This is a genomic window from Acinetobacter tianfuensis, from assembly GCF_003611465.1.
Lineage (GTDB): Bacteria > Pseudomonadota > Gammaproteobacteria > Pseudomonadales > Moraxellaceae > Acinetobacter > Acinetobacter tianfuensis.
The window spans coordinates 1-81,378 of record NZ_RAXV01000012.1; the positions used below are offsets into that span (position 1 = coordinate 1).

Genomic DNA, 81,378 nt, shown 5'->3' on the forward strand with positions numbered 1-81,378 from the left:
TACAATTTATGGCTTAGGCGCAGGTGTATGGTCGCGTTCAGCACATACCTCTTACCGTGCAGGCCGCGCAATTCAGGCAGGCCGCGTATGGACCAACTGCTATCACATCTACCCAGCACATGCGGCATTCGGCGGCTATAAAAAATCAGGTATTGGCCGTGAAAACCACAAAATGATGCTCGACCATTATCAGCAGACCAAAAACCTGCTGGTCAGTTATTCAACGAAAGCCATGGGTTTCTTCTAAAGCCTGCATATGAAAAAAGCGAACTCAGGTTCGCTTTTTTTATCTCTCAGCAGCACCCGCTGAACAATCATGCATTATGCAACGCCGCCTCTACAAAGTGCAGGTGATCCACTCCCCAGAAAAGCTCATTCCCTACAAACCAGCTGGGTGCACCAAACACACCGCGCTCAACTGCTTCCTCAGTCACCTCTTTAAGTGCAGCTTTCACCTTGTCGTCATCTAGCCATGCTTGAACTTGTGAGGCTTCAAGGCCTATATCCTGAATCAGCTGCATCAGCACCTGCAGATCATTGAGATTACGCGGCTGCCCAAACATAGCATCAAAAATGCCTGCTGCAGTTTTTAAAAAATGTTCAGGCTGATAAAGCTGAACAGCAGTCAGCAGCCGCATCAATTGCAAGGTATTGATTGGAAAATGCGGATTCATTTGCACAGGTATTTGCCATAATTTAGACCAGCGCTGCAAATCCATCATGGAATAACGCGCTTTGGCGGGAACAGTCATAGGACTGCTGTTGCCCGTCGCTTTAAATACCCCGCCCAGCAGCAAAGGCTTCCATATAATAGCTGCCTGATACTGCGCTGCAATCTGCTGAATACGGTAAAAACCGATATAGCTGTAGGGACTGCCCACATCAAAATAAAATTCTATTTGTTTCAATGACTCATCCTTTTTCATTTCGTTATTCAATTACCAGCGTTCCATCCACGGCCTTAAATCCAGCTCATGCGTCCAAGCATCTCTGGGCTGGTGTGCCAAATGCCAATAATTTTCAGCAATATGTGCAGGGTTTAAAATGCCGTCCTGCTCTTTTTTAGCATATAAGTCTGGAAAAGTTTCTTGAATAAAGTCAGTATCAATTGCGCCGTCTACCACCACATGCGCCACATGAATATTGTTTGGGCCCAGCTCCCGCGCCATACTTTGCGCCAAAGCCCGCAACGCATGTTTTGCCCCTGCAAAGGCCGCAAAATGCGAGGCGCCACGCAGCCCAGCCGTTGCACCCGTAAAAATAATGGTGCCGCGCTCACGGCTTACCATACGCTTGGCTGCTTCACGGCCTGTCAAAAATGCGCTAAAGCAGGCCATTTCCCAAATTTTAAAATATTTGCGCGCAGTTTCATCCAAAATACTGCAAGGCACATTTGCACCAATATTAAAGACCAGCACTTCAATTGGACCAATCTTAGCTTCAATATGTTCCATCAGCTCAATAACTTGCTCTTCTTTACGCGCATCCGAAGCAAAACCGTAAGCCTGCCCGCCCTGCTGCTGAATTTCCTTAATCAGCGGCTGCATTTTTTCTGCATTGCGCCGCGTCATACAGGCAATATAGCCTCCCCGCGCAAACCGTTTGGCGATCTCACCGCCTGTTGAATCACCAGCACCTATCACTAATGCTACTTTCACCCGCTCTTCCTGCTGCGCCATACATCACATCCTTTTTTATCTTTATGCCCATAAGATAACGGTCGTTACTATAACGAATACTATGTTATGCTCAAATTATCGTCAATCTTATTTTTTTAGGGCCATGCCCATGCGCTATAAACCCGAATACAAACCGCAAAAACGCCTAGAGCTGCTCAGCATTACAGGGCAAATAGCGAAAAAAAATGGCTTTGCTGCAACAGGTGTAGACGGCTTTATGCAAGCTGCCGGCGTGACCAGCGGGACATTCTATTCACATTTTTCATCTAAGCAGGATTTACTCAAAGCACTGGTTGAATATGAACTGCAGCAAAGTTTCAACATGTGGCAAAGCAACCCGCATGACAATGCGAAAGACTGGATTAATTTTGAATTGGAACGTTATTTAAGCTCGTCACACCTTGAACATCCAGAGCAAGGATGTGTCTTGCCTGCCTTAGCTTCTGAAGTTGCCCGTGCAGATGACTGTATTAAGCAGACTTATGAAAAAGAGTTACTGCGCGGTCATGCTTTATTTACTCAGCATTTAGGCTGTGAAAATAAAGCTTGGGCCATGATATGCCAGCTGGTTGGCGCGATTTCAATCTCCCGCGCCATACATGAGCCAGCTTTACAAAAAAGCATTTTAGAAGCCAATAAAATGCTCCTTCAATCTTATTTAGACCCTGCTGCAGCATAAAACCAGAACATTTTCTTTCAGTGATTCATACGGTTATTGCTGCATTTCACTTAAACTCAGCATGCTGGCGCTGAGCTTGAATGATGCAAAAACCAGATAAGGTTAAACATTTTTATGCTTTTCAATCGTTTAAAGATTGCGCGTATTCGCCTTTATTTCAAATAAAGTTGACTTTAAATGTCTGGCTGGACTGTGTATAACAATGAACCGCATAGGGAAAGTAATAAGCATAGGCAAAACACGTAAAAAAACGTTAGACTATGCAGCAATCAATACAAGTTTAGTGTCTTCACAGAAGACTAAAAAGAAGGTGAAGGCTGATGCCGCTCAATACAGTTGAAGAGCTCGTAGCAGATATCCGTGCTGGTAAAATGGTTATCCTTATGGATGACGAAGACCGTGAAAATGAAGGTGATTTAGTTATCGCTGCCACGCATGTCCGTGCAGAAGATATTAACTTTATGATTACCCATGCCCGCGGTTTAGTTTGCTTGACCTTAAGCCGAGACCGCTGCCAGCAGCTGAATCTGCCTTTAATGGTCGATGCCAACGGCGCACAGCACGGCACAAACTTCACGCTTTCTATTGAAGCCGCTGAAGGCATTTCTACAGGCATTTCACCGGCTGAACGCGCGCATACCATTCAAACCGCTGTAGCGGCGCATGCGAAACCGGCTGATATTGTGCAGCCAGGCCATATCTTCCCGCTGATGGCGCAGCCGGGCGGTGTACTGCACCGTGCAGGCCATACGGAAGCAGGCTGTGACTTGTCTCGCCTAGCAGGCTTAGAGCCAGCGTCGGTCATTTGCGAAATCATCAATGAAGACGGCACGATGGCGCGCCGCCCGGATTTAGAGGTTTTTGCTGAAAAACATGACCTGAAAATCGGTACCATTGCAGACCTGATTCACTACCGCATGACCAACGAACAAACCGTTGAGCGTTTGGATCAGCAAACCTTAGATACCGAATACGGCACATTTGAATTATTCCGTTACCGTGAGCTTGGCAATCCGGATATTCATTTAGCGCTGGTAAAAGGCCAGCCCAAAGACGGCGTAACAACTGTGCGCGTACATGGTTTCAGCCCAGCCCGCGATTTGTTAAAAATTAACAAAAAAGACGGTGAGCCAGTATGGAATTTAGATAAAGCGCTGAAAGAAATCGCCAGCAGTGACCGCGGTGTTTTAGTGTGGATCGGTCAGCGCCATTTACAAGACTTAGGTCCAGCGCTAGCAAATCTCACTGCGCCAAAACCAGCCAAATCGAATGCTGCGCTTTCTCAGCAGTATCAAACGATTGGTGTGGGCGCTCAAATTCTGCGTGATTTAGGTGTAGAAAAAATGAAGCTGCTTAGCTCTCCATTACGTTTCAATGCACTATCAGGCTTTAACTTAGAAGTGGTGGAATACATCACCGCAAATCAAACATCTTAAGAAATTATCGAGGTTACTATGGCAGTTCACCGCATTGAAGGCATGTTAAATCTCGCAAACGAAGACCGTTATGCGATTTTAGTTGGCCGTTTTAACAGCTTTGTTGTTGAACATCTGCTGGATGGCGCAATTGATACATTGAAACGTCATGGCGTATCAGAGGATAATATCACTGTTGTTCATGCACCAGGCGCATGGGAACTTCCAGTTGTTGCGAAAAAATTAGCGGCAACTGAACGTTTTGACGCTATCATTGCACTTGGCGCGGTTATCCGCGGCAGCACACCTCATTTTGATTTCGTGGCTGGCGAATGCGCCAAAGGTTTAGGTGTTGTTGGCCTAGATACTGGCTTGCCAGTGATCAATGGTGTATTGACTACGGACAGTATTGAACAAGCGATTGAACGCTCTGGAACAAAAGCAGGCAATAAAGGCAGCGAAGCTGCATTGACTGCAATTGAAATGGTTAACTTGTTAAAGGCTATTTAACGCTATGTCGCAAACACTTCAAGCAACTTATGCAGCGAAACGCAAAGCTCGCCGTTTTGCTGTACAAGGAATTTATGAATGGCAGATGAGCCACAATCCTGTGCATGAAATTGAAGCGCGCACCCGTGCTGAAAATGCAATGCATAAAGTGGATCTAAGCTATTATCATGAATTGTTGACTCAAGTGGTTGCCAATCATGAAGCATTGGATGCGCTCTTAATCCCTGTACTCGACCGTGAACTCAGCGCTTTAGACGGCGTAGAGCTTGCGACACTTCGTCTTGGCGCGTATGAATTGAAAGAACACATTGAAATTCCATACCGTGTTGTTTTAGATGAAGCAATCGAACTGGCTAAACATTTTGGCGGTGCAGACAGCCATAAATACATCAATGGTGTATTAGACCGTTTAGCGACAACTTTACGTGCAGCAGAAAAACAGCAAGCAAAGTAATTTTTGCTTCGATTGACTGTATGGCTGAGTTCTCAATTATCGACACCTATTTTAATCGAAAGAATCAACATTCTGTCGATCTAGGGGTCGGTGACGACTCAGCCTTGCTCACTCCCCCGCCACAGCAGCAATTGGTCATCTGCGCCGATACATCTGTTGCTGGAAGGCACTTTCCTCTCGATACCCCCCCGCATGCCATTGGCTGGAAAACTGTTGCCGTCAATTTATCTGACATTGCTGCAATGGGCGCGAAACCGCACAGCATTTTATTGGCTTTGAGCTTAGACCAAATTGATCATGATTGGCTGAAGGCATTCAGTCAGGGCCTATACGACTGCTGTGATCAATTTGGTGTAAGCCTAATCGGCGGCGATACAACGCAAAGCCCGCATTTAACCATTACCGTCACAGCTTTAGGCTGGATTGAAACTGGTCTGGCTGTGACCCGCTCAGGCGCGCAAATAGATGATTTAATTTGCGTCAGCGGCACCATCGGCGATGCGGCCTTTGCCTTGCAGCATCTCGGCCATCCGCTGCAACAGCGCCTGGACTATCCAACGCCGCGCTGCGCCTTAGGCGCACAGCTGAAAGGCTTGGCATCCAGTATGATTGACGTATCTGACGGCCTTGCGCAAGATTTAGGACATATTCTGAACGCTTCGGGTAAAGGCGCTGTTCTGCATGTCGATGCGCTGCCGCTCAGTCCAGCGCTGCAAAAACTTTCAGATCAAGAAAAATATCAATATGCGCTCGCTGGTGGCGATGACTATGAATTATGCTTTACAATCAGCCAGCAGCATTATGAGCAGCTTTTACAGCAAAAAACAGATACAAATTTTACAATTATTGGCAAAATTACCCAGAACTTGGGATTAACTTTTTTAAAGAATGGCGTAGATTATTCCGTTCAATTTCATGGATATCAGCACTTTGCATAAACCAGAAATCAACTTTAAGCAGATGAGCCTCTTTGAACGCTCCATTGTGTTTTGCGGCGTAGGTTTTGGCTCAGGCCTAGCACCCAAAGCGCCGGGCACATTTGGTTCAGCATTTGCTTTATTGTTTGTCCCGATCTGGCTTGCAATTGGCTTATCCAACACCATTATTGCTATTGTATTTATGTCTCTGATTGGCATCTATATTTGCGGTAAAACCGCACAGGTGATGGGGGTACATGATGATGGACGCATTGTTTGGGATGAGTTCGCCGGCCAATCCATCACATTTGTTCCAGTTTTATATCTTGGTCAAATGAATTGGCTGTGGCTGATTATTGGCTTTGCTTTATTCCGTTTATTTGATGTTTGGAAACCTTGGCCAATTCGTGCCATTGACCGCAGTGTAGATGGCGGTTTCGGCATTATGCTGGACGACATTATTGCAGGCTTATGGGCTGCGCTGTGCATTTATTTTTATTTTTATTTTATTTCTATGTGATAGATACTTTTAGGATCAAACATGTCTACTAGCGTTATCATTTTAGCTGCAGGTAAAGGAACCCGTATGCGTTCCAGCTTGCCGAAAGTACTGCAACCCTTAGCTGGCCGCCCGCTGCTTGGACATGTTATTGAAACGGCAAAAAAACTCCACGCCAATAATATTATTACAATTTATGGACATGGCGGCCATTTGGTTCAAAGTGCATTTGCCCATGAAAAGGTTCAATGGGTGGAACAGGCCGAACAGCTGGGTACAGGTCATGCAGTCAAAGTAACACTGCCAGTTTTGCCTCAAACAGGCCAATCGTTAATCTTATCTGGTGACGTGCCTTGCATCAGCCAAGATACCTTGCAAAAGCTGCTTGATGCTTCAGCAAATACTGGCATTGGCCTAGTCACGCTAACGCTGCCTGATGCATCTGGCTACGGCCGTATTGTCCGTAAAAATGGGCAAATTCAAGCGATTGTTGAACATAAAGATGCATCTGATACACAGCGTCAAATCAAAGAAATCAACACTGGCATTTATTGTGTCAGCAATGCCAAATTACATGAATGGCTGCCGAAATTATCAAATGATAATGCTCAAGGCGAATATTACCTGACAGATATTGTCGCAATGGCCATTGCAGACGGTTTGCAAGTGTCATCTGTAGAGCCTGAACGCGCTTTTGAAGTCGAAGGCGTCAATGACCGCGTTCAGCTGGCCGCTTTAGAACGCGAGTATCAAGCTGACCAAGCTAAAAAGCTGATGCAGCAAGGCGTCCATCTGATTGATCCTAGCCGCTTTGATTTACGCGGCAAGCTCACTGTCGGCAATGATGTACGCATTGACATCAATGTCATTATTGAAGGTGAGGTTGAGCTTGGCGACCATGTTGAAATTGGCGCAGGCTGTGTGATTAAAAACACTAAAATAGCGTCTGGTACTAAAGTGCAGCCATATAGCGTTTTTGACAGCGCAATTGTCGGTGAAGATGCCCAAATTGGCCCATTCGCCCGTTTGCGTCCAGGTGCAAAACTGGCCAATGAAGTGCATATCGGCAACTTCGTTGAAGTCAAAAACACCAGCATTGGCCTTGGCTCTAAAGCCAATCACTTTACTTATTTAGGTGATGCCGAAGTTGGTGCAGGCTCAAATATTGGCGCAGGTACAATTACGTGCAATTACGATGGCGCAAACAAATTTAAAACAACTATTGGCGATGCAGCCTTTATTGGTTCGAACAGCTCTTTAGTTGCCCCTGTCACTATTGGCAATGGCGCAACGGTAGGTGCTGGTTCAGTGATTACACGCGATGTTGCAGACTATAGCTTAGCAGTAGAACGTTCTAAGCAGTTTGCCAAAGAAAACTATCCGCGTCCGCAAAAGATTAAGAAATAAGAGGGTTTACATATGTGTGGCATCGTTGGCGGTATCGCAGAACGCAGCATTACCAATATTTTAATTGAAGGCTTAAAGCGCCTTGAATACCGCGGCTATGACTCTGCTGGCCTAGCGCTTGTCAACAACGGTCAAGTGCTTCGTGAGCGCCGTGTCGGCAAAGTAGCCAATCTTGAAGACGCTGTTAACCAGTCTCATATTGCAGGCGCTCTCGGTATTGCGCATACACGCTGGGCAACTCACGGCAAACCGACTGAAAACAATGCGCACCCGCATATTTCAGGCAATGTAGCTGTGGTGCATAATGGGATTATTGAGAACTACCAAGAGCTGAAAGACGACCTCGAAGCATTAGGCTATGTGTTTACCTCTCAAACAGATACCGAAGTTGTGGCTCATTTGGTGAATGATGCGCTGAAATCCACCCCAAGCCTGATGGAAGCTGTACGCCAAGTCGTGCCGCAGCTCAAAGGCGCCTATGCTCTAGGTATCGTACATACAGATCATCCAAATGAATTAATCACGGTGCGTGAAGGCTCTCCACTCGTGATTGGTGTCGGCATTGGTGAAAACTTTATCAGTTCTGACCAATTGGCTTTATTGCCGATTACTAACCGCTTCATCTACCTTGAAGAAGGTGATATTGCGCGTTTAACCCGTACCAGCATTGAAGTTTTTGTTGATGGCAAACGTGTGGAGCGTCCTGTAAAAGAGCTGGATGCAACCGTCAGCAATGCATCAAAAGGCGAATATAAGCATTATATGCTGAAAGAAATCTATGAACAGCCTGAAGCGATTCAGCAAACGATTTCTCAAGCCTTAAATAGCAATGCGCTGCGCGATGACTTCCTCAAAACAGCTGAAGCAGATTTCAGCAGAATTCAGCAAGTGCAAATCATTGCCTGCGGTACCAGTTACCATGCCGGCATGATTGCAAAATATTGGTTTGAACAGCTGATTGATGTGCCGTGCCAAGTCGAAATTGCCAGCGAATACCGCTACCGCTCTCCAGTAATTGTGAACAATACGCTTTATGTATGCATTTCACAGTCTGGCGAAACTGCAGACACATTGGCGGCACTTCGTGATACGCAAAAACGCGCAGCAGCCAAAGGCTTAGATATTGCAACTCTAACGATCTGTAACGTTGCAACATCGTCTATGGTGCGTGAAACCAACCACAATTTACTTACACTGGCCGGTCCAGAAATTGGGGTTGCTTCAACCAAAGCCTTTACAACTCAATTAGCGGCCCTCATGCTGCTCATTTTGAAAATTGGCAATGTAAAAAGCACCATCAGCGCTGAACAGATTGAAACAATTACTGCTGCGCTTTGGCATACGCCTAAAGTTATTTTAGATACGCTGCAAAATAACGCTGAAATTCTGCGTTTATCTGAACTGTTTGTAGAAAAGAATCATTGCTTATTCTTAGGCCGCGGCACAGAGTTTCCAATTGCCTTGGAAGGCGCATTGAAACTGAAAGAAATTTCATACATTCATGCTGAAGGTTATGCAGCCGGCGAGCTTAAACATGGCCCATTAGCTTTAGTTGACAACGACATGCCTGTGGTCATTTTAGCGCCTAAAGACGACATGCTGGATAAACTGAAATCCAATATGGAAGAAGTGCAAGCACGTGGCGGTGAACTGTTTGTCTTTGCCGATGAAAACAGCGGCATCAAAGCGAAAGACCGCCAGCATGTAGTGTATGTGCCAAGCGTGAATGAAATTTTAGCGCCAATTGTTTACAGCATTCCTGTACAGCTGCTTTCATATCATGTTGCTGTATTGCGCGGTACGGATGTTGATCAGCCGCGTAACTTAGCAAAATCTGTTACTGTTGAATAAAAGAATACAGTGAAGTGATTAAAAGAAAGGCTGGTTGATCCAGCCTTTTTTAATACAAATAAGAGTATAAACATGACGAAACTAACTTGCTTTAAAGCTTACGATATTCGAGGAAAATTAGGAGAGGAACTCAATGAAGAGATCGCCTATAAAGTAGGCCGCGCCTATGGTCAAATCTACCAACCTAAAACCATCGTGGTCGGCTGTGACATTCGCTTAAGCAGTGAAGGCTTAAAACAAGCAACCATCAAAGGCCTAAATGATGCTGGCGTAAATGTACTTGACCTTGGTATGACAGGGACTGAAGAAGTCTACTTTGGTGCATTCCATCTTGATGTACAAGGGGGAATTGAAGTCACTGCCAGCCATAATCCTATGGATTATAATGGCATGAAATTGGTACGTGAAAACTCACGTCCAATTAGCGCTGATACAGGCTTAAAAGAAATTCAAGCTTTAGCTGAAGCTGGTGTATTCAATGAAGTTGAGCATAAAGGCACAACAGAAAAATACAATATTTTGCCTGAATTTGTAGCGCATTTGATGGGCTATATTGATCCAGCAAAAATTCGTCCATTAAAACTGGTGGTCAATGCTGGAAATGGTGCCGCAGGCCATGTGATTGATGCGATTGAAGAAAAATTCAAAAGCCTCAATATCCCTGTAGAATTTATTAAAATCCATCATGAAGCGGATGGCACATTCCCCAATGGTATTCCCAACCCACTCTTAGTTGAAAACCGTGACAGTACACGTAATGCAGTACTTGAACACGGGGCAGATATGGGCCTTGCCTGGGATGGTGACTTTGACCGCTGCTTCTTATTTGATGAAAAAGGTCAATTTATTGAAGGCTATTATATTGTTGGCTTACTTGCACAAGCGTTTTTGCTCAAGCAAGCAGGTGAAAAAATTGTGCATGACCCACGCCTCGTATGGAATACCGTGGACATCGTAGAACAATATAAGGGCCAAACTGTACAATCAAAATCAGGCCATGCGTTTATTAAACAAGTGATGCGTGAACAAAATGCGGTATATGGTGGCGAAATGTCCGCGCATCATTATTTCCGTGATTTTGCTTACTGCGACAGCGGCATGATTCCATGGTTGTTGGCTGTTTCTGTATTGTCTGAAACGCAGCAGACACTGTCTTCTTTAGTAGAAGGCATGATTGCAAAATTCCCTTGCTCTGGCGAAATCAACTTTAAAGTACAAGATACACAAGTGACGATTCAAAAGATCTTTGAGCATTTTGCAGAACAGAATCCTGCGATTGATAAAACTGATGGCATTAGCCTCGATTTTGGCAGCTGGCGCCTTAACGTGCGTGCTTCAAATACTGAGCCACTGTTACGCCTAAATATCGAAACAACAGCTTCGAAAAATCCAGAGTCTATTCAATACTATGTTGATCTACTCACGCAACTCATCGAAAGTTAATCAATGCCAATAAAAAAGAGCCTTTCGAGGCTCTTTTTTCTAGCTTAGGATTGGTAACCTTGTGGGTTCTGCTTTTGCCAGTTCCAACTGTCTGCCAACATATCTTCTAAACCATATTTAGGTTGCCAGCCTAATTCTGCAACAGCACGCGCATTATCTGCAAATGAAATTGCTACATCGCCTGAACGGCGTGGCACGTACTCAAATGGAATCTCTATCCCATTTACTTGCTCAAAAGTATCTCGAATTTGCTTAACCGAAATACCATTTCCTGTGCCAATATTCCAAGCACGGCAACCTCGAGTATTTAAACGATGATTCAAAGCACACAAATGCGCATTGGCCAAATCGACCACATGAATATAATCACGCACACCTGTACCATCAACAGTATCATAGTCATTGCCAAATATTGACAACTTTTCCCGACGCCCTACTGCCACTTGAGTAACATAAGGCATTAAATTATTTGGAATACCCTGTGGATCTTCACCAATCCGGCCACTCTTATGTGCGCCAACAGGGTTAAAATAACGCAACAAAGCAATCGACCAGCGCTCATCAGCATCCGCTAATTTTTGCAAAATCTGCTCAACCATTAATTTAGTATAACCATAGTTATTATTTGGCACACCCGTTGGCATCTCTTCATTTAAAGGTGCAACATTGGCTTCATCATAAACAGTTGCCGATGAGCTAAATACCAGCTTATATACGCCTGCTCGCGCCATGGCTTGTACTAAAGAGATAGAGCCAGCAATATTATTATCAAAATACATCGCAGGAAATTGCTGACTTTCACCCACTGCTTTTAAGCCAGCAAAATGAATGACTGCATCAATTGAATATTGCTTAAACACATGATCTAGAGCATCAGCATCACGGATATCGCCTTTTACAAAACTAAGCTCTTTCTGCGTAATATCACGTACACGGGCTAAAGATTCCTCAACACTATTTGATAAATTATCAAAAACAATGACCTCATGACCCATAGTTAATAATTCAATACATGTATGTGAGCCAATATAACCTGCCCCACCCGTCACTAAAATTGTTGCCATACTATTTCCCCATTAAAATGTTGAGTAAGCCTTGTGTCGAAGAATCAAAGTGAGAAATATCTTCTCTTTCACGATTTAAAATCGGCAAAAGATGATTAGCAATTTCTTTCCCTTTTTCCACTCCCCATTGGTCAAATGGATTAATGTTCCACAGTACAGATTGCACAAAAACTTTATGCTCATACAATGCGACTAACATGCCAAGTGTATACGGGCTGAGTTCTCGAATTAAAAGCGTTGAACTTGGTTGATTGCCTTTATATTGTTTAAATATTGCCAGATTCTGCAACTCTTTTGGATCAAGTGCCTGATTACCAAAGGCCAAAAGCCGAGACTGCGCCAAACAGTTTGATAAGGCTAAATGATGCTGTTCAATAAGTGCTTCTGCATTATCAATATATGTAAATTGTTGGGCTGTATAACGCTGAATAGGTGCAATAAAGTCACAGCTGACTGCATGTGTACCCTGATGTAACAATTGATAGAAAGCATGTTGTGCATTTGGCCCCACTTCCCCCCAAATAACAGGACAAGTATTCATTGCAACAGGCGCTGAATCTCTTTGTACAGATTTACCATTTGATTCCATTTCGAGTTGCTGCAAGTAAGCAGCAAAATGCTTCAAACGCCCATCATAAGGTAAAACGGCATGCGTCTGCATATCTAAAAAGTTATTATTCCATGCTCCTAATAATGCCATAAGCACAGGAATATTATGTTCAAATGAAGCGGTTTGGAAATGTTGATCAACAGCATTAGCACCCGCCAGCAAATGTTTAAAACTATCTACGCCAATGGTTAAAGCAATTGGAAAGCCAATACACGACCACAAAGAATAACGACCGCCGACCCAATCCCAAAGCAGCAGCTGGTTTTCTGGAGCTATTCCCCATTGCGTCATTTTATCTTCTTTGGTCGATACACCAATAAAATGGTGCTTTAACACTTTAGGTTGCTGACCTAAAGTCTTTTCTAACCATAACCTTACCGTTTGAGCATTAGATAAGGTATCAATCGTACTAAACGATTTGGATGAAATAATAAATAGCGTAGTTTCAGGGCGTAGCTTATACAATAAATCAGAAAGCTGACTGCCATCCATTGTAGAAACAAAATGGACATTCAGAGGCTTGGTTGTTTGTGCCTTAAAGTCAGATAAAGCTTGTGACACCATAAGTGGTCCTAAATCTGAGCCACCTACACCAATATTAACCACATCCTGAATCACTTCACCTGTTGAGCCTCGATACTGCCCTGCGTGAATTTTTTCCACTAAAGCATACATTCGCTCAAGCTGTGCATGTACTTGTAAGGCTAAATCTGAATGAGCTTCGCTGTCTTGTGCTAAACGCAAGGCCCAATGTTTGGCTGCGCGCTCTTCGGTATCATTTAAGAGCGAATTAGAAAATAATTGCCCAATCCAAGTTTTTAAATCGCATGCATGGGCCCATGCAGCCAAGTTTTTAAGTACATCCACATTTAAACGTTGCTTACTAAAATCAAAAAACAAAGCATCGAATTGAACAGAAAACTGCTCAAAGCGCGTCGAATCAGATTGAAATAATTCTGTTAAATGCTGTGTCTTCAGCTTTAAACTCAGTTGTTGCAATTGATCTATCACCTGATCAGGCGTATCAACCAATCTTGGTCGTGCAAATTGAGACATTAGCGCCCTACCCCCATATAGGCAAAGCCTTGCGACTGAATAAATTCAGGTGAGTAAATATTCCGCCCATCTAATAGCAAAGGATGACTCATCAGATTAAATAAACGCTGATAATCTGGACTCATATACTGTTTCCATGCAGTCAAGACACACAAGGCATGGGCCCCTTGAACTGCCTCGTATTGTGTCGAACACAAGACTAAATCGGCTCGTTCACCATACTGGAGCTGAATTTCCTTTAATGCCTGAGGGTCATGCAGTCGCACCTGAACACCTTGCGCCCATAATGCTTGCAACATGGCATGAATAGGAGATTGCTCGATCCTTGAGGTATTTTCTTTAAATGATGCCCCCCAAATCGCAACAACCTTTCCGCTCAAATCACCTTGAAAATAGTTCCATAACTTGCGAAACAGCAGCTCTTTTTGCTGCTCATTAATATCCCATACTTGTGTCAGAAGTTGGCTCTTAAGCCCTGTATCCATCACAGTTTGCGCTAAGCTTAAAACATCATGTGAAAAGTTTTCACCACCAAAACCAGCGCCAGGATTTAAATATGCACGACCAATGCGATTATCCGCAGACATGCCTTGGCGTACATTTTCAATATCAATGCCTAACTTTTCCGCCACCACAGCCATATCATTCATATAACTAATGCGCGTTGCCAACATGCCAGAAATGCTAAATTTGGTAAATTCTGCATCAAGTACAGGCATAAACAAAAGTTGCTCTTTCCGAGGGAAAATTGGCCTGAATAGCTCACAAATGACAGGTTGAACCTTTGGATTATCGCAACCAATCACTTGCTGACTGATATTGGTTAAACTTGCAATCGCATTTCCTTCCTGCACGGTATCAGGCACATATACCCAATCATCTTGGGCTAAATATTGTCGCAGTTTATCCGTACCATGAAGCCCTAAAGTAGAGGCATTTAGCATCAGCTTAGGGTGAATAATTGGTCTTTTTTGCAACTCTAATAAAATATCAATTGCTTGTTGTTCTTCACTATGCCCAAAGCTAAATAAATAGACTTGTATATCTATTGGTAATTCAGCCAAACTACAAAATTGTAAAAAACCTTTTTGTTGTTGCGTCTCTAGAAGCCGAACGACAGCTTCATCGTAAAGAAAGCATTGGGAGTCTTGATGAGTATTGAAATACTGTGGACAAATAACTTCATGGCCACACTCTGACAATATTCCTGCCATCGACATCGCATATAAGGTATGTCCAAATATGGCAATTTTCATCGCCACTCCTTTTTAATTTAATTAGATCAGGTTAATTCTTGTATCAATGCCTTGAATGACTCGCCCAATTGCGGATGATCAATCCCATAGTGCAATACAGCCTTTAAATAGCCTAGCTTACTGCCACAATCAAAAGTCTGACCTTTCATTCGATAGGCTTCAACCACTTCAGTCTGCTGTAACATCGCAATCGCATCGGTCAGTTGAATTTCATTGCCCGCGCCTTTTGGTGTTTGTTCCAAAAGCTGCATAATTTTGGCGGGTAAAATATAACGCCCAACGACAGATAAATTTGAAGGAGCTGTACCCAGTGCAGGTTTTTCTACAATACCTTGCATAACAATACTACGCCCTTCGGCAGGAGTCGAGGCAACATCAACAATACCATATTGATCAACCATGTGGTCAGGTACAGCCTCAACCATAATTTGTGATGCTTGAGTGTCAGCGAATCGCTGAATCATCAAACTTAAATCATTGGTGTCCGATGAATCTTTGACTAAAACATCTGGGAGTAAAACAGCAAAATCATCATCGCCAACTACTGCTTTTGCACAGAGTACTGCATGCCCCAAACCTAAGGGCTGTGGCTGACGTACACTAATAACATTCACATGTGGCGGTAAAATTTCGGTAATTTCTTTAAGTAAATCAAATTTCTTTTTATTTTCTAAAGTCGTTTCAAGCTCAAAATTACGATCAAAATAATTTTCAATCGATGCTTTAGAACTATGTGTAACTAATATAATTTGTTCAATACCTGCAGCAACAGCCTCTTTTACAACATACTCAATGGCTGGACGGTCAACCACTGTGACCATTTCTTTAGGAATAGACTTACTTGCAGGCAGAAAGCGAGTTCCTAAGCCCGCGACTGGGAGAATTGCTTTTTTGATCATGTAATAGTATTACCAAGAATATCAATATTAAGATTTTAATTCATCTTTATTCTTTGCAGTATCATTACCTTGAAATAATGATGGACCTACATGACCTGGGGCATTAATCCCTTCTTTTTTAGTCATTACAGCAACAGTTTTAAACATAATTTTAAAATCTACCGCAAGACTTTGATTATCAACATACCAAACATCACATTTAAATCGTTCTTCATAATCAAGTTCATTACGGCCACTAATTTGTGCAAGGCCAGTCATACCAGGGCGAACTTCTAAACGACGTGCTTGTTCCGGTGAGTACAATTCAACAAACTCTTTCAGCATAGGTCGTGGACCAACCACACTCATATCACCTTTTAGCACATTAATAAGCTGTGGCATTTCATCTAAGCTGGTCGAACGCAATTTCTGTCCAAAGGGCGTGATCCGCATTTCATCCGGCAAAGGATTACCTTTGCTGTCAACAGCATCTTTCATGGAACGAAACTTCATCATTTTAAAAAGCTTCCCATCTTTCCCTGGACGCTCTTGATAGAAAAAAATTGGAGATCCTAAATTTTTTCTTACTTTATATGCTACTAAAATAAATATCGGGGAAAGAATGATTAATGCTGTTAGAGCAATTAATATATCTACTAAACGTTTCATAATTCCACATTTAACCTTTTAAAACAACATCATACTTAGGATTAATTCAAAAATTAATAATATCGTTCATTCTTAATTTCGTAGAAAAAAATTGTATCATGTTGATGTTGCTAATTAAAAAAAAATCGTCTCAAAATATGTAAGGATAAAATTTATTTAAGCATATTCATTAATTTAGATACTGTTGTATCACGTAAATATTCCACTTTGATTTTAGCTCTATTACTATCGGATAAAGAATTAAATTTATTCTTTTCAATAATCGCTAAAATTTCATTTTTGAGCGCTTCTACATTACATGGATCAATAGCTGAAAAATGCTCAAAGTTTTTTAAAGTTTGAATTGCAACATTCTGGCCGCCATATACAACATATTTACCTGTCGCCAAGTATTCATACAGCTTAGACGGCATAGCGCCAGAAAAATCTGGCGTTAATTGTGCATATAATACGCTGCTTGATTGATAAATTTCTAGAATTTCAGTGAATTGTTTTCTTCCCAATAAATGCAAGTTATTTTGCTGAGGGTCAATAAAACTCTTAACACGCTCCAAATCTGTGCCATCACCAACAATATTAAAAGTTACATTTGGCAATAATTTACTGGTTTCAACGAATGTAGAGAGATCTTGTGCTAAACCAACATTTCCAACATAAGTTACAGTAAATGGAGCACCTTCCTTTTGGCATGAAATTTGGCTCAATTGATTAAATAAATCAAGAGAAACACCATTTGGAACTTTAACCAACTTATGCTCGGGTATAATTTTTTTTACATAATCGAATTCATGATCATTAGTCACACTTACTATATTAAATTTCTTAATATTAATTAAGGCACTTTGTCTAAATATAAGTTTAGCAATACGCTGTACCAATGATTTATCAGATAAGTATTCCCAGCTTAAATCTCTGATATCTAAGACCTTAGTTGATTTAACATTTAAAGATGAACTTAAATGTAATAAGAACATAGATGGAATTGTAATTAAATTCACATCGCATTGCAGCTCATTGGCCTTGTGAATTGCATTTGATGCAATTTTCATTTCCAAAAGTGCTCTTTTCATAAAAGATGAAATTTTGGTATTAATATAAGGTATTTTGTGATGTGAAAAATTTGGATGATCTAATAGTTGATATGAATCATCATCCATAGACACCAAATTAACAACATAACCTCGTTCAATTAAAACATGAATAAAACTTAAGATACGATTTTTTGCAGCATTTTCTGTCTTTAATTGATTAGCACTGACAATACAAACAGTTGAAGTCATAAGTTATCTCAATTTATCAAAATTTCAACATTACAAAATTTATCATCCAAAATACATTTCAAGGTTTTATTAGCAACCTTTTTACCAAACTCAGGATAATAAAATGTATCTATTAAATTCACTTGGCAATTTTCAATATAAATAGAAATTTTTTGATTTTCAGCAAACCAACACTCAATTTCTTTTTCATTTGATATTGCAATATTTACATCTGGATGAAAATGGATGTATGAAATTGCTTGATTAAATTTCCCAACCAATAGATCTTTTATATAAATTTTTTGATTTTCGAATTTAAAATAGCGAGAAACATCAACACCATTCAAAGACTTATAACTTGCTTTAAAATCAATTATTTGTTTTTCTTTCTCATTTAAGAAGTTGATTTTTGGATTAACTCTACGCGCTACCCGAAAACCAGACCAAACCTCACTTGAGTTTTGATTATCAATTACCACAACATTATGTGCTTCAGAACTTCTTTGATACAGTCTTTCATCATCAATACCGTACTTAGATGTACCTGAATTGACAATAAATCGCTTACCAAAACAACTCATTTCAAAACTTAAAGTGTCTGCATGACCATGGCCAGGTTGATAATCTGGACCTAAATTTGCCACATCACAGATTATTTTATAATCACTTCTTTGAACAGATACATAACCTGTTTGATTTAAATACTCATCTTTTGATTTATTAGATACTCCATCACACACATTGAAAGCTTGTGCATAATCAAGTAAATCATCATATTTAGGAGCTATTCCGATTGCAGCATCATTAAAAAAAGAGACTTCAGCATCTGGGTGAGTCATTTTTTCTAACCAGTTCAGCATTTTATTAATTTTAATTTTTAGTTTAGATGAATCTATTAAATCCAAATCTTTATATATATATAAAATTTGATAAATATCTAGTAGGTCTTCCAAAAAAATAGAATGATACATTGGTGTTAATTCATAATTACCACCATCTGAAAGTACTTGCTCATCAATTTCCTTCTTATAAATTTTAAGTCCCAAATCTAACCATTTTTTTGATTCTAATGTTTCAAAAAATAATCCTGCAAAAATCAGCGCTTTTGCATTAGCAAAAAGATGATTTGCTAAAATATGCCATTCAACCGTTTTTGATAAATGCTCTGCTTGTAAAGCTAAACTTTGCAGTTGAACTTCATTCAATGTATTTCCTTGTAATGACCATTTTATCCAATTCACAATTCTTAAAGAATTTGGATAAGGTTCCCAAGCATTGCCTAAAGCATAAGGATTTTCATTTACCCACTTATTAATTAAATCACTATGCCAATCTACACGAGCTTTGTTATTTTCTGCATTTAGATCATCAAAATAATGTAGGTTATACAGCCATAATTTTTCTTGCTTTAAAGAATTCCAATCTTCAGCCGTATTTACTTGAGCAATATGATTTAAAAAAATAAAGGTATTTGGGCTTATCATACTAATTGGCTTATCAACCACATTAATCCAATTCATATCAATATGTTTAAGCTTAATGTTAAAATTAGCTTTATTTGTAGTTGGTTTAAGTAAAATATAATGCAACCGATAATACAGTTGAATAAATTTTAAATATTTAACCGTATTAATTAATTTTAATAATTTCATTTTACATTTCCAACGTTTTAATCCAATCTGAAACAATTTTAGGCCAAGTATAATGGTTCATAACAGATTGTCTTAGCTGTTTCGATTTCTCATAATAACTCTGATAATCATTGGAAACTAATATCATTTTTTTTGATAAATCTTCTGAACTTCCTGATTGATAAAAAACAACACCATCAAGTTTAGATGCTTGATTTTGAATACTGTTCCCGACAATCATTGGAATATTCAATGAGCCATATTCGAACAACTTCATTGGACTTCCAGATTTTGCGATTTGGGTATCTCTAGGATGTAAAATTAATATAGGATTATTAATTGTAGATAATTTTTTTATAAGAATATCATGATTAAACGAACCTAAGAATTCTTTTGAAGAATCATTTTCCCCATTAAAACCAAAAATATAAAACTTATCAAAGTTGTTTTTATTATTTTCAAAAACCTCAAATAACATCTCCCAATCATAATAATCTTGTTTTTTTCCAAAATAAACTAAATTCGGCTTAAAATCAAAATTTATGCTTTCTTCATATTTAAGAAAGGGCTTGGGATTAAATCCATTTGGCATAATATAAATATCTTGAACTGGCAAACAAATTTCATGAATTTCTTTTTTTGAATTCTCAGAAACAACAATAATTTTACTCAATTTTGCTGCTATAATAATAGACAACTTGACCACATTTTTAATCAAATAATTCTTTGAATTTATCCCCGTTATTGTATTAACTTCAAAATAAAAATTTTTATATAGCAATAAAAATGGAAAAAATATATATGGTAGAAAAAAGCGCCAGCGAATGACAATTTTTTCTTTTTTTAAAATTGATTTAATAATTTCAAAAAAACATCGAACATAAAAAAAACTATTGATATTTTTAAATACCAAATTATTATTTTTCTCAATAAATTCTTCTGCTCCACCGTCAGAAATTAAAGTAACTAACTTTTCATTATGAATTAGCCCGTCGACAAAACCTTTTGCATGGCTAACACGCCCGCAAGGACCTTCTTTAAAAAAATTCTTAGTTGTCAAAATATAACTAAACATTACGACTCTTTAAATCCCTAGTTGCAGAAAAATACAATCCAAATGAAATAAACAATAAAATAGCAGTATTTATACTACCACTAAACAAGGACATAATTAAACCATGCATAAAAAACACCAATATCAAATAATCATTATACTTAATTGTAAATTTAGATATATTGTAGAAGAAATAGAAAATAAAAAATAAAAACAAACAGAATAAAACAAAACCTTGCCCCATAAAAATTTCTAAAACACTATTATGTGGGTATACTCCTTCAGTCAAAAAATGGCCACCAAGAATTGGGCTCATTTCTATATACTCAAATGCTTGATTCCATTGTCCAAGTCGCAATGTCACAGATGTATCATTAGCCTCATATGATTGTCCAATTCCTAAAAATCTATCAAAAACAGCACTGCCCATTTTATTTGAAAATATAATCATACCTATTAATGAAAATGGTAATATGGAAATAATTTTTACTTTTGATTTTACATTTTTCACTAAAATAAAATAAAATAAAATTGAAAAAAATAGTGTTAATAATGAACCACGTGATGCTCCAAGACTAAAAGGTACGAAACTTAAAATTAGTGTTGGTAGTAAAACTAATAGCTCTTTTCCCTCTCTTAAGTTAATAATTTTACAAAAGCAAATTACTATTGTTAATGATGAAGCATATGATAGTGCTAAAGGACTTAAAAAACCCTGATCACTTTCATACTGTAAAAAACTTATTCTAGCAATACCACTTACTAACAAGTCTTTATATAAAAATATAGATGAAATACTTAAAGCCAAACCTGAAAGAATTGTTGTTTTTATTAATAAATCTCTAATTTCACTATAATTCATATAAGAAAAAAATAAAAATGGGACTATACAATATATAATTAAATACATTATATAATCTATCTTTAGATCACTTTCCTCTAATTGACCATAATAATCAACTAAATATGTTGCAAGAATATAGAGTAAAAAAATTAAAATAAAATAAAATAAAATATTTAATTTTATTTTAATTTTTTTAACAATTAAAACCACCATAAACAATGATGCAATAACCCTAACTGGAACACTATACCATCTTGTAAAGTCATATCCGAAAAAGCTAATCACAAAACCTAGAATTGCATAAAATCCACTAAAAATAAAAAAACAAATAAAATATTTAAAAAATAAACTATATTTAAATCTATCAATCATAAACATTTATTTATCTTCCATAGTTAAATCTTAAAAACATCTTAAATGAAAAAAATCCCAAAAATCTTACAAAAACATAACAAATTATAGCCCCCCAAACACCATAAAAATAAATCAATATAAAATTAAGCAAAATAGAAATCATTAATTGAAAAATTAGCATATTATCTATGAATTTATTTTTAAACTTAATTAATTTCAATCTATCAATATTAGCTAAAAAACCAAATAAGACCCCAACACCTAAAACAGCCACATAATATGGCAATTCTTTATAATCCTTACTAAAGTAATAATTTGAAATAAAGTAAACCAATATGACAGTTAACACCAAAACACCGAACATCATTAATGATACTTTTTTAACCATTTTCTCCAATTTAAGCATTCCATCTTTTGACTCATCTTGTATGTAAGGTAAAACAATACTGGCCAAAGTATTTCCTAAAATTGAAATTATTAATATAAAATTAAATGCAGCCCAATAATTTGCTAAATCAGATTTTGAAAAACCGATTGCACTATACATTGTTAAAATCCAAACTTCAGCCCTTACCATTAAAAGCATACAAACTTCATGTATTAGAAAGCTTCTTGCACCATTAAATATTTGTATATTTTCTTTGAATTTAAAAACATCTAAAGAAATCTTGTCTTTTAAAAAATATAAATAGTAAATAGAAAAAATACATGCAGAAAATTTAAAAATATTCTCTACAATAATTTCTCTTCCTTCTATATAGATAACAAATAGCAAGGATAAAAAAAATACAACAGTTCTTAATGGCATTAGAATTGCATACTTTCTAAATTGCTTTTTAGCCTGATATCTAACCAAGTTAAAATCAAACATGGAACCAAAAATTCCAGTTACAATCGCATAAAAATATAAATTACTTATTAAATTAAAAAAACATAAAAAAGATATAAAAAAAATGAATATTAAATAATATATTTTAATATAATAATTTTTTTTCTCTATATCGCTATTTCCATTTTCAAACACTAAAAAATTATTTATACCCAAATTTGGTATTAAACAAAATGCCGTATAAATAGTAAATGCTGATGAATAATTTGCAAAATCATCAACACTTAAATTTTTTATACATAATAAAACTGTAAAAAAGGAAAGGAGAGCCGAAACCCCCCTCCAAAAAACCACTTTAAATAATATATTTAAATTCATTTAAATATATATTCCTTTCGTGTCAATTATATTTTTAAGATCAGTTATAGCAGAATTCTTAAACTCTTTATGATCAACTAAAATTAAATGAATATCCGCATCATTACGCTGATTAAAATCAATTAATCTAACATTACTTGGTAGACTTGCAGGAAGCTCATGAATATTTGGTTCAATTGCAAAAATATTTAGACCTTGTTCAGCCAGTTTCTTGGTAATTTCTAAAGCTGGACTTTCACGTAAGTCATCAATATCTGGTTTAAACGCTAAACCATAACAAGCGACTGTTACATCCTTAATTGTTTTTTCAGGGTTCGCTTGCAAAAACTCAGCAATTTTAATTTTAACTTGATCAATGACCCATTCAGGCTTCGCATCGTTTACTTCACGTGCAGTACGGATTAAACGTGCTTGCTCTGGTGTTTTAGCCACAATAAACCAAGGATCAACAGCAATACAGTGACCGCCCACACCAGGGCCAGGTTGTAAGATATTGACACGCGGATGACGGTTTGCTAGTGCAATTAGCTCCCAAACATTAATGTCTAATTTATCGCAAATTACAGACAGCTCATTTGCAAAAGCAATATTGACATCACGGAAAGAGTTTTCCGTAAGTTTACACATTTCAGCTGTACGGGCATTGGTTTCAATACAGCCACCTTGTACAAATACTTTATACAAATCACTCGCAGCTGTTGAACATGGCTGTGTCATTCCGCCAATAATACGGTCATTACTAATAAGTTCTAATAATACTTTACCGGGTAAAACACGTTCAGGACAGTGTGCAACACGAATATCAGAATTTTCGCCTGCTTGCTGTGGGAAAGTTAAATCAGGACGTGCTTCACTTAACCATGCAGACATTTGCTCAGTTGCGCCAACAGGTGAAGTAGACTCTAAAATGACCAAATTGCCTTTAGCCAAATAAGGTGCAAGTGCTTTTGCTGCTGCTTCAATATATTTTAAATCAGGTTCATGATCATCTTTAAATGGCGTAGGCACAGCAACAATATAAGCATCTGCTTCTGTTGGTGTTGTTTGTGCAGACAACATGCCTTTTTCTACAACGTCTTTAACCAATGCATCTAGATCAGGTTCTACAATATGTACTTTACCTTGGTTAATCATGTCTACTGCGTGCTGATTCACATCAACACCTGTAACTTTTACCCCATGCGCAGCAAAAGTTGCTGCTGTTGGTAGGCCAATGTAACCTAGCCCAATGACACAAATATGTTTAAATTGACTGTTCATCTTCATTTTAACGCTTACTCAGTTATTTTTTAAAAAATCAATAATTTGTTGACATGCTGTGCCGTCCCCATAAGGGTTATGCGATTCTGCCATTTGCTTGTATAGCGCTTCATTTTCAATTAAGTCAGCCACAGACTGCTCTATAACAGTAACATCGGTACCTACTAATTTTACCGTGCCAGCATCTACAGCTTCTGGGCGTTCAGTCGTATCACGCATTACAAGTACAGGCTTACCTAAAGAAGGTGCTTCCTCTTGAATACCGCCAGAATCCGTCAAAATAAGATAACTACGATTCATTAAATAAACAAAAGGCAAATAATCTTGGGGGTCAATTAAATGAATATTTGAAATACCCGACAATAATTCATTTACTGGTTTTTGCACATTTGGATTTAAATGCACAGGATAAACCACTTGGACATCTGGATACTTCTGCGCAATATTAGCCAAAGCTTGGCAAATATTCAGAAAACCTTGACCAAAGTTTTCACGGCGATGGCCTGTCACTAAAATTAATTTTTTAGTCGCATCTAAAAAGTCGAATTGTGCGTTAAATGTTGCAATAATTGAATCGTCAGTTTCTACTTTTTCTTTTACTTTAAGTAAAGCATCAATCACTGTATTACCCGTAATTGTAATATTGTCAGGATTAATGTTTTCTTTAATTAAATTATTATAAGAAGACTGAGTAGGTGCAAAATGGTAGTTTGCTAGAGCACCCGTTAACTTACGGTTCGCTTCTTCTGGCCAAGGAGAATAAATATCGCCCGTACGAAGTCCCGCTTCTACATGACCAATTTTAACTTTATGGTAATAAGCTGCAAGTGATGCTGCAAAAGTCGTTGCTGTATCCCCATGCACCAACACAACATCAGGCAACCATTCTGTAAATACTGTTTCTAAACCTTTTAAAACCCCAGAAGTTACATCAGATAAAGTCTGCCCAGGCTTCATTAAATTTAAATCAAAATCTGGTTTCAAATTAAATAGTTCAAGAACTTGATCCAACATTTGACGATGCTGACCAGTCACACAGACTTTGGTTTCAAAATTTGATTGTTGTTGTAATTGAATTGCTAAAGGAGCCATTTTAATCGCTTCTGGTCGTGTACCAAATACCAGTAGAACTTTTTTCACGTCTATTCCCTATATAAATTATATAAAATAAATAATTTCGCATTCTAACAAGATTATGCATTTTATTAAACATATTATTTATTAAACAACTACACACATAATTAAATGATATTTCTTAAACAAAAAATATTTTAATTCTATTAAAAATAAATAACATAGGGTAATAATATAGCTTATAAAGCCAACGCATTACCCATGCTTAAAACCTGAAACATAATCTAACAAAATAGAATTCAATTGCGAATAATCATTTTCATCAATACATAGCTCCACCATTTTTTTATATATGGCTTGAATTTCTAAAATTGAATAAAAAAATTCATACGATTTCATAATACGTTGATGGTCCGTCAAATCTACATTTTCTGCATCAATTAATAACTCTTCATACAGTTTTTCACCTGGTCTTAGCCCAGTAAATTCCATCTTAATATCCCCAAGCCCTTTTTCATCTACAGGCTTAAAACCACTCAAGCGAATCATTTGTTTGGCTAAGTCTACAATTTTAACGGGTTCGCCCATATCTAATAAAAACACATCACCGCCAGTACCCATCGCCCCTGCTTGAATCACCAGCTGCGCCGCTTCAGGAATGGTCATAAAGTAACGTGTTACTTCAGGATGCGTCACCGTCACAGGTCCGCCTTGCGCAATTTGTTTTTTAAATAAAGGCACGACAGAACCTGACGAACCCAGCACATTACCAAAACGCACAATACTGATTTGGGTGTTTGGATTTGTCGATGCCAAGCCCTGACAATACAGCTCTGCCATGCGTTTAGACGCGCCCATCACATTGGTTGGACGCACGGCTTTATCAGTTGAAATTAAAACAAAAGTTTCTACATTTTGATTCACCGCTGCATCGACACTTCGCTGAGTACCAATAGATGTGTTGTAAATTCCCTCAAACGGATTCGCTTCAACCAAAGGTACATGTTTATACGCTGCCGCGTGATACACCGTTTGTACCGCATATTGTTGCAATATACGCTCTAGTTTTGACTGATTGGTGACAGAACCTAAAACTGGAATAATTTGTATATCAGATGCCTGCAATTCGCGATCGATTGAATACAAAGCAAATTCAGACATTTCAAACAGCACCAGCAATTTCGGCTGATGCTTCACAATCTGACGGCATAACTCCGAGCCAATCGACCCCCCTGCCCCTGTCACCATGACCACTTTATTTTTAATGTTTTTTTCTAACAGTTCAGGCTTCGGCGGTACAGGATCGCGCCCAAGCAAATCAATAATATCCACCTCACGAATATCAGAGACTTGCACTTGACCATCGACCAACTGGGTTACACCCGGCAGTTCCATAATTTTGACATCTGCCGAATCAAAAGATTCAATAATCTCTTTTTTCCGCGCACGTCCAACCGAAGGCATGGCAAGCAAGACTTCTTCAATACCAAATTTACCCAATTTGGTTTGCGCTTTTTTGGGTGAATAAATCTTTAAACCGCTTAAAGATTGACTACGTAATGATTTTTTATCATCAATAAAACAAACAGGTAAATAATCATCTGAACGATTTAACGCAGCAGCAATTTGCTGACCTGCCAGTCCTGCACCATAAATCGCTACACGCTTACGGGTCTGTTTTTTGGCGAAGGTTTTCAGCGTAGCATAGCGGATGACCGCACGGCTCCACCACATGTATGAAAACAGCATAAAGCCATACATCAGTGGAATACTCATAGGAATAAAAGCGACATTCAGTTTTTTAATCGTATACAAGGCCACGATTTGAATAAATGTCCCAATTAATATCCGTAACAAATAGTCTTCATTAAAAGAACGCACAATCGCACGGTAAATCCCAAGTAAAGCAAAAATAGCAATGCCAAAAATACCGACATAGATATACCAAGCGTCTAAGCCTTGCATGACCTGTACATTCGGACGCGCCAAACGAATGGCATAAGCTAGCCACATCATCAACGGTAAAACACAGATATCCATCAGCACCAAAACAATTTGCTTTTGGCGACGCGGTAGTGATGCTATAGATCGGATAATGTCTTTCACAACGTGCTCGAATCAGGTCAAAGGAATATTCGCGCCTAATATTATACGCGCTTTTCAGGTTTAGATTTTTGCGATGACTTGTGTAATGGCATCCACTGTTTTTTGCATGCTGGCATCCGACAATGTTGGATGTACCAAGAACATCAAACTGCTTTCACCAAGTTGTTTTGCATTTGGCAATGAATGTTTTGGACGCCATGCTGTGCCATCAAACGCTTTTTCTAAATACACTTCTGAACATGAACCGCTAAAGCATGGAACTGCTTGAGATGAAATTTCCGCCATGATGCGGTCACGTGACCAATCTTCAGGTAAAGTCTCGACATTGACTTGCACATAACATTTATAAGCGGCATGTACATAGTCGCTAGAGGGTTTCGCTACCGTAAAATAGGGGCTATTTTCAAATACGGCTTGGATGCGCGCCATATTTGCATTACGTTTTGCCGTCCATTCAGACATCTCGATAAGTTGCAAACGACCAATCACCGCTTGCATTTCCATCATGCGCCAGTTGGTGCCAAATGAGTCATGCAACCAACGGAAGCCCGGTGGATGCTGTGTGTTATACACGCTATCAAAGTTTTTGCCGTGATCTTTATAGGACCACATTATTTTCCAAAGATTTTCATCATTGGTGGTGACCATACCACCTTCACCGCCTGTGGTCATAATCTTGTCTTGGCAGAATGACCAAGCCCCAATATGACCAATTGAACCTGCCGATTTACCTTTGTACATCGCACCATGTGCTTGAGCACAATCTTCAATCACGAAGATGCCTTTTTCCTCAGCCAATTGCATGATCGGATCCATATCACACATCCACCCTGCCAAATGCACACAGATAATGGCTTTGGTATTGGGTGTTAAAACCGCTTCAATGGTACGGCGTGAGATATTTTGTGAATCCAGTTCAACATCGGCAAAAATCGGATTGGCACCTGCAGTGACAATCGAACTTGCTGAAGCCAAGAAAGTACGTGAAGTGACAATCACGTCATCACCTGCACCAATACCCAAGGCTTTTAAGGCCAGATCCAACGCCACTGTACCATTGGCAACGGCAACGGCATGTTTGGTTCCTGCAAACTGTGCAAATTCCTTTTCAAATTCGCGGCATTCCTGACCTGTCCAATAATTGACTTTATTAGATAAAAGGACTTTTGACACCGCATCGGCTTCTGCTTGAGTAAAGCTTGGCCAAGGCTCAAATGCACTGTTTAACATGGAATTTTCCCAGTCTAAAAATCGAGTTTAAAAATCTATTTTTGCGTCATAATTCGGGCAGGATTGCCCACCACGGTGGCACCCGCAGGTACACTTTTGGTCACCACGGCACCCATACCGACTATAGCGCCTGTACCGATCACCAAAGGCTGATCCGGTGTGCCCTGCTTAATCATCGCACCCGCGCCAATATAGGCATGCGCGTGTATATGAATATTGCCGTTGCATTTTACGCCTGGTGCGAAAGTAACGAAATCCCCAACCACACAATCATGCTCGACATAACTGTATAAATTGGCATGAAAACACTTGCCGATTTTGACATTGGAGCCAATGCTGACAAAAGGACTCAAAGCAGAACCTTCATCGAGTTCTATCTGATCCATTAAAACCACATGGTCCGCAGTGATCGACCAAAGCTGAATGCCATCCGCTTCTAAACGCTGAGCGATTTTTTCACGCACACGACTATTGGCAATCGCGATTTGCACACATTTTTCAGAAACAGTTTCATTTAAAAAAGCTTGGTAATTCATGGCACGATGACCATTGACTGAAGCAATATCTGTCAAAGCATCATCGATAAAGATAATTTCAGATGCATCACCTTGACGTGCCAATTGCTGACGCGCGACAGGCATCAGGCTACGCCCACAACCTGAAGCCCCATAAATCGCATAGAGTGTTGTCATTATTTTTGTTCCGGTGTGCCGGTAAATTTTGTCATAGTGGCTTCGCCTTCGGCACTAATATCATCCTTGGCAATCACTTTTTTCACGGTTTTTAGCATGATTTTAAAATCGAGCCATAAAGACTGATTTTCCACATACCAAGTATCGAGTTCAAACTTTTTTTCCCATGAAATGGCATTGCGACCATTCACTTGAGCATGACCTGTAATGCCCGGACGCACGTTATGACGCTTGGCCTGCTCACAATTATAGAGCGGTAAATATTCCATCAATAATGGTCGTGGTCCGACAATACTCATATCGCCTTTAATCACATTCCACAGTTCAGGCATTTCATCCAAACTGGTGGCACGGAGCATTTTTCCAAATGGCGTCAAACGCTCACTATCAGGCAATGGATTGCCCTGCGCATCGAGCGCATCTTTCATGGTGCGAAACTTCACCATTTCAAAGGGCTTGCCATGCAGACCCGGACGCACCTGACGGAATAAAACAGGCGAACCTAAATTCTTTTTTACCTTATGCGCCACAATAAAATACACAGGCGACAGCAGAATTAAAGCGGTCGATGCAATCGCAATATCTAAAATACGTTTAATCATCGCAATATTCCCATTTCAGCCATCATGTGTGCATTGACCTGATGTACATCGTATTTATTCAGCGCGATTTCACGTGAACGCTGTCCCATATATTCAATTAATCTTGGATCTTCAATAAAGTACTGCATACTTTGCACCAAATCATCGACTGATTTCACCCCGACCAAATAACCATTTTGCCCATGTTGAACAGTTTCACGGCAACCCGGTGCATCCGTCGTAATGATGGCACGCCCCATAGCCATAGCTTCCAACACCGTACGCGGAGTCCCCTCCCGATATGACGGCAATACATACACAGAACTCTCTGCAATAGCAGGCCTTACATCAGTTAATTTACCCCAGTATTTTATAGACTTCTGGTTAATCCATATATTTAATTCCTGCTGAGAAATTGCAGATGGATTATCATCAATCCAACCGACCAAATGAAACTCAGCTTCGGGATATTTCATTTTAATCATGCGTGCTGCTTCAGCATATTCACGTACACCTTTATCCCCCAATAAGCGTGCAATCAACAAAAAAGACACCTTAATTTGACCTTGCTCATTTTTAGGCAAAGGCATCACATCAAAATCTTGCACATTGACACCTGAACCATTCACCATCACGGTTGGTTTTTCGGCATCCAACAGATGCATATCCTGAAACAGTTTTAAATCATCTGGATTTTGGAAAAAGACTTTTTCCGCATGTTTCAAGGCTTGGGCATAGAGGCCATGCACCATTTTTTGAAACAGGCTGCGTTTGCCCGATTCCACATTTTGAAAGGCGTAACCAAGTCCAGTAATTAAAGCAAAACGATGCGGGACTTTAGCGAGCCATGCTGCCAGTGTGCCGTAAATGACCGGTTTAATGGTATAGGACAACACATAAGTTGGTTGAATCTGACGGATCTGCTGATAAATATTTTTCAGCAATTTTAAATCTGAAATAGGGTTGGTCCCTGTACGCTGCATGGGAATTTCATGTATGGTGTAACCTAGTGACTGCAACTGATGATATTCATCAGGGAACGTAATCAGCTCAGGCGCCATGATATGAATTTCAAAACCACGAGCTTGAATAGCTTCCAATAGCTTACCGCGGAAATTCAGTGCAGAGGGCAAATAACTGCAAATCATTAAAAACTTCATGCCTGTTGGCTCCACACCTGCATATATTGACCGCTGACGGTTTCAATACTGAAATTCTGTTCAACACGTTCACGGGTTGCTTGTTTTAAAGCGCGTTTTTCTGCTTCTGTTTTTTGTGCATAAGCCAAAACTGCATCCGCCAAAGCCTGTGCATTACGCGGCGGTACAATCACACCTAGGTCTTGCACAATGTATTTGGCATCGCCAACATCGGTGCTGATACACGGCAACCCCGATGCCATCGCTTCCACCAAGACATTTGGAAAACCTTCAGTAATTGAGGTCATGAGAAATGCATCAATCGATTGATAAAAAGCTGGCATATCTGAGATTTGACCCAGTAAATGGACTTTTTCAGCATCTAATTGATACTGATCAAATAGAGCTTTTACTTCCGCGTTATCTAAACTCGCCCCATTGCCGGCAATTTTAAACACGATATTTTGATCTTTCAGCAAACCCATTGTTTCAAACAAATAGGGATAACCTTTGGCTGTGTGATAACGCCCTGCAAAACCTATGGTGATCGGTACATGCAATTCAGAATTCACCTGAAATTGATCTAAAAATACGCCATTGGCAATCACTTGGCTATTTGGATTATCAAAGCCAAAAGCCTGATGCTGTTCTAATGAGGAGTGCGCACAATAAATAATATGACTTGGCTGTTTCGATAGAATTTTACTTAAGCCCAAAGCAATTTTGGTGCTGATGGATTCATCTTTCGGTGAAGCAAGCGAGTGATGAATGCCCCACACGACTTTTGGTTTTTTTGCTAAGCCAATGACACTCAAACTGGTTAAGGCATTGGCATGATACATCCAACATTGCACGGTTTGAGGTTGTAACTGTTTCAGCAATTTACGTAATTTTTGAATGGTACTCAGGGTATTGATGCCATTCCAACCTAAAGCATAATGTGACTGACAACGATCGAGCGTGCTTTGATAGATGCTCGATGTTTTCATCAAACTGATGATCACGTGTTGGTATTGATTTTCAGTATATTGAATCAGGCGTGCCAGCATCATTTCTGCACCGCCCACACCTGCAAAGTTGGTGATCACATGCACCATCAACGGTTTGCTCATGTTGCAGACTCCATCATGTTTAAGTACTGCTTCAATACCGTTGCTTTGTGGAATTGCTGAATATGGGCTTCAAAATCAGCCTCTGCATAATGTATATAATCGGCAAAAATTGCCTGTTGCATGGCTTGCGTCAAGCCAGCCTGATCATTGCATTCGACCAATAAGCCAAATTTTGCATGGTCCAAAATTTCCATTGGTCCACTTGGACAATTGGTACTGACTACCTTTACTTTGGAAGCCAGTGCCTGAATCAGCACCCCCGGTAGACCTTCCCAATTTGAGCTTAAAACAAATAGGGATGCATATTTAAAATAAGCATACGGGTTTGCATCAAAGCCCGGTAAATCTACGACATCTTTTAAGCCTAAGTCCGATACCAAAGCTTCAAATTCAGTACGCAGTTCACCCTCACCTAAAATAATCAGACGGGTTTCAGAATGCTGATCGTGTAAAGCTTTAAATGAACGAATTAGAAAACCAAAGTTTTTTGCTTCAGTCAGACGCCCTACTGCCAAAATCACTTTATTGTGACCATCAAAAAAGCGATGCGTGACAGGCACTTTCAGTTTTTCAAAATAAGCATCATCCAGCACAGGGTTATAAATGGTGCTCAGATTATTTTTTTTATAGCTGTAGTATTCACGAAAATCAGTTTCTACACCTTTAGAGACACAAACCACTTGCTGTGCCATGGGATAAGTCCAATTCACCAAAGTTTTTAAAACAAATTTAGCGAGACCCTGTAATTTCAAATTCTTAGACGGCGTCGATACTTCACGGAAAATTAATGCGGTTTGAACGCCTGCCAGCTTTTTGGCAATGCCCGCCACAATATTGGTGTGGGTTTGCGTTGCCACCAAGCAATCATACTGCTCAGCTTTCAGCTTCATTTTTAAGGGCGTAATGCTATTCATCACCCGACCGCAATTAAAATTCACCAATTGAATTTTCGGACTGACTTCAGGCAACAGCTTAGCTTTATCACCTGTGACATCACACACACCCAAATGAATATTCAGACCTTGTTCAGCAAAGCTGTTGGCGAGTTGAATGACTGTACGTTCTGCACCGCCACCGCCCAAGCTTGGCAAAAAGAACATGACTTTATTCAACATAATCAGACCTAAATTTTAAAATGGGAGAATATTAATGCGGTGATTTTGAAGCTTGGATCGCCATGGCACGCTCAACCCGCTCACGATAATCCGTGATGCCGGCAAGCTCACTGTCACTGGCACAGGTACTTTGAATTTTGGCTTGATAGTCAACAAAACTGGATACCACTTTGGCAGGTACGCCAATCGCCACGCTATGATCAGGAATATCTTTGGTCACCACCGAGCCTGCACCAATCACCACATTTGAGCCAATGCTCACACCGGGCATTACGATTGTATTGACCCCAATAAATACATGCGAACCGACTTGAATCGGGGCAAAGCGTTGGTAGCGTTTACCTTGCTCATCTTTGATTAAACAAGTACTGCCATCATGGGTAATAAATTTCACCCCTGAGGTCACGGTCACATGATCACCAATGCTGACCAAAAATGGTTCTGAGCCCCAACTTTTAATATAAATTCGGCAGTTTTCCCCGACTGTCACACCTTTTTTACGTGCATAAGCCACACTGCCCTTTGCCATAAAATAAGCCAAATCAAACAGCTGTCGAAAAGCAGAAACCATAAATGACATACACAGTACCTGAATGGAGCGAGGCAACTTAAAAGGAGGAAAATAAGCCTGCTATTTTACGCTGAAAATCCACTTTACGATATGGAAACCGCAGTCACGATGCAGGATGAAAAAATAAGATCACAGCGATTTGATTTTTCTAGCAGGACTGCCGACATACACCCCAGATTCGTCCAAAGGTTTCGACACAAGGCTACACGCGCCAATCACCGAATCACTTGGAATTTTCACACCATCAAGGACCGTCACCCGTGCACCCAACCAAATATTTTCGCCTAAACTCACCCCTTGTTTAGTAATCGCATCTTTCACCAACACATCAGGTTCACCAAATTTATGATTACTGGCAATGATGATACTTTGCGTGCCAATACGGGTGTTATCGCCAATGCTCACACCGCCACAGCCATTGATAAATGACTTCGAGTTAATACTGACATCTTTGCCAATCGACACCTTGCCACCAAAGCATTTGATGTAACAACTTTCACCAATAAAACTGTTATCCGCGATTTCTAAAATTGCGCCTTGTTCGACGATTAAACTGACATGATCGCCTATATAAACATTCTGCCCAATCTTGACCTGACCACTAATATCAACCGTACAGGCTTTACCGAAATAACGAAATTTCGTGCCAAAAGCCAGATTATAAAATTGCTGACGGCATTGTGCAGTGAACCAAGTGATCAGTTTTAACAGTTTAAAAAACATCAGCTTTTGTTTCTCCACACCACATATAAAATGGCAAAGTTATAAATGATCAGTGCCACAGGCACCGCCAAGAGCATATAAATTTTATCGACACATAAAACATATAAACCTGCAAATAAAGCGAACTTAATGATGAGTTCTACGATTTGCAGTTTAAATAAGACTTGGCTATTGCGCTTGGCAATTAAATAAGCCGAACTTGGCGGATTACAAAAAACCGCCCAATACCCCAATGCCAAAATTTGGAAATAGGTCGAGATCCCGACCCATTCAGAACCAAAAATCCATAAATATAAAGATTCAGGCAAGATAAAGAAAATTGCAAAAAGAGGCAGTGACACCAAGCTTAAAAGTACACTTGCCTTTAAGGCATCTTTATTTGAATCCGTGCTCTTAAATTTACGGATAAAAAACTGACGTAGGGTTTGTGAAATCAGATTGATCGGCACACGCAAAGTCCGCTCAACAATGGCATAGAAGCCCATTGCCTGCACACCCACAAAATGCGACACCACATAATACGGTAAATTATGTGAAAAACTGTTCAGCAAGGCATGCGGGGTATTGGCATAGATAAAATCTTGGTAATGTTTAAACGCCTGCCAACTGACTTGATAGAGCTGATACTTCATTAAATAAATCAGCACTGCCACAATCATCAGGATCGAGCTGACATTGTAGCTATTCACCAAACTGATCTGCATGAACAGTGGCAAACTCAATTGCACCGCAACCACAATTGCACTTCTAAAAATATTTAGACCAGCACAAAAATATTCTTTATGCGCAGCAAATTGATAGTTATAGACGCTTTGAAGCAAAGTATTGGCGAGTACACCTGTGGCCACAGCAAACGCCATTTCAACCTTTAAAACTAAGCTGATGACAAGACCACTAATAAAAGCAATGACTGTCGAAAAGACGGCCCCTTCAAAAATCAGACTTTTTTTATCTTGTTCCTCAGCGACCAACAGCGCTTGATCGAGACGTAAATTGGCTACTGTTGAAAGTACACTGACGATGGCTAAGGCGATACCGTAAGCCCCAAAGTCAGCAACAGAATATAGGCGTGTTAAAACAGGAAGTGCGATAAATGTCATTATCGCACCTGCCAGTAAACTGAGTGTAATCAATCCAATGGACTGATACTTTGCGAGGAGTTTCGCAATCATCGGTTCAAGATCATTTTAAGTGATTGACGTACCAACGCATCGCCAATTGAATGCCTTCGGCAATTTTAAACTGCGGTGCATAACCTAAACCTTGCTCAATTTTGACAATACTGGCTTGTGAATGACGGACATCACCTGCACGGAATTCGCGGTACACAGGATCACGCTCAAAGTTCACCGCATTTTCAGCAAGTGCCACTTGAATGGCGCGATATAAATCATTCAAAGTCGTACGGTCACCCACTGCTACGTTATACACCTGATTTTTCGCTTCATCCGATGCTGTCGCTGCCAGAATATTGGCTTGTACAGTATTATCAATAAAACAGAAATCACGGCTGGTTTCACCATCACCATTGATAAAGACATCTTCACCAGCAATCATCGAGGCTGTCCACTTCGGAATCACCGCAGCATAAGCACCGTTTGGATCTTGGCGCTGACCAAACACGTTAAAATAACGTAAACCAATCGTTTTAAAGCCATACGTTTTTGCAAATACATCTGCGTATAATTCATTGACATACTTTGTCACTGCATATGGAGATAATGGCTTACCGATGTTTTCTTCTACTTTTGGCAATGCTGGATGATCACCATAGGTTGAACTGCTGGCTGCATAAGTAAAACTTGAAACACCTTCATCGCGTGCAGCGACCATCATGTTCAAAAATCCAGTGATATTTGCACTATTTGTTAAAATAGGATCGGCAATCGAACGCGGTACAGAACCTAAAGCGGCTTCATGCAAGACATAATCCACACCTGCACAGGCTTTTTGGCAGTCGGCAAATTGGCGAATATCTCCTTCAATAAAACTGAATTTCGCCCATTGTTCAGCCGTCACTAAGCTTTGCACTTCATCCAAATTATGCTGATGACCTGTTGCGAAATTGTCTAAGCCCACAACTTTTTGATTCAGCTTCAGCAAAGTTTCAAGAAGATTAGAACCAATAAAGCCCGCAACACCTGTTACCAACCATGTTTTAGGTGCGGCTTTAAGGTTTTCACATACCTGTTGATATTGATTCATTTTGGTATGCCCCTTACAAACGTAGATCAGATTCGGCTTGAGATAACACGTATTTCAAGTCATACAGTACATGATCAGCTTTACCTAACGCACGGATCGCCTCTACGCCCATGTCTTTAAACTGGTGATGGGCAACAGCCAAAATTACAGCATCATACTTGCCATTTTCCAGCGCCTGCACAGGGCTAATACCGTACTCATGTTCCGCCTCAGCTCCATCCACCCAAGGGTCATAAACATCTGCATCAATATGATATTCTTGCAGTTCTTTCACAATATCAATGATGCGGGTATTACGAATATCTGGGCAATTTTCTTTAAAGCTTAAACCTAAAATTAAGACTTTGGCATCTTCTACTTGAATACGTTTTTTCAGCATGGCTTTCACCAGCTGAGTCACCACATAAGCGCCCATCCCATCATTCAGGCGGCGGCCCGCTAAAATAATTTCTGGATTGTAGCCAATCGCTTGCGCTTTATGGGTTAAATAGTACGGGTCAACGCCAATACAGTGACCGCCAACCAAACCCGGACGGAACGGTAAGAAGTTCCACTTAGTACCTGCCGCTTGTAATACCGCTTCGGTATCAATGCCCATTTTATTAAAAATTAAAGCCAATTCATTAATTAAAGCAATATTCACATCGCGCTGCGTGTTTTCAATCACTTTCGCTGCTTCTGCAACCTTAATGCTGGCTGCTTTATGCGTGCCCGCTTCAATAATCAGGTTATAAACTTGATCGACATAATCAGCGACTTCAGGCGTTGAACCAGAGGTAATTTTTAAAATATTGGTGACGCGGTGCAGTTTATCACCCGGATTAATTCGTTCAGGGCTATAGCCTGCATAAAAATCCTGATTGAATATTAAGCCTGAATTTTTCTCTAAAACAGGAATACACACTTCTTCCGTTGCACCCGGATAAACCGTCGATTCGTACACCACGATATCGCCCTTTTTCAGCACTTTTGCAATGCTTTCTGAGGCTTTTACCAGCGGAGTTAAGTCAGGCTGCTTAAATTCATCAATTGGCGTTGGAACGGTAACAATAAAGAAATTGCAGTCTTGCAGCTGCTGTAAATCTGTGGTGTAGCTTAAATGTGCTGCTTGTTTTAATTCTTCAGGTGAAACTTCTAAAGTATGGTCCTGCCCGCTTTGCAGTTCATCAATACGCTTTTGGTGAATATCAAATCCAACCACTGGAACTTTTTTTCCAAACTCAACAGCCAGCGGCAAACCCACATAGCCAAGGCCAATTATTGCTATTTTCAGTTCAGAGCGTTGTAACATATAGAAGCCTATGCTATCGATGTTTTAAGGAGCATCGTTACGAAATTAAGAGCTTTATAATATAGCAGAATTTGCAGTCTATAAACTGAAAATATATAGGGCCAGCAGAATGATACGCCTGAAAACCCATTGATTTACATTTACAAAAACATATTAAAAATGTGCATTAATATTGTTTTATTTTTCAAATAAATCTAATATCAAACTCATTTTAGGCATAATAAAAAGCAAGATCACATAAAACTAAAAATCTTACGAAACAATAAAATCTTATGCTATATTGCCGACGCTGAATGGTATAAGATACTACCGTTTTTAAATAAATATTTTGGGTTCATTAAACCCGCTATTTTGTGTGTGAATTATTTTTATAAATAGGATTTGATTTAGAGTGAACTTCTACCGTTATACTTTAATTGCAGCGCTCACACTAGGAATGACGGGCTGCGCAATCACGTCTGGCCTGCAAACCTATGATTTACCAAATGAAGGTACTTATCAAACGGATTTGGGCACTCAAGTCAATGTGGTGCGGTTAACACAGGAAAACTTGCCTGCTGTTCAGCCAGCTCAATTTAATCAGCAAAGCTTCGCACACTTATTTCATGCACCGCATAAAAATTATAAACTCAGCCCTGGCGATATTCTCTCCATCTATTTATGGGCTTACCCAGAAATCACACCGCCAACAAATACAATCAGTAATGAAGAAGCGGCTAAATCCAATGGCTATCAAATTGATCAGCAAGGCTATATTCAATTTCCTGTGATTGGCCGTTACAAAGCTTCTGGGAAATCACTCAATCAAGTGAACCAAGAATTGCGCAGTCAATTGGCACGCTATTTAAAAACCCCTGATGTTGTTGCCCGTGTACTTTCCTACCAAGGCCAGCGCTTTTCAGTTCAGGGCAATGTAATGAAAGGCGGGCAGTTTTCTCTCAATGATCAGCCTGTCAGCATCTACACTGCTCTTGGCCTTGCTGGAGGCGTAAATACTCAATTCGGCGACAATACCTCGATTACATTGGTGCGTCAGGGACAAACTTATAACCTGAACAGCATTGAACTGGAAAAAGCAGGTTATTCACTGCACAACTTGCTGATTCAGCCGAATGACACGCTCTATGTCAATTCACGTGAAAATCAAAAAGTTTATGTATTGGGCGAATCTGGCCAAAATAAACCTGTTTCTATGCGGGATCAGGGCATGACGCTCAGCGATGTGCTTGGTGAAAGCTTAGGCTTGAATCCGCTTTCTGCCAGCCGCGGTAAAATTTATGTGGTGCGCAGCAGTAAAGACCATCCCATCACGGAAATTTATCATTTAAACTTAGCCAGCATCGGCGATTTTGGCTTAGCCAATCAATTTAAAATGCGCAGCAATGATATTGTCTACATTGATGCTTCTGGCCTAGCGCGCTGGCAACGTGTCGTGAACCAAGTAATTCCGTTTTCTAATGCTTTATACAATTTAGATCGTTTAGGACAATAATGCAGATTCAGCACATATTAGTCGTCTGTGTCGGCAACATTTGCCGCAGCCCGATGGCAGAATATTTTCTAAAAAATGCTTTACCAGCATTAAATATCAGCTCTGCCGGTATTTCCGGTTTGGTTGGCCATCCTGCAGATGATAAAGCTAAATATGCCATGCAGCAGCTCGGCATCAGCATGGATAATCATGTCGCACGCAAACTGAATGCCGATATGATTAAACATGCGGATTTAATTTTAGTGATGAGCCAAAATCAGCAAAAGCATCTTGAGCAGACATGGCCTTTTGCCAAAGGCAAAACTTTCCGCTTAGGACATTGGCAAGGTAAAAATGTCGCCGACCCCTATCAGAAAGACCAAAATACCTTTGATGAATCTTGTGCACTCATTCAGCAATGTGTCACTGATTGGAAACAACATCTTTAATTTTTTGAATGACGATTATGAGCCAACAAAACACCAACACTGAAGATACCATTGACTTAAAAGAATTATTTTTTTCCCTAATTGCTCAATGGAAACTGATTGCGCTCTGCGTCATTTTAAGTTTAGTTTGCGCGCTGCTGTATTTGCGCACAACACCAGATACCTATGCGGTAGATGCCCTGGTGCAAGTTGAAGAAAGCAAGGGTGCATCGGCAGCGCTGCTCGGTGATTTGTCTTCAATGATTGATCAAAAGCAGCCTGCGCAAGCTGAAATTGAAATTCTCAAATCACGCTTAGTTTTAGGCTCAGTCATTCAAAACCTGAATTTGAATGTAAAAATTTCCGGTATGCAAGACTCCTTTACTGACCGTTTATTTGCACCGCATAATTATCAAACTGAATATTTAAAAAATGCCATCATTTTTAAAGATGATGAAAAATCTTTTGATCTGCGCCAATTTGAAGTGCCTGCCGCATATCTGGATAAAAATTTGCTGTTAAGCTTCAGCGGTTCAAAATTTACACTGACAGACAGCAAAACTGAGCTGCCTATTTTCAGCGGCGCCTTAAATCAAAATACTCAGCACAGCAGCCCTGAAGGACTGTGGAAAGTTGCGATTTACAGCAAAGACGATTTTAAAGACAGCTATATTGTTCAAAAACAGTCTATGCCTGCTGCGGTATCCAGCATTTTGGAAAATTACTCCGTTGCTGAAAAAGGTAAAATGACTGGTGTGCTCGGACTGAACTATCAAGGTCAAGATAAAGAGCACATCACCAAGGTGCTGAACTCCATTTTGGTGGCCTACAGCCAGCAAAATATTGAACGCCGCTCTGCTGAAAGTGCGCAAACCTTAAAATTCCTAGATGAACAGCTGCCAGATCTTAAAAAACAGTTAGATGTGGCAGAGCGTGAATTCAACAAATTCCGTCAGCAGTACAATACAGTCGATGTCACCAAAGAGTCTGAGCTTTACCTCACTCAAAGTGTGACATTAGAAACGCAAAAAGCGGAACTGGAACAGAAAGTAGCTGAAGCTGGCGCCAAATATACTGGTGAACACCCAGTCATGCAGCAAATGAATGCTCAGCTGTCTGCACTGAATAGTAAAATTAGCGAGCTGGAAAACACATTAAAACAGCTTCCAGATTTACAGCGCCGCTATTTGCAGCTTTTCCGCGAAGTAGAAGTAAAAACACAGCTTTATACTGCCCTGCTGAATTCATACCAGCAGCTGCGGATTGCCAAAGCTGGTGAAATTGGCAACGTGCGTATTGTCGATACTGCAGTCGCGCCAATTGAACCGATTGCGCCGAAAAAACTGCAAATTCTGATTCTTTCAATTTTCTTGGGCGGCTTCCTCGGTACATTGCTTGCATTACTGCGCAATATGATGCGTTCAGGCATCAAAGACTCTTCACAAATTGAAAATGAGCTGGACCTGCCGGTTTATGCAACTGTACCGCGTTCACCTGTACAGGAAAGCCGCATTAAACTGCTGAAAAAGAAGAAATCTATTCCCGTACTTGCCATTAAAAACAATGATGATATCGCAATTGAAAGCCTGCGCAGCATGCGCACCGCAATTCATTTTGCAATGAGCGCAGCCAAAAACAACCTGATTATGATTTCTGGCCCAGCGCCTGAAGTCGGCAAGTCATTTATTTCGACGAACTTGGCTGCGATCTTGGCGCAAAGCAATAAACGCGTATTGATTATTGATGCCGATATGCGCCGCGGCTATTTGCATAAGTATTTCAATTCAGATAATAGCGCCGGTTTGGCAGAATACCTAAACGATCAGCAAAGCCTAGAAGCTGTCATCAGCACAACCGAAATCGAAGGCCTAAGCGTGATCAGCCGCGGTAAGAGCCCGTCAAATCCATCAGAGCTGCTGAGTTCTGCAAAATTTGCAGCCATGCTTGAACAGCTTTCACCTATGTATGATCACGTCATTATTGATACACCGCCAGTATTGGCTGTGACTGACGGTATTATTATTTCTCAATTTACTGGTGTAAATTTAGTCATTGCCCGTTTTGCTAAAACGCAAATGAAAGAACTTGAGCTGACTCTTAACCGCTTTGAACAAGTTGGCGTTAAAGTCAACGGCATCATTCTGAATGATATTCAGCGCGGTACTGGCGGCTACAGTTATGGCTATAACTACTCTTATGGCTATAAAGCTTCTGCGGACAATGACTAACGAATAACTGCAGTACCCAGAAAAAAAGTCAATGCTCTGCATTGGCTTTTTTATTCTGCCTATCAGGCTGCTGCCCATCTGCAAAATGTTTGAATATTTAATTTGTATAATAAATGTTTTATACATTCAGTCTGTTATAGAATGTTCAGCATGAGATGACTATGATGAACGATCCAGTACAGGCAGCAATTACTGCACTATTGACTGGAAAAGTTTGCTAATATTTCAGCAACTTTTAGATTTAAAAATAATTTGGGAAATTTTATGAGTAAGGCTCTACCCGTTGCTGTCGCTGTTGTTCTTGGCGGTGCTGCACTTGTTCCATTATATTTTGCTGCGCAAAAACCGGCTGTACAGGCTGCAACATCCGCAACACCTGCAGCCAATGCTTCTGCTGTGTCTAAAATCAGCTACGCGCTGGGCTATGAAGTTGCACACCAAACGCCGCCAGAGCTGGATATTGACAGTTTCGTCACAGGTGTACGCGCAGGACATGCCCGCACACAGCCTGCTTATACTGAAGAAGAACTGCAGCAAGCTTATGTGCAATTCCAAAAAGATATGCAAAACAAAGAAACTGAACAAGCACAGCAAGTTCAAACCGCAAGCGATTCTTTCTTAACTGAAAATGCAAAAAAAGCAGGTGTTGTCACAACTGCTTCTGGACTGCAGTACAAAGTTACCAAAGAAGGCACGGGTAAACAGCCGAAGGCTGATTCGGTTGTCACTGTACACTACACAGGCCAGCTGGTTGACGGCAAGGTTTTTGACAGCTCGCTACAGCGCGGCGAACCAATCGAGTTTCCTCTGAATCAAGTGATTCCAGGCTGGACTGAGGGCTTGCAGCTCATGAAAGAAGGCGGTAAAGCAACACTGTATATCCCGTCTAAATTAGGTTATGGCGAACAAGGTGTTCCAGGCACAATCCCTGCCAACAGCACTTTAGTGTTCGATGTTGAACTGATTAAAGTGAAATAATACAAAATGATTCAAAGGAGAGCTTTTGCTCTCCTTCATTTATTTAGGGTTCTAAAATGATGAAAATGAAAATTGGATTATTGTGCTTAGCGCTATGCAGCGGCACAGCATTTGCTAAAGACATCAATAATAAAAGCAGTGTCAAAGAGCAAGTCGGCTACAGCTTTGGCTATTTTATGGGACGCAGCAATGCTGAATCGATTAAAGATTTAGATATTGATGCATTTGTGCAGGGTTTAAAAGCAGCATCTCAAGGCCAAGCTTCTGCATTAACCGATGAAGAAATGGCTAAAGTGCTGACTCAATATAAACGTCAAGCAGAAGCAAAACAGCTGATTGAACTGAAAGAAAAAGCGGACAAAAATGCTCAGATCGGGACAGCTTTTTTAGCTGAAAATGCAAAAAAAGAAGGCATTAAAGTTACGAAATCAGGTCTGCAGTACCATGTATTAAAAGAAGGATCCGGCAAGAGTCCAAAAGCCAATTCAAACGTCACGGTACATTATGAAGGCCGTTTAATTGACGGTACGGTATTTGACAGTTCAATTGCCCGCAACCAGCCCGCAACATTCCAAACAGCCCAAGTGATTCAAGGCTGGACTGAAGGCCTGCAATTAATGAAAGAAGGCGCAAAATACCGCTTCTTCATTCCAGCCAATCTTGGCTATGGCCAAATTGGCTCTGGCGATGTGATTGAGCCAAACAGTACATTGATTTTTGATGTTGAACTGCTCAGCGTCAATCCTAAATAATTCATTACAATTTCAGCAGTGCGCTTTGACTGAAGCGTACTGTCTCCAGCTCTCTGATATTGCACATTTCCCAGTATCTCAATCTAAATTCACCGCATAACAATACATTGCACTTTACGCATTTATCATAAATAAATCATATTTTTATGCTTTAATCTTTTAAAACCGAAATGAAACAAGGACTGAACTTCATGGCCCTCAAAATCAAAACACGTGAAATTGAATATAGCGCGGCAGACGGCGTTCAGCTGATTGGCTATTTAGCTGCACCTGAAACAGAGCAGCCTGTCGCAGGAATATTGGTTGCGCCTGAATGGTGGGGACGCAATGAATATTCAGAACAGCGCGCACGTGAATTGGCCGAACATGGTTATGCAGCTTTAGCCATTGATATGTACGGCGATAAAAAATCAACTATTGAGGCCAGCCAAGCATCTGAGTGGATGATGCAGACCTTTGCAGCGCCAAACACCATTGTTGACCGCGCCGCGGCTGCCTTAGCAGCGCTGAATGCGCAGCCGGAAGTCAATCGCGCTTCAGCAGCGGCGATCGGTTTCTGTTACGGCGGCAAAGTAGCTTTAGATTTAGCGCGTTCTGGCGCAGACTTAAAAGCCGTAGCAACATTCCACGCCAATTTGTCAGCGCAAACGCCTGCACAAGCAGGTCAAGTCAAAGCAGAACTTTTAGTCCTGCACGGTGAAAAAGACAGTATGGTCACACTGGATGATGTCGCGCAATTTAAAGCAGAAATGTTTGCGGCTGGCGTAGAACATGAAGTCATTGTATTTGAAGATGCCAAACATGGCTTCAGTAACCCTCAAGCAGATGAACGCGCCAAAGCCAATGGTGTCGATTTAGCCTATAGCGCATCTGCAGAACAGCAAAGTTTAGAAGCAATGTACGAATTATTAGACCGTCAGCTAGGCAAGTAAGCGCCAAGCAAACAGCCTGAAGTACAAAAAAAAGGAGAAAATAATGAGTGAATTGAACTGCCCATATTGCAGCATTGATGATTATGACCTAATTGCAAAAAATGAATTCGGCGCGGTGCTGCCTGAACCTAAAAGTTTATCTAAAGGCCACAGCGTGATTGTGCCTTTGCGCCATGTCAGCTCGTTCTTTGAAATTACAGATAAAGAGCGCAAAAGCCTGATGTCGCTTTTAGAGCAGGCACGCAATGAGCTGAATATCATCCATCAGCCAGCCGGTTTTCATATCGGCTTTAATGACGGCAAGGCTTTTGGTTCAGCAGCTGAACATTTGCATATCCACATTATTCCTTATTATGAAAACCAAGATTTAGCGCTGGATCAGCGCTGGGGCAAGGCGGCGCAGCTTTAATACAGCTTCACGGCTAAGAGTACTGCTGTCCCAGAGTTTATTAGGATATGCGGGTACGGCAGGGATGCCTTACGCTCCCCAGCACAGCAGAAAGTTGTGTATGGGGAACAAAGGCTTTGGGTTACTTTTGGCCTATCAAAAGTAACCGCTTGCCTACACAAATCGTTGTGGGGTGTATTAAAAAAATAGGCCGATGAAACATTTTGAGCTAAAATTAAGAAATTCTAAAGCAGATGAATTATCAAAGAACCATCAGAATACATTTACACGGGTATGACAGAAGGCGAACAAGCCAGTTAGAGAACTAATATATTGATTTTAAACAATATTTATAGAAAATAATTATATCACTGACCATAGGATTATGGGGCTGCAGTGCCTGTTTAAACCTTTATTTTTTTAAATACTGTACATAAAAAATTGACACTAAATCTCTGTCTATCAAATTTGAATAGTCTACAATAAAGCGCGTTTTTCATTGTGCTGAATATATTCATGTCTTTTAAATTTTCAGATGCTTTGCTGGCTTGGTTTGATGTTCATGGGCGCCATGATCTGCCTTGGCAAGTTGCCGATGATCCATACAAAGTCTGGGTTTCTGAAATCATGCTGCAGCAAACACAAGTCAAAACAGTGCTGCAGTATTTTGAGCGTTTTATTCAGCGCTTCCCAACAGTACAGGATTTAGGCACTGCCAGCTGGGATGATGTCGCGCCCTATTGGGCGGGTCTTGGCTACTATGCCCGTGCGCGCAATCTGCATAAAGCCGCAGGCATCGTTGCACAGCAAGGCAATTTTCCAAAAAACTTAGATGAATGGCAAGCCCTTCCCGGCATAGGCCCATCGACCGCTGGCGCTTTGATGTCATTAGGCTTGCGTCAATATGGCGTCATTATGGATGGCAACGTCAAACGGGTACTGTCACGCTTCTGCGCCATCGAAGATGATTTATCTAAACCTGTACATGAACGCGCCATGTGGCAGCTGGCGGCAGAGCTGTGCCCTGCTGAACGCAACCATGACTACACCCAAGCCATTATGGATTTAGGCGCAACGGTCTGTACGCCTAAAAAGCCGCTTTGCCTGTATTGTCCAATGCAGCAGCACTGCAAAGCGCATGCCCAAGGTCTAGAAACCGAACTGCCATATAAAAAACCGAAAAAGCCTGTTCCCGTCAGAGAAGCTCAAGTCATGCTGATTCAGTCTGCTGGTGAATGGCTGTGGCTGCAGCGTCCGAACAGCGGTCTATGGGGCGGCCTCTGGTGCCTGCCTATTTTTGAACAGCCGCATGAATTTCAGCAGCAAAGCCAACAGCTGGGGCTGAAACAAATAACTGCACGCGTACAAATTTCTCATAGCTTCACACATTTCACGTGGCTGCTGGATGCGGCAGTATTTACCATGCCTGAAGATCAAAAAGAACATTTGGCTATTGAGTTGAATGCGCAATGGTTTAACCCAGAACAGGCTATTGCGCTCGGTATTCCAACTGCAATGAAAAAATTGATCTCAGCTATCAATCTATGACATAGTCAGAAGGCTGTACATTAAGTGCAGTTCATGACCTAAAGCATAAAGAGGAAGAATACGTGCTGCGCTGGATTGCATTTGCTGTTTTAACTGCTCAACTGCTTTGGCTTGCTGCCTGTACCAGCACACCGCCAGCCCCCTCCAAACCTGTATTGCCGCAGGCACAGGTGCAAAAACTGCAAAGCATGCGCCTGCCCAGTCAACTGCCGATACCTGTACAAGGTATTAAAAATAAAGCGCTGACCGACACTTGGGGCGCATCCCGCAGCAGCGGACGTACCCATGAAGGCATTGACATTCTTGCTCCACGTGGAACAAAAGTATTCAGCGCCACAGACGGCCTGATTGCCGACTTACGCAATAACAAATTGGGTGGTAAAGTGATCTGGGTGATGGGCCCAGGCGGTTCATGGCATTATTATGCGCATTTAGATGATCATAAGCGCGGTCTAAAAACTGGCGACTATGTGAAAAAAGGCGATCTCCTTGGCTATGTAGGCAATACTGGAAATGCCCGCCATACCGCGCCGCACTTACATTATGGCCTGTACTTGAACGGTAAAGGCCGCGGTGCAGTCAATCCCTACCCTTATTTACGTTAATTATCAGGAAATATTCATGTCAGAAGCACTGATCAGCCGCCTTGTTGAATTTGCAGAATCAGGAAATCAGCAAAAAATTACATTGGCTGGACAAACACATCAAGGCTGGATCATGGAAATTACTGAAGAAGCGCTGCTGATCAGCACAGGCTATGCAGACAAAGTCGGTAAAGATGTCTGGATTCAGTTTGCAGATTTAGATCAAGCTGAACTGCAATACTGGGACAATAAGCATGACCAATGGACCATCTTTAAAATTTAATGAAAAGGAGCATTCAACATGACCACACAACGCTGTGCTTGGTGCTCCGAAGATCCTTTATATATTGCCTATCACGATACTGAATGGGGCAAGCCCAGTTTTGATGAACAGCATCTCTTTGAAATGCTGTGCCTTGAAGGACAGCAAGCTGGGCTCTCTTGGATCACTGTGCTGAAAAAACGCGCGGGCTATCAGCAGCATTTTTTTCACTATCCAATTGCCCAAATCGCCGCCTTAAGTGATTTGGAATTAGAAGAAAAATTACAAGATTCAGGCTTAATCCGCCATCTGGGCAAACTCACTGCGATTCGCGAAAATGCCAAGGCATGGCAGCGGTTAAAAACGCAAGGGATTCATCCCGTGGAATTTCTTTGGAGTTTTGTCCAAGGTCAAATTTCCAACAATGATGTTGCTGAATACCGTACCGCCCCTGCACAAACAGCTCAAAGTCAAGCGATGTCCAAAGCATTAAAGAAACATGGTTTTAAATTTGTCGGCCCGACAACATGCTATGCACTGATGCAAGCCATCGGCATGGTCAATGATCATGAAAATCACTGTGACTTTAAACATACACAAGCAGAATGACATATAAAACATGAGGATAAAATAATGAATGACAACACAATTCACGCTTATGCCGCAATGAGCAGCGGTGAAGCGCTTGTTCCCTACCAATTTGATGCCGGTGAATTGCAAGCGCATCAGGTAGAGGTCAAAGTAGAATACTGCGGCTTATGTCATTCTGACTTATCCATTATTAATAATGACTGGAAATCATCAGTCTATCCAGTCATAGCAGGCCATGAAATTATCGGCACCATCACTCAATTAGGCAGTGAAGCCAAGGGGCTGAAAGTTGGACAGCGTGTCGGCATCGGCTGGACAGCAGAAAGCTGCCAGCACTGTGACCCGTGCATCGATGGCCGTCAGGTACAATGCACAGGCGGTAAAACTGCAACAATCGTGGGCCATGCAGGCGGTTTTGCAGATAAAGTCCGTGCTGGCTGGCAATGGATCATCCCGCTGCCGGATGATCTGGACGCCGAAAGTGCAGGACCGCTGCTGTGCGGCGGCATCACCGTTTTTGATCCAATTCTGCAGCACCAAATTCAGGCGATTCACCATGTCGGCGTGATTGGGATTGGCGGCCTTGGTCATATTGCCATTAAGCTGCTAAAAGCATGGGGCTGTGAAATTACCGCCTTTACCGCCAGTCCAGATAAAACGGAAGAACTGAAAGCTATGGGTGCAGACCATGTGGTGAATAGCCGTGATGATGCAGCGCTGAAAGCGCAGCGCGCTAAGTTCGATCTGCTGCTATGCACAGTAAATGTCAGCATGAACTGGCAAAATTACTTAAATACACTCGCTCCAAATGGCAGCCTGCATATGCTGGGTTTACCGCTTGAACCTATGCCAATTGCTGCAGGCTCACTCATCAGCGGTGCAAAATCTGTTACTGGCTCGTCTACTGGCTCTCCTGCTGCGCTGCGCCAGTTGCTGAAGTTTGCTGCCCGAAAAAATATTGCGCCGCAAGTTGAAGTCTATCCCATGTCAAAAATCAATGACGCGATTGAACGCCTGCATTCAGGCCAAGCCCGCTACCGCATTGTACTGAAGGCTGATTTTTCAGCTGAATGATTCAGTATTAAAGTCTGCTTTGTGCAGGCTTTTTTAACCGCGTTCAGATTTTCAAACATGATACGCGCTTTGCTTCAGCACATTGCCTGCGCACCCAGTTTGCCAGCAGCCTAATCGCTTGCCGAATGTCATCGGACATTTCATGCCCTGCATTGAGACGGATGCAGCTGTTGTAGCGCTGTTCCCCGCCAAACAAAAGCCCTGGCACAATATTGATGCCATGCTGCTGCGCGTAAATATACATTTCCCAGCTATTAATCTGTTTGGGCAGCTGCAGCCACAAAGCATAGCTGCCCTGCGGATGATTCAAGCCTATTTCAACCCCCTCAAAACATTCAGCGATAAACTGACGGTACTGCTCCACCTGCTGCTGCAGTTTTCGGCGCAGCGGCTGTAAATGCTGACGGTACGCCCTGCTGTAAATTAAGTCTGCCAATCCCAGCTGTAAGGGTGTATTCACAGCAACATGCTGGGTCAGCACCAAGGCATGCAAATGCTGCAGACGCTGCGGCAAACAAAACCAGCCTACCCGATAAGAAGGAGACAGAACCTTAGATACTGAGCCGCAATAAATCACATAACCCTGCCGATCCCAATATTGCATGGGCAGCGGGCGCTGTGCCTGAAAACCGCATTCAGCATAAATATCATCCTCAATAATCAAGCATTGATATTTTTCCGCAAGGCGCACAATTTGCTCTTTTTCCTCATTGCTCAGACAAAAGCCTAAAGGATTTTGAAAATTAGCTGTCAGCAAACATGCTTTCGCGCCCGAATCTCGCATTGCCTGCTCGAGACGCTGTAAATCAAAACCTGACGTATCTGCTGGAATCTCGACAATTTTTCGTTTAAGCAGCGCCAGCAGCTGCAGCTGACCATTATAGTTTGGCGTGGGCACAATGATACTGTCCCCTGCCTGCGTGATGCTTTGAATCACCATAGACAGGGCTGGCATACAGCCGTTGCTGATATAAATTTGATCAGGCGCGATATAAAAGCCATCTTCTGCCCAATGGTTCGACAGCGCTTCGCGCAGCGTGATATGGCCTTGCCGGTCACTATACAAAAAGTCTTCAGGCTTGCTGTGCTTCAGCGCCCGCTGAATCGAACGGCGCAGCGCATCAACAGGCACTAAATTTGGAGAAAGCTGAATCGAACCGAGATGAATCAATTTACTGTCAATCGCGGCCTGCTGAATTTGAATCTGCAGCTCCAAATGCGATACCTCCCGCACATTGGGCTGGAAATCTGGGTGTAAAGGCAGGGCAATAGCATTTTGAGCGCCTAAAGGCTGCTGCACATAAAATCCTGCTTTATCACGTGCATAAATTAAACCCTGCGCTTCCAGCAATTCATAACAGCGTTTCGCCGTGTTTAAGCTGATCTGATGCTGCTGTGAAAATTGACGCAGCGCATACAGACGCTGCCCTGCAGCTAATTCACCGCTGTAAATTTTCTGTGCCAGCTGCTGCGCAAGCTGTTGATATTGAAATGCCATCTGTACCCTTTTTTTAATATTTCTTGTATCTGTATCCATTAAGTTAACAGATTTATGCTGACTGCATCAGATTTTTAAGTGTCATACCAAAAAAAGGGGGGAAAATAGATATGAAAAACAGTAATCCGCTTAAAGCCATTCTAGCCGTTATTGGCGCATTAGCGCTCACAGCCTGCCAGCCCGAACAGCAGACGCAGGCCAATAATCAGCAAAATTTTGTCTGCAAATCTTTAATTCACGGATTTTTGAGCGCACAGAAACTGACGCAATATGAACTGGAACAAATCCAGCCAGTTACTGCCAGCGGATTCAGTCAGAAGCTGTATATATACAAGGCCAGATCAGATACAGGCATCAATGTCATGCCGCAGCAGACTAAACTGCGTTTTGCCTGTGAGCAAATGACAGCGCGGAAATTCCAAATCAAACTGCGGCAGGCACAAGGGCCAGAGTATCCCTTACTCAGCGTTGAGCTGCCTGAAACGCAGCAGATGCAGCAGCTGACCGCATATCATCTTTCAGCAGACTAAAGCGGCTCATCGTGGCTCAGACGCTTTTATTTTAAAATATCAGGAAGCGCCGCCGCGGCTTTAGGTTTCGACAGCTCAGCTTTCATTTTTCGCAGCATTTGATAAGGCTGCTGCTGCACAAACATGTTCGCTGCCGAAAGCGGAATAGAGCCCTCAGGGTTGGCATAGCCATAAGTTGAGACTTTGACTTTCTGCGGGCCAAGTTTTTGAAAGGACCAATCACCTTCATAATTGGTCAAGCGGACATACTCTTTATTTAGCGGATAACCTTTTTTAAGCGCTTTATTTTGAATGCTGATAATACCTTGAGCATCTTTGCTCATCTTTCCTTGCACCACTAAATCGCGGTCTTTTAAAGGGAAAGGAAAATCTAAAACCATGTACAGCTGAAATTCACCTTTTTTAGGGTCACGTGACAGCACTTTCATGCTGCCTAAAAACGGCACCCATTTCACAGCATGATCGACATCTAAAATCAGCGACACTGCCTGTTCAATTGGCACATTAAGCGTGGTTTCCGCCTTATACATCATGATCGGATTTTCGCTGTCCTGATAAGTCCAGACCTTAATGTTGTTTTTATTAATACTCAGCTTGGCATCGGCTGCCGGCGAGGCCTGCACTGCGCTGCAAAACAGCGCAGCGCAAGCCGTCAAAATCAATTTCTTCATTCCAATTTATCGTCTTTTTTTAATTTTGTTTATTTTATAACGGAATTTTAAAACGATTTATACTTGAATATCGTTAAATCCAAGCACGTCTTTCATATCGTATTTACGCGCATCACGGCCGACAACCCAAGCTGCAGCACGCACCGCGCCAGATGCGAAGTTCATGCGGTTAGTCGCTTTATGCGTAATTTCAACACGCTCACCGTCCGCAATAAACATTGCTGTATGTTCACCGACAATGTCACCGCCGCGGATGGTTTGGAAACCAATGCTTTTACGTTCACGCGGGCCAGTATGACCTTCACGGCAATAAACAGCATCTTCTTTCAAATCGCGGCCAAGCGTGCCTGCAATCGCTTCACCCCACATCAGCGCAGTACCGGACGGCGCATCAACTTTATGGCGATGATGCGCTTCAATCACTTCGATATCAACCGTATCGCCAAATACTTTTGAAGCCAGTTCAAGCAGTTTGATTGAAACATTCACGCCTACAGAATAGTTGGCCGCATAAACCACAGGCGTTTGAGCAGCAGATTCATCTAAAAATGCTTTTTGCTCATCATTCATGCCCGTTGTGCCAATGACAATCGCTACACCATGTTCACGGCAAATTTTTAAATGATTTACGGTCGCTGCTGGCGCAGTGAAGTCAATGACCACATCACAGTCTTGAGTCACGGCTTCCAGACTTCCGACAACTTTCACGCCATTGCCGCCAATACCAGCAAGTTCGCCTGCATCTGCACCCAGCAATGTACTTTCTGGACGTTCTACCGCAGCAGCAAGCTTAAACCCTGCCTGATCAACCGCTTGAATTAAAATGCGTCCCATACGGCCGCCAGCGCCTAAAATACCAATGCGTGGGTTTGCTGACATAATGCGTTTCTCATGCTGTTTCAAAATTGCCCTTACTATAGCAAAACTCCTGCGTTTGGCTAAGTTTAATGCAAAAAAATCCCCCGAAATTTTACTGCTGATTTACAGCTTCCGCTGGATCACATCGCCACCTTAATCCGCATGGCCGCACCTGATTTTTGCCCGTATTTCGATGTATCATAGGCGGGTTTTATTTATACTGAATCGAGCATGAAAAACATTTTGTTTATCGGTGCTGCAATCTGCCTGTTCTTATCATGGCTCATGCCAGTGCATTACCGCCCATGGGTCACCTACACTGGTGAACTGTATGCCTTTATCGCATTGGTTCTGCTTATGGCTGCCAGCTTAAAAGAAAAGCTGCTGGTGCCGAAAATCGCCCTGCCTTTTTTCGCCCTTTCAGTGCTGCCTTTGCTGCATTTTACCTTTGGGCATGTGTATTACTTCAGCATTGCTCTGCTGGGCTTTTTATATGTAGGCGGATTTTGCCTAGCGCTCGTACTGGGCTTTAGCCTGTCACAAGGCGAACAGCGCAGAACTGCGGTGTTTAGCGCACTCAGTTATACCTTTTTAATTTCTGGTGTTGCTACAGGCTTAATTGCCATTTGCCAAGCGCTGAATTTCGATGAGCCGCTGAATGCCATCATGATGAATATCAGCGGGTCAACGCGCCCGTTTGCCAACTTTGCTCAGCCAAATTTGATGGCGACGTTTTTGCTGATGGCGCTGATGGCAACGCTGTATTTATATGAGAAAAAAGCGCTGGCGACAAAATGGCTGGTGCTGTGCGCGCTGCCGATTTTAATTGGCGTGGTGCTGAGCCAGTCACGCACCTCTTGGGTTGCCAGTATCAGCATCTTGCTTTATCTCGCTTATCAGCAGTTCCGTCATCAAGTGCGTTTGCGCTGGTTTTACAGCCTCGCTTGGTTCAGTTTATTTGCCGGCATGATTATGCTGATGCCGCATTTCACGCAAATGCTGGCAGAAAGCTCCAGCATGGAAGTGCTGAAAAGCCGCGACTTGGCGCAGCGCGCTGGCGGCGATATGTCACGCTTAGCCATTTGGCAGCAAATGCTGCATGCCGTGGCGGCACAGCCGTGGTTCGGCTATGGCTGGTATCAAAGCAGCACTGCTTTTGTCAGCGTTTCAGAATTTCATCAAGGCCCTGTTTGGATCCGCAGCGCACATAACTTTATGCTGGATTTCCTGCTGTGGAACGGCGCTGCCGTTGCTGTTCCTTTTTTTGCCTACCTCAATTACTGGCTGATCCAGCTGCACCGTCAGGTCAACTCAGCTGAGTCTGTGATTGGCATGCTCATGCTTGGCGCATTTGCCGTACATGCCCTGCTCGAATTTCCGCAGAATTATGCCTTCTTCCTTCTGCCCGTTGGCTTCATTTTAGGCACACTGCAAGCGCAGAATATCAAAACCAAAGTGCTGGCATTGCCTGCGCTCAGCAACACGCTGATCTTGGCTTTTGCAGTCTTCATGCTGGCATTGGTATACCGCGATTACGACACGGTTGTGCCTAAATTGGGCAATGTTTATAAGTATGAAAATACGCCTGAAAAAATCACCAACTTTGACCGTATTTATGTCCTGACTGAATTGGATCAGCGCATTAATTTTATCATGATGAATCCGACTCACCCTGCTACGCCAGAGCAGATTGAGCTGGCTGGTCAAATGGCGCGCAGCTATCCGACCCGCTACCATATTATTAAATATGCAAAAATGCTGGCCAATAACGGCTATGAAGCAGAAGCTAGACATCAGCTGAAACTGCTGAAAATTATTCAAAAAATGGATCTTGAATATGACAGCCTGCTGCAAAAACCAGCCAGCTGATCACTCTGTTCACGCATAAAAAAAGCGCCAGAAGGCGCTTTTTTTATGCACTGACGCTTAGTCAAATAAACGGTCAAAGAATGATTTTTTCTTTGGAGAAGATTTAGAACCTTCCTCACCTTCCATCGTCGCTTGCAGCTCTTTGAGCAGCTCACGCTGGCGTGAAGTCAAGTTCACAGGTGTTTCTACCACAATACGGCAAAGTAAATCACCCTGCATGCTGGTGCGCACAGGTTTTACACCTTTGCCGCGTAAACGGAACATTTTACCTGTTTGCGTACCTTCCGGCACTTTTAGGCTGACACGTCCATCCAGAGTCGGAATTTCAATTTCTTTACCTAAAGCTGCATCGGCAATGCTGACCGGCACATCCATATACAGATCTGCGCCGTCACGCTGGAACACTTCATGTTCACGCACGACAACTTCTACGTACAAATCACCAGATTGGCCGTCACGAATCGCTTCGCCTTTGCCGCTCAAGCGTACGCGGTCGCCATTGTCCACGCCTGCAGGAATGGTAACCTCAAGCGTTTGCTGACGGTCTGCCACGCCAGAACCATGGCATGATTTACATGGATTCTTAATAATTTTACCTTGACCGCGGCAAGTGCTGCAGGTTTGCTGTACAGAGAAGAAACCTTGCTGCATGCGGACTTGGCCTGCGCCATGACAGGTTTTACAGGTTTCCACGTCGTTCGGGTTCTGCGAACCTTTACCGCCGCACGGCTCACATGGCGCTGGCGCAGTAAAAGTAATGGTTTTCTTAATCCCTTTTACCGCTTCTTCAAGCGTAAGCTCCATGACATAACGCAAGTCTGAACCGCGTCGCGCGCGCTGCTGGCCGCCACGTCCGCCGCCGCCGCCGAATGCGCCGCCAAAAATGTCGCCGAACTGGCTGAAAATGTCTTCTGCGCTGAAGCCGCCAAAACCGCCGCCTCCGCCGCCCATGCCGCCTTCAAAGGCCTGATGCCCCATACGGTCATACATGCTGCGTTTTTCACTGTCTGAAAGCACTTCATACGCTTCAGCAGCTTCTTTAAACTTTTCTTCTGCTTCAGGATTGTCTGGGTTGCGGTCAGGGTGATACTTCATCGCCAACTTACGGTAGGCTTTTTTAATCTCATCATCACCTGCGGTTTTAGAAACGCCTAAAACCTCATAATAATCACGTTTAGCCATGTCTGGCGATGCTCCTCACGGAATTTATTTAATACTGGTCTGTGGTCTGAAATTGGGGAATCAAACCATTTTTCAAGGGTAAACTGTGAAAAAAATATAAAGCGCTTAGAAAACTGCTTTATTTTTAAAGAACTTGGATAGGCCTTTGATCCATGCATTGAGTAAATATAAAAATGCGACAGCTGAAAAAACCACACCTGCAACGCTGCAGCCTGTGACCCAAAGCGCGCTTTCCCAATGAAAGAAAAATAGAGGCGTAAACCAAAGCGCAGCGAAGAGCGCCAAAATAGTAAAAATAACAATGCTGCGCATGACCCAAAATGCCTGCGCCTGAAGCCATACTTCAGCAGAGTCTGCCTGTATCACTTTACGCGCCAGCAAATAGGCGATCAGGCCGCTCACGACCGTAAACAAGGCAATAAACATGAAGACATAAGAAATCGCAACGTAGCGCCGATACTTGATCAGTTTATCTGTCGTCATGTCTGATTGAACCCCGTACACTGCCCTGTGAACCTTTACCTGAACAGCGTTTGACTTATTAAAATTTGCAGCAAAGATGTAGGTGCTACTATATTGAAAAATTCAGCAATTCGCACCCACTTTTACATTTTCTATAGACTTTTTTTCACCTTAAACCACTGTGCATACAGCGCCGGCAAGAAAAACAGCGTTAATAGCGTCGCCACAATTAATCCGCCCATAATCGCGACCGCCATCGGCCCGAAGAAAATACTGCGTGACAGCGGAATCATCGCCAACACAGCAGCCAGCGCTGTCAGCACAATTGGACGGCAGCGGCGTACTGTGGCTTCAATAATCGCGGTCCATGGATCGTATCCTGCCTGTATATCCTGCTCAATTTGATCAATTAAAATGAGGGAATTGCGCATAATCATGCCAGACAGCGCAATCGTGCCCAGCATTGCGACAAAACCAAAAGGCTTATTAAACAGCAGCAGGAACAGCACCACACCAATAATCCCTAAAGGCGCAGTTAAAAATACAATTAAGGTACGAGAAATGCTTTTCAGCTGAATCATCAGCAGTGTCAGCACCACCGCAAGGAACATTGGCATGCCTGCATTCACCGAAGACTGGCCGCGGGCAGATTCTTCCACCGTACCGCCAACTTCCAGCAAATAACCAATCGGCAGCTGCTCACGCAGTTCAGCCAATGGCGCTTTCAGCTCATTCACCACAGTTGCCGGCTGTAAATTCGTGCGAATATCCGCACGCACCGTAATAGTCGGCAAACGGTTGCGGTGCCAAATTAAGCCATCTTCAAAGCCATATTCAATTTTGGCAATTTGAGCCAGCGGAACAGTACCGCCTGCAGCTGTAGGAACGGCCAAACTACTGAGTGAGCCCACATCCACACGATCGGCTTCATCGCCGCGCATACGGATTTCAATCAGCTCACGCTTTTCACGGAACTGGTTGACCGAAGCGCCGCTGATCGCGCTGCTGAGGAAGTTGGATACATCTAAACTGCTCACGCCCATTTGACGCGCACGGTCTTGATCAATCTCGAGTTTAATGACCTTGCTCGGCTCGCCAGAATCCAAATGCACATTGGTTGAATGTGGATTCTCACTCACTTCAGCCGCGACTTTTTGCGCCCACTCCCGTACTAAGCCTAAATCTTCACCAGAAACACGGAACTGCAGCGGATAACCGACAGGCGGGCCATTTTCCAGTAAGGCGACACGGGTACGCGCTTCAGGAAGCAATAAACGGATCTGTTCACTTAAATTACGGCGGATTTCATCGCGGTCATCCAAAGACGATGCCAGCACAACAAACTGCGCAAAACTGGTTTGCGGCAGCTGCTGATCCAGCGGCAAGTAGAAACGCGGCGAACCCGTTCCGACATAAGCGACAAAGTTATCTATCCCTTCTTGCTTCGACAGAAAGTTTTCGACTTTACGTACCGCAGCCTCAGTTGCCTTTAAAGATGCACCCTCTTCCAGCTTAATATCGACCATAATTTCTGCACGGTTAGACGGCGGGAAAAACTGCTGCGGCACCAGCTTAAACATCATCACAGACATGACAAATATCGCTGCTGTAGCGGCAATCACCGTCTTGCGGTAGGTCACACAGGTATCGACCCACTTTTTAAAACTCAAGTAGAACTTAGTTTGATAAGGGTCATGATGCTCACCTGCATGATGCACCACAGGCGCAGGCGCGGGCTGTTTACGAATACGTGCCCATAAGCGCGCATACCAGGGCGCTTTATGCACAGAATCTTTGTTGAAATCCGGCAGCAGCTTATCGCCCAAATACGGCACAAACAGCACGGCTGCAAACCACGATACAATCAGCGCGATGGTCACCACTTGGAAAATTGAGCGGGTATACTCACCAGTACTTGAAGCCGCTGTAGCAATCGGCAAAAAGCCAGCTGCGGTAATTAAAGTACCAGTCAGCATTGGGAATGCTGTGGTTCGCCATGCATGCCCTGCAGCCTGCAGCCGGCTGAAGCCCTGCTCCATCTTAATAGCCATCATTTCAACCGCAATAATGGCGTCATCCACCAGCAAGCCCAGCGCCAAGATCAACGCGCCCAATGAAATTTTATGCAGCCCGACATCCAGCATATTCATGCCGGCAAAGGTCATTGCCAGCACCAGCGGTATAGAAAATGCAACGACTAAGCCTGTACGGAAACCCAGTGAGAAGAAACTGACCAGCAGTACAATAATGACCGCTTCTGCCAGTACTTTCATAAACTCATTGACACTGCGTTTAACCGCCACTGGCTGGTCTGAGACTTTTTGCAGCTGCATGCCCAAAGGCAGCGATTTTTGCAATTTGGCAAATTCAGTTTCTAAGTTTTTTCCCAGCGCTAAAATGTCGCCGCCTTTATGCATAGACACAGCTAAGCCAATGCCATTTTCGCCCATAAAACGCATACGCGGCTGCGCAGGATCACTGAAACCGCGGTAAATATCGGCAACATCCCCCAGCTGAATAGTCTTGCCGTTGACCAGCAGCGGCATCTGCTGCAGTTCCTCAACGGTCTGTAAATTGCCGCTGGCGCGGACTTGAATGCGGTCTGAACCGGTTTCAAAAAAACCTGCACTGGCAACCGTATTCTGCTGCTGCAGCGCCTGCTGAATTGCAGATACTGGAACACCCAGCTGAGCCGCTTTGGTATTGGACATTTCTATCCAAATTTTTTGGTCCTGCAAGCCGATTAAATCGACTTTACTGACATCTTTCACCCGCTGTAACTGCAGCTGCAAACGGTCGGCATATTCTTTCATCACGGCATAGTCAAAATCTTTGCCGCTCAGTACATAAATATTGCCGAAGGTATCGCCGAATTCGTCATTGAAAAATGGGCCCTGCACACCGCTTGGCAGCTGATGGCGGATGTCATTGACTTTTTTGCGCACGCTATACCAGACGTCTGGAATATCCTTGGAACGCAAAGAGTCCTTCGCAATAAAGGTCACCAAGGATTCACCCGGACGTGAATATGCCATGATGCGCTCATAACTGCCCGTGGTCATCAGCTCTTTTTCAATCCGGTCCGTGACCTGAAGCGAGACTTCTTTTGCTGTTGCGCCCGGCCAATAGGTCTGTATCACCATCACTTTAAAGGTAAATGGCGGATCTTCGCTTTGCGCAAGTTTTGAATAGGAAAAAATGCCGACAATGCCGAGCAGCAGCATAAAATACAGGACTAAGCCTTTATTTTTCAGTGCCCATTCTGAGAGGTTAAAGTTCATCTTCAGCCTCCAGCAGGAATTTTCACTGGACGGTTTTCACGGTCAATCGGACGAATTTTTTGCCCATCCCGCAGCAAATGCACACCCGCAACCACCACATAGTCTGAAGCCTTTAAACCGCTGAGCACGGGTACGCTGTCACGGCCATACTCTCCCAAAACGACTGGGGTTTTATGCACCGCAGCATCGGCTTTCACTGTCAGCACATAGGCTTGCTGGCCTTGCGCAGACACGCTGGATAAAGGCACATTCAGCTTATTGCTGTTGGCACTGTGTAAAAATACCCGTGCGCTTTGCCCCAGCTGAAAGACACCTGCGCCCTCACGCAGCGCAACCTTCACTTGGTAAGTACGCGACTGATCTGCTGCTGGTGAAATTTCACGAACGTAACCTGCAAACTGCTCCTCAGGTTTCGACCATAAAGTCACTTGAGCAGGCTGATTCACTTTAATGCTGGCAATGGCTTGCTCCGGCACCCCAATCACCACTTCACGCTCGCCTTCAATGGCCAGCTGGTATGCGGACTGACCTGCGGAGATGACCTGGCCTGCTTCAATATTGCGCTCTGTAATCACGCCATTTTTTGCAGCCGTCAGCTGGTTATATTGGGTCTGGTTAATACTGGTTTCATAATTGGACTGCGCTTGCTTTAAACTCGACATCGCAGCTTTATATTGATTTTCCACCGCATCGTACTGTGAACGGCTGACAGCATTGATTGGCAGCAATTGCTGAAAACGCTTTAATTCATCTGAAGCAATTTTGGCTGCCGACTGCGCGCTGTCCAGCTGAGCACGGGCTGCATTTTTTTGCAGTTCAGCATCCTGCACATCTAAGCGCGCCAATACCTGCCCTGCCCGCACACGGTCACCCACTTCAGCAAAGCGTTCAGTCACTTGCCCAGCAACCCGAAATGCCAATGCGGTCTGCTGCCGAGCCTGCACTTCACCGGCATAGCTTTTCTGATCTAGATGAGCAGCGCCCGGCTGCGTCACCATGACAATTGGAACTTCTTGTTCTGCAGGCGCTTTATCTTTGCTGCAGCCCCATAAAACAACACTGCAGGCGATGACCATGCCCAGTACGGAGGTATTTATCGTGCTCATGAATTTCGCTCTTATCTAAACCAGTTTTTTAAGGCAAAATGCCAGTCTCAAGCTGATTATTTTTTAATTAATAGACTACTGGGTACATTAATTATTTGATTCAGTATAAATCAATGACCTCAGTGACATATTTGGATTTTTTTTAGCAAATGAAAGCCGGCCGACCAAAAGATTTAGAAAAACGAAAACGTATTTTGGAGGCTGCCAAAAGCTTATTTTTAGAATGCGGCTATGAAGGCAGCACCATGAATTCGATTGCCCAAAAAGCTGATGTCACAAAACTGACCGTATACAACCATTTTCAGGATAAAGCGACACTGTTTACCGCGGCTATTGAAGACACTTGTGATCATTTAATTAATGCCAGCCCGATCTGCTTAACACCAGACAGCAACTTTAAACAGGCGCTGCAGCACACTTGCCGCTTATCTTTAGATTTAGCCAATTTGCCTGAAGCAATGAAACTCGACGCTTTGCTGATTAAACTGGCCTCTCAGCATAGCCCGCTGACGCTGCAGTTTTACAATGCGTCACATGGCAAACTGCATGCGCTCTGGGAAAATTTCTTTGAGCAGGCCATGTCTTTACAGTTCATTCGCCGTGACCAGCCGCGCAATCCCACCCTGCTGATTGTGTCCTTATTGATGGGATTGCGTCATCATGAGGTGCTGATGGGGCTGCGCTGCGTGCCTGATCAAAGTGAACGTTTGGCTATTATTGAAGACAGCATTGATTTATTTATGTACCGCTATGGCAGTAAAACCTGAAAATGCAGCTTATTGATCTGCGCACTGGCATAAGCCTTGCTATTTTTTAGGCAGCCTGAATCCGACTTTTGTCTGTAATACACTTGCACCCTGTCAGATTCGGGCTATAGTCAAAATAAGGACCTGCGGAGAAAACTAAAAAATGATTCAACAAATTGATGCTCCATTACGTGAAGATGTACGCTTGCTGGGCAACCTGTTAGGTGAAACCCTCAAGCAGCATGCCGGACAAGATTTGTTTAATCAGGTCGAACAGATTCGCGCATTGGCCAAAGGCGCCCGCGATGGACAGGCAGAAGCAGAAAAAGAACTGGAAAAACTGTTTCTCAGCTTAGAAGATCATGAGATCCTGCCGCTGACCCGCGCCTTTACCCATTTTTTAAACTTTGCCAATATTGCAGAGCAGTACCATGTGGTGCGCAGCCGCAGACAAAGTGAATTTGATGAACACGTGCCATCGCCAAATCCGCTGGATCACTTATTTCAAAAATTCAAAGACCGCGAAATTTCATCTGAGCGGCTTTATCAGCAAATTTGCGAACTGAAAATTGAACTTGTGCTGACGGCACATCCGACCGAAGTCAGCCGCCGCACCCTGATTCAAAAATATGACGGCATCAATGACTGCCTGTCTCAATTTGACCAGCAGAAACTGACCCCGCGTGAACGCCAAGCGGTGCTGGAAGACCTCAAGCAGCTGGTCTGTTCTGCATGGCAGACCGATGAAATCCGTCAGCACCGCCCGACCCCTGTCGATGAAGCAAAATGGGGCTTTACAACTATTGAGCAGACCCTATGGAATGCTGTGCCTAAATTCATGCGTGAATTGAATGATATGGTGCAGACCCATTGCAGTCAGGCGCTGCCGCTGAATGTCGCGCCCGTACGTTTTGCCTCGTGGATGGGCGGTGACCGTGACGGCAACCCGAATGTGACACACAGCATAACGCAAGAGGTGCTTTGGCTGTCCCGCTGGAAAGCAGCTGACTTATATGTTCGGGATATTGAAGACTTACGCTGGGAACTGTCTATAGAACAATGCAGCCCAGAGCTGCAGGCAGCGCTCGGACAGAATCACCCTGAGCCATACCGTGAATACTTGCGTGATACACGCCAGCGCCTGAAAGCAACCCGTTACTGGCTGTCAGAAAAATTGCGCGGCGCCGATGCCGATGACAGTCATGTGATTAAGAGCAAAGATGAACTGCTGCAGCCGCTGCTGCTGTGCTACCGCTCACTGATTGAATGCAACCTGCCTGAAATTGCCAATGGCAAACTGCTTGATTTTATTCACCGGGTCAACTGTTTTGGCATTGAATTGCTCAAGCTGGATATCCGCCAAGAATCTGGACGTCACCGCCAAGCCATTTCTGCCATTACTGAATATTTGGGCTTAGGCAATTTTGAAACGTGGACCGAACAGGCGCGTCAAAACTTCTTATTGCAAGAATTGCAAAGCAAGCGTCCGCTGCTGCCAAAGTATTTAAATGAACCGAAACAAAGTCTGATTGAGCATCCAGATGTGCAGGAAGTCTTCGCTACAATGCGCACATTGGCGCAGCAGCCGTCAGAAAGCTTAGGCGCTTATATTATTTCTATGGCTGAATACCCAAGCGATGTTTTAGCCGTACTGCTGCTGCAAAAAGAAGCCGGCATTAAACAAGCGCTGCGTGTTGTGCCTTTATTTGAGACGCTGAAAGATTTAGACGGCGCATCCAGCACCATGAATACACTGTTCAGCATGCACTGGTATAAACAGCATATTCAGGGCAAGCATGAAGTCATGATCGGCTACTCAGACTCAGCCAAAGATGCAGGCTTTATGTCAGCCAACTGGGCGCAGTACCGCGCACAGGAAGAGCTCACTGAAATTGCAAAAAACCATGGTGTACAGCTGACCTTATTCCACGGCCGCGGCGGATCAATCAGCCGCGGCGGCGCACCGACACAGCAAGCGCTGTTTTCACAGCCGCCGGGCTCCATTTCAGGCGCGATCCGTGTCACCGAACAAGGTGAAATGATCCGCTTTAAATTTGGTTTAGAAGGTATTGCGCTGCAAAATCTTGAGATTTATACCGCGGCAACTTTAGAAGCAACGCTGCTGCCGCCGCCAGAGCCGAAACAAGAATGGCGGGCGCTGATGCATAAAATGACGGATCTGTCCGTACAGGTTTACCGTCAGACCGTGCGTGAAAATCCGCACTTTGTAAAATACCTGCGCACAGTCACTCCTGAGCTGGAGCTGCAAATGCTGCCATTGGGCTCTCGCCCTGCTAAACGCAAAGTCAGCGGCGGAATTGAATCCCTGCGCGCTATTCCATGGGTATTTGCATGGACACAAATCCGCTTAATGCTGCCAGCTTGGCTTGGCACAGGCGCAGCAATTAACCAAGTTTTAGATCAAGGGCAAAAAGCCGTACTGGAAGACATGCTGCAAGAGTGGCCATATTTCCAAACCTTGATTGATATGCTGGAAATGGTGCTGTCTAAATCGGATGGACATGTTGCGCTGTATTACGAGTCACACTTAACCCAAGACGAAGACTTAAAAGCGCTCGGAGAAGAGCTGCGCCAGCGTTTAAAAGATGCAGTACAAACACTGCTGGCTTTAAAAGGCGAATCTAAACTGCTGAGCAGCAATGATGTGCTGGATCAATCGATGAAAGTCCGCAAGCCCTATCTGCTTCCGCTGCACCTGCTGCAAGCTGAACTTATGAAACGGCGCCGCGCATATTTAGCCGAACGCCAAGCGGAACATACACCTGTTGATCATGCATTGATGGTCAGTATTGCCGGTATTGCTGCTGGTCTGCGCAACACGGGTTAAAGCATTTAGGCTCACCATGAAAAGCACATCTTAGGATGTGCTTTTTTATTGACCATCCATTCTAAAAAACTGTAATTTATTTATATATAAAATAAGTTTTATTTATGAATTTTGTAAACTTGGTACAGGCTATTAATAACTGATTTCCCGTTATTTTTAAAATTAAAAATTTTTACCGTGCGGTAAAAAAACCTATAAAGTCATAAAATTAAGTTTAATCTTTTTTTTGCTTTGGCGATTAAATCTTCCAAAAAAGAGGCGTATGATGTGCAAAATTTAACTTCATGGTGCACAAAATATGTCCAATTGGTTTCCCAAATGGCGTCCTTTTACGGGCGATATCGATGCACGCCCAGTCGGTACTACAGAATATTTGCCGCCCGCACAAAGCGCGGTGCTTGGCATTCAGCATGCATTTGCTATGTTTGGCGCAACCGTTTTGGCGCCGTTATTAATGGGTTTTGACCCCAATCTGGCCATTTTAATGTCAGGTATTTGCACCCTGCTGTTCTTTATGATCACAGGCGGATGCGTACCGAGCTATTTAGGTTCAAGCTTTGCATTTATCGGTGTAGTTATCGCAGCGACAGGTTATGCAGGCTCAGGCTTAAACGGCAATATTGCGGTGGCAGCCGGCGGTATTATTGCCTGCGGCGTGTTATATGCACTGTGCGGCCTATTGGTGATGGCAACCGGTACCCGCTGGATTGAAAAATTAATGCCCCCTGTCGTCACAGGTTCTGTGGTGATGATTATTGGCCTTCACCTTGCTCCTGTTACAGTGAAAAGCGTAGCTGGCAACCCATTCAATATGTGGATGGCGCTGGTGACGGTCATGTGCATGGGCTCAATTGCGGTCTTTACCAAAGGCATGCTGCAGCGTTTGCTGCTGCTTGTTGGCCTTATACTTTCTACATTATGTATTTCGTTGTGGCCAATATCATGGGCTATGGCACAGCCATTAATTTTGCGCCAATTTCTCAAGCAGCTTGGTTTGGCTTGCCAACTTTTCATGGGCCTGAATTCAGCATGAATGCAATGCTGATTATTGCTCCTGTTGCACTGATTTTAGTTGCAGAAAACTTAGGGCATATTAAAGCAGTGTCTGCAATGACTGGTGAAAATCTTGATCCGCACATTGGCAAAGCCTTTGTTGCTGACGGTGTTGCAACCTCATTAGCGGGCAGCGTAGGCGCGCCGGGCATGACAACTTATGGTGAAAATATTGGTGTCATGGCAGTCACCCGTGTTTATTCCACCATTGTTTTTGCCATTGCTGGCATATTTGCAATTTTCTTAGGCCTTTCACCCAAATTCGGCGCAATCATTCAAACGATTCCAGCAGCCATCTTAGCAGGTGCATCTATTGTGGTCTTCGGTTTGATTACTATTGCCGGCGCAAAAATTTGGATTGAAAACCAAGTTGATTTTTCGAAAAACAAAAATCTGATGATTGCTGCTGTTACCCTGATTTTGGGGACTGGCGACTTCGCATTGCAATTCGGCAGCTTTAATCTGGGCGGTATTGGCACTGCAACTTTTGCCGCGCTGATTCTGAATTGGTTCTTCAGTTTAGCCGATAAATCATAATGCTTGCCTGATATAAAAAAGCAGCCTTCTGGCTGCTTTTTTACTGCTGTTCCGCCTGTTTTAAAAATAGTGAAAATTACACAGTGAGCTGCGGACGGCCAAAATAATATCCTTGAAATGCTGTGCAGCCGCTGTCTTTCAACAGCTGAAACTGTTCTTCTGTTTCAACCCCTTCAGCAACAACATCCAACTCGAGGATTAAAGCGAGATTTAAAATCGTTTGCACGATGGCAAAATCACGCTTATTTTCCACAATATTTTCAACAAAAGAACGGTCTATTTTCAGCTGGCTTAAAGGCAATATTTTCAAATAATTTAAGGATGAATATCCAGTCCCGAAATCATCCATCGAAAATTTTAAACCGCGCTGAATCAGCTTATTCATTTTAGCAATAGAGCCGTGCATATCTGCATAAAACATGCTTTCAGTCAGTTCTAAACGCAGCAAGCTTGGGTTGACTTCAAAAGTATTAATCAGACGAATAATCAGCTCATCAAAATCTGGCTTATTAAATTGCTCAATACTGATGTTGACGGAAATACTGAGCTGCGCATATTCAGGCAGCTTGCTCCATTCATACAGCTGCTGGCAAGCCATAGTCAGCACTTTTTTACCCAGCTCATGAATCATGCCCGATTTCTCGACATCATTGATAAAAGCAGATGGCATGACCAACCCTTTTTCAGGGTGAAGCCACCGTACCAGTGCCTCATAGCCAATGGTTTGTTCCTCAGCATTCACTATTTTCTGATAATGCAGTAAAAACTCATCATCTTGCAGCGCACGGCGCAAATCCGTCATTAATGCAGCTTTGGCTAAAATGCGCTGCTCCATTGCAGGATCAAAGACACAGACACAATTCTTCCCATTGCCCTTGGCCTGATACAGCGCCATGTCCGCATATTTCAGCAGCTCTTTTTCAGGTAAATCTGAGTTTTTAAAGACAAAAATACCGCTGCTGGCGCCGGTATGAATCTGCTGCTTATTTAAATAGAACGGCTTATTCAACGTTGCAGTAATTTTATTGGCAACTTTCAAAACTGTTTGCTTAGCTAATTCCAAATCCGCATTTAAGTCAGACAAAATGACTAAAAATTCATCTCCGCCTAGACGTATAATTGAATTTGGCTGAGGCACACAAGAACGCAGGCACAGCGCGACGATCCGAAGCAGCCGGTCACCCTGTTCATGACCCAATGTGTCATTAATATTTTTGAAATTGTCCAAGTCCAGCATGATCATCGCGCTGTGCGTATCATTTTCACGGCTTTTGGCCAGCACATGACGGATGCGGTCCTGCATATAACGGCGGTTTGGCAGCCCAGTCAGCTCATCATGCAGCGCCATATATCGGGCATGATCCTCTGAGTTTTTCAGTTGACTGATGTCTGTACGGATAGAAAAATACTGCCGCAATACGCCTTGCTCATCTTTCAGCGGGACAATAGTGGTATCGACCCAATACAGCTCTCCCTCTTTATTGCGATTGCAAATTTCGCCCTGCCAAATTTCGCCCTGTGCAATGGTTTTCCACATTTGCTTAAAAAAATGCTTGGGATGGCAGCCTGAGTTAATAATCTGATGCGTAGAGCCAATCAATTCTTTAGCTGAATATTTTGAAATATCACAGAATTTTTTATTGACGTGCGTAATGACGCCGCGAGCGTCTGTCACTGCAACGATAGAATGCGCATCAATTGCAATTTTATAATTTTCAAGATCTTGAGATATTTTACTGAACTGTAACTGAGTATCCATAAAGAGCTGTAGGCGGCTTTAAGCGTTTGGCAGAAATTACTCTATTATTTCATTTTTTTGCAGAAATTAAATTGAAAGATAATATTTTTTTCTTTTTTTCTCAAAATACCGATAGCAGGCAGTTTGGCGTCTGCCCGCACCTGCAATGGCAGCAAATCCGTTTATGGACGGATTTCCTTTAATTCACGCTGAATAAAATGATGCATCATTTCACGGTAAATGCTTTCCACTAAATTAGGGTCTACACCATGCGCCTGCGCAGATTCGCGGACTTTTCTCACCACATCTTCCGCCCGTTCCGGCGACTGCACATCCTGTACGGTCCGCTTAAAACGTACTGCCTGATCGACATAAAACTGGCGGGCAGAAATCAGTTCAATTAAAGATGCATCTATTTGGTCAATTTGGGTACGGGCCTGTTCTAGACTTTCAACCTTTTCTTTCTTCATTATTTCTTAACTCATTCTCAGCAGCGCTTTCTACTTTATACTTCTCTTCTAACACATTACTGAAAATACTTTCAATCATCCATACGCGGTATAAGCTATTAAAAACATAACTCTGCCCATCTAGACGCAGCTCAAGAACAGGTAAATTCGGCTGTGATTTCATTTCACAATGCATATCATTTTCTGCCAAGTAGGCCTGAATATCCTGCTGACTGAGCTCGCTAAGCCCCAACTCCTGCTGCATCGCCTGAAAATGCGCTTTATAAGATAAGTCCAAACCTTTGGTCCAAACCGCCTGCATAATTTTATACAGCGCATCAATCCGCTGCTCTTCCGGCACACTGCAATACAGCAGCGCCATATTTTGCGCAGCCTGCGCATCAGGCCGGCAAAATGGCGTAAATGCAACACCTGTACGCTTTGACAAACGGGTTGCTAAACCCCAGTCAAAATCATCTCTGCTGCGGTAACTCAGCGGGTATAAATTAAGTGAAATATTATAATAATCGGCCAGCTCTTCTTTGATATAGGCCAGCAGCAGCCACGAGATCGGATCTTCCAGCGCAATATATAAATCCAGCTCGGGATCCATGGCCTGAATTTCATTCAGCTCTTCTGCATCACTGATCAGATGCTCGCGCCATTCAATATGATTAATCATAAAAATAGGATTGCCCGTCAGCAATTTTTGCTGCTTTAAACGGCGGGTTAGGCGCAGCAAATCATCTACACCGTGATATTGACGTTCGCCAAATTCAAAATAACTGGCCAATACCGGCGTATCACGAAATATTCTTTCTGGAAAATGCTGCAGCCGATGATGGCGGCTGGCCATAGCATACAAGGTGCGCAGTTTGCCGTACTGCTGCTGCCAAAGCATATTAAATACATCTTCCAGCAGATATAAAAAGTCCTGACCGCGCAGCGGCGTATTTTTTAAAATGACCTCAGCCTGCTGCAGCGCCTCTGCAGTTGGCTGTTCTGGCGATTCATGAAAACTGAAACGGTGCTGTTTCGCTAAAATTTGCGCATCATTTAAGCAGTATTGTTTCCATTCTGCTTCAGACATATGATTTGGCGCTTCAGCCGCAGTATTTGAAATAATCACCTTCAGCGGTTTCAGCTCATCACTGAGGATTTCTTCTAATTGCGGCAGCTGCTGCGCAGTCAAATAACTGTAAACATCATCCAAGCGCAAATAGACACTTAAGCCCTGCTCTGTAGGCAATACAGCCTGGCGTGACGGCTTATCGTAAAACCACCTCGATCGGATAGGATCAAACCAGCGGCGTAACAGTGACATGAGCTTAGGCCTCAATTAACAAAGCAGTACAGCGCATGGCGCCGCAACGTTTTATTTCCCATCGTTGGGATGAAATAAAATAGATATAAACCTTGAGCAAAACTTATAACAATTCAAGACAAAATGTTCAATGCTCACTCACGCAATGCAGCAGCATATTCAGGCCAATATAATGGATTTAACGGTCAAAGATATATAGCAAATAAAATAAAGGCCAAATAATCTGCATAAAAAAGCACGCTTTAAAAGCGTGCTTTTTACAGCGCTAAAATCTAAATAAGATTAGATTTCACGGACTGCGCCTTTGGCTGCGCTTGTAGTATGCATTGCATAAGCTTTCAGCGCTTTAGATACTTTACGCGGGCGCTCCTTCGCAGGTTTCCAGCCTTTCGCTTCTTGCGCTTCACGGCGGGCAGCCATCACATCATCCGCAACAGCTAAATGAATCGTACGGTTTGGAATATCAATTTCAATACGGTCGCCATCTTCAACTAAACCAATCGCACCGCCCTCGGCAGCTTCGGGTGAAACGTGGCCGATAGACAGACCTGAAGAGCCGCCCGAGAAACGGCCGTCTGTCACAAGCGCACAGTCTTTACCTAAACCTTTCGATTTTAAGTAGCTGGTCGGATAAAGCATTTCCTGCATGCCCGGACCGCCTTGCGGACCTTCATAACGGATCACAACCACATCACCCGCGACAATTTCACCGCCTAAAATGGCCGTAACGGCATCATCTTGGCTTTCAAATACGCGCGCTGTACCGTTGAATTTCAGGATAGAATCATCCACACCTGCTGTTTTCACAATACAGCCATCCAATGCGATATTGCCGTACAACACCGCTAAACCGCCGTCTTTAGAGAAAGCATGCTCTGCATTACGGATCACACCGTTTTCACGGTCACCATCTAAACGTGAATAATAACGGTCTTGCGAGAATGCGGTCTGTGTCGGCACACCGCCCGGTGCAGATTTAAAGAAGTTATATACCTCTTCATCTTCTGTACGGATGATGTCCCATTTATCTAAAGCATCTTTCAATGTTTTTTCGTGAACTGTACCTACAGAGGTATCAAGCAGCCCTGCGCGGTCTAATTCACCTAAAATAGACATAATGCCGCCGGCACGGTGCACATCTTCCATATGCACATCTTGTTTCGCAGGCGCAACTTTACACAGTACCGGCACTTTACGAGATAAACGGTCAATATCATCCATAGTGAAATCAACTTCTGCTTCATAAGCAGCAGCCAATAAATGCAGAACGGTATTGGTCGAACCGCCCATTGCAATGTCTAAAGTCATGGCATTTTCATACGATGCTTTGGTTGCGATGTTACGCGGAAGCAAACTGTAATCATTTTGCTCATAATGGCGTTTGGTAATTTCTACGATTAACTGACCCGCTTTTTCAAATAGCTTTTTACGGTTTGCATGGGTTGCAAGCGTTGAACCATTGCCCGGAAGCGATAAGCCTAAAGCTTCCGTTAAGCAGTTCATGGAGTTTGCAGTGAACATCCCTGAACATGAACCGCAAGTTGGGCATGCAGAGCGCTCATAAGCAGCCACTTCTTCATCAGTGAAGCTGTCATCAGCCGCTACAACCATGGCATCGACAAGGTCAATCGCGTGTTCATTACCGCGGATTTTAACTTTACCCGCTTCCATTGGACCGCCAGATACAAAGACCACTGGAATATTCAAGCGCATAGATGCCATGAGCATTCCCGGTGTGATTTTGTCACAGTTCGAAATACACACCATCGCATCTGCGCAGTGTGCATTGACCATGTACTCGACGGAGTCTGCAATCAGGTCACGTGACGGCAATGAATACAGCATGCCGTCATGACCCATCGCAATCCCGTCATCCACTGCAATCGTGTTGAATTCTTTAGCCACACCGCCTGCTTGTTCAATTTGGCGCGCCACAAGCTGACCTAAGTCTTTCAGATGAACGTGACCCGGTACAAATTGGGTAAATGAGTTTACAACCGCAATAATAGGCTTGCCGAAGTCTTCATCTTTCATACCAGTTGCGCGCCATAAGCCGCGCGCACCCGCCATGTTTCTTCCGTGTGTCGATGTTTTTGAACGATAATCAGGCATGGTGTTATTCCAACAATGTTTGTGCTTGAGTGAATAATGCGTTCACTCTGGCTGGATCTTTATGATCGTGAGCATGAAATCAGTTTAATTTTAAACATATCATAAATTAAGCTGCAGTTATGCAAAGCAGCGGAAAATGCATATAACCGCGCAGATATGTCGATGAATGAGCTTCGATGCAGACACGATAAATTTCAATATTTAAGCTACTATAACGCTATCATGCAGGATTAAATACAAAACTTTCATGAATAATTTTTACAATTTGCATGAGTTTTATTTATATAATATGTACTCCAAACCCGCATAAAAAAAGCATTCCTCAGAATGCTTTTTTTAAGTCTTTCATTTCACGCAGCTGTTTTACCAGCTGATGGTCACTCGGCGGTTAGGTGACAGACACTGAATTTCTAAGGATCGCTTGAGCTGCGATTCACAGCTTCGATACGCATTTGTTACACCTTGCGCAGCAATATTAATCCGCTCTGGCGCAATGCCGTGACGGACTAATAAGTCGGCTACCGTTTTTGCGCGGTGTTCAGATAAGCGCTGGTTATAGCTGGCCGTGCCTTTTCTGTCGGTATAGCCAGCAATATTAATCCGCTGACTTCCAGCATTTAAATAACCCAGCAGTTCATTCAGCTGCATGGACTGCTGTTCAATGCCCGCTGCGTCACCGCGGTCAAAGGCAAATAACACATGCGCCTCATGCGCTTCTGGCACAGGAACAGCGGCAGGTACAATTGGCGTTTCATTATTTGCGCCATATTGCACTAAGCCCTGACAGGCTTCACCGCGCCATGAATAACGCTCTGCAATATAATCCTTGTCAAAGTCAATGCGCAGCTGGCAGCGGCGGTAAGTTTGTGTTTCCGGCACTCGGATATCGAGTACATAATTCCACTTACGCACTGCAAACAAGCCTTCACTGAATTGCGGATTCCCTAGAATCCTGCGGATTTGATCTTTGTTTAAGCCGTTTTCTAAACGCAGCACATCTTCATATTCATAACGGTGCACTTGCTTTAAATAGCTTTTATTGGGCTCTGGAAACTCAATATCGGCTGCGGCCTGCGTTAAGTTGATTTGTTCAGCAGCCCATACGCTGCTGCTGCCCAATAGCATCAGGGCGATTACTGCAATAGATTGTGTTGTATTCATTGTTATATCCACTCTATTTATTTTGAAAAGTATTCAAGCAATTTGCTTTATTTTCCATTAATCGATGACACCGCTGATGCCAATACGGATACTTGGATCACCCTGAGAGGCGGCAGCGACACCGCCTGTCAAAGACCAGCGGCCATTATCTGCTGTTCTGCGCAGTGTTGCGCCCACCGCATTTTCACCGCCGTGGTAGGCTGCGCCTACTGCATAGGTAAATTTGCCTGCAATATACGGCGCATTTTCTAAAGACATAGCTGCTGCAACACCCGCATTTGCCAACTTTTCCACATCATCAATACGGTTATTGGCAGTGCGGAAGCTCTGTTCCAGCTGGTCGCCCAATATATCAATACGGCTATTAATTTTCGTATCGGCCTGATTCAATGCGCCAAGCGCATCGCCCACATTATTGTAGCTGCTGGTCGTTGTGCCGTTGTTAATGACATAGGTCGGCGCACTATAAGTCTTGGTATTATCGTTATAAACTGCGCCGCCGCCCAGAAAGGTATTGAATGCATTATTGCTGGCATTCAATTGTGAACCGTTCACTGCATCTTTCGAGGTTGCTGAGATTGCTCCCGGAGCGACATTGGTCACTTTGTTATTGCCGGCATTAATGCCTGCATCCGTTACACTGACCACTTTATTCGGATCTGCATTTGCAATGGTTACGCCGCCATTGTTAACCGTGGTATTCCCGGCCTGAAATGCATTTGCCGTTACGTTTCCGCCCACAGTGACATTATTGCTGACATTCACATTATCAAAGCTGACATCTTTTGCTGTCGCTACTTGATAATTGGTTGAACCATCGAGGTTGGTTGACGGTGTGACCACAATATTTGCACCTTGCGTCACTGTCGTTTTCGCTTTGGTGGCTGCAGTATTCACATTAGAAATCGCATCGTGAATATTGTTTGCACCCGTATTGCCAATGTTATTGGTCGTAATTGTGCCGTCTGGGTTAACTACGGTATTGCCGCCAATACTGTTTTTAATGCTGTCGGCAATATTTTTGATTTGACCGCCATTGACGGCATCTTTAGAACCATTTGCAATTAAGCCATCCTGCACATTGGTGACTTTATTATTTCCGGCATTAATGCCTGCATCTGTCACACTTACCACTTTGTTCGGATCAGCATTTTGAATGGTTAAACCGCCATTGTTGACCGTAGTATTTCCCATGGTCACACTGCCCGCAGGGCTTAGGTCCAGATTATTATTTAAATTGACCGTAACATTTGAACCGTTATTGGTGATTTTGACATTGTTATCACTATTGGAAAAATCAACCCGCTGGTCTGGCACAACTTGTGTGGCAGTTCCACCATTGGTACTGAGTTTCCAGCCTTTGTTGGCGTTGTTCGCCGTATTGTTAATGGTTTTCAAAGCATCATGAATGTTGTCTTGGCCAGTATCACCCAAGTTGACAGTAGCAATCGAACCATCTGGATTGATAATGGTATTGCCGCCAATACTATTTTTGATACTGTTCGACACGTTATATAGCTGACTGCCGTTCACAGCATCTTGAGAGGTACTCGATACTGTTCCTGCTGCCAAATTGGTAATCTTCTTACCATTCATATTGATCCCGCCATTGTTCATGGTCGGACCGCCCGTGATAGATACGCTGTCTAACGCTTGCAGATTCTTCGCCAGTTTTACCGTAAGTTTGCCTGCACCGTCTGAAACAACACCGATGTTGCTGTCGCTCAGCAAAGCTGGATCTGTTAAGCCCCCTACAATTTTTGTGGTTTCACCCACTTTGCGGCTAAAATTATTTGCGGGCGCGCCTGTTGCAGCAACATCGCCTTCAAAGTTCAGGCTGGCATTGCTCACTGCCGTACCCAGCTGCGATACGTTTACCGCATCGGTAGGATTGGCGCCCGCCTTAACATTGGTCAATGTCGTTGGTGCAGTTATTGAACCGCCTGCACTTTTCACTGAAGTAATAATGCTGTTTGGCGCAATTTCTGTTGCTCCTGCAACCAAAGTGCCATCTTGATTAATATCTGCTGCTTTGTACCATTTTCCATTGGCAGCCTTTTTCACGGGCGTCCCGCCAGGCTGGGTATATACCACTGCCGCAGTATCATCAATATGAGCAACAACACCTTCAACAACGGCAACCAACTGACTGCCATTAATTGCATCGGTACTGGTTTTACTGATTATACCTGGCGCCACATTTTTAATTTGCCTCTCCTTGCCTGCACTGCCGACTGATATTTGACGGCCTGCATTATCAGGTGTTGCTGCAAATGAACCTGCAAAATTACGTTTTAATAATACAGAAGTTTGATTATCACCAAGATTGATCACTCCAATCGTGGCACCTGCTGGCGCATCTGCAGCTGTTGCTGTCGTACTGTACGCGCCTAATGCTACACCGCCTGTTTTACTGGCTGACGCATGAGCGCCTATAGCAATCGCTTCACGTGCATTATTACTAATTGAAGAAGTATCACCAATTGCAATTGCTGTTGCCGAGTTCGAACCTACCGTTACTGTATCTCCAATTGCAATTGCTTTAGCACTCGCTAAGCCATCATACAATAGACCTTGATCATCTAAATCTGCCAATGAGTCTATAGTATTGCCATTTAAAATTTTGATGCGATTACCAATCGCAATAGCAGACCCTGAAAGCACGGCATTGCTCACTCCTAGTGAATTACTATTGCGGCTCACCAAGCTGCCATTATAATGAGTCTCGCCAGATGTCAGCATTAAATCGGCAGCTACTCCCGATACAGAAGCCAACTGTAAAGTACTCAAATCAACCTTGAAACCGCCTCCATCACGACCGCCGATACTGATCGCACTGGTCGCGACTGCATTTGCATTACAGCCTATAGCGAGTGAATCTGCCCCAATGGCCTTAGCTGCATCTCGAGTACCTGACGCAGAAGGTACATTTAATTTGTTACATGCTGAAATTGCTGTAGCGCCAGAGCCAGTAGCTACACCGCCGCTAACCCCTTGCTCTGCATAAAGATTTGCCGAGAAACCTAATAGTAAAGCGACGGCGGCTTTGAGTTTCCATTCAAAAATTTGCGGTTTCGATTGTTGTTGAACTGCGCTTAGTTTTTGTGTTTTTACTGCAGAGGATTTAACTTTTCCTTTGGTCAATTCGGATACTGCTATCCATGTACAAAGGGCCTGACACCAAATAACTTTATAGATTTTATTCATGAGAGATACCTGTGTTTTTAGTTGTTATCTGCTGCATTTTTTTTAAATATCGTGCAGCAAACTGGCTGATTGCTCAAAAAACATAACTAAATACAACAGGGCTTCACACATAAAATATGTGAAATCAATTACAAAGAATATGAGAAGCATTTCACACTTATTGTGCTTATCGTGATTGTTTGCTAATTAAATCAATTGGCTGAAATGACAGCAAGGCTTGAACTTTATGCCATTAATCACATTATGATTTATTTCATTTACATTTAGAAGAATGAACTAAAATTTAAATAACCATCACCTTTTTCAACATTCAACGTTCCGCTTTAATCTTTTACGCCCCATCACTCTAATAAAAATGCCGCATGAGAAAAACCCAAAGGCTTACCAAGAGGCCTTTTAAATCAAATAAATATCTGCCCAATTTACACAAATCCGATAATAGAAAAATATTTTTGTTGAATAAAACACAACCTTCAGTATTACTTAGATTGAATGTCAGCACACCATTTTGCTGTTTTGCTGAAATTCATATTGAATCTAAATGAATCGACATATTGCTGTCATCTGCCGCATGCCCGCCGCCAGCAGCAAAATTAAAAATTATTTTCTCAAATGCAGATAAATATTCTTATGTATTTCGTCCTTCTTATTTTAGTTTTTTTTGATAAATTCAACAGCGCTGGAAAGTTAAAATTTTTTAACATCCCTTCTAAAGGCAGGTTTGATATAATCGACTTTTTTGCGGCTAGGCTTTTTTGTGAAGATCATTTTTGCGGGTACACCAGAATTTGCAGCAACAGCGCTCGCTGCACTCATTCCTACAGAACATGAAATTGTGGCTGTATATACACAGCCGGATCGCAAAGCAGGCCGCGGACAGAAACTGACAGCATCTGCAGTAAAGCAGCTTGCTCTAGCGCATCATATTCCGGTCTTTCAGCCGCTGCATTTCAAAGCCTCAACAGATGAAGGTCTCGCAGCTCAGGCTGAACTGGCAGCGTTAAATGCTGATGTTATGGTGGTTGCAGCCTATGGTTTAATCTTGCCGCAAGCCGTCCTCGATACCCCGAAATATGGCTGTCTGAATATCCATGGCTCATTGCTGCCGCGCTGGCGCGGCGCAGCTCCTATTCAGCGGGCAATCAGCACAGGCGATACAGAAACTGGCGTGACCATTATGAAAATGGCGGCAGGTTTAGACACGGGCGATATGATGTACAAAACCGTTTGCCCTATTGAAGCAGAGGACACCTCTGCCTCTTTACATGACAAATTAGCCATTCAGGGCGCAGAAGCAATTGTTCAAGTTCTAAGCTCAGAAGAAACCTTAAAGCATTATTTAGATACGCGTGAAGTGCAGGATGAATCGCAAACGGTTTATGCGCATAAGCTGTCGAAAGCTGAAGCAAAAATTGACTGGTCACAGGATGCTGTCAGCATTGACCGCAATATCCGCGCATTTAACCCATGGCCAGTGGCATTTATTCCATTAGATGAAACCAATAACTTACGTGTTTGGGGTTCAGCGCTGTCAAATGAAGATGCGTCAGGAAAACCTGCAGGCACCATTTTAAATATTGATAAACAAGGCGTACATGTCGCTTGCGGCGATGCAAAAGCCATTTGCCTGACGAGCCTTCAATGGCCAGGCGGCAAAGCCCTAAATCCAGTACAAATTAACCAAACTCAAAAATTAGCAGCAGGAAATATATTCGCATGAGCCAAATTCAATCGTCATCAAAAAATTTGAATTTGCGCGCGCAAGTTGTAAAAACACTATTGGCTGTACAAAATGGCCAATCTCTCGCTTCAGTACTAAATCAGCATATTAATATCGTATCCGAGCGTGACCGCGGCCTATACCATGAATTGACTTTAGGCTGCTTGCGTCAATGGCATGGCTTAAAAGCAATTACATTACCGCTTTTAACCAAACCTTTAGACAATGAAGCCTTAGAAAGCTGTTTATATTTAGGTTTGTATCAGCTGCTCTGCACCCGTATTCCTGCACATGCTGCAATTTCGGAAACAGTGACTGCTGCAAAACAGCTGGGCTTTGAGTCTATGAGCGGTTTGGTCAATGCTGTGCTTCGACGTGTTTCACGTGAAACAGAAGAATTCGGCTATGCGCTGGATCAGGCGCATGGCTTGCCAAGCTGGCTATTCAAACGCCTTAAAAAAGACTGGAAAGAGCTGCTTCCTGAAATTTCACATCATTTAAAACAGATTGCACCGCTGACTTTACGCGTCAACATCAATCAAGTCAGCCGTGATGAATATTTGGAAATTTTAGAAGAAGAAGGTTTTGAAGCCCGTCCTTGCAGTCTGTCAGATGTCGGCATTGTACTCGAGCAAAATGTGCATATTCCAAACCTGCCAGGCTATGAGGCTGGCGGCTTCTCTGTACAAGATGAACATGCGCAGCTGTGTGCATCATTAGTACCGAACTTGGAAGGTTTAACTGTTGTCGATGCATGCGCTGCACCCGGCGGAAAAACTGCGCACATTTTGGAAAAGTACAGCCCTAAAAAACTCTATGCCATTGACCAAGATGCCAAGCGTTTAGTCCGCGTCAATGAAAATCTCGAACGCCTGCTTTTAACCGAATATGCTGAAGTGGAAATACTAGCGGCTGATGCAACAGTTTGGACCGCGCCAGAGCTGGTGGATTGCATTGTATTAGATGCGCCATGTTCAGCCATTGGTGTCATGCGCCGCCATCCAGATATCCGCTTGCTCCGCCAATCGACAGATATCCCTAAAACAGTCGCTTTGCAAAAGCAGATTTTAGAAAATATGTGGCAGCAGCTGAAAGTCGGCGGTACGTTGCTTTACATTACCTGTTCAATTTTAAAAGCAGAAAATGAACAGCAGATGGTGGACTTCTTTGCTGCAACACCAAATGCCAAAGAAGTGAAAATTGATGCCGATTGGGGCATTGAGCAAATTCACGGCCGTCAGCTCTTGCCGCAAAATGGACAAGGTGACGGTTTCTACTACTGCCGAATTGAAAAAATAGCTTAAGATCAAAATTTAAGGACAAAAAAAGACGGCTGATTCGCCGTCTTTTTTATTGTCGAATCATCACCAAATCATTGCATTTTTATACCAAAATACAGTGACTTTTGTTCTTGAGGTAAAAGCGATGAAAATGTCGTTTTAACTTTAGAACCGTCGTCCTGCACCACTTCAGCGCTGCTGGTCATCGGCAGAACCGTGCCAGATTTCCATGAAATGGTATAAGCTGGGTACATATCATTCACAGCGACATCTGTCAGCTTTGAATCCCCCATATTAGTTACAGTAATACGTTAAACTAGACAATCTTTGCCGCTTATCGTTACATTATTAATTGAATAGCTAGCAGCTTCTACCGCAGCAGCATCCATAGCTGCACAACTTGTGCTGTTTAAACTGCGTTTTATGAATTTGCAACTGGTTGGCGCCTAAACTTTAATCAGTAAAGCCAGTTCAGCTTTTTCCAACAACAAAGAAAAGCTTTGATTGCTGATCATGATATCTGTGCTGTCTAACATATCTATAAAAATAAAAAAGCATCTGAAAATTTCAGATGCTTTTGAGTTCTACCAATCAATAATCAATGAAACTTTAATCCTCTTCCTCATCCGGATGCTTCACAAGGTGAATAGTAGCCAAGACCAATCCGCCCCAAAGCAGAACCATAGAAATAATCATCATCATCAATGCAGAGCTATTCATTTTAGTTCTCCCCAGATTCTTTATCTTTCATACAGCTCAGTCCAATAGCACCCAATACAAATACCGCTATTGTTGCACCGCCCACAATCCATAGAATATCAGCAGAATAGCCGCCATACCCTTCAGCAATAACCGATTTTACAGTCAGCAATAAAGCAACCAATAATGAAAGCGGGGTAATGACCGTCAATAAAAAGCTCCAACCCGCACCCAATTTAATACTTGAATACTGATTAATATGCTCTTTAAGCTGAGTCAACAATGGACGGCGGAACCATGACACCAAGATAATCGATAATAAACCGCCGCCAACAATACCAATATTGTTTGCAAAATAATCAATGATATCTACAAATGTAATTGCGCTATGAGTCGAGAAAATCAGCGTAGATACAACCGCTGAGCCGCCAGCAACAATCGTTACAGACTTTTTATGCGACCACGCTAACTTGTCTTGGAATGCTTGAATAGGCACCTGAAGAATACTGACCATTGAAGTAATACCAGCAACCGTTAACGATGCAAAAAACAAGAATCCAAATAAATCGCCGCCCGATCCCATGCTCGAAATAATTTTTGGAAATGCAATAAAGGCTAAACCAATACCGCCAGATACAACATCTTGCACACTAGCGCCTGCGCTATGCGCCATAAAACCAAGCGCAGCAAATACACCAATACCCGCTAAGATTTCAAATGAAGAGTTTGCCAATGCAACAACTACACCAGAACCCGTTAAATTGGTTTTCTTTTTCAAATATGAGGCATAGGTCAACATGATGCCGAAGCCCACTGACAATGAAAAGAAAATATGACCGAAGGCCGCTAGCCAAACTTTATAATTGGCCATAGCCCCCCAATTGGGTGTGAAGAATGCATTTAAGCCATCCGTTGCACCTGGCAAACGTACCGCTTGAATAACCAAAATAGTAAATAAAATAACCAACAGAGGCATGAAAATCTTATTCGCCAACTCTACACCGCGGCGCACACCGCCATAGAGGATAAACATGACCACAGCCCACACTACAACTAATCCAGCGAATAGTGTCGGTACAAAACCGAGTGTTAAACCTTCACCATTTTGTAAATAAGAAGAAAAGAAGAATGCCTGTGTATCTGCTCCCCACTGCTGTCCAACCGAATAGAACATATAGCTGCCAGCCCATGACAACACACTGGCATAATAAATACCAATGATTAACGTCACCATGACTTGCCACCAGCCTAATGATTCCGCATTCATCAGCTTCTTATACGCTGTTGGAGGCGCTTTACGGAACTTATGCCCTACAGCATAGTCCAAATACAGCAAAGGCAAACCAGCAGCAAAAATTGCAACCAAATAAGGTACCAAAAAGGCTCCGCCGCCATTTTCATAGGCCACATACGGAAAGCGCCAAATATTGCCTAAACCCACTGCAGAACCAATCGCCGCAATGATAAATCCTGATCGCGCAGACCAATTCTCACGATTATCTGACATAAAACACCTAAATCTTTAGACCCTTTTAAATGCCGCTTGTTATGGTTGTATCGCGAACATAAAAGATGATCAAAACTAATTCTTGTTGTTTGATTCAGATGCACACCTTTTGAGCACACATTGCTAAATTACAAACAGACTGACGAGCATGAACTCTTGGTTAAAGCCTCAAGACAAGACAGTCCTTATATGACCTTAACAATACCGACTTTTTCCAAGAAATTCTGTAGTTTCTGCATCAAACATTCTATTTTTATAATATGTTTTAACTGAATGATCATTAAATCAGCTTACTTTTTAATCAAAATATTTTATAAATACTATTCCTTTTTTTAATTTATTATTCAGACTATATCAATCATATCTAAAATACTATTTTACAATCTAAATAAAAAATATAAGTAAGCCAATTCCTCTGCAGCTCTATAGTTTTACTGATTCCGTTTTCTATTTTTCTATTTTTTCTCAT

The 81,378-nt window shown here is 42.6% G+C and carries 69 protein-coding genes and 2 pseudogenes; 29 read left to right on the forward strand and 42 right to left on the reverse strand.

Features of this window, described 5'->3' with window-relative positions; all coding sequences use genetic code 11:
- The coding region (locus tag D7V32_RS06930; protein WP_120402160.1) for an aldehyde dehydrogenase family protein at positions 1 to 247 on the forward strand (247 nt) is incomplete at its 5' end.
- 67 nt (positions 248 to 314) lie between these two features.
- On the opposite strand, the gene D7V32_RS06935 is transcribed toward D7V32_RS06930, so the two are convergent.
- Positions 315 to 908: a 2-hydroxychromene-2-carboxylate isomerase gene (locus D7V32_RS06935; RefSeq protein ID WP_120402226.1), complete on the reverse strand. Its 594-nt coding sequence runs from the start codon at positions 906 to 908 to the stop codon at positions 315 to 317.
- A gap of 30 nt (positions 909 to 938) precedes the next feature.
- On the reverse strand, positions 939 to 1,679 hold the full coding sequence (locus D7V32_RS06940) for an SDR family oxidoreductase (protein ID WP_120402161.1): 741 nt from the start codon (positions 1,677 to 1,679) through the stop codon (positions 939 to 941).
- Between the two features lie 109 nt (positions 1,680 to 1,788).
- Here D7V32_RS06940 and D7V32_RS06945 point away from each other — a divergent pair, with 109 nt between their 5' ends.
- From D7V32_RS06945 to D7V32_RS06985, 9 genes are all read left to right on the forward strand, one after another.
- A complete protein-coding gene (locus tag D7V32_RS06945) occupies positions 1,789 to 2,358 on the forward strand; it encodes a TetR/AcrR family transcriptional regulator (RefSeq protein ID WP_120402162.1) in 570 nt (189 codons plus the stop codon).
- Between the two features lie 320 nt (positions 2,359 to 2,678).
- Complete coding sequence (gene ribBA / locus D7V32_RS06950; RefSeq protein WP_120402163.1) at positions 2,679 to 3,794, forward strand: bifunctional 3,4-dihydroxy-2-butanone-4-phosphate synthase/GTP cyclohydrolase II; 1,116 nt, start codon at positions 2,679 to 2,681, stop codon at positions 3,792 to 3,794.
- An 18-nt stretch (positions 3,795 to 3,812) separates the two neighbouring features.
- Complete coding sequence (gene ribH / locus D7V32_RS06955; RefSeq protein ID WP_120402164.1) at positions 3,813 to 4,283, forward strand: 6,7-dimethyl-8-ribityllumazine synthase; 471 nt, start codon at positions 3,813 to 3,815, stop codon at positions 4,281 to 4,283.
- Between the two features lie 4 nt (positions 4,284 to 4,287).
- Complete coding sequence (nusB, locus tag D7V32_RS06960) at positions 4,288 to 4,737, forward strand: transcription antitermination factor NusB (RefSeq protein WP_120402165.1); 450 nt, start codon at positions 4,288 to 4,290, stop codon at positions 4,735 to 4,737.
- 20 nt (positions 4,738 to 4,757) lie between these two features.
- Positions 4,758 to 5,675, forward strand: a complete 918-nt coding sequence (gene thiL / locus D7V32_RS06965; RefSeq protein WP_120402166.1) for a thiamine-phosphate kinase — start codon at positions 4,758 to 4,760, stop codon at positions 5,673 to 5,675.
- The gene (locus tag D7V32_RS06970; protein ID WP_120402167.1) at positions 5,653 to 6,174 is read left to right on the forward strand and encodes a phosphatidylglycerophosphatase A family protein; all 522 of its coding nucleotides are present in this window, start codon (positions 5,653 to 5,655) and stop codon (positions 6,172 to 6,174) included. The genes thiL and D7V32_RS06970 overlap by 23 nt, the downstream gene beginning before the upstream one ends.
- A 21-nt stretch (positions 6,175 to 6,195) precedes the next feature.
- Positions 6,196 to 7,560 (forward strand): bifunctional UDP-N-acetylglucosamine diphosphorylase/glucosamine-1-phosphate N-acetyltransferase GlmU, encoded by a 1,365-nt coding sequence (glmU, locus tag D7V32_RS06975; protein WP_120402168.1) that lies wholly within the window; start codon positions 6,196 to 6,198, stop codon positions 7,558 to 7,560.
- 12 nt (positions 7,561 to 7,572) lie between these two features.
- The gene (gene glmS, locus D7V32_RS06980; RefSeq protein WP_120402169.1) at positions 7,573 to 9,411 is read left to right on the forward strand and encodes a glutamine--fructose-6-phosphate transaminase (isomerizing); all 1,839 of its coding nucleotides are present in this window, start codon (positions 7,573 to 7,575) and stop codon (positions 9,409 to 9,411) included.
- 72 nt (positions 9,412 to 9,483) lie between these two features.
- Complete coding sequence (locus D7V32_RS06985; RefSeq protein ID WP_120402170.1) at positions 9,484 to 10,854, forward strand: phosphohexomutase domain-containing protein; 1,371 nt, start codon at positions 9,484 to 9,486, stop codon at positions 10,852 to 10,854.
- Between the two features lie 44 nt (positions 10,855 to 10,898).
- Here the strand turns inward: D7V32_RS06985 and galE are convergent, their stop codons facing one another.
- The 24 genes from galE to tviB form a co-directional block, all read right to left on the reverse strand.
- On the reverse strand, positions 10,899 to 11,918 hold the full coding sequence (gene galE / locus D7V32_RS06990) for a UDP-glucose 4-epimerase GalE (protein ID WP_120402171.1): 1,020 nt from the start codon (positions 11,916 to 11,918) through the stop codon (positions 10,899 to 10,901).
- Between the two features lies 1 nt (position 11,919).
- The gene (gene pgi / locus D7V32_RS06995; protein ID WP_120402172.1) at positions 11,920 to 13,584 is read right to left on the reverse strand and encodes a glucose-6-phosphate isomerase; all 1,665 of its coding nucleotides are present in this window, start codon (positions 13,582 to 13,584) and stop codon (positions 11,920 to 11,922) included.
- Positions 13,584 to 14,840 (reverse strand): nucleotide sugar dehydrogenase, encoded by a 1,257-nt coding sequence (locus D7V32_RS07000; RefSeq protein WP_120402173.1) that lies wholly within the window; start codon positions 14,838 to 14,840, stop codon positions 13,584 to 13,586. Before D7V32_RS07000 ends, pgi begins: the two co-directional genes overlap by 1 nt.
- A gap of 26 nt (positions 14,841 to 14,866) precedes the next feature.
- Entirely contained in the window at positions 14,867 to 15,739 is an 873-nt protein-coding gene (galU, locus tag D7V32_RS07005) for a UTP--glucose-1-phosphate uridylyltransferase GalU (protein WP_120402174.1), read from the reverse strand.
- 27 nt (positions 15,740 to 15,766) lie between these two features.
- Positions 15,767 to 16,387, reverse strand: coding sequence for a sugar transferase (locus tag D7V32_RS07010; RefSeq protein WP_120402175.1), 621 nt, complete (start codon positions 16,385 to 16,387; stop codon positions 15,767 to 15,769).
- A gap of 152 nt (positions 16,388 to 16,539) precedes the next feature.
- A complete protein-coding gene (locus D7V32_RS07015) occupies positions 16,540 to 17,667 on the reverse strand; it encodes a glycosyltransferase (protein WP_120402176.1) in 1,128 nt (375 codons plus the stop codon).
- An 8-nt stretch (positions 17,668 to 17,675) separates the two neighbouring features.
- On the reverse strand, positions 17,676 to 19,298 hold the full coding sequence (locus D7V32_RS07020; protein WP_120402177.1) for a heparinase II/III family protein: 1,623 nt from the start codon (positions 19,296 to 19,298) through the stop codon (positions 17,676 to 17,678).
- 1 nt (position 19,299) lies between these two features.
- Complete coding sequence (locus tag D7V32_RS07025) at positions 19,300 to 20,352, reverse strand: glycosyltransferase family protein (RefSeq protein WP_120402178.1); 1,053 nt, start codon at positions 20,350 to 20,352, stop codon at positions 19,300 to 19,302.
- Entirely contained in the window at positions 20,345 to 21,553 is a 1,209-nt protein-coding gene (locus D7V32_RS07030; RefSeq protein ID WP_120402179.1) for an O-antigen ligase family protein, read from the reverse strand. The genes D7V32_RS07025 and D7V32_RS07030 overlap by 8 nt, the downstream gene beginning before the upstream one ends.
- Positions 21,554 to 21,557: 4 nt before the next feature.
- A complete protein-coding gene (locus D7V32_RS07035) occupies positions 21,558 to 22,736 on the reverse strand; it encodes an MATE family efflux transporter (RefSeq protein WP_120402180.1) in 1,179 nt (392 codons plus the stop codon).
- A complete protein-coding gene (gene wecC, locus D7V32_RS07040) occupies positions 22,737 to 23,996 on the reverse strand; it encodes a UDP-N-acetyl-D-mannosamine dehydrogenase (protein WP_120402181.1) in 1,260 nt (419 codons plus the stop codon).
- Positions 23,997 to 24,014: 18 nt separating this feature from the next.
- Positions 24,015 to 25,136, reverse strand: coding sequence for a non-hydrolyzing UDP-N-acetylglucosamine 2-epimerase (gene wecB / locus D7V32_RS07045; protein WP_120402182.1), 1,122 nt, complete (start codon positions 25,134 to 25,136; stop codon positions 24,015 to 24,017).
- 189 nt (positions 25,137 to 25,325) lie between these two features.
- Positions 25,326 to 27,176 carry a polysaccharide biosynthesis protein gene (locus tag D7V32_RS07050; RefSeq protein ID WP_120402183.1) on the reverse strand — a complete coding sequence of 617 codons (1,851 nt, stop codon included), beginning with the start codon at positions 27,174 to 27,176 and terminating at the stop codon, positions 25,326 to 25,328.
- 60 nt (positions 27,177 to 27,236) lie between these two features.
- Positions 27,237 to 28,406, reverse strand: a complete 1,170-nt coding sequence (locus tag D7V32_RS07055) for a DegT/DnrJ/EryC1/StrS family aminotransferase (protein WP_120402184.1) — start codon at positions 28,404 to 28,406, stop codon at positions 27,237 to 27,239.
- Positions 28,407 to 28,441: 35 nt separating this feature from the next.
- On the reverse strand, positions 28,442 to 29,098 hold the full coding sequence (locus D7V32_RS07060) for a NeuD/PglB/VioB family sugar acetyltransferase (RefSeq protein WP_120402185.1): 657 nt from the start codon (positions 29,096 to 29,098) through the stop codon (positions 28,442 to 28,444).
- On the reverse strand, positions 29,098 to 29,700 hold the full coding sequence (locus D7V32_RS07065; protein WP_120402186.1) for a sugar transferase: 603 nt from the start codon (positions 29,698 to 29,700) through the stop codon (positions 29,098 to 29,100). Before D7V32_RS07065 ends, D7V32_RS07060 begins: the two co-directional genes overlap by 1 nt.
- Entirely contained in the window at positions 29,697 to 30,839 is a 1,143-nt protein-coding gene (locus tag D7V32_RS07070; RefSeq protein WP_120402187.1) for a glycosyltransferase family 4 protein, read from the reverse strand. The genes D7V32_RS07065 and D7V32_RS07070 overlap by 4 nt, the downstream gene beginning before the upstream one ends.
- Positions 30,836 to 31,930, reverse strand: coding sequence for a glycosyltransferase (locus D7V32_RS07075; protein ID WP_120402188.1), 1,095 nt, complete (start codon positions 31,928 to 31,930; stop codon positions 30,836 to 30,838). The genes D7V32_RS07070 and D7V32_RS07075 overlap by 4 nt, the downstream gene beginning before the upstream one ends.
- Entirely contained in the window at positions 31,927 to 33,045 is a 1,119-nt protein-coding gene (locus D7V32_RS07080) for a glycosyltransferase (protein ID WP_120402189.1), read from the reverse strand. The genes D7V32_RS07075 and D7V32_RS07080 overlap by 4 nt, the downstream gene beginning before the upstream one ends.
- A 31-nt stretch (positions 33,046 to 33,076) precedes the next feature.
- Positions 33,077 to 33,625, reverse strand: a complete 549-nt coding sequence (locus D7V32_RS07085) for an acyltransferase (RefSeq protein WP_120402190.1) — start codon at positions 33,623 to 33,625, stop codon at positions 33,077 to 33,079.
- 120 nt (positions 33,626 to 33,745) lie between these two features.
- Positions 33,746 to 34,339: an acyltransferase gene (locus D7V32_RS07090; RefSeq protein WP_120402191.1), complete on the reverse strand. Its 594-nt coding sequence runs from the start codon at positions 34,337 to 34,339 to the stop codon at positions 33,746 to 33,748.
- Entirely contained in the window at positions 34,339 to 35,439 is a 1,101-nt protein-coding gene (locus D7V32_RS07095) for a lipopolysaccharide biosynthesis protein (RefSeq protein WP_228200183.1), read from the reverse strand. Before D7V32_RS07095 ends, D7V32_RS07090 begins: the two co-directional genes overlap by 1 nt.
- Before the next feature lie 82 nt (positions 35,440 to 35,521).
- Entirely contained in the window at positions 35,522 to 36,544 is a 1,023-nt protein-coding gene (locus D7V32_RS07100; protein WP_120402193.1) for an NAD-dependent epimerase/dehydratase family protein, read from the reverse strand.
- A 13-nt stretch (positions 36,545 to 36,557) separates the two neighbouring features.
- Entirely contained in the window at positions 36,558 to 37,835 is a 1,278-nt protein-coding gene (gene tviB / locus D7V32_RS07105; protein WP_120402194.1) for a Vi polysaccharide biosynthesis UDP-N-acetylglucosamine C-6 dehydrogenase TviB, read from the reverse strand.
- 436 nt (positions 37,836 to 38,271) lie between these two features.
- Between tviB and D7V32_RS07110 the strand changes: the two genes are divergently transcribed.
- The 12 genes from D7V32_RS07110 (at position 38,272) to ahr (ending at position 49,071) form a co-directional block, all read left to right on the forward strand.
- Positions 38,272 to 39,327, forward strand: a complete 1,056-nt coding sequence (locus D7V32_RS07110; RefSeq protein ID WP_120402227.1) for a polysaccharide biosynthesis/export family protein — start codon at positions 38,272 to 38,274, stop codon at positions 39,325 to 39,327.
- Positions 39,327 to 39,755 carry a low molecular weight protein-tyrosine-phosphatase gene (locus tag D7V32_RS07115; protein WP_120402195.1) on the forward strand — a complete coding sequence of 143 codons (429 nt, stop codon included), beginning with the start codon at positions 39,327 to 39,329 and terminating at the stop codon, positions 39,753 to 39,755. Before D7V32_RS07110 ends, D7V32_RS07115 begins: the two co-directional genes overlap by 1 nt.
- Before the next feature lie 17 nt (positions 39,756 to 39,772).
- On the forward strand, positions 39,773 to 41,962 hold the full coding sequence (locus D7V32_RS07120; RefSeq protein ID WP_120402228.1) for a polysaccharide biosynthesis tyrosine autokinase: 2,190 nt from the start codon (positions 39,773 to 39,775) through the stop codon (positions 41,960 to 41,962).
- A gap of 264 nt (positions 41,963 to 42,226) precedes the next feature.
- Positions 42,227 to 42,940: an FKBP-type peptidyl-prolyl cis-trans isomerase gene (locus tag D7V32_RS07125; protein WP_120402196.1), complete on the forward strand. Its 714-nt coding sequence runs from the start codon at positions 42,227 to 42,229 to the stop codon at positions 42,938 to 42,940.
- Positions 42,941 to 42,999: 59 nt separating this feature from the next.
- The gene (locus D7V32_RS07130) at positions 43,000 to 43,692 is read left to right on the forward strand and encodes an FKBP-type peptidyl-prolyl cis-trans isomerase (RefSeq protein ID WP_120402229.1); all 693 of its coding nucleotides are present in this window, start codon (positions 43,000 to 43,002) and stop codon (positions 43,690 to 43,692) included.
- Between the two features lie 191 nt (positions 43,693 to 43,883).
- Positions 43,884 to 44,624, forward strand: coding sequence for a dienelactone hydrolase family protein (locus D7V32_RS07135; protein ID WP_120402197.1), 741 nt, complete (start codon positions 43,884 to 43,886; stop codon positions 44,622 to 44,624).
- A 43-nt stretch (positions 44,625 to 44,667) separates the two neighbouring features.
- Entirely contained in the window at positions 44,668 to 45,033 is a 366-nt protein-coding gene (locus D7V32_RS07140) for an HIT family protein (RefSeq protein WP_120402198.1), read from the forward strand.
- A 495-nt stretch (positions 45,034 to 45,528) separates the two neighbouring features.
- Entirely contained in the window at positions 45,529 to 46,560 is a 1,032-nt protein-coding gene (mutY, locus tag D7V32_RS07145; RefSeq protein ID WP_120402199.1) for an A/G-specific adenine glycosylase, read from the forward strand.
- A 62-nt stretch (positions 46,561 to 46,622) separates the two neighbouring features.
- Positions 46,623 to 47,165 carry a M23 family metallopeptidase gene (locus D7V32_RS07150; RefSeq protein ID WP_120402200.1) on the forward strand — a complete coding sequence of 181 codons (543 nt, stop codon included), beginning with the start codon at positions 46,623 to 46,625 and terminating at the stop codon, positions 47,163 to 47,165.
- Positions 47,166 to 47,181: 16 nt separating this feature from the next.
- A complete protein-coding gene (locus D7V32_RS07155; RefSeq protein ID WP_120402201.1) occupies positions 47,182 to 47,427 on the forward strand; it encodes a hypothetical protein in 246 nt (81 codons plus the stop codon).
- Between the two features lie 18 nt (positions 47,428 to 47,445).
- Positions 47,446 to 48,015 carry a DNA-3-methyladenine glycosylase I gene (locus D7V32_RS07160; RefSeq protein ID WP_120402202.1) on the forward strand — a complete coding sequence of 190 codons (570 nt, stop codon included), beginning with the start codon at positions 47,446 to 47,448 and terminating at the stop codon, positions 48,013 to 48,015.
- 24 nt (positions 48,016 to 48,039) lie between these two features.
- Positions 48,040 to 49,071, forward strand: coding sequence for an NADPH-dependent aldehyde reductase Ahr (gene ahr / locus D7V32_RS07165; RefSeq protein ID WP_120402203.1), 1,032 nt, complete (start codon positions 48,040 to 48,042; stop codon positions 49,069 to 49,071).
- A gap of 43 nt (positions 49,072 to 49,114) precedes the next feature.
- On the opposite strand, the gene D7V32_RS07170 is transcribed toward ahr, so the two are convergent.
- Positions 49,115 to 50,569, reverse strand: coding sequence for an aminotransferase-like domain-containing protein (locus D7V32_RS07170; protein WP_120402204.1), 1,455 nt, complete (start codon positions 50,567 to 50,569; stop codon positions 49,115 to 49,117).
- 110 nt (positions 50,570 to 50,679) lie between these two features.
- Between D7V32_RS07170 and D7V32_RS07175 the strand changes: the two genes are divergently transcribed.
- Positions 50,680 to 51,099, forward strand: coding sequence for a hypothetical protein (locus tag D7V32_RS07175; RefSeq protein ID WP_120402205.1), 420 nt, complete (start codon positions 50,680 to 50,682; stop codon positions 51,097 to 51,099).
- A 26-nt stretch (positions 51,100 to 51,125) separates the two neighbouring features.
- Here D7V32_RS07175 and D7V32_RS07180 read toward each other — a convergent pair whose 3' ends face one another.
- Together D7V32_RS07180 and dapB are read right to left on the reverse strand one after the other, a co-directional pair.
- The gene (locus D7V32_RS07180; protein ID WP_120402206.1) at positions 51,126 to 51,770 is read right to left on the reverse strand and encodes an START domain-containing protein; all 645 of its coding nucleotides are present in this window, start codon (positions 51,768 to 51,770) and stop codon (positions 51,126 to 51,128) included.
- A gap of 57 nt (positions 51,771 to 51,827) precedes the next feature.
- Positions 51,828 to 52,649: a 4-hydroxy-tetrahydrodipicolinate reductase gene (gene dapB / locus D7V32_RS07185; RefSeq protein WP_120402207.1), complete on the reverse strand. Its 822-nt coding sequence runs from the start codon at positions 52,647 to 52,649 to the stop codon at positions 51,828 to 51,830.
- 210 nt (positions 52,650 to 52,859) lie between these two features.
- On the opposite strand from dapB, the gene D7V32_RS07190 reads away from it, so the two are divergent.
- Entirely contained in the window at positions 52,860 to 54,497 is a 1,638-nt protein-coding gene (locus tag D7V32_RS07190) for a PglL family O-oligosaccharyltransferase (protein ID WP_120402208.1), read from the forward strand.
- A 57-nt stretch (positions 54,498 to 54,554) separates the two neighbouring features.
- Here D7V32_RS07190 and dnaJ read toward each other — a convergent pair whose 3' ends face one another.
- The 4 genes from dnaJ to D7V32_RS07210 form a co-directional block, all read right to left on the reverse strand.
- Entirely contained in the window at positions 54,555 to 55,679 is a 1,125-nt protein-coding gene (dnaJ, locus tag D7V32_RS07195) for a molecular chaperone DnaJ (protein ID WP_120402209.1), read from the reverse strand.
- Between the two features lie 105 nt (positions 55,680 to 55,784).
- Positions 55,785 to 56,162, reverse strand: a complete 378-nt coding sequence (locus D7V32_RS07200; protein ID WP_120402210.1) for a hypothetical protein — start codon at positions 56,160 to 56,162, stop codon at positions 55,785 to 55,787.
- Positions 56,163 to 56,293: 131 nt separating this feature from the next.
- Positions 56,294 to 59,422: an efflux RND transporter permease subunit gene (locus D7V32_RS07205; RefSeq protein ID WP_120402211.1), complete on the reverse strand. Its 3,129-nt coding sequence runs from the start codon at positions 59,420 to 59,422 to the stop codon at positions 56,294 to 56,296.
- A gap of 2 nt (positions 59,423 to 59,424) precedes the next feature.
- Positions 59,425 to 60,528 carry an efflux RND transporter periplasmic adaptor subunit gene (locus D7V32_RS07210; RefSeq protein WP_120402212.1) on the reverse strand — a complete coding sequence of 368 codons (1,104 nt, stop codon included), beginning with the start codon at positions 60,526 to 60,528 and terminating at the stop codon, positions 59,425 to 59,427.
- Between the two features lie 149 nt (positions 60,529 to 60,677).
- On the opposite strand from D7V32_RS07210, the gene D7V32_RS07215 reads away from it, so the two are divergent.
- The 3 genes and pseudogenes from D7V32_RS07215 to D7V32_RS07225 all read left to right on the forward strand — a co-directional run bounded on the left by D7V32_RS07215 (position 60,678) and on the right by D7V32_RS07225 (position 65,712).
- On the forward strand, positions 60,678 to 61,295 hold the full coding sequence (locus tag D7V32_RS07215) for a TetR/AcrR family transcriptional regulator (RefSeq protein ID WP_120402213.1): 618 nt from the start codon (positions 60,678 to 60,680) through the stop codon (positions 61,293 to 61,295).
- Positions 61,296 to 61,437: 142 nt separating this feature from the next.
- Positions 61,438 to 64,122, forward strand: coding sequence for a phosphoenolpyruvate carboxylase (gene ppc, locus D7V32_RS07220; protein ID WP_120402214.1), 2,685 nt, complete (start codon positions 61,438 to 61,440; stop codon positions 64,120 to 64,122).
- 298 nt (positions 64,123 to 64,420) lie between these two features.
- A pseudogene (locus tag D7V32_RS07225) lies at positions 64,421 to 65,712 on the forward strand (solute carrier family 23 protein).
- A gap of 76 nt (positions 65,713 to 65,788) precedes the next feature.
- Here the strand turns inward: D7V32_RS07225 and D7V32_RS07230 are convergent.
- From D7V32_RS07230 to D7V32_RS07255, 6 genes and pseudogenes are all read right to left on the reverse strand, one after another.
- Positions 65,789 to 67,471 (reverse strand): sensor domain-containing protein, encoded by a 1,683-nt coding sequence (locus D7V32_RS07230; RefSeq protein WP_120402215.1) that lies wholly within the window; start codon positions 67,469 to 67,471, stop codon positions 65,789 to 65,791.
- Between the two features lie 161 nt (positions 67,472 to 67,632).
- Positions 67,633 to 67,920, reverse strand: coding sequence for a chorismate mutase (locus tag D7V32_RS07235; protein ID WP_120402216.1), 288 nt, complete (start codon positions 67,918 to 67,920; stop codon positions 67,633 to 67,635).
- Positions 67,901 to 69,223: a hypothetical protein gene (locus D7V32_RS07240; RefSeq protein WP_120402217.1), complete on the reverse strand. Its 1,323-nt coding sequence runs from the start codon at positions 69,221 to 69,223 to the stop codon at positions 67,901 to 67,903. Before D7V32_RS07240 ends, D7V32_RS07235 begins: the two co-directional genes overlap by 20 nt.
- A gap of 282 nt (positions 69,224 to 69,505) precedes the next feature.
- The gene (ilvD, locus tag D7V32_RS07245) at positions 69,506 to 71,335 is read right to left on the reverse strand and encodes a dihydroxy-acid dehydratase (RefSeq protein ID WP_120402218.1); all 1,830 of its coding nucleotides are present in this window, start codon (positions 71,333 to 71,335) and stop codon (positions 69,506 to 69,508) included.
- 363 nt (positions 71,336 to 71,698) lie between these two features.
- Entirely contained in the window at positions 71,699 to 72,496 is a 798-nt protein-coding gene (gene tpgA / locus D7V32_RS07250) for a trimeric autotransporter adhesin/peptidogylcan-associated protein TpgA (RefSeq protein WP_120402219.1), read from the reverse strand.
- 57 nt (positions 72,497 to 72,553) lie between these two features.
- A pseudogene (locus tag D7V32_RS07255) lies at positions 72,554 to 75,691 on the reverse strand (ESPR-type extended signal peptide-containing protein); the annotation flags it as partial.
- A 769-nt stretch (positions 75,692 to 76,460) separates the two neighbouring features.
- Between D7V32_RS07255 and fmt the strand changes: the two are divergent.
- A complete protein-coding gene (gene fmt / locus D7V32_RS07260) occupies positions 76,461 to 77,423 on the forward strand; it encodes a methionyl-tRNA formyltransferase (protein WP_120402221.1) in 963 nt (320 codons plus the stop codon).
- On the forward strand, positions 77,420 to 78,727 hold the full coding sequence (gene rsmB / locus D7V32_RS07265) for a 16S rRNA (cytosine(967)-C(5))-methyltransferase RsmB (protein WP_120402222.1): 1,308 nt from the start codon (positions 77,420 to 77,422) through the stop codon (positions 78,725 to 78,727). The genes fmt and rsmB overlap by 4 nt, the downstream gene beginning before the upstream one ends.
- 68 nt (positions 78,728 to 78,795) lie before the next feature.
- Here the strand turns inward: rsmB and D7V32_RS07270 are convergent, their stop codons facing one another.
- From D7V32_RS07270 to D7V32_RS07280, 3 genes are all read right to left on the reverse strand, one after another.
- On the reverse strand, positions 78,796 to 78,996 hold the full coding sequence (locus D7V32_RS07270; protein ID WP_120402223.1) for a hypothetical protein: 201 nt from the start codon (positions 78,994 to 78,996) through the stop codon (positions 78,796 to 78,798).
- A 316-nt stretch (positions 78,997 to 79,312) separates the two neighbouring features.
- Positions 79,313 to 79,423, reverse strand: a complete 111-nt coding sequence (locus D7V32_RS07275) for a methionine/alanine import family NSS transporter small subunit (protein WP_120402224.1) — start codon at positions 79,421 to 79,423, stop codon at positions 79,313 to 79,315.
- 1 nt (position 79,424) lies between these two features.
- On the reverse strand, positions 79,425 to 80,909 hold the full coding sequence (locus tag D7V32_RS07280; RefSeq protein WP_120402225.1) for a sodium-dependent transporter: 1,485 nt from the start codon (positions 80,907 to 80,909) through the stop codon (positions 79,425 to 79,427).
- Positions 80,910 to 81,378 lie beyond the last annotated feature (469 nt).

Excerpts from the sequence above, each read along its gene's own strand:
- D7V32_RS06940 (WP_120402161.1), bottom strand. The coding sequence starts at position 1,679 with ATGGCGCAGCAGGAAGAGCGGGTGAAAGTAGCATTAGTGATAGGTGCT.
- D7V32_RS06945 (WP_120402162.1), top strand. The coding sequence starts at position 1,789 with ATGCGCTATAAACCCGAATACAAACCGCAAAAACGCCTAGAGCTGCTC.
- ribBA (WP_120402163.1), top strand. The coding sequence starts at position 2,679 with ATGCCGCTCAATACAGTTGAAGAGCTCGTAGCAGATATCCGTGCTGGT.
- ribH (WP_120402164.1), top strand. The coding sequence starts at position 3,813 with ATGGCAGTTCACCGCATTGAAGGCATGTTAAATCTCGCAAACGAAGAC.
- nusB (WP_120402165.1), top strand. The coding sequence starts at position 4,288 with ATGTCGCAAACACTTCAAGCAACTTATGCAGCGAAACGCAAAGCTCGC.
- thiL (WP_120402166.1), top strand. The coding sequence starts at position 4,758 with ATGGCTGAGTTCTCAATTATCGACACCTATTTTAATCGAAAGAATCAA.
- D7V32_RS06970 (WP_120402167.1), top strand. The coding sequence starts at position 5,653 with ATGGATATCAGCACTTTGCATAAACCAGAAATCAACTTTAAGCAGATG.
- glmU (WP_120402168.1), top strand. The coding sequence starts at position 6,196 with ATGTCTACTAGCGTTATCATTTTAGCTGCAGGTAAAGGAACCCGTATG.
- glmS (WP_120402169.1), top strand. The coding sequence starts at position 7,573 with ATGTGTGGCATCGTTGGCGGTATCGCAGAACGCAGCATTACCAATATT.
- D7V32_RS06985 (WP_120402170.1), top strand. The coding sequence starts at position 9,484 with ATGACGAAACTAACTTGCTTTAAAGCTTACGATATTCGAGGAAAATTA.
- galE (WP_120402171.1), bottom strand. The coding sequence starts at position 11,918 with ATGGCAACAATTTTAGTGACGGGTGGGGCAGGTTATATTGGCTCACAT.
- pgi (WP_120402172.1), bottom strand. The coding sequence starts at position 13,584 with ATGTCTCAATTTGCACGACCAAGATTGGTTGATACGCCTGATCAGGTG.
- D7V32_RS07000 (WP_120402173.1), bottom strand. The coding sequence starts at position 14,840 with ATGAAAATTGCCATATTTGGACATACCTTATATGCGATGTCGATGGCA.
- galU (WP_120402174.1), bottom strand. The coding sequence starts at position 15,739 with ATGATCAAAAAAGCAATTCTCCCAGTCGCGGGCTTAGGAACTCGCTTT.
- D7V32_RS07010 (WP_120402175.1), bottom strand. The coding sequence starts at position 16,387 with ATGAAACGTTTAGTAGATATATTAATTGCTCTAACAGCATTAATCATT.
- D7V32_RS07015 (WP_120402176.1), bottom strand. The coding sequence starts at position 17,667 with ATGACTTCAACTGTTTGTATTGTCAGTGCTAATCAATTAAAGACAGAA.
- D7V32_RS07020 (WP_120402177.1), bottom strand. The coding sequence starts at position 19,298 with ATGAAATTATTAAAATTAATTAATACGGTTAAATATTTAAAATTTATT.
- D7V32_RS07025 (WP_120402178.1), bottom strand. The coding sequence starts at position 20,352 with ATGTTTAGTTATATTTTGACAACTAAGAATTTTTTTAAAGAAGGTCCT.
- D7V32_RS07030 (WP_120402179.1), bottom strand. The coding sequence starts at position 21,553 with ATGTTTATGATTGATAGATTTAAATATAGTTTATTTTTTAAATATTTT.
- D7V32_RS07035 (WP_120402180.1), bottom strand. The coding sequence starts at position 22,736 with ATGAATTTAAATATATTATTTAAAGTGGTTTTTTGGAGGGGGGTTTCG.
- wecC (WP_120402181.1), bottom strand. The coding sequence starts at position 23,996 with ATGAACAGTCAATTTAAACATATTTGTGTCATTGGGCTAGGTTACATT.
- D7V32_RS07055 (WP_120402184.1), bottom strand. The coding sequence starts at position 28,406 with ATGTTAAACAGTGCATTTGAGCCTTGGCCAAGCTTTACTCAAGCAGAA.
- D7V32_RS07060 (WP_120402185.1), bottom strand. The coding sequence starts at position 29,098 with ATGACAACACTCTATGCGATTTATGGGGCTTCAGGTTGTGGGCGTAGC.
- D7V32_RS07065 (WP_120402186.1), bottom strand. The coding sequence starts at position 29,700 with ATGATTAAACGTATTTTAGATATTGCGATTGCATCGACCGCTTTAATT.
- D7V32_RS07070 (WP_120402187.1), bottom strand. The coding sequence starts at position 30,839 with ATGAAGTTTTTAATGATTTGCAGTTATTTGCCCTCTGCACTGAATTTC.
- D7V32_RS07075 (WP_120402188.1), bottom strand. The coding sequence starts at position 31,930 with ATGAGCAAACCGTTGATGGTGCATGTGATCACCAACTTTGCAGGTGTG.
- D7V32_RS07080 (WP_120402189.1), bottom strand. The coding sequence starts at position 33,045 with ATGTTGAATAAAGTCATGTTCTTTTTGCCAAGCTTGGGCGGTGGCGGT.
- D7V32_RS07085 (WP_120402190.1), bottom strand. The coding sequence starts at position 33,625 with ATGTCATTTATGGTTTCTGCTTTTCGACAGCTGTTTGATTTGGCTTAT.
- D7V32_RS07090 (WP_120402191.1), bottom strand. The coding sequence starts at position 34,339 with ATGTTTTTTAAACTGTTAAAACTGATCACTTGGTTCACTGCACAATGC.
- D7V32_RS07095 (WP_228200183.1), bottom strand. The coding sequence starts at position 35,439 with ATGACATTTATCGCACTTCCTGTTTTAACACGCCTATATTCTGTTGCT.
- D7V32_RS07100 (WP_120402193.1), bottom strand. The coding sequence starts at position 36,544 with ATGAATCAATATCAACAGGTATGTGAAAACCTTAAAGCCGCACCTAAA.
- tviB (WP_120402194.1), bottom strand. The coding sequence starts at position 37,835 with ATGTTACAACGCTCTGAACTGAAAATAGCAATAATTGGCCTTGGCTAT.
- D7V32_RS07110 (WP_120402227.1), top strand. The coding sequence starts at position 38,272 with ATGACGGGCTGCGCAATCACGTCTGGCCTGCAAACCTATGATTTACCA.
- D7V32_RS07115 (WP_120402195.1), top strand. The coding sequence starts at position 39,327 with ATGCAGATTCAGCACATATTAGTCGTCTGTGTCGGCAACATTTGCCGC.
- D7V32_RS07120 (WP_120402228.1), top strand. The coding sequence starts at position 39,773 with ATGAGCCAACAAAACACCAACACTGAAGATACCATTGACTTAAAAGAA.
- D7V32_RS07125 (WP_120402196.1), top strand. The coding sequence starts at position 42,227 with ATGAGTAAGGCTCTACCCGTTGCTGTCGCTGTTGTTCTTGGCGGTGCT.
- D7V32_RS07130 (WP_120402229.1), top strand. The coding sequence starts at position 43,000 with ATGAAAATGAAAATTGGATTATTGTGCTTAGCGCTATGCAGCGGCACA.
- D7V32_RS07135 (WP_120402197.1), top strand. The coding sequence starts at position 43,884 with ATGGCCCTCAAAATCAAAACACGTGAAATTGAATATAGCGCGGCAGAC.
- D7V32_RS07140 (WP_120402198.1), top strand. The coding sequence starts at position 44,668 with ATGAGTGAATTGAACTGCCCATATTGCAGCATTGATGATTATGACCTA.
- mutY (WP_120402199.1), top strand. The coding sequence starts at position 45,529 with ATGTCTTTTAAATTTTCAGATGCTTTGCTGGCTTGGTTTGATGTTCAT.
- D7V32_RS07155 (WP_120402201.1), top strand. The coding sequence starts at position 47,182 with ATGTCAGAAGCACTGATCAGCCGCCTTGTTGAATTTGCAGAATCAGGA.
- D7V32_RS07160 (WP_120402202.1), top strand. The coding sequence starts at position 47,446 with ATGACCACACAACGCTGTGCTTGGTGCTCCGAAGATCCTTTATATATT.
- ahr (WP_120402203.1), top strand. The coding sequence starts at position 48,040 with ATGAATGACAACACAATTCACGCTTATGCCGCAATGAGCAGCGGTGAA.
- D7V32_RS07170 (WP_120402204.1), bottom strand. The coding sequence starts at position 50,569 with ATGGCATTTCAATATCAACAGCTTGCGCAGCAGCTGGCACAGAAAATT.
- D7V32_RS07175 (WP_120402205.1), top strand. The coding sequence starts at position 50,680 with ATGAAAAACAGTAATCCGCTTAAAGCCATTCTAGCCGTTATTGGCGCA.
- D7V32_RS07180 (WP_120402206.1), bottom strand. The coding sequence starts at position 51,770 with ATGAAGAAATTGATTTTGACGGCTTGCGCTGCGCTGTTTTGCAGCGCA.
- dapB (WP_120402207.1), bottom strand. The coding sequence starts at position 52,649 with ATGTCAGCAAACCCACGCATTGGTATTTTAGGCGCTGGCGGCCGTATG.
- D7V32_RS07190 (WP_120402208.1), top strand. The coding sequence starts at position 52,860 with ATGAAAAACATTTTGTTTATCGGTGCTGCAATCTGCCTGTTCTTATCA.
- dnaJ (WP_120402209.1), bottom strand. The coding sequence starts at position 55,679 with ATGGCTAAACGTGATTATTATGAGGTTTTAGGCGTTTCTAAAACCGCA.
- D7V32_RS07200 (WP_120402210.1), bottom strand. The coding sequence starts at position 56,162 with ATGACGACAGATAAACTGATCAAGTATCGGCGCTACGTTGCGATTTCT.
- D7V32_RS07205 (WP_120402211.1), bottom strand. The coding sequence starts at position 59,422 with ATGAACTTTAACCTCTCAGAATGGGCACTGAAAAATAAAGGCTTAGTC.
- D7V32_RS07210 (WP_120402212.1), bottom strand. The coding sequence starts at position 60,528 with ATGAGCACGATAAATACCTCCGTACTGGGCATGGTCATCGCCTGCAGT.
- D7V32_RS07215 (WP_120402213.1), top strand. The coding sequence starts at position 60,678 with ATGAAAGCCGGCCGACCAAAAGATTTAGAAAAACGAAAACGTATTTTG.
- ppc (WP_120402214.1), top strand. The coding sequence starts at position 61,438 with ATGATTCAACAAATTGATGCTCCATTACGTGAAGATGTACGCTTGCTG.
- D7V32_RS07230 (WP_120402215.1), bottom strand. The coding sequence starts at position 67,471 with ATGGATACTCAGTTACAGTTCAGTAAAATATCTCAAGATCTTGAAAAT.
- D7V32_RS07235 (WP_120402216.1), bottom strand. The coding sequence starts at position 67,920 with ATGAAGAAAGAAAAGGTTGAAAGTCTAGAACAGGCCCGTACCCAAATT.
- D7V32_RS07240 (WP_120402217.1), bottom strand. The coding sequence starts at position 69,223 with ATGTCACTGTTACGCCGCTGGTTTGATCCTATCCGATCGAGGTGGTTT.
- ilvD (WP_120402218.1), bottom strand. The coding sequence starts at position 71,335 with ATGCCTGATTATCGTTCAAAAACATCGACACACGGAAGAAACATGGCG.
- tpgA (WP_120402219.1), bottom strand. The coding sequence starts at position 72,496 with ATGAATACAACACAATCTATTGCAGTAATCGCCCTGATGCTATTGGGC.
- rsmB (WP_120402222.1), top strand. The coding sequence starts at position 77,420 with ATGAGCCAAATTCAATCGTCATCAAAAAATTTGAATTTGCGCGCGCAA.
- D7V32_RS07270 (WP_120402223.1), bottom strand. The coding sequence starts at position 78,996 with ATGGGGGATTCAAAGCTGACAGATGTCGCTGTGAATGATATGTACCCA.
- D7V32_RS07275 (WP_120402224.1), bottom strand. The coding sequence starts at position 79,423 with ATGAATAGCTCTGCATTGATGATGATGATTATTTCTATGGTTCTGCTT.
- D7V32_RS07280 (WP_120402225.1), bottom strand. The coding sequence starts at position 80,909 with ATGTCAGATAATCGTGAGAATTGGTCTGCGCGATCAGGATTTATCATT.